The organism is Nocardia vulneris, from assembly GCF_001613425.1.
GTDB lineage: Bacteria > Actinomycetota > Actinomycetes > Mycobacteriales > Mycobacteriaceae > Nocardia > Nocardia vulneris.
In genome coordinates this window covers 1-115,343 of record NZ_BDCI01000052.1, presented here as the reverse complement: position 1 = coordinate 115,343, position 115,343 = coordinate 1, and the positions used below count along the sequence as shown (strand labels likewise).

69 protein-coding genes and 1 riboswitch (1 of these 70 running past the window's edge) are annotated in these 115,343 nt (G+C 69.2%); of the genes, 31 read left to right on the top strand and 38 right to left on the bottom strand.

From position 1 onward, the window contains the following. The 4 genes in view from NVU01S_RS40460 to NVU01S_RS40445 are tightly spaced (at most 11 nt apart) and all read left to right on the top strand, a layout consistent with a single transcriptional unit that may run on beyond the window. Positions 1–387 carry the 3' end of an MCE family protein gene (locus NVU01S_RS40460; protein WP_043672724.1) on the top strand. 714 nt of this gene lie to the left of the window's left edge, so the window shows 387 of its 1,101 coding nt (coding positions 715–1,101); the start codon falls outside the window, past its left edge; it ends in the stop codon at positions 385–387. Continuing rightward, the gene (locus NVU01S_RS40455; RefSeq protein ID WP_043672727.1) at positions 384–1,466 is read left to right on the top strand and encodes an MCE family protein; all 1,083 of its coding nucleotides are present in this window, start codon (positions 384–386) and stop codon (positions 1,464–1,466) included. The genes NVU01S_RS40460 and NVU01S_RS40455 overlap by 4 nt, the downstream gene beginning before the upstream one ends. Continuing rightward, the gene (locus NVU01S_RS40450; protein WP_043672730.1) at positions 1,463–2,641 is read left to right on the top strand and encodes an MCE family protein; all 1,179 of its coding nucleotides are present in this window, start codon (positions 1,463–1,465) and stop codon (positions 2,639–2,641) included. The genes NVU01S_RS40455 and NVU01S_RS40450 overlap by 4 nt, the downstream gene beginning before the upstream one ends. A gap of 11 nt (positions 2,642–2,652) precedes the next feature. After that, positions 2,653–3,258, top strand: a complete 606-nt coding sequence (locus tag NVU01S_RS40445) for a hypothetical protein (protein ID WP_043672733.1) — start codon at positions 2,653–2,655, stop codon at positions 3,256–3,258. Here NVU01S_RS40445 and NVU01S_RS40440 read toward each other — a convergent pair whose 3' ends face one another. From NVU01S_RS40440 to NVU01S_RS40430, 3 genes are all read right to left on the bottom strand, one after another. Further along, positions 3,259–4,503, bottom strand: a complete 1,245-nt coding sequence (locus tag NVU01S_RS40440; protein WP_043672736.1) for a TetR/AcrR family transcriptional regulator — start codon at positions 4,501–4,503, stop codon at positions 3,259–3,261. Positions 4,504–4,650: 147 nt separating this feature from the next. Next, positions 4,651–5,895, bottom strand: a complete 1,245-nt coding sequence (locus NVU01S_RS40435; protein WP_043672880.1) for a TetR/AcrR family transcriptional regulator — start codon at positions 5,893–5,895, stop codon at positions 4,651–4,653. Positions 5,896–5,945: 50 nt separating this feature from the next. After that, positions 5,946–7,286 carry a cytochrome P450 gene (locus tag NVU01S_RS40430; protein WP_043672739.1) on the bottom strand — a complete coding sequence of 447 codons (1,341 nt, stop codon included), beginning with the start codon at positions 7,284–7,286 and terminating at the stop codon, positions 5,946–5,948. Positions 7,287–7,417: 131 nt separating this feature from the next. Then, positions 7,418–7,587: riboswitch (M-box (ykoK) riboswitch) on the top strand. 233 nt (positions 7,588–7,820) lie between these two features. Between NVU01S_RS40430 and NVU01S_RS43900 the strand changes: the two genes are divergently transcribed. Then, a complete protein-coding gene (locus tag NVU01S_RS43900) occupies positions 7,821–7,997 on the top strand; it encodes a hypothetical protein (RefSeq protein ID WP_156161636.1) in 177 nt (58 codons plus the stop codon). Positions 7,998–8,032: 35 nt separating this feature from the next. Here the strand turns inward: NVU01S_RS43900 and NVU01S_RS40425 are convergent, their stop codons facing one another. From NVU01S_RS40425 to NVU01S_RS40400, 6 genes are read right to left on the bottom strand one after another with little or no spacing between them, the layout of a single operon-like run. Beyond that, a complete protein-coding gene (locus NVU01S_RS40425; protein WP_043672742.1) occupies positions 8,033–9,979 on the bottom strand; it encodes an acetoacetate--CoA ligase in 1,947 nt (648 codons plus the stop codon). 30 nt (positions 9,980–10,009) lie between these two features. Then, positions 10,010–10,822: an HpcH/HpaI aldolase/citrate lyase family protein gene (locus tag NVU01S_RS40420; RefSeq protein WP_043672745.1), complete on the bottom strand. Its 813-nt coding sequence runs from the start codon at positions 10,820–10,822 to the stop codon at positions 10,010–10,012. Continuing rightward, positions 10,819–11,319 carry a MaoC family dehydratase gene (locus tag NVU01S_RS40415; RefSeq protein ID WP_043672749.1) on the bottom strand — a complete coding sequence of 167 codons (501 nt, stop codon included), beginning with the start codon at positions 11,317–11,319 and terminating at the stop codon, positions 10,819–10,821. The genes NVU01S_RS40420 and NVU01S_RS40415 overlap by 4 nt, the downstream gene beginning before the upstream one ends. Then, the gene (locus tag NVU01S_RS40410; RefSeq protein WP_043672752.1) at positions 11,316–12,476 is read right to left on the bottom strand and encodes an acyl-CoA dehydrogenase family protein; all 1,161 of its coding nucleotides are present in this window, start codon (positions 12,474–12,476) and stop codon (positions 11,316–11,318) included. The genes NVU01S_RS40415 and NVU01S_RS40410 overlap by 4 nt, the downstream gene beginning before the upstream one ends. Next, positions 12,473–14,503, bottom strand: coding sequence for an acetyl-CoA carboxylase biotin carboxylase subunit (locus NVU01S_RS40405; RefSeq protein WP_043672882.1), 2,031 nt, complete (start codon positions 14,501–14,503; stop codon positions 12,473–12,475). The genes NVU01S_RS40410 and NVU01S_RS40405 overlap by 4 nt, the downstream gene beginning before the upstream one ends. Positions 14,504–14,508: 5 nt before the next feature. Beyond that, entirely contained in the window at positions 14,509–16,107 is a 1,599-nt protein-coding gene (locus tag NVU01S_RS40400; RefSeq protein WP_043672755.1) for a carboxyl transferase domain-containing protein, read from the bottom strand. A 179-nt stretch (positions 16,108–16,286) separates the two neighbouring features. Here NVU01S_RS40400 and NVU01S_RS40395 point away from each other — a divergent pair, with 179 nt between their 5' ends. Further along, entirely contained in the window at positions 16,287–16,895 is a 609-nt protein-coding gene (locus tag NVU01S_RS40395) for an SACE_7040 family transcriptional regulator (RefSeq protein WP_043672758.1), read from the top strand. 14 nt (positions 16,896–16,909) lie between these two features. Here NVU01S_RS40395 and NVU01S_RS40390 read toward each other — a convergent pair whose 3' ends face one another. Beyond that, complete coding sequence (locus NVU01S_RS40390; RefSeq protein ID WP_043672761.1) at positions 16,910–17,656, bottom strand: 3-hydroxybutyrate dehydrogenase; 747 nt, start codon at positions 17,654–17,656, stop codon at positions 16,910–16,912. Then, positions 17,653–19,044 carry an MFS transporter gene (locus tag NVU01S_RS40385; protein WP_043672764.1) on the bottom strand — a complete coding sequence of 464 codons (1,392 nt, stop codon included), beginning with the start codon at positions 19,042–19,044 and terminating at the stop codon, positions 17,653–17,655. The genes NVU01S_RS40390 and NVU01S_RS40385 overlap by 4 nt, the downstream gene beginning before the upstream one ends. Positions 19,045–19,258: 214 nt before the next feature. Here NVU01S_RS40385 and NVU01S_RS40380 point away from each other — a divergent pair, with 214 nt between their 5' ends. Continuing rightward, complete coding sequence (locus NVU01S_RS40380) at positions 19,259–20,173, top strand: LysR family transcriptional regulator (RefSeq protein ID WP_175068947.1); 915 nt, start codon at positions 19,259–19,261, stop codon at positions 20,171–20,173. Positions 20,174–20,202: 29 nt separating this feature from the next. On the opposite strand, the gene NVU01S_RS40375 is transcribed toward NVU01S_RS40380, so the two are convergent. Genes NVU01S_RS40375 through NVU01S_RS40365 form a run of 3 tightly spaced genes read right to left on the bottom strand, consistent with a single transcriptional unit; the run spans position 20,203 to position 22,416 of the window. Continuing rightward, positions 20,203–20,517 carry an ACT domain-containing protein gene (locus tag NVU01S_RS40375; RefSeq protein ID WP_156161637.1) on the bottom strand — a complete coding sequence of 105 codons (315 nt, stop codon included), beginning with the start codon at positions 20,515–20,517 and terminating at the stop codon, positions 20,203–20,205. 58 nt (positions 20,518–20,575) lie between these two features. Next, on the bottom strand, positions 20,576–21,337 hold the full coding sequence (locus NVU01S_RS40370) for an ABC transporter ATP-binding protein (RefSeq protein ID WP_043672771.1): 762 nt from the start codon (positions 21,335–21,337) through the stop codon (positions 20,576–20,578). A gap of 20 nt (positions 21,338–21,357) precedes the next feature. Then, a complete protein-coding gene (locus tag NVU01S_RS40365; protein ID WP_043672774.1) occupies positions 21,358–22,416 on the bottom strand; it encodes an ABC transporter permease in 1,059 nt (352 codons plus the stop codon). Between the two features lie 130 nt (positions 22,417–22,546). Between NVU01S_RS40365 and NVU01S_RS40360 the strand changes: the two genes are divergently transcribed. The 5 genes from NVU01S_RS40360 (at position 22,547) to NVU01S_RS40340 (ending at position 69,849) form a co-directional block, all read left to right on the top strand. Next, the gene (locus NVU01S_RS40360) at positions 22,547–23,710 is read left to right on the top strand and encodes a sensor histidine kinase (RefSeq protein WP_043672776.1); all 1,164 of its coding nucleotides are present in this window, start codon (positions 22,547–22,549) and stop codon (positions 23,708–23,710) included. Then, positions 23,707–24,324, top strand: coding sequence for a response regulator transcription factor (locus NVU01S_RS40355; RefSeq protein ID WP_043672779.1), 618 nt, complete (start codon positions 23,707–23,709; stop codon positions 24,322–24,324). The genes NVU01S_RS40360 and NVU01S_RS40355 overlap by 4 nt, the downstream gene beginning before the upstream one ends. 71 nt (positions 24,325–24,395) lie before the next feature. Continuing rightward, on the top strand, positions 24,396–24,821 hold the full coding sequence (locus NVU01S_RS40350; RefSeq protein WP_014988380.1) for a PPOX class F420-dependent oxidoreductase: 426 nt from the start codon (positions 24,396–24,398) through the stop codon (positions 24,819–24,821). 51 nt (positions 24,822–24,872) lie between these two features. Beyond that, positions 24,873–25,622, top strand: coding sequence for a precorrin-4 C(11)-methyltransferase (cobM, locus tag NVU01S_RS40345; protein ID WP_043672782.1), 750 nt, complete (start codon positions 24,873–24,875; stop codon positions 25,620–25,622). 376 nt (positions 25,623–25,998) lie between these two features. Continuing rightward, complete coding sequence (locus NVU01S_RS40340) at positions 25,999–69,849, top strand: non-ribosomal peptide synthase/polyketide synthase (RefSeq protein ID WP_043672785.1); 43,851 nt, start codon at positions 25,999–26,001, stop codon at positions 69,847–69,849. Between the two features lie 57 nt (positions 69,850–69,906). Here the strand turns inward: NVU01S_RS40340 and NVU01S_RS40335 are convergent, their stop codons facing one another. Continuing rightward, a complete protein-coding gene (locus tag NVU01S_RS40335) occupies positions 69,907–70,467 on the bottom strand; it encodes a peroxiredoxin-like family protein (RefSeq protein WP_043672788.1) in 561 nt (186 codons plus the stop codon). A 70-nt stretch (positions 70,468–70,537) separates the two neighbouring features. Between NVU01S_RS40335 and NVU01S_RS40330 the strand changes: the two genes are divergently transcribed. Continuing rightward, the gene (locus tag NVU01S_RS40330; protein ID WP_043672791.1) at positions 70,538–71,155 is read left to right on the top strand and encodes a TetR/AcrR family transcriptional regulator; all 618 of its coding nucleotides are present in this window, start codon (positions 70,538–70,540) and stop codon (positions 71,153–71,155) included. Here NVU01S_RS40330 and asnB read toward each other — a convergent pair. Continuing rightward, complete coding sequence (asnB, locus tag NVU01S_RS40325; RefSeq protein WP_043672794.1) at positions 71,148–72,983, bottom strand: asparagine synthase (glutamine-hydrolyzing); 1,836 nt, start codon at positions 72,981–72,983, stop codon at positions 71,148–71,150. The two genes, NVU01S_RS40330 and asnB, sit on opposite strands and share 8 nt — an antisense overlap. Before the next feature lie 70 nt (positions 72,984–73,053). Between asnB and NVU01S_RS40320 the strand changes: the two genes are divergently transcribed. Next, on the top strand, positions 73,054–73,665 hold the full coding sequence (locus tag NVU01S_RS40320; protein WP_043672799.1) for a TetR/AcrR family transcriptional regulator: 612 nt from the start codon (positions 73,054–73,056) through the stop codon (positions 73,663–73,665). Between the two features lie 14 nt (positions 73,666–73,679). Here the strand turns inward: NVU01S_RS40320 and NVU01S_RS40315 are convergent, their stop codons facing one another. Further along, on the bottom strand, positions 73,680–74,819 hold the full coding sequence (locus NVU01S_RS40315; RefSeq protein WP_244467304.1) for a GDSL-type esterase/lipase family protein: 1,140 nt from the start codon (positions 74,817–74,819) through the stop codon (positions 73,680–73,682). A 109-nt stretch (positions 74,820–74,928) separates the two neighbouring features. Between NVU01S_RS40315 and NVU01S_RS40310 the strand changes: the two genes are divergently transcribed. Next, complete coding sequence (locus tag NVU01S_RS40310) at positions 74,929–75,399, top strand: MarR family winged helix-turn-helix transcriptional regulator (protein ID WP_043672804.1); 471 nt, start codon at positions 74,929–74,931, stop codon at positions 75,397–75,399. Here NVU01S_RS40310 and NVU01S_RS40305 read toward each other — a convergent pair. Next, entirely contained in the window at positions 75,368–76,072 is a 705-nt protein-coding gene (locus NVU01S_RS40305; RefSeq protein ID WP_082032104.1) for a TetR/AcrR family transcriptional regulator C-terminal domain-containing protein, read from the bottom strand. The genes NVU01S_RS40310 and NVU01S_RS40305 overlap by 32 nt on opposite strands. Before the next feature lie 91 nt (positions 76,073–76,163). Between NVU01S_RS40305 and NVU01S_RS40300 the strand changes: the two genes are divergently transcribed. Beyond that, entirely contained in the window at positions 76,164–77,174 is a 1,011-nt protein-coding gene (locus tag NVU01S_RS40300) for an NAD(P)-dependent alcohol dehydrogenase (protein ID WP_156161638.1), read from the top strand. Between the two features lie 64 nt (positions 77,175–77,238). Here the strand turns inward: NVU01S_RS40300 and NVU01S_RS40295 are convergent, their stop codons facing one another. Next, the gene (locus NVU01S_RS40295) at positions 77,239–78,189 is read right to left on the bottom strand and encodes a helix-turn-helix transcriptional regulator (protein WP_043672807.1); all 951 of its coding nucleotides are present in this window, start codon (positions 78,187–78,189) and stop codon (positions 77,239–77,241) included. 63 nt (positions 78,190–78,252) lie between these two features. Here NVU01S_RS40295 and NVU01S_RS40290 point away from each other — a divergent pair, with 63 nt between their 5' ends. Together NVU01S_RS40290 and NVU01S_RS44435 are read left to right on the top strand one after the other, a co-directional pair. Beyond that, positions 78,253–79,407, top strand: a complete 1,155-nt coding sequence (locus NVU01S_RS40290; RefSeq protein ID WP_043672810.1) for an epoxide hydrolase family protein — start codon at positions 78,253–78,255, stop codon at positions 79,405–79,407. An 84-nt stretch (positions 79,408–79,491) separates the two neighbouring features. Continuing rightward, on the top strand, positions 79,492–79,644 hold the full coding sequence (locus NVU01S_RS44435) for a hypothetical protein (RefSeq protein WP_167829398.1): 153 nt from the start codon (positions 79,492–79,494) through the stop codon (positions 79,642–79,644). A gap of 4 nt (positions 79,645–79,648) precedes the next feature. On the opposite strand, the gene NVU01S_RS40285 is transcribed toward NVU01S_RS44435, so the two are convergent. The 4 genes from NVU01S_RS40285 to NVU01S_RS40270 all read right to left on the bottom strand — a co-directional run bounded on the left by NVU01S_RS40285 (position 79,649) and on the right by NVU01S_RS40270 (position 84,707). Continuing rightward, positions 79,649–81,724 carry a 5-oxoprolinase/urea amidolyase family protein gene (locus NVU01S_RS40285; protein ID WP_244467305.1) on the bottom strand — a complete coding sequence of 692 codons (2,076 nt, stop codon included), beginning with the start codon at positions 81,722–81,724 and terminating at the stop codon, positions 79,649–79,651. Next, the gene (locus NVU01S_RS40280; RefSeq protein ID WP_043672816.1) at positions 81,721–82,341 is read right to left on the bottom strand and encodes an urea amidolyase associated protein UAAP2; all 621 of its coding nucleotides are present in this window, start codon (positions 82,339–82,341) and stop codon (positions 81,721–81,723) included. The genes NVU01S_RS40285 and NVU01S_RS40280 overlap by 4 nt, the downstream gene beginning before the upstream one ends. Beyond that, a complete protein-coding gene (locus tag NVU01S_RS40275) occupies positions 82,338–83,090 on the bottom strand; it encodes a DUF1989 domain-containing protein (RefSeq protein ID WP_043672819.1) in 753 nt (250 codons plus the stop codon). Before NVU01S_RS40275 ends, NVU01S_RS40280 begins: the two co-directional genes overlap by 4 nt. Positions 83,091–83,168: 78 nt before the next feature. After that, the gene (locus tag NVU01S_RS40270; protein ID WP_043672822.1) at positions 83,169–84,707 is read right to left on the bottom strand and encodes an amino acid permease; all 1,539 of its coding nucleotides are present in this window, start codon (positions 84,705–84,707) and stop codon (positions 83,169–83,171) included. A 207-nt stretch (positions 84,708–84,914) separates the two neighbouring features. Here NVU01S_RS40270 and NVU01S_RS40265 point away from each other — a divergent pair, with 207 nt between their 5' ends. Beyond that, the gene (locus NVU01S_RS40265; protein WP_043672825.1) at positions 84,915–85,577 is read left to right on the top strand and encodes a TetR/AcrR family transcriptional regulator; all 663 of its coding nucleotides are present in this window, start codon (positions 84,915–84,917) and stop codon (positions 85,575–85,577) included. A 60-nt stretch (positions 85,578–85,637) separates the two neighbouring features. Here NVU01S_RS40265 and NVU01S_RS40260 read toward each other — a convergent pair whose 3' ends face one another. The 6 genes from NVU01S_RS40260 to NVU01S_RS40235 all read right to left on the bottom strand — a co-directional run bounded on the left by NVU01S_RS40260 (position 85,638) and on the right by NVU01S_RS40235 (position 90,019). Next, positions 85,638–86,168, bottom strand: a complete 531-nt coding sequence (locus NVU01S_RS40260) for a hypothetical protein (RefSeq protein ID WP_043672828.1) — start codon at positions 86,166–86,168, stop codon at positions 85,638–85,640. A 67-nt stretch (positions 86,169–86,235) separates the two neighbouring features. Continuing rightward, positions 86,236–87,036 (bottom strand): family 1 encapsulin nanocompartment shell protein, encoded by an 801-nt coding sequence (locus tag NVU01S_RS40255; RefSeq protein WP_043672830.1) that lies wholly within the window; start codon positions 87,034–87,036, stop codon positions 86,236–86,238. Then, positions 87,033–88,052 carry a Dyp-type peroxidase gene (locus NVU01S_RS40250; RefSeq protein WP_014988359.1) on the bottom strand — a complete coding sequence of 340 codons (1,020 nt, stop codon included), beginning with the start codon at positions 88,050–88,052 and terminating at the stop codon, positions 87,033–87,035. Before NVU01S_RS40250 ends, NVU01S_RS40255 begins: the two co-directional genes overlap by 4 nt. Before the next feature lie 60 nt (positions 88,053–88,112). Further along, positions 88,113–88,439: a cupin domain-containing protein gene (locus tag NVU01S_RS40245; RefSeq protein ID WP_014988358.1), complete on the bottom strand. Its 327-nt coding sequence runs from the start codon at positions 88,437–88,439 to the stop codon at positions 88,113–88,115. A gap of 198 nt (positions 88,440–88,637) precedes the next feature. Next, on the bottom strand, positions 88,638–89,174 hold the full coding sequence (locus tag NVU01S_RS40240) for a dihydrofolate reductase (protein ID WP_082032105.1): 537 nt from the start codon (positions 89,172–89,174) through the stop codon (positions 88,638–88,640). Next, positions 89,171–90,019, bottom strand: coding sequence for a thymidylate synthase (locus NVU01S_RS40235; RefSeq protein ID WP_052280746.1), 849 nt, complete (start codon positions 90,017–90,019; stop codon positions 89,171–89,173). The genes NVU01S_RS40240 and NVU01S_RS40235 overlap by 4 nt, the downstream gene beginning before the upstream one ends. Here NVU01S_RS40235 and cobF point away from each other — a divergent pair. Both cobF and NVU01S_RS40225 read left to right on the top strand, forming a co-directional pair. Continuing rightward, positions 90,018–90,755: a precorrin-6A synthase (deacetylating) gene (gene cobF, locus NVU01S_RS40230; protein WP_043672837.1), complete on the top strand. Its 738-nt coding sequence runs from the start codon at positions 90,018–90,020 to the stop codon at positions 90,753–90,755. The genes NVU01S_RS40235 and cobF overlap by 2 nt on opposite strands. A gap of 53 nt (positions 90,756–90,808) precedes the next feature. After that, positions 90,809–91,678: an Fpg/Nei family DNA glycosylase gene (locus tag NVU01S_RS40225; RefSeq protein ID WP_043672840.1), complete on the top strand. Its 870-nt coding sequence runs from the start codon at positions 90,809–90,811 to the stop codon at positions 91,676–91,678. Here NVU01S_RS40225 and NVU01S_RS40220 read toward each other — a convergent pair. Genes NVU01S_RS40220 through pdxR form a run of 4 tightly spaced genes read right to left on the bottom strand, consistent with a single transcriptional unit; the run spans position 91,671 to position 96,267 of the window. After that, the gene (locus NVU01S_RS40220) at positions 91,671–93,188 is read right to left on the bottom strand and encodes a carboxylesterase/lipase family protein (protein ID WP_043672843.1); all 1,518 of its coding nucleotides are present in this window, start codon (positions 93,186–93,188) and stop codon (positions 91,671–91,673) included. The genes NVU01S_RS40225 and NVU01S_RS40220 overlap by 8 nt on opposite strands. A gap of 13 nt (positions 93,189–93,201) precedes the next feature. Beyond that, positions 93,202–94,635: a dihydrolipoyl dehydrogenase family protein gene (locus tag NVU01S_RS40215; protein WP_043672846.1), complete on the bottom strand. Its 1,434-nt coding sequence runs from the start codon at positions 94,633–94,635 to the stop codon at positions 93,202–93,204. A gap of 8 nt (positions 94,636–94,643) precedes the next feature. Next, complete coding sequence (locus NVU01S_RS40210) at positions 94,644–94,889, bottom strand: DUF2630 family protein (RefSeq protein ID WP_014988351.1); 246 nt, start codon at positions 94,887–94,889, stop codon at positions 94,644–94,646. Positions 94,890–94,899: 10 nt separating this feature from the next. Next, complete coding sequence (gene pdxR / locus NVU01S_RS40205; RefSeq protein WP_043672849.1) at positions 94,900–96,267, bottom strand: MocR-like pyridoxine biosynthesis transcription factor PdxR; 1,368 nt, start codon at positions 96,265–96,267, stop codon at positions 94,900–94,902. A 79-nt stretch (positions 96,268–96,346) separates the two neighbouring features. Here pdxR and NVU01S_RS40200 point away from each other — a divergent pair, with 79 nt between their 5' ends. The 3 genes from NVU01S_RS40200 (at position 96,347) to NVU01S_RS40190 (ending at position 99,366) form a co-directional block, all read left to right on the top strand. Then, entirely contained in the window at positions 96,347–97,039 is a 693-nt protein-coding gene (locus NVU01S_RS40200; RefSeq protein ID WP_043672852.1) for a pyridoxamine 5'-phosphate oxidase family protein, read from the top strand. A 110-nt stretch (positions 97,040–97,149) separates the two neighbouring features. Continuing rightward, the gene (locus NVU01S_RS40195) at positions 97,150–98,028 is read left to right on the top strand and encodes a DUF4436 domain-containing protein (RefSeq protein ID WP_052280747.1); all 879 of its coding nucleotides are present in this window, start codon (positions 97,150–97,152) and stop codon (positions 98,026–98,028) included. A 141-nt stretch (positions 98,029–98,169) separates the two neighbouring features. Beyond that, on the top strand, positions 98,170–99,366 hold the full coding sequence (locus NVU01S_RS40190) for a PucR family transcriptional regulator (RefSeq protein ID WP_156161639.1): 1,197 nt from the start codon (positions 98,170–98,172) through the stop codon (positions 99,364–99,366). Between the two features lie 7 nt (positions 99,367–99,373). On the opposite strand, the gene NVU01S_RS40185 is transcribed toward NVU01S_RS40190, so the two are convergent. After that, complete coding sequence (locus NVU01S_RS40185; RefSeq protein ID WP_043672857.1) at positions 99,374–100,621, bottom strand: hypothetical protein; 1,248 nt, start codon at positions 100,619–100,621, stop codon at positions 99,374–99,376. Further along, positions 100,618–101,391, bottom strand: a complete 774-nt coding sequence (locus NVU01S_RS40180) for a crotonase/enoyl-CoA hydratase family protein (protein ID WP_041563131.1) — start codon at positions 101,389–101,391, stop codon at positions 100,618–100,620. The genes NVU01S_RS40185 and NVU01S_RS40180 overlap by 4 nt, the downstream gene beginning before the upstream one ends. A gap of 53 nt (positions 101,392–101,444) precedes the next feature. Between NVU01S_RS40180 and NVU01S_RS40175 the strand changes: the two genes are divergently transcribed. The 4 genes from NVU01S_RS40175 (at position 101,445) to NVU01S_RS40160 (ending at position 106,409) form a co-directional block, all read left to right on the top strand. Beyond that, positions 101,445–102,095 (top strand): TetR/AcrR family transcriptional regulator, encoded by a 651-nt coding sequence (locus NVU01S_RS40175; protein WP_043672860.1) that lies wholly within the window; start codon positions 101,445–101,447, stop codon positions 102,093–102,095. Continuing rightward, on the top strand, positions 102,082–103,701 hold the full coding sequence (locus NVU01S_RS40170) for an acyl-CoA dehydrogenase family protein (RefSeq protein ID WP_043672863.1): 1,620 nt from the start codon (positions 102,082–102,084) through the stop codon (positions 103,699–103,701). Before NVU01S_RS40175 ends, NVU01S_RS40170 begins: the two co-directional genes overlap by 14 nt. 263 nt (positions 103,702–103,964) lie before the next feature. Beyond that, a complete protein-coding gene (locus NVU01S_RS40165) occupies positions 103,965–105,647 on the top strand; it encodes a M4 family metallopeptidase (protein ID WP_156161640.1) in 1,683 nt (560 codons plus the stop codon). Between the two features lie 84 nt (positions 105,648–105,731). Then, entirely contained in the window at positions 105,732–106,409 is a 678-nt protein-coding gene (locus NVU01S_RS40160; RefSeq protein ID WP_043672866.1) for a nucleoside/nucleotide kinase family protein, read from the top strand. Positions 106,410–106,416: 7 nt separating this feature from the next. Here the strand turns inward: NVU01S_RS40160 and pgi are convergent, their stop codons facing one another. After that, positions 106,417–108,054, bottom strand: coding sequence for a glucose-6-phosphate isomerase (gene pgi, locus NVU01S_RS40155; protein ID WP_043672869.1), 1,638 nt, complete (start codon positions 108,052–108,054; stop codon positions 106,417–106,419). A 146-nt stretch (positions 108,055–108,200) separates the two neighbouring features. On the opposite strand from pgi, the gene NVU01S_RS40150 reads away from it, so the two are divergent. Continuing rightward, a complete protein-coding gene (locus NVU01S_RS40150) occupies positions 108,201–109,655 on the top strand; it encodes an NAD-dependent succinate-semialdehyde dehydrogenase (protein WP_043672872.1) in 1,455 nt (484 codons plus the stop codon). Between the two features lie 138 nt (positions 109,656–109,793). Here the strand turns inward: NVU01S_RS40150 and NVU01S_RS40145 are convergent, their stop codons facing one another. Further along, positions 109,794–110,087 carry a chorismate mutase gene (locus NVU01S_RS40145; RefSeq protein WP_014988338.1) on the bottom strand — a complete coding sequence of 98 codons (294 nt, stop codon included), beginning with the start codon at positions 110,085–110,087 and terminating at the stop codon, positions 109,794–109,796. A gap of 384 nt (positions 110,088–110,471) precedes the next feature. On the opposite strand from NVU01S_RS40145, the gene pcrA reads away from it, so the two are divergent. Next, positions 110,472–113,078, top strand: coding sequence for a DNA helicase PcrA (gene pcrA, locus NVU01S_RS40140; protein WP_042257640.1), 2,607 nt, complete (start codon positions 110,472–110,474; stop codon positions 113,076–113,078). A 68-nt stretch (positions 113,079–113,146) separates the two neighbouring features. After that, complete coding sequence (locus NVU01S_RS40135) at positions 113,147–113,572, top strand: hypothetical protein (protein ID WP_043672874.1); 426 nt, start codon at positions 113,147–113,149, stop codon at positions 113,570–113,572. A 94-nt stretch (positions 113,573–113,666) separates the two neighbouring features. Here NVU01S_RS40135 and NVU01S_RS40130 read toward each other — a convergent pair whose 3' ends face one another. Then, on the bottom strand, positions 113,667–115,040 hold the full coding sequence (locus NVU01S_RS40130) for a DUF1731 domain-containing protein (protein ID WP_082032108.1): 1,374 nt from the start codon (positions 115,038–115,040) through the stop codon (positions 113,667–113,669). Positions 115,041–115,343: the final 303 nt, after the last annotated feature.

Sequence of the window (115,343 nt, the reverse complement as noted above, 5' to 3'; positions counted from 1 at the left end):
GCCCCGGGTCTGCAGGCGGTGCTGACCCAGCTGAACGACTTCGTCACCAACACCTCCACGGTGGTCGGTGCGAACCGGGAACAGTTGCTCGGCGCGCTGACCCGGTTCACCGCGCTCACCGGGCAGATGCGCGCCAATGCCCGCTCGGTCACCGAGATCGCCGACGTCACACCGCTGTTCTTCCAGAATCTGGACAACGCGACCAGCAAAGAACACCAGGCGCTGCGGTTGCACGGCCTGCTGGACAAGGCCGTGCTCGACGGTGAGGCGCTGTCGGTGTTCTGCGAGCGGGTGCAGATGCGCCTGGATGGCTGTCGCACCGGCAAGATCCAGGACTTCGGCCCGGACTTCGGGCTCACCGCCGCGCTGCTGGGACTCACGAAATGAGCAGGCGGGCGCTGGCCGTGCTGGCGGCGGCGGGAGTGCTCGCGGGCAGCGCGGGCTGTGCGGTGACGGTGGACAACGTGCCGTTGCCCAAGCCCGGCATCGGCGGCCCCGGCTACACCCTGCACGCGGTCTTCCGGGACGCGCTGAATCTGCCCGCGAACGCGCACGTCAAGATCGGCGGCACCGATATCGGCATGGTCTCCGCGATCAGCACCACCAACTTCCTGGCCGATGTGGAAATGCAGATCCGCCAAGACATTCAGCTGCCCCGCGGTACGAGCGCCGAGCTGCGGCAGGCCACCCCGCTCGGCGACATGTTCGTCGCGATGACTTTGCCGTCGAAGCAGGACAGCGCCGAGCTGCTGCGCCCGGGCGACACCATCGCGCCCGAGCACACCGCGACCGGCGCCTCGGTCGAGCAGCTGATGATGTCGATCTCGTTGCTGCTCAACGGCGGTGGGCTCAACCAGGCCGCCCGGATCACCAGCGAGATGAACTCCATGTTCGGCGGCCGCGCCCCGGAACTGTCGCATCTGATCACCGAGCTGACCGACGTGCTGAGCGCTCTGAACCGGCGCACCGCCGACGTCGACAGCGTGCTGACCGGCATGTCCACGCTGACCGGCGAATTGGCCAGGCGCAAGCAGGAATTGGGCGCCGCCGCGGATACGTTCCCGCCGCTGATCGGGTTGGTGGCCGAGAACAACAAGGCCATCGCCGATCTCACCGCGAAGATCTCGGTGACCATGGCCGCGCTCGGCGACTTCACCGACACCACCGGCCCGGACTTTCTCACCCTGTTCGACAGCATCCAGCGGTTGATGTCCGGATTCGCGCAGATGGGCGACGATCTCGCGGGCACGCTGGACGGACTGCACGCGGTCTATCCCTCGGTGATGGCCAGCCTGGACGGTCCGACGCTGGCCGTCGCCGCCACCGTCTCGTACCTGAGCGTCGGCGCGCTGACCGACCCGAAGGGCAGCCGGGCGCCCGAACTCGGTGACGTGCCCGCCTTCATCGGCAGTCTGGCCCAGGTGCTGGAGAAGGTGCTCGGCCGGTTGCAAGGCGGTACGCGATGACCATTCCGTTGTGGCAGTGGCTGGTTCGTCATCGCATCGCGGTGGCCAATATCGGCCTGATCCTGGTGCTGCTGGTCGGCGTCTCCTACCTCGGGGCGGCGGTGCTGCGCATCAACTTGCTGCCGAACACCTATACGGTGCGGGTGGAGTTGCAGAACTCCGGCGGGCTCGCGGCGAACAACGATGTCAGCTTCCGCGGTGTCCGGGTCGGCCGGGTCACCGAGGTGCGCATCTCGGGCGACGGCGTCGCCGCGATCGCCGAAATCGACAAGGGCGCAAGAATTCCGGTGGGCGGGACGGTGGCCGTGGGCCGGTTGTCGGCGGCCGGGGAGCAGTATCTCGACTTCCGGCCCGATACCGACAGCGGACCCTATCTCGGCGACGGTGCGGTGGTCGACCGCGCGCGGACCACCGTCCCGGTGACGGTGCAGTCGGTGCTGTCGAGCATGAGCGGACTGATCGGCGGGCTGAACCCGGCGCGCTTGAACGTGATCATCGATGAACTGGACAAGGCACTGGCCGGCGGACCGGATCGGTTGCGCAACATGATCTCCGGGATCAGCCGGGCGATGGCCGGGCTGACGGATCTGTTGCCGCAGACCAGGCAGCTCATCGAGAACCTGCAGGTGATCGCGGAGACGACGTCGCACGCGCAACCCGATCTGAGCACGCTCACCACCGGGTCCAGCGCACTGTTCCAGCAGCTCAGCGCGGCAGACGCCGAGGTGCGCAAGTTCCTCGAACTCGGGCCTGGCCAGCTCGCCACGCTCGGCGGCATCGTGCGCGATACCGAGGATCCGGTGACCAACCTGGTCACCAATTTCGTCGCGATCACCAAGGCGGCCAAGCTGCGCGCGCCCGCCATCGCGGCGCTGTTCCCCGCGCTGCGCGCGGGATCCGCGGCGATCGGTGTGCCCGCGCACGACAACGCCTATCACACCCTGATCGACCCGTGGCCCCGGCCGAGCTGTGACTACGGCACCGTGCCGGTGGTCCCGACGACGAAAACCGCGGACACCAGGGTGCGGCTCTACAACTACTGCATCACCGACAACCCGGCGTTGCAGGTTCGCGGCTCCGCGAACGCACCACGACCGAATGTGCCGGACAACGGCTCGGGTCCGCCTCCCGGCGTCTCCGGCGACGAGCTGTCCCGTCCGGCACCTGGGAGATAGGAGTTCAACCGATGTCCGATAGCGATACGGCTGAAGAGTCGAGTGCTGTTACGCCCGAAGAGGTTTCGACCGAGACGACGGCTGCCGCGCCGAAACGACGGCGGCTCGGCCGGTCCGGACGGCTCGCCCTCGAGCTGACGGCGGCGGTACTGCTCTGTGCCGCAGTGGTTTCGAGCGTCGTCTTCTTCGTCCAGAACCGGGGCAACAAGGCCGTGCTCGAGGCCAACGCGGACGCGCGGACCGCCGCGTGTGCGTACGCCCCGGTCCTGGCGGACTACGACGCCAAACAGCTCGACCCGTATTTCGCGGCGGTGCTGGCCGGGGCGACCGGTGACTGGAAGAAGCAATTCGACAGCACCAGCAGGGAATTGCGCGAGGTGCTGACCCAGGGCGAGGTCGTGTCCAAGGTGAACGACGTGCAGTGCGCGATCAAGACCGGCGACCAGAACTCCGCCGAGGCGATCGTGGTGATCGGACAGACCATCACCAGCATGGGTACGCAGGGCAAGCCCGCGCCGGGTCAGCTGTCCATGGTCATGCGTCTGGAGAAGGTCGACGGGCACTGGCTGGTGAACAAGGTGAACTCGCCGTTGGCCCCGCCACCGGCGCAGCCGTAGTCAGCCGGATTCGTTGCCGAACAAGACTACTCGCATCAATTGCCCGACCCGCTGCTGCGAGCAGCACGGGTCGTCGGAACCGAAGCGCTGCCCCAGATCGACCACCAGCGCCAGCGCCGTGTGCACCAGCAGCCGTGCTTCGGCGGGTGACAGCTCGGGACGCATACCGACGAGCAGCTTCGCCCATTCCTCGACGTTGAGTCGCTGGATGTTGCGCAGCACCGTCCGCTCGTCCGCGGGCACATTGCTGATCTCGGCGTAGTACACGAAGGTCAGCTCGCGTTCGGCGAACGATCCCGCGACATAGAGCTCGATCAGCGTCGTCAGCGCCTGTCGTGGACTGTCCGCCGCCGCGACGGCCGGACCGATCGCGGCCGAAACCCGTTCCGCGGCACGGCGGAACGCGGCCGCGAGGATATCGCCCTTGCCGCGGTAGAAGCGGTACACCGCCGACGAGGCGGGCAACGCGGCGGCGGTGGCGATGTCCTCCACGCTGACGTTCGGGTATCCGCGTTCGTGGAACAGCTCGACGGCGCGTACGAGCAGCAACTCGTGTTTGAAGGTGAGTGGAATCTCCACTGCCGCAACGGGTTGCCGCTGATCCGTGATCTCGGGCAGCGTGCATGCCGCGATCGCCCGGCAGGCGGTGCCGAGCAGGGCGTGCAACGCCCGCGCCGGCAGCGACACGTGGTGATCGCCGATGCTGCTGAGCGCGCTCAGGACGGCGGCGGACAGCACCGCGTGATCGGGCTTGCCGAGTTCTGGCCTGGTCGCCGCGATCAAGGCCTTCAACCGCGAATTCACCATGGCCAGTTGGTCATCGAGGATCGCGGCGTCCTCGTCCTCGAGGTAGCGGCGCTGCCAGCGCAGCAGCGCGGCGCTGCGCCGGTTCGTGATCGACGAGGCGATCAGTGCGTCGATGACCTGCTCGAGCCGCGTGGTGGCGGACAGCTCCCGCGCGGTGTCCGGCAGTTGCACCGCGGACGCACTCAGTGTGCCGAGTCGCAGCGCTTCCTCGCGGAACAGCGCGTATTTGCTGGGGTAGTGGCGATACAGCGCGGCGGAACTGATGTCGAGCCGGGACGCGATGTCCTCCATGCTCACGCCGTGATAGCCGAGCGATCCGAACGCCTCGGCGGAGACTGCCGCGATCTGTGCGCGTCGATCGCGGGGTCTGCGCCGGATCGCTCGCGTCGGCGTCCCGTCGGCCGCCTTGTCCGCAGCGCGGCGTTCTTGGGCACCCATGCCGCGATGGTAGCCGAACCCGATGGCGAATCTGAACAGAAGATCACAAAGAACGCAGAGTTTCGGGACTTCACCTAGGGATACGTATCGCAGACCGTCCAGAATTTCCGTTAACTTATGCGACCGGTTGGTCCGCTGGGCAGCGGCTCATTCGAGCGCAGGCCGCCCGAACAAGACCACCTGCATCAGCAGTCGCACCCGCTCCTGGGCCGCCATGGGCTCGTTGTCGAACGCCCGTCCGAGATCGACCACCAGGGCAAACGCGGCGTGGATCAGGAATCGCGCCTCGGCGGGTGACAACTCCGGGCGCACCTCGCGCAGCAGCCGCGCCCACTCTTCGACGCTGAGCCGCTGGATGTTGCGCAGCACCGTGCGTTCCTCCGCCGGCACATGCTGGAACTCCGTGAAGTACACGTAGGTCAGCGCGCGCTCGGCGAACGAGCCGGCCACGTACTGATCGATCAGCGCGGTCAGCGCGCCCTCCGGGCTCGCGGCGGTCGCCACCGCCGGGCCGACCGCACCCGAAACCCGTTCCGCGGCACGGCGAAACGCCGCGGCGAGCAGATCGCTCTTGCCGCGATAGAACCGATACACCGCCGAGGCCGCGGACAACCCCGCCGCCGTGGCGATGTCCTCCACGCTGACATTCGGGTAGCCGCGCTCGTGGAACAACTCCACCGCTTTGCGCAGCAGCAGTTCGTGTTTGAACGAATCCGGGATCTCCACCACCGGCTGCGGCTCGGCCGGCCGCACGGCGGGCAGGGTCAGTCCGACGATCGGCCGGCAGGCCGAATTCAACAGCCGGGCAAGGGATTTCATCGGCAGCGTGGCGTGGTGATCGGCGATGCTGGTGATCGTGCTGAGCAGCGCCATGCGCAGCACCCGCGTGTCGTCCTCGGTCAGCTCCGGGCGCAGTTCGGCGAGCTGGTCGCCGAGCGCGCCCAGCACCGTGAGCTGCTGATCGCTCAGCGTGGTCAGATCCTCCGGCTCGAGATAGCGCCCTTCCCAGCGCACCAGGGTGATGGCGGTGCGGTTCTCGATCGTGACGGCGATGAGTGAGTCGAGCACCTGGCGCAGGCGCTGCTCGGGCGACCAGGTCGCGGCCTCCTCGGGCAGCTGAACCGACTCGGTCATCGCCCGGCCCACCCGCAGCAACTCCTCGCGGAACAGCGCGTACTTGCTGGGGTAGTGGCGGTACAGCGCGGCCGAGCTGATGCCGAGACCGGAGGCGATGTCCTCCATGCTCACGCCGTGATAGCCCAGCGAGCCGAACGCGGCGGCCGAGGCCGCGGCGATCTGCGCCCGGCGATTCTTCGGCCTGCGCCGGATCTCCCGGGGTGCCGAGTCGCCGGTGCTCGCCTTACGCGCCGTACGGCGATTGTCGACACTCATGTCGGACATCGTACTGATCTGCGCTGGTGGGAAAGGCCATGCCTCGGTGCTCACCCGCGCGGCACGAGGACCAGCCGCGCCTTGCCCCGCGGGACCGTGGTGATGTTGCGGGTCTTGGCGCGCTCGGGCCCGGCTCCGGCGGGCAGGGCCAGCACATAGCGCAGGAGCGTTTCGCGCAGCACCGTGCTGCCCTCCATCAGCGAAAACCCGGCGCCGATACAGCGGCGCGCGCCGCCGCCGAAGGGGAACCAGGTGTTCGGCGCGACCTCGCCGCCGAGGAAGCGATCCGGGCGGAAGGCCGCGACATCCGGGTAATTGTCGGTGTTGCGATGCGCGAGCAGGATCGACGTGCAGACCACAGTGCCCGCGGGCAGTGCCTGACCGCCGATTGTCATGTCCCTGGTCAGTTTTCGGTTGGTGCCGTTGATGATCACGCGCCGGCGCATCGCCTCTTTCAGCACGGCTTCGAGGAATTTGTCGTCGCCGGTCCGCGCGGCTTCGGCGGCCTCGTCCTGAATGGCAGGCTGGGCCGCGAGCTCGTACATCGCCCAGGCCAGGGCGGAGGCCGTCGTCTCGTGCCCGGCGAGCAACAGCGTGATCAGCTGGTCGCGCAGCTCGGCGTCGGTGAGCGGGGGATCCTGGTCGGTGTCGGTCCCCGCGTGCAGCAGCCGGGACAGCACATCGGTGCGTTGCGCCAGGTCGGGCGCTTGCCGGCGCTCCGCGATCTCCGCGTACAGCAGCGCGTCGACCTGGTGCACGTTGTGCGCGAACCGCTGCCACGGGCCGATCCGGCCGAGCAGCGCCGACTTGAAGCCGAGGAAGACCAGCGGATTGAGATCGACGATGCGTTTCAGCCGCGGCGCCAGCTCGGCGCGGGTGCTCGCGTCGGACACCCCGAACACCACCCGCATGATCACCTCGAGCGTGAGCGCGTTCATCCGGTCCAGCGTGATCAGCGTGGATCCCGGTGTCCACCGGTCGATTTCGGCCACCGCGAGCTCGGTGACGAGGTCGCGGTAGGAGCGCAGCGCCGAGCCGTTGAACGCGGGCATCAGCAGCCGCCGGGCCCGCGCATGCTCCTCCTCGTCGGTGAGCAACAGCGAATGCGGGCCCATGATGTGGCCGAGGATCTGATTGCCCTCGCCCGCGTGCAGGTCGCGCGGGTCACCCGCGAAGATCTCCCGGATGTGCTCGGGCCGGGAGAACACCACGAACCGCCGCGCGAACGGCGGGATCCGCATGGTGAAGACGTCGCCGTAACGCCGGGCCAGGGCGGGCAGAAAGCGCTGCCGGTCGGTCTGGAACAACACGCTCTGCACGAACGCGGGCAGCCGGGGCCCCGGCGGATAGCCGGCGGTCTCGGCCCGTTCGCGGACATCCTGTGCGGCCACGCTGCCACCTCCTGCGGATTCGGGGCGAACTTCTCCTCGCCACGCTAGGAGATCGGCGTGGCCGGGTCCATGACCTGATCGGTAATCAACCGTACTTGACGCGGCTGCGCCGAAGGGCCATTCTGGCTTGGTCAGCACCTCGTTAAGCGAGGCTCCTGCGCGAACACAGGCCACTGATCCGACGACGTCGAGAGACGCCCAGGATCAGGACAGATCGCTTCGGACTAAGGGGCGATCCCAGGTGGCTTCCCGGATCGGGATACGTCGCGCAGTGCCGAAGCTCTGACGAGAGGGGTGCCCCCTCCGGCGTGGTGCCTGACCCCGAGATCAGCGACGCGCGCGCGTCACGGCGGCAAGGAGGTGAGCGACACAGTGTCCGGCGACAGTCCGTATCCGAGTACCACTTCGACACCCCATTCGCTCCCGGCCCGCTGCCGCCGGGTGATCGGCTGAGCCCCAAGCATTTTCGCGCAGGGGCCGGCCGCGCCCGAAAACGGTTGCGACGGTGGGCCGCTCGTACGAAAAGAGACCATCGTGACCATCGCGCTCCGCCGTGAGTTCACCCCGTTCACCGCAGTCGCGCACGCCGCAGGGCGACTGCGCGCCAAGTACCGCCTGACCCCGGTAGAACGCCGCAATCTCGCCGAGGCGCGCGCCTTCCGCGCGGCCGTCTTCACCGCTTCGATGGGCGGACACCCGTACTACCGGTAGCACGGGTGTCCACGGGACATCGGCGGTCCGCTCCGCTACGCGGTGGCGGGGCGGACCGCCGCGTACCAGTCGAGCAGTGCCGGGTCGTCGACCGCGCTGCGCTCGACCACCCGCGCGGCGTCAGCGCCCTGGAAGAGTTTCTTGATCGGCACCTCGAGCTTTTTGCCGGTGCGCGTGTGCGGAATGCCCGGGGCGAGCAGGATCTCGTCCGGCACGTGCCGGGGCGAGACCTCGGTGCGGATGGTGCTGTTGATCCGGGTTTTCAGCTCGTCGGTGAGTTCCGCGCCGGGCGCGAGAACCACGAACAACGGCATCCAGTAACCGCCGTCGGGTTGTTCGGCACCGATCACCAGTGCCTCGGCGATCTCGGGCAGCTGCTCGACGGATTGGTAGATGTCGGCGCTGCCCATCCGGATGCCGTGCCGATTGAGGGTGGAATCGGAGCGGCCGTGCACCACGACGCTGTCCCGCTCGGTGATGGTGATCCAGTCGCCGTGGCGCCAGATCCCGGGATACATGTCGAAATAGGCGTCGTGATAGCGCTTTCCGTCCGGGTCGTGCCAGAAGCGCACCGGCATCGACGGCATCGGTTTGGTGATGACCAGCTCGCCGACCTCGTCGCGGACCGGTTGGCCGAGGCCGTCGAAGGCCTCCAGCGCGACGCCGAGGAAACGCGCGGACAGTTCGCCCGGCCACGCCGGAACGGTCCGGACGCCGCCGATGAAGGCCGACACCACGTCGGTGCCGCCGCTGATCGAATTGACCTGGACGTGCGCACCGGTGTGCTCGCCCAGCCAGGTCGCCGAGGACGTGGGCAGAGCAGCGCCGGTGATCCCGACCGACCGCAAGGCGGACAGGTCGTGCTCGGTGCGCGGCGTGGCCCCCGCCTTGATGCAGGCCAGCACGTAGCCCGGGCTGGTACCGAGCACCGTGGTCCGGGTTTCGGCGGCGATGCGCCACAGCGCGTCCGGCGCGGGGGCGGTGGGACTGCCGTCGTAGCAGACGATGGTCGCACCCGTCAGCAACCCCGCGACCTGGAAGTTCCACATCATCCAGCTCGGGCTGGTGTACCAGAAGAAGGTATCGTCAGGCCCGATATCGGATTGCAGCGCAACGGCTTTCAGATGCTCCAGCAGCACCCCGCCGTGCCCGTGCACGATGCCCTTGGGCAGCCCGGTGGTGCCGGAGGAGAACACGATCCACAGCGGGTGCTCGAAATCGACCGGCTGCGTGGTGATCACGGCGGGTACCGACTCGTCGACGGCGGTGGCCGCGTCCCACGGTGTCGCGTCCGGCACGTCGAGGCCGAGCCGGGACACCACGATCGTGGCGCTGAGCTTGTCGAAACCGGCTTGCAGCGCCGCGATGTCGGCGCGCTTGTCGTGTGCCTTACCGCCGTATCGGTAGCCGTCCGCGGTGATCAGGACGGTGGGTTCGAGCTGGCCCAGCCGATCCAGCGCCGCCTTGGGGGAGTAGTCCTGGCCGCAGGCGCTCCACACCGCGCCGATGCTGGCGGTCGCCAGGAACGCGATCACCGCCTCCGGAATGTTGGGGAGGTAACCCGCGACCCGGTCACCGGGTTGGACACCCAGCTCGCGCAGCGTGCGCGCCAGCGCAGCGGTCTCGTCGATCAGCTCGACCCAGGAGACTTCGCGGGCAGGCGCGTCTTCGGTGACCGCGATGATGGCGGGCCGATCGGTGCGGAACTGGCGGACCACCTGATCCACATAGTTCAGCCGGGTACCCGGAAACCATTGCGCACCGGGCATTTCCGCGCTACCGAGGATCTCGCCCGCCACCGGGCCGAGCTGGAAGTAGTCCCACACCGCGTGCCAGAAGCCCGCCAGATCGTCGACCGACCACTGCCACAGCGTGGCGTAGTCCGGCAGCACCCGATCGGTGCGCCCTTCGGCGAATTTCGCGAAGTCGGTGATCCTGGCCGCGGCGATGTCCTGCTCGGTCGGCACCCACTGTGGTTGCACCGCATTCCTCCTGGCTGTTCTAACGGGTGGTCAGGCGCGTCCGGCGCGCCGCACGATCTGTTCGGCGTGCCGCAGTACGGGGGCATCGACCATGCGGCCCTCGAAGGCGAACACCCCGCGATGCTTCGGCACCTCGTCGAGTACCCGCCGGGCCCAAGCCAATTCCGCCTCCGGCGGCGTGTACGCGGCACGGATCACCGCGAGCTGGCTCGGATGGATGGCGACCTTGGCCTCGAAGCCGACCGCGACCGCGTCCAGCGCTTCGGCGCGCAGTCCGTCGAGATCGCGGATATCCAGGTACACCGAGTCGAGCGCGAACTTGCCGTACGCCTTGGCCGCGAGCAGCGTGCTCGACCGGACATGGCGCGCCACTTCGCGATAGCTGCCGTCCGCGTACCTGCTGGAATTGCCGCCGAGCCCGGCGACCAGGTCCTCCGCGCCCCACATCGCGCCGATCGCGTTGGGCGCCTGGACGGCACGCTCGACCGTCAGCGCGCCTAGCGGTGATTCGATCAGCACGATCACCTCGTATTCGGCCAGCGCGGTGACCTGTTCGGCGGCTTCGCATTTCGGCAGCATGACGCGCCGGTACCCGGTGCCCGCCAGTGCCGTGAGATCGGCCGCGAGCTCGTCGGTGCCCGCGGCGTTGACCCGCACGACGGTGCGTTCGGGATCCAACGGGGTCTCGGCGAGGGCTTTGCGGGCCGCCGTCTTGTCCGCCGCGGCCACGCCGTCCTCGAGGTCGAGGATCACCACATCGGCCGCCGCGGCGGCCTTTTCGTATCGGTCCGGGCGATCGGCCGGGCAGAACAGCCATGCGGGACCGGGCAGCTGCCAGCTCATGCCGAGGTCGCCTCGGGACGCAGGCGGATCATCGCGTTGCGCACGGCCTCGGCGACGATGGTGCCGTGCTGGTTGCGCGCGATATGGCGGAAGGTGACGATGCCCTCGCCGGGCCTGCTCTTGGACAGGCGCTTGTCCAGCACGATGGTTTCGGCGTAGACGGTGTCGCCGTGGAACAGCGGCGCCGGGAACTTCACCTCGGAGAAGCCGAGATTGGCGACGGTGGTGCCCTGGGTGAGGTGCGCCACCGCGAGGCCGACCATGGTGCCGAGGGTGAACAGCGAGTTGACCAGGCGCTGATGGAACGGCTCCTGGGCATCGCTGTAGGCCGCATCGATGTGCAGCCCTTGGGGATTCATGGTCAGCGTGCTGAACAGGACGTTGTCGGTCTCGGTCATGGTGCGCCCGGGCCGGTGCTCGTAGCGCACGTCGGTCTCGAGTTCCTCGAACCACAGGCCGGTCTGGACCACCCGGCGCAAGCCGTCGACATCGCTCACAGTCCCAGCTCCCGTCCGATCAGCATCAGCTGAACCTCCGTTGTGCCCTCGCCGATTTCGAGGATCTTGCTGTCCCGGTAGTGCCTGGCCACCGGGTAGTCGTTCATGAAGCCGTAGCCGCCGAAGATCTGGGTGGCGTCACGCGAGTTGTCCATGGCCGCCTCGCTGGCCACCAGTTTGGCGATGGACGCCGCCTTCTTGAACGGCTTGCCCGCCAGCATCAGCGCCGCGGCGTCATAGTAGGCGGTGCGCGCCGTGTGCGCGCGGGCCTCCATCCGCCCGATCTTGAACGCGATGGCCTGATTACGGCCGATGGCCTGGCCGAACGCCTCGCGCTCCTTGGCGTAACGCACGCTCTCGTCCACGCAGCCCTGCGCCGCGCCGACCGCGAGCGCCGCGATCGCGATGCGGCCCTCGTCCAGGATGCGCAGGAAGTTCGCGTAGCCGCGGCCGCGCTCGCCGAGCAGGTTCTCCTGCGGCACCCGCACGTCGGTGAAGCTCAGCGGATGGGTGTCCGAGGCGTTCCAGCCGACCTTGTTGTACGCGGGTTCGGCGACGAATCCCGGGGTGTCGGTGGGCACGAGGATGGTGGAGATCTCCTTCTTGCCGCCGGTCTGTCCGGTCACCGCCGTCACGGTCACCAGCCGGGTGATATCGGTGCCGGAGTTGGTGATGAACTGCTTGCTGCCGTTGATGATCCACTCGCCGCCGTCGGCGGTCGCGGTGGTCCTGGTGCCGCCCGCGTCGCTGCCCGCGCCCGGCTCGGTGAGCCCGAACGCGGCGAGGGCGCGCCCACTGGTCAACTGCGGCAACCATTCCTGCTTCTGCTTGTCGTCACCGAAGCGGTAGATCGGCATCGCGCCCAGGGACACACCGGCTTCCAGCGTGATGGCGACACTCTGGTCGATCTTGCCGAGTTCCTCGAGGGCCAGGCACAGCGCGAAGTAGTCGCCGCCCATGCCGCCGTATTCCTCGGGGAACGGCAGCCCGAACAGGCCCATCTCGGCCATGCCCTCGACCACTTTGTAGGGGAAGGTGTGGTCGGCGTCGTGTTCGGCGGCCACCGGCGCGACCACCGACTGCGCGAAATCGCGCACCGTCAGGGCCAGGTCGCGGTAGTCGTCGGGTAGGGCGCCGGTGGACAGGAAGTCGGTCATGCTGGGGTTCCTTCTTGGTCGGCGGGAAGTTCCGCGGGAGTCGTGCGGATGCGGGCCAGCGGCTGATCGAGGCGCACCTGAGTACCGGGCGCGACGAGGATTTCGACGGTGCCCGCCACCGGCGCGGTGAGCGAGTGCTCCATCTTCATCGCCTCGACGATCACCACCGGGGCGCCCGCGGCCACGGTGGCGCCGGTGGCGACCGGCACCGCGATCACCGAACCCGGCATGGGGCTACGGATTTCGGCGTCGCCGACGTGTTCGGCGCCGCCCCGCACACTGGCCTCGGCCACCTCGCGCAGCACGGCGATGCCGGTGGGCCCGGCCAGCCACAGCTGGCCGTCCTGCTCCGCGACGCGATAGTCGTGCCGCACCCCGGCCACGGTGAGCGTCAGCACCGAATCCGTGAAAGCTGCTGTCACCGAGACGGATTCGGCCTGACCGACGCGGCCGCTCGCGGCGCCGGGACGACCGGAGAGGTACACGTGCTCGATCCGGTCGCCGGCGGCCAGCCGGATCGAGGTCGGTGCGGCGGTGCCGATCCGCCAACCGGACGGCACCCGCCACGGATCGCTGGGACCGCTCGGCCAGCGACCCAGCCAGCGGTAGGCCGCCGCGGCCAGGAACAGTTCGTCGCCGACCGCGGCGGCGTGGAAATCGGCCACTCGGCGATCGAGCAGGCCGGTATCCAGCTGTCCGGCCGCGACATCCGGATCGGCGAGCAGGAAGCGCAGGAACTCGATATTGCTGGTGACGCCGAGCAATACGGTATCGCCCAGTGCCCGATCGAGTTTCGCGATGGCGGCAGCGCGATCGGCACCGTGCGCGATGACCTTCGAGAGCATCGGGTCGTAGTCGCTGCCGACCACCGTCCCGGTGCGCAGGCCCGAATCCACCCGGACCCCGGCGCCTTCGGGCTCGGACAGGTCGAGCACCGTGCCGCCGGTGGGCAGGAAGCCGCGCGCGGGATCCTCGGCGTACACCCTGGCCTCGATGGCGTGCCCGACCATCCGGATCTCGTCCTGCTCGACCGAGAGCTTCTGCCCGGCCGCCACCCGCACCTGACATTCCACCAGGTCGACACCGGTCACCAGCTCGGTCACCGGGTGTTCCACCTGCAGCCGGGTGTTCATCTCCATGAAGAAGAACTCGTCCGGCCGGTCGGCGGAGACGATGAATTCGACGGTGCCCGCGCCCACATAGTCGACGCTGCGCGCGGTATTGCATGCCGCAGCACCGATTCTGGCCCGCGTCGCCGCGTCGAGCAGCGGGGACGGGGCCTCTTCGATCACCTTCTGATGCCTGCGCTGCAGGCTGCATTCGCGTTCGCCGAGGTGCAGCACGTTGCCGAATTGGTCGGCCAAGACCTGCACCTCGATATGGCGCGGGCGGGTGACGAAGCGCTCCAGGAACAGCGTGTCGTCGCCGAACGCGGACGCGGCTTCGCGGCGCGCGCTGACCAGCGCGTCGGGCAGCTGCGCGGGTTCCTCCACCAGTCGCATGCCCTTGCCGCCGCCGCCGGCCGACGGCTTCACCAGCACCGGATAACCGATCTCGGTGGCCGCCTCGATCAGGTCGGCGTCGGTCAGGCCCGGCCTGGCGATGCCGGGCACGACGGGGACATTGAACGCGGACACGGTGTTCTTGGCCGCGATCTTGTCGCCCATCACCTCGATCGCGTGCGCGGGCGGACCGAGGAAGACGATGCCTGCCTGCGCGAGCGCCGCCGCGAAAGCGGCGTTCTCGGAAAGGAACCCGTAGCCCGGATGCACCGCTTGCGCGCCGGTCCGGACGGCGGCGTCGACCACCTTGTCGATCGCGAGATAGCTGTCGCGCGCGGCGGCAGGGCCGAGTCGCACCGCGGTATCCGCCTCGTGCACGTGCCTGGCGTCGGCGTCGGCATCGCTGTAGACCGCGACCGAGCGAATGCCCATGGCGCGCAACGTGCGCATCACCCGCACCGCGATCTCGCCGCGGTTGGCGACGAGCACGGTGTCGAATCCGACGGGATGAGATTTGTTCAGCATGGTCGTCACATCCGGAATACGCCGTAGGAAACGGGTTCGAGCGGCGCTTGCGCGCACACCGAAAGGGCAAGTCCGAGGACGGTTCTCGTGTCCGCGGGGTCGATCACGCCGTCGTCCCAGAGGCGGGCCGTCGAGTAATAGGGGTTGCCCTGCCGTTCGTATTGGTCGCGGATCGGCGCCTTGAACGCCTCCTCGTCGGCCGCCGACCACGGCCGGCCCGAACTGTCGAGCTGGTCGCCGCGCACGGTGGACAGCACCGAGGCGGCCTGCTCGCCACCCATCACCGAGATCCTGGCGTTGGGCCACATCCACAGGAAGCGCGGCGAATACGCCCGCCCGCACATCGAATAGTTGCCCGCGCCGTACGAACCGCCGATCACCACCGTCAGCTTCGGCACCCGGGCACAGGCGACGGCGGTGACCATCTTGGCCCCGTGCTTGGCGATGCCGCCCGCCTCGTAGTCGCGGCCGACCATGAACCCGGTGATGTTCTGCAAGAACAGCAGCGGGATCTTGCGCTTGTCGCACAGTTCGATGAAATGCGCGCCCTTCATGGCGGATTCGCTGAACAGCACGCCGTTGTTGGCGACGATGCCGACCGGGTGGCCGTGAATGTGCGCGAAGCCGGTGACCAAGGTCTTGCCGTATTCGGCCTTGAACTCGTGAAAGCCGGTGTCGCCCTCGGGATTCGCATCGACGAGCCGGTGGATCACCTCGCGCACGTCGTACGGGGTGCGCAGGTCCACCGGCACCACGTCGTACAGCTCCTCCGGCGACGCGGCGGGCTCCACCGGCGGCAACACCGCCCAAGGGCTCGCGGGGCGCGGACCGAGGGTCGCGACGATGCGGCGCACGATGCGCAGCGCGTCCTGATCGTCCTCGGCCAGATGGTCGGTGACGCCCGAGGTGCGCGAATGCAGTGCGCCGCCGCCGAGTTCCTCCGCGGTGACCACCTCGCCGGTCGCGGCCTTCACCAGCGGCGGACCGCCGAGGAAGATCGTGCCCTGATTGCGCACGATCACCGCCTCGTCGCTCATCGCGGGGACGTACGCGCCGCCCGCGGTGCACGAGCCGAGCACCGCCGCGATCTGCGCAATGCCCTTGGCGCTCATGGTCGCCTGGTTGTAGAAGATGCGCCCGAAATGCTCCCGGTCCGGGAACACCTCGTCCTGCTCGGGCAGGTAGGCGCCGCCGGAATCGACCAGATACAGGCAGGGCAGCTGATTCTGCAGCGCGATCTCCTGCGCGCGCAGGTGCTTCTTCACCGTCATCGGGTAGTAGGTGCCGCCCTTGACGGTCGCGTCGTTGGCGACGATGACGCACTCGCGGCCGGACACCCGGCCGATACCGGTGATGATGCCCGCACCCGGGGACTCGTCGCCGTACATCCCGCTCGCGGCGAGCGGCGAGAGTTCCAGGAAGGGGCTGCCCGGGTCGAGCAGTTGGTCCACCCGTTGCCGCGGCAGCAGCTTGCCGCGCGCGACATGGCGGTCCCGCGCTTTGGCGGGTCCGCCGAGTGCGGCGGCCGCCAGCCGGGCGCCCAGGTCGTCGACGAGTGCCTTGTGGGCGACCCGGTTGTCGACGGCCTCTTCGGTAACGGTCATCACGTGATCCTGTCGGTCAGCGTCTGGGAGCGACTCGGTGACGGCCGGGGTCGGGTGACGGATAGGCCAGTTAGTCGCCGATAACTGGAATCCAGGTTAATCTTGGTTAACCGAGATGTCCAGGAAGCGCTTGCGAGCCGCGCACGCGTGTGTCCGCACCGAGGGCGAAAGGAGTGCGTGTGACCAGCATCGACGACGGCACGCTCACCCGCCGTGAACAGCTGAAGGCGCAGCGCAGGCAACAACTGCTGGATGCCGGGGCCCGGCTCATCGCCGATCGCGGCTTCCTCGGCATGCGCCTGGACGACCTCGGCGCCGCGGTCGGCATCAGCGGTCCGGCCGTCTACCGCCATTTCCCCAACAAAGAAGCGCTGCTGGTGGAACTTCTCGTCGGGATCAGCCAGCGGCTGCTCGACGGCGGCAAGGCGGTGGTGGCGCGCACCGAGACCGCGGCGGACGCGCTGGCCGGCCTGGTCGACTTCCACCTGGACTTCGCGCTGGGCGACGCCGACCTCATCCGGATCCAGGATCGCGATCTGGAGAACGTGCCCGCCGCCGCCCGGCGCGAGCTGCGCCGCACCCAGCGCCAGTACGTGGAAATCTGGGTCACGGTGCTGCGTGACCTGCACCCCGGCCTACCCGAAGAGACGGCGCGCGTGCAGGCGCACGCCGCGTTCGGCCTGATCAACTCCACCCCGCACAGCGCGAGCACGGCGACCGCCGCGCGGGCCCGGCCCATCCTGCGCCGGATGGCGCTGTCCGCCCTGACGCAGGACGAGCCGGCCTAGGGCGGGGCGCTCGGTCATCGAGCGCTCCACCCGCCGTCCATGGTGTAGGACGCGCCGGTCACCATGCCCGCGTGCGCCGAGGTCAACCAGCCCACCAGTGCGGCCACCTCCGCCGGCTCCACCAGGCGTTTGATCGCACTCTCGGTGAGCAGGATCTTCTCCAGCACCTGCTGTTCCGGAATGCCGTGCGCCTTGGCCTGATCGGCGATCTGCTTGTCCACCAGCGGAGTTCGCACATAGCCGGGGTTGACGCAGTTGCTCGTGACGCCGTGCTTGCCGCCTTCGAGCGCGGTGACCTTGGACAGGCCCTCCAGCCCATGTTTGGCGGTCACGTAGGCGGACTTGAACTCCGAGGCTCGAAGTCCGTGCACCGACGAGATATTGACGATCCGGCCGAAACCCTGCCGGTACATGTGCGGCAGCGCGGCACGGATGAGCAGGAACGGCGCCTCGACCATCAGGGTGAGCAGGTTCCGGAACTGCTGCGGCGCGAAATCCTCGATCGGGCTGATGCTCTGCACGCCGGCGTTGTTCACCAGGATGTCCACCTCGAGCGTCAACGAGGTCAAGGCCTCGACGTCGAGTAGGTCGACGGCCCAAGGTTTTCCGCCGAGTTCGCGGGCGAGCGACTTGGCTCCGACATCGTCGATATCGGCGATGGTGACCAGGGCGCCCCGCGCGGCCAGTTCCCGGGCGCAGGCCGCGCCGATACCGCTGGCGCCGCCCGTGATCAGCGCGGAACGTCCTGTCAGGTCGGTCATTTCGCGTTCACCGGGGCGGTGGGTTGCGTTGCCAGATACTCGGCGTCGGCGAGATCGACGGTGGCCAAGTCCAATCCTTTCGTTTCGCGGGCGAAGAACACGGCGACCGCGGTGATGGCCGCCGCGACAGCCAGATAGATCGCGATCGGCACGGCCGAGTCGTATTCGTTGAGCAGCCGGACCGCGATGATCGGCGCAAGCGAACCCGCCACGATCGAGGTCACCTGATAGCCCAGGGAGACACCGGAATACCGCATCCGGGTGGGAAACATCTCGGCCATGATCGCGGGCTGTCCCGCGTACATCAGCGCGTGGAACAGCAGGCCGATGATGATCGCGGACATGATGACCGCGTTGTGCCCGCTGTCCATCATCGGAAAGGCGAAGAAGCCCCAGGTGCCCGCCGTGACCGCGCCGGCCAGATACACCGGGCGCCTGCCGAAGTGATCCGAGAGCCGGCCCGCCAGCGGCACGGCGAAGAAGTGCACCGCGTGCGCGGCGAGCAGCCACCACAGGATGACCTTGGTGTCCACGTGCACCTGCACCTTGAGATAGGTGATGGTGAAGGTGACCACCAGGTAGTAGAGGATGTTCTCGCCGAAGCGCAGGCCCATCGCGGTGAGCACGCCACGCGGATACCGCTGCAACACCTCGACCACGCTCAGCGAGGTCGCCTTGATCTGCTCCATTTCCTGCTGTGCCGCAACGAAAATGGGCGCGTCGGTGACCTTGGTGCGGATGTAGTAACCGACCAGTACCACCACCGCGGACAGCCAGAAGGCCACGCGCCAGCCCCAACTCAGGAACGCCGACTCCGACAGCCAGGTGGTCAAGGCCAGCAGCACGACGGTCGCCAGCAGATTTCCCATCGGCACCCCGGCCTGCGGCCAGCTCGCCCAGAAACCGCGGCTGCGACTCGGACTGTGTTCAGCGACAAGCAGTACCGCGCCGCCCCATTCGCCGCCGACCGCGAAACCCTGGATGAAGCGCAGGACCACCAGCAGCGCGGGCGCCCAGTAGCCGATCTGGCCGAAGGTCGGCAGACAGCCCATCAGGAAGGTCGCGCTGCCCACCAGGATCAGGCTGAACTGCAACAGTTTCTTGCGTCCGTACTTGTCGCCGAAATGCCCGAAGACGATGCCGCCCAACGGGCGAGCGGCGAAGCCGACGGCATAGGTGACGAACGCGGCGAGGATCGCGTCCAGATCGCTGGTGCCCTTCGCGAAGAACACCTTGCTGAAGACCAGTGTCGCGGCAGTGCCGTAGAGGAAGAACTCATACCATTCGACGACCGTGCCCGCCATGGACGCGGCGACCACCCGTCTCAGGCCGGTCGGTGCCCCGCCCGGGTCGTCGCCCGTCGGCCACAATGCACTGCGCACGCTCATCGAACTCTCCTTCGTGCCCGGGGCCACACTCGGTGCCAGATGTGATGGCCCCCACAAATCTCGGCTGCAACGAAGTATTAGTGCAGATCGGTTTGTCCGCAATGACTAGATGTGCAGTACGTATCTGCGAGAATGCACACATGGGCGCGTGCATCTTCTTCCAGCCCGCTGCATGCGCGGCGCAGTGGCTTGTCGGCGAGGCGCGGCTGTGAATATGGCCGGCTCCGCGCGGCGTCCCAGCGCCGACGACCTGCTGGTGCTGTTGGCGGTCGGGCGCTCCGGGCGATTCGTGTCCGCCGCCGAGGAGCTCGGCATCAACCACACCACCATCTCCCGGCGGATCGCCGCGCTCGAGCACACGCTGGGCGGGCGGGTGCTGACCCGGGCCGCGGGCGGTTGGGAGCTCACCGATCTCGGGCGGGAGGCGCTGGCGGCGGCCGAGGTCGTCGAGTCGGCGGTCAAGTCACTCGGTGCGGACGCGGGCGGTGTCCGGGTGTTGGAAGGGGTGGTGCGGATTTCGGCGACCGACGGTTTCAGCGCCTATCTCGCCGCGCCGGCCGCCGCCGAGGTGCAGCGGCAGCATCCCAAGATCACCGTCGAGATCGTGGCGACCACCCGGCGGGCGTCGACGCAGCGGTCCGGGCTCGATCTCGAGGTGGTGGTCGGCGAGCCGCAGGTGCATCGCGCCACCGCGATTCGGCTCTCCGACTACTGTCTCGGCCTCTACGGTTCCCGGGACTATCTGCGCGAGCACGGCACTCCGGCCACCATCGACGACCTCGCCGCGCACCCCCTCGTCTACTTCATCGATTCCATGCTGCAGGTGGACGACCTGGACCTGGCGTCCAGCTTCGCCCCCGCCATGCGTGAATCCGTCACTTCCACAAACGTTTTCGTCCATGTCGAGGCCACCCGGGCCGCCGCGGGCCTCGGCCTGCTCCCGTGTTTCATGGCCGACCGCCACCCCGACCTGATCCGCGTCCTCCCCGACACCGTCTCCGTCAGCCTCGCCTACTGGCTGGTCGCCCGCCCCGAAACCCTCCGCCGCCCCGAAGTAGCCGCCTTCGTAGACACCCTCCGCACCAAGGTCCACCGCGAACACAACGCCCTACTCGGTCTGCGCGCCTGATCGCGAGGCATTGCGGCCCCCGGGGGGGCTTACTCGCCGAATACCTCGTCGAGCGAGGCGGCGTCTAGGGCGCGATCGAGCCAGACATCGAGTTGGGCGATGTCGGTCTGCTGCTCGACTCGAGTTGCGAGAGCGTCGCTGATTTCGAAGCCGCGATGGCGCAGAACCCGCAGCAGCGCACTGGCCTCGCCGTTGGCTTTGCCCTCGGCTTTGCCCTCTGCCTTGCCTTCGAAAAAGTAGGTCCTGATGAGTTCGTTTTGGTATTCGTAGCCAGCGGTCATGACGCTCTCCAGGAAGTGTCGGGCGGCTGCGGGCAGAAGGCCCGTTACCAGGTCAATGTACATCGTCCCGCGCTCCGCAGGGAGAACACAGTTGGCCAGGACGGTCAAGATGGATTCACGATCAGGCTGTTTTTGGAACCAATTGCTTTGGAACGTTCCAGTTTTCGCTGTTTCGGGTGTGGGTCAGGTGGCCGTCGGTCAGGTGGTGGACGGTGGTCATTTGGGGGAGGTGGGTGTGGTCGTGGGTGACGAGAAGGGTTGCGGTGTTGTGGGTTTTCGTGATGGTGAGGATGAGATCGATTATGGCGGAGCCTCTTTCGGTGTCGAGGGCGCTGGTGGGTTCGTCGATGACGAGGAGGGCGGGGGTGTTCATGAGGGCGCGGGCTATGTTGACGCGTTGGCGTTGGCCGCCGGAGAGTTGGGCGGGGCGTTTGGCGTGCTGGTCGGCGAGGCCGACGGAATCCAGGAGTTCCATTGCCCTGGAGCGTGTTTCGCGGCGACGGCGAGCGGAAGGGCGGAGCTGCTGGCCCAGGTGCGTCATCACCTCGAGTTGTTCGAGGGCGGTCAGCGCGGGAATCAGGTTCGGCTGCTGGAAGACGATGCCGAGGGACGAACGGCGCAGCGCGGCGGCCTCGCGGCGACCGGCGGTGGCGAGATCGACACTGCCGCTGGGGGTTCGGAGTTCGATCCGGCCGGAGTCGGGACGGATCAGGGTGGCGACGACGGCGAGCAGGCTGGATTTTCCGGAGCCGGAGGGGCCGGTGATCGCGGCGATGTCGCCGCCTTCGACGCGCAGGCTCACTCGGTCCAGCGCGGTGAGGCGACCGGCGCCGTCGGGGTAGGTGAGGGTCACGTCGTCGACGGTGAGTGCGGTGGTGCTCATGTCGGGAAATCTCCAGTGGCTCAACGTGCCGCGCCGAGCGCGGTCAACGGATCGGTGGTGAACAGGAAGCGCAAGGCGAACGTGGCACCGAGCAGACCGAGCACGATCAACGCGGCCGCGGGCAGCAGTGTGGTGGCCGGGCTGAGGACGAACGGAAGCGCGTCCCCGAGGAAAGCCGCTGCGGTGACCGTGATGCCGAGACCGACCGCCACTCCGGCGCTCAGTACGATCGCGGCTTGCGCGAGAGCATCGCGGACGAGGGAACCGGAGGTCGCGCCGAGTGCTTTCAGGGTCGCGATATCGGGCATCCGCTGCACCGTCCACACGGTGAAGAACGCGCCGATCACCAGCGCCGAGATGACGAAGAGCAGCACCGTCATCAATGTCAGCGAACCGTTTTCGGCCTGGTAGGCGCTGAGCGCCGAGAGCGCGCCGGACGAACTCGTCGTCTGGGTACGCGCGGCCGCGTTCACCGCCGCGATATCGGGCACACCGGAAACCGCGAGCACGGTCGCCGCGCCCGCCCGCGGGTCGAGCGTCTGCCAATCGGTGAGGGTCAGCCACACCACCGGCGTGTGGCTGTACCAGTCGTCCCCGGCGACGGCCTGCACGGTGAACGCGCGCCCATCGATGGTGACCGAATCGCCCGCCGCCGCACCGAGTTCCGTGGCCGCGCCGGCGCTCAGCACCACGCTGCCGGTCGCGGTTGCGGAACGGTTGCCGAAAGCCGTGCCCTGCGTGCCGAACAGCGCGACCTGCGTCGCTGCCCGCCCGCCGGGATCGACCTTGCCGTGACTGATGCCGATGGGGTCGACCGTGCCGTCGGGTCCCGCCGCGGACTGCCAGGCCGCGACCTGTTCCCGGCTCAGCGTCGAGGCCTCGAACGAGGGCTGCCCGCCGGTGTCGGCGAACACCACCGTGTCCCCGGGGAACGACTGCACGGCCGAGATGTTCTGGTGCGCCAGCCCCGCGGTGAGCCCGCTCAGGAAACTCACCAGCAACGCCACCAGCGTGACGACCAGGGTGATGAGCAGGAAGCGACCGCGGGCGGCGCGCAGATCTCGGAGTGCGACGAACATGATTTCACTGTTCCCCGCGCGGCGCCCGCCGCCATCGCACCGGCGGAGGAACCGTGCCCGATCGAACGGTGGGTGCCGTTTTACACCTTTCGATGGATGCCGCCGAGGTAGCCGCACATAAGCTGGGAGGGTGCACTCGTCACCGCTCACGCCCGTCTTCACCGCGCTGCGGTACGGCCTGCATGTGCTGGTGACGGCGCTGGCGGTGGTGGTCGCCGTCCGCGCGCTGCTGCCCGGCGCGGCGCACCCGCTGCCCGTGGTGGCGTCGACCGCGCTGTTCCTGCTGACCTACTTCGCTGGGTCGGTGTTGAACGGACGCCCGGGCGGTATCCAGTGGTGGCTGGGGGCGCTCACGGTGTGGTGGCTCGGCCTGGTCGTGCTCGCCCCCGACGCGGGCTACCTGGCTTTCGGCTTGTTCTTCCTCTATCTGCACCTGCTGCCCCGGCCGTGGAGTCTGGTGGCTGTCGCGGCATCGACCGCGATCGCGGTGCTCGGCTTCGGTATGCACCGTGGCTGGTCGGTGGCCGGGGTGATCGGCCCGATCTTCGGCGCGGCGGTGGCGGTCGGCATCGGCCTGGGTTATCAGGCACTGTTTCGCGAGTCGGCGCAGCGGCAGCGCCTGATCGACGAATTGCTCAGCACCCGAGCCACTCTCGCGGAGCAGGAACGCACCGCGGGCAAGCTGGCCGAACGGGAACGGCTGGCCCAGGAAATCCACGACACGGTCGCGCAGGGGCTGAGCAGTATCCAGTTGCTCCTGCACGCCGCCGAGCAGTCGGCACCGGAACACCCTGCGCTGCAACAGATCGTCTTGGCGCGCGAGACCGCGGCCGAGAACCTCGCCGAAACCCGAAGGCTGATCGCCGAATTGACCCCGGCCGCGTTGGAGGGGCAGTCGCTGGCCCAGGCGCTGGAGCGAATCTGCTTGCGCGCCAACACCCCCGAGTGCACCGCCCGGCTGGTGGTGGAGGGCGCTCCCGAGCGCTTGCCGATGCCGATCGAGGCGGCCCTGGTGCGGATCGCGCAGGGTGCCGTCGCGAACGTGGTGCGCCACGCCGACGCGGCCCGGCTGCGTCTGACGCTGACCTACGCCGACGCGCAGGTCCTGCTCGACGTCGTGGACGACGGGGTCGGCATCGGCGCCGACGTGCTCGACCAGCCGCCGTCGGGTTCCTTCGGCCTGGCCGCCATGCGCTCGCGCGTAGAGCAGCAGGGCGGCACCATGGCGGTGGAGTCGGAGCCGGGGCATACCGCGGTGACCGTCGCGTTTCCGCTCTGGGCGGACCGGCCATGATCCGCCTGCTGCTCGCCGACGATCACGCGATCGTGCGCGCGGGGCTGCGCGCGCTGCTGGGCGGCGGCGACGATCTCATCGTCGTCGGCGACGTGCCGACCGCCGAGGCGGCTGTCGCGTTCTGCGCGACCACCGCGGTGGATCTGGTGCTGATGGACCTGAGCTTCGGCCCGGGCCGTTCCGGCGCGGACGCCACCGCGGAACTGCGCGCACTTCCACAGCCGCCGAATGTCTTGGTGGTCACCAACTATGACACCGACGCCGATATCCTCGGCGCCATCGAGGCGGGCGCCTGCGGCTACATCCTGAAGGACACGCCGCCGGCCGAACTGCTCGCCGCCGTGCGCGCGGCCGCCGCGGGGGAGAGCGTGCTGTCGCCCGCGGTGGCGTCGAAGCTCATGACCAGGGTGCGCCGCGCCGACACCACACTGAGCCCGCGCGAGATCGAGGTGCTGCGGCTGGTCGCCGACGGCCGGTCCAACCGCGAGATCGCCAAGGAGCTGTTCCTGAGCGAGACCACCGTCAAATCCCATCTGGTGCACATCTACGCGAAGCTCGGCGTGCGGTCGCGGACCTCGGCGGTGGCGCGGGCCCGGGAACAAGGCGCGATCTGATCCGGCGGCGGTCGGCAACATGCGCGCCGCGGTGCGCGGTGCCCGGTGCCGTCTGCCCATAGGCTGAACTCATGGCATCACTTTCCGATCCTGAGGTGCGCGAGTTCCTGCAGCACGGCACGCGGACGGGCAAGGTGGCCTTCGTCGCCGCCGACGGCAGCCCGATGGTGACACCGGTCTGGTTCGTGCTCGAGGGCGACGAGCTGGTCTTCAATACCGGCAAGACGACGAGCAAGGGCAAGGCATTCCTGCGGGACGGCCGGGTCGCCGTGGTCGTCGACGGCGAGGCGCCGCCGTACCCGTCGGTGCAGTTGCGTGGATTCGTCACGCTCTCCGAAGACCCGGACGAACTGCTGCGCACCGCCACCGAGATCGGCGGCCGGTACATGGGTGCGGACCGGGCCGAAGAGTTCGGCAAGCGCAACGGCGTGCCGGGCGAACTCGTCGTCCGGTTGCGACCCAGCAAGGTGATCGCCCACTTCAACGCGACGGCCTGACCCGCCGACGTCTCCGCTCGACCGCACGGTCACCTGCCTAAACTCACCGGCATGACCGTGCACTTCATCGGGGCCGGGCCGGGCGCGGCCGATCTGCTCACCGTGCGCGCGGTCGGCCTGCTGCGCGCCGCGCCGGTGTGCCTGTATGCGGGCACCTACCTGGACCCGGAAGTGCTGGCCCACTGCGCACCCGGCACGGAACTGATCGACACCCAGCAGCTGGACCTCGACCAGATCACCGCGCACCTGGTGCGGGCGCACGATTCCGGCAAGGACGTGGCCCGGCTGTGCTCGGGCGACCCGTCGCTCTACTCGGCGCTGACCGAGCAGACCCGGCGCCTCGACGAGCTCGGTATCGCCTGGGACGTCACGCCCGGCGTGCCTGCCTACGCCGCCGCGGCGGCCCTGCTCGGCACCGAACTCACCGTCCCCGAGGTGGTCCAGTCGGTGGTGCTCACCCGCACCCGGGCCCGGTCGACCGCGATGCCCGCCACCGAGGCGCTGTCCGGGTTCGCCGCCACGGGCGCCACCCTCGTGCTGCACCTGGCCATCACCCGGATTCGCGAGCTGGCCGCGGAGCTGGTCGGCGAGTACGGCGCGGACTGTCCGGTCGCGGTGGTCTACCGGGCCAGCCAGCCGGACCAGCTGGTCCTGCGCGGCACCCTCGCCGATATCGCCGATCAGGTGGCGGCGGCGGGGCTGCGGCAGGCCGCGGTGATCCTGGTCGGGCGCGCGCTGTCGGCGACGCCGTCGTGTGCGCAATCCCACCTCTACGACCCGGCGCGGATCCGCCAGAGCTGACCCGCCGCACCCCGGTCGCGACCCGTCGCGCAGGATGTGAGGACCACAACACGAGGTACTCGGATCGGCCGCAACGGCGCTGCCTGTGATCATGTTCGTCGGCTATGGCGGTTGGTTGGTTCGGTGCGCGTGACGACGGTAGATTGGATCGGTGATCTGCAGCGAGATTGCCGGCGGTGCCGGTGGGTGGGTAAAGGACGCGGTCGCGCCTATGTAACAAGGTCACCCTGGCCGACAGATAGTGCCAATGAGCTTTTTTGCCTGATTGATATGAGAACTGAACCCCGAGACACGGGCGCCACGCTGGGATAGGTGTGCGTCCTGTCCGGGTGTCGTCGGGGAGCGCTTGCGTGGTGTTCCGGAAGCGAGGTTACGGTTGGACCGGCAGGATTTCGGCGGAAACGGCGAAGCTGGTGGCGAACGGGTCCAGGCTGGTTCGGCCGAGTACTTCCCGCTGTCCCCGGCGCAGCTGGGTATCTGGTATGCCCAGCACGTCGACCCGCAGGTGCCGATCAACATCGCCCAGTACGTCGATCTGCGCGGCGTGCTCGATCTGGAGGTGTTGCGCGAAGCGCTGATCATCGCCTCGACCGAGCTGGAGTCCGGCTTCCTGCGCATCGTCGAGCGTGACGGTCAGCCGTATCAGTGGGTCGACCACAGCATCCCGGACCATGACAAGGTCTATTACGTAGATCTGCGGGACGAGCAAGATCCGGCCGCCGCCGCGATGGCGTGGATGCGGGCCGAGTACAGCAGCCCGGTGAACCTCACCGAGGACCGGTTGATGCGCATCGCCGGCCTGCAGCTGGCCGACGATCACTGGTACTGGTACCTGCGCGCGCACCACATTTCGCTCGACGGCTTCGCCGCCATGACCAACGTGAACCGCATCGCCGAGGTCTACACGGCGATGGTGAACGGCGAGGAGATCAAGCCGGCCAAGGCCACCGATCTGCGCACGCTCTACGACCAGGAAATGGCCTACCGGGACAGCACCCGGTTCGTCTCGGACAAGGAGTACTGGGCCGAGAAGGTCAAGGGCCTGGAGGAGGGCACCAGCCTGGTCGGGCGTTCGGCCGAGCCCGCGGCGATCAACGGCATCGCCAGCGCGCTGCTCTCGGACGAGCAGACCGCGCTGTTCGAAGCCGCTGCGGCACGCCATGACTCGATGCCCGCGGGCCTGTTGCTGGCCGGTTTCGCCGCCTATCTCGCGCAGTGGACCGGCTCCGAGGACGTCATCCTGAGCCTGCCGGTGACCGCGCGCACCACCGCCGCAATGCGGCGTTCCGGTGGTGTGTCGTCCAACATCGTGCCGCTGCGCCTGCGGGTCGGCTATGACACCACCGTCGCCGACCTGCTGCAGCAGGTGGCCGTGACGGTGGCGGGCACGCTGCGCCATCAGCGGTACCGGCACGAGGACATTCGCCGTGATTCGGCGGGCGACGGCGTGGTGACCACGGAGTTCTTCGGTCCTTGGGTCAATATCATGCTGTTCCAGGACCAGATCCGGATGGGCTCGATGGTCGGCACCATGAGTGTGCTGTCCACCGGCAGCATCGAGGATCTCGGCGTCAACTTCTACCAGTCCGAGGCGGGCGCCCGCGCGCGGATCGACTTCGAGACCAACCCGAACCTGTACACCGAAGCCGAAGCGCGCCGCCATCATTCGCGGTTCCTCGAGTTCTTCGAGCGGTTCCTCGCCGCTGCGGCCGACACCCCGGTCTGGTCGCTGACCTCGACCACCGACGACGAGCGGCAGCTGACCCTCGTCGAGTGGAACGACGCCGAGCAGCAGGTGCCCGACACCACGCTGGCCGCGCTGCTCGACGCACAGATGCCGGTGGCGCCGGACGACATCGCACTCGATTTCGAGGGCGCCACCCTCACCTATGCCGAGTTCGACGCGCGGGTCAACCGTTTGGCGCGCTTCCTGATCGCCGACGGCGTCGGCCCGGAATCCCTTGTCGCACTGGGTATGCGCCGCTCGCTGGAGCTGGTTGTCGGCATGCACGCGGTGCTGAAGGCCGGTGGCGCGTACGTGCCGATCGATCCGGACCATCCGGCCGATCGCACCGCCTACATCCTCGACAGCGCGGCACCGGTCTGCGTGCTGACGCTGACCGCCGACGAACTCGAGTTACCGGAGTCGGTGCGGCAGGTGCCGATCGACACCCTCGATGTGTCGGCGTATTCGGCCGCGCCGATCACCGACGCGGAGCGGCTCGCCCCGCTGCGGCCCGGCAACACGGCCTACGTCATCTACACCTCGGGCTCGACCGGTCGCCCCAAGGGCGTCGCGGTGACCCATCACGCGATCGTCAATCAGCAGCTGTGGATGCTCGACGAGTACCGGCTGACCGCGGACGACGTGTACCTGCAGAAGACCGCCACCACCTTCGACGTGTCGCTGTGGGGCTACTTCCTGCCGCTGCTGGTCGGCGCGAAGCTGGTGATCGCGAGCCCGGACGGGCATCGTGACCCGCTCTACGTCGCGGACATGATCGAGCGGCACGGCGTTACCGTGACCGACTTCGTGCCGTCCATGCTCACCGTGTTCGTCGCGCACGCGACCGCGGCGCAATGTGCCACGCTGCGTGCGGTTTTCGTGATCGGCGAGGCGCTGCCGCCGGAGACCGCCGCGGGCTTCCGCGCGATCACCCCCGCCGGTCTGCACAACCTGTACGGTCCGACCGAGGCCGCGGTTTCGGTGACCTACTGGGAGGCGACCGCCGCCGACACGGTGACCGTGCCGATCGGCATCCCGGAGTGGAATGTCGCTGTCTACGTGCTGGATTCGCGGCTGCGCCCGGCCGCCATCGGGGCGCCGGGTGAGCTGTACCTGGGCGGGCGTCAGCTCGCGCGCGGGTATCGCGGCCGCCCGGACCTGACCTCGGACCGCTTCGTCGCCAACCCGTTCTCGGCCACCGGCGAGCGCATGTATCGCACCGGTGACCTGGTGCGCTGGAACGACGCGGGCACGCTGGAATACATCGGCCGCACCGACTTCCAGGTGAAGTTCCGCGGCCAGCGCATCGAGCTCGGCGAGATCGAGACGGATCTGCTCGCGCATCCCGCGGTGAGCCAGGCCGTCGTGCTGGTGCTGGACACCGTCACCGGTCAGCAGCTGGTCGCGTATGTCGTTCCCGCGCCGGGACATTCGATCGAACCGGTCGAGCTGACCCGATTCGCGGGCGAGAAGCTGCCGAGTTACATGGTGCCCGCCTCGATCATGGTGCTGGACGCCTTCCCGCTCAACACCAGCGGCAAGCTGGACCGTAAAGCGTTGCCGGAGCCGGTGTTCAGCGCCGACGCGGCCGACTTCCGGGCCCCGCGCACCCAGGCCGAGCAGATCGTCGCGGGCATCTTCGCCGACGTGCTCAGCCAGGAGCGCATCGGCATCGACGACAACTTCTTCGACCTGGGCGGCAACTCGCTGGTCGCGACCCAGGTGGTGTCGCGGATCGGCGCGGCGTTCGGCACCCAGCTCGGGGTGCGCGCCCTGTTCGAGACCCCGACCGTCGCCGGTATCGCGCTGCGCATGGAGAACGCATCCCCCGCAGAGGGGGCACGCCCGCCGCTGGTCGCGCAGCAGCTGCCCGACCGGGTGCCGCTGTCGCTGGCGCAGCAGCGGATGTGGTTCATCAACCAGTTCGACTCGACCGTGCCGGCCTACAACCTGCCGTTCGTGGTCCGGTTGCGCGGCCAGGTCGATCTGGACGCGCTGCACGCCGCGCTGACCGACGTGCTGGACCGCCAGCAGTCGCTGCGCACGATCTTCCCCGAGTCCGGCGACGGCGGCTACCAGCAGGTGCTGCCGGTCGACCAGGTCGATCTCGGCATCGCGATCGAGCCGATCGACGAAGCCGAATTGCACGGTGCGCTCACCGGATTCGCCGCCACCGGCTTCGATGTCTCGCGCGAGCTGCCGATCCGGGTGCGGGTGTACGCGGTGACCGGCGGCCGCGAGAACGGCGCCGCGGATTACGCGGTCGCGTTCGTGGTGCACCACATCGCCGCCGACGGTTTCTCCTTCGGTCCGCTCGCGCGCGATATCGCCGCCGCCTACCTGGCGCGCTCGGCCGGGCAGGCGCCGAGTTGGGCGCCGCTGCCGGTGCAGTACCAGGACTTCAGCGTCTGGCAGCGTGAGCTGCTCGGCGCCGAATCCGATCCCGGTTCCATGGCTTCGCGCGAAATCGCTTACTGGCGCCGGGCTTTGGCCGGTCTGCCGGATCAGCTCGACCTGCCGACCGACCGGCCCCGTCCGCCGGTGCAGAGCTTCAGCGGCGGCCGGGTCGGCTTCCAGATCGATGCCGAACTGCACCAGCGCCTTTCGGCGTTGGCGCGGGCGCAGGGCGTCAGCCTGTTCATGGTCATGCACGCCTCGCTGGCGGTGCTGCTGGCCCGGTTGTCGGGCACCACCGACATCGCGATCGGCACCCCGGTCGCCGGTCGCGGTGAGCAGGCGCTCGACGACCTGATCGGCATGTTCGTCAACACCCTCGTGCTGCGTTCGGAGGTCGACGGCGCCGAGCCGTTCACCGCGTTCCTCGGCCGCACGCGCGAAACCGACCTGGCCGCTTTCGCTTTCGCAGATGTCCCGTTCGAGCGCCTGGTCGAGGTGCTCAACCCGACCCGCTCGCAGGCGCGCCACCCGCTGTTCCAGGTGATGCTCTCGTTCCAGGAAATGTCGCACGCGACGCTGGAATTGCCCGGACTCTCGGTCACCGCCGACGAGCTCGAGGTCGATATCGCCAAGTTCGACCTGCAGTGGACCGTCACCGAAGAGCGTGGCGCGAACGGCGAGCCCGCGGGCATGGCGGCCGTGGTGTCCTTCGCCACCGACCTGTTCGACGCCGCGACGGTGACCGAGTTCGGCCGCCGCTACCTGCGGGTGCTCGAGGCCGCGGTTGCCGCGCCGGAGACCGCGGTGCGCGATATCGAGATCCTCGACGACGCCGAGCGCGCCACCGTGCTCACCGCGTGGAACCGGACCGCGCACGAACTGCCCGCGGCCACCGTGCTGGACCTGTTCGCGGAGCAGGTGCGGCAGCGGCCGCGCGACATCGCCGTCGTGTTCGACGGCGGCACCCGCAGCGCGGGTGAGTTCGGCCCGCAGGTCGAGCTGTCCTACGCCGAGTTCTCGGCACGCGTGAATCGGTTGGCGCGCAAGCTGATCGCCGAGGGCGTCGGCCCGGAGTCGTTGGTCGCGGTCGGCATCCGCCGTTCGGTGGACATGCTGATCGCCATCTACGCCACCATGACCGCGGGCGGCGGCTACGTGCCGATCGACCCCGATCATCCGGCCGAGCGCACCGAGTACGTGCTGGCCAACTCGGCGCCGGTGTGCGTGCTGACCACTCTGTCCGACGACGTGCGCGCCGCGGACTGCCCGGTGCTCGCGCTGGACACCTTGGATCTGAGCGAATTCAGCGACGCGCCGATCACCGACGCGGAACGCCGTGCGCCGCTGCGCCCGACGAATGCCGCGTACGTGCTCTACACCTCCGGTTCCACCGGCCGGCCCAAGGGTGTGGCGGTCAGCCACGCCAGCGTGCTCAACCAGATCGCCTGGATCACCGGCGAATACCGCATCGGCCCCGGCGATGTGATCCTGCAGAAGACCCCGGTCACCTTCGACGTGTCGGTGTGGGAGTTGTTCGGCACGCTCGCCGTCGGCGCCCGGATGCTCATCGCCGCGCCGGACGGCCACCGCGATCCGATGTACCTCTCCGAGATCATCGGCCGCCACCAGGTGAGCATGACCTCGTTCGTGCCGTCGATGCTCTCGGTGTTCGCCGGGGCCGCCTCGACCGCCGAATGTGCTTCGCTGCGTGCGGTTCTCGTCGCCGGTGAAGCCCTGCCCCCGGCCACGGTCACCGCGTTCCGGCAGTTCTCCACCGCCGTGATGCACAACCTGTACGGTCCCACCGAGTTCACCGTGCACGCCACCGCCTGGCATCTCAACGAGGTCGCCCCGGCCGCGGTGCCGATCGGCCGCCCGGTGTGGAACGCCCAGACCTACGTGCTCGACGACGGCCTGGCGCCGGTGCCCGTCGGCGTGCCCGGCGAGCTGTACCTCGGCGGTGCGCAGGTGGCGCGCGGCTACCACGGCCGCCCCGACCTGAGCGCGGAACGCTTCGTCGCGGACCCCTTCGGTCCGCCCGGTGCGCGCCTCTACCGCACCGGTGACCTGGTTCGCTGGGTCGAGCCGCGGGATCCGGAGGTCGGCGGCGCCGGTGTGCTGGAGTACATCGGCCGCACCGACTTCCAGGTGAAGTTCCGCGGGCAGCGCATCGAACTCGGCGAGATCGAGGCCGCGCTGCTCGACCATCCGGCCGTCGGTCAGGCGGTCGTGCTCGTGCTGGACACCGTCGCGGGCGATCAGCTGGTCGCCTATGTGGTGACGCCCGCGGGCCCGGTCGATATCGACAACATCAAGAACGCGCTGCATCGCACGCTGCCCGCCTACATGGTGCCGTCGGCGATCGTGGTGCTGGATGCGTTGCCGCTCAACCCTTCCGGCAAGCTGGATCGCAAGGCGCTGCCCGCCCCGGTCTTCGAGGTGCGCGAATTCCGTGCGCCGACCACGCCGATCGAAGAGATCGTCGCGCAGATCTTCGGCGAGGTGCTCGGCATCAACCGGGTCGGCGTCGACGACGACTTCTTCGAGCTGGGCGGCAACTCGCTGATCGCGACCCAGGTCGCGTCCCGGCTCGGTATCGCGCTCGACACCAGGGTGCCGGTGCGCATGCTGTTCGAGGCGTCCACCGTCGCCGCGCTCGCGGCCCGGGTGGAGTCGCACGCCGGTGACGGCGCGCGCAAGGCGCTGGTGGCCCGGGTGCGGCCGGAGGAGGTGCCGCTGTCGCTGGCACAGCAGCGGATGTGGTTCCTCAACCGGTTCGACACCGAGTCGGCGGTCAACAACATCCCGGTCGCCATCCGGCTCTCCGGTGATCTCGATGTGGCCGCGCTGCAGGTCGCGGTCATCGACGTGATCGATCGGCACGAGTCGCTGCGCACCGTGTTCCCGGAGACGAAGACCGGGCCGGTGCAGGTGGTGCTGGACGCGGCGCAGATCGTGCCCGACCTGACCCCGGTGCCGGTCACCGAGCACAACCTGATCGACCACCTGGTCGAGCTGGCCTCTATGGCCTTCGACGTGACCAACGAAGTGCCGTTGCACGCAAGGCTTTTCGAGATCAGCGAGTCCGAGTACGTGCTCGGCATGGTGGTGCATCACATCTCCGCCGACGGCTGGTCGATGGGGCCGCTGGCCCGCGATGTCATGGTGGCCTACGCGGCGCGCACCTCGTGGGAGGCCCCGGCCTGGTCGGCGTTGCCCGTGCAGTACGCGGACTACGCGCTGTGGCAGCGCGAGGTGCTCGGTTCCGAGGACGACCCGAGTTCGTTGATCGCCAACCAGATTCGGTACTGGACGCGTGAACTCGCGGATCTGCCGGACGAATTGGTGTTGCCCTCGGATCGGCCGCGCCCGGCGGCCGCCTCCTATCGCGGTGGCACCTACCCGTTCGTGATCTCCGGCGAGACCCAGCGTGCGCTGGTCGATCTGGGGCGCAGGCACAACGCCTCGCTGTTCATGGTCATGCACAGCGCGCTGGCCGTGCTGCTGGCCCGGGCCAGTGGTACCGGCGACATCGCCATCGGCACCCCGGTGGCGGGCCGCGGCGAGGCCGCGCTGGACGACCTGATCGGCATGTTCGTCAACACGCTCGTGCTGCGCACCCAGGTGAACGGCGCGGCAAGCTTCGCGGATCTGCTCGCGCACGCCCGCGAGACCGATCTGCATGCCTTCGCGCATGCCGACGTGCCGTTCGAGCGGCTGGTCGAGGTGCTCAACCCGGCGCGTTCGCAGGCCCGGCACCCGCTGTTCCAGGTGATGCTGACCTTCCAGAACACCCGGCAGGCCAGCCTGGAGCTGCCCGGTCTCTCGGTCAACGGCATCGACTACGACGCCCGCCTCGCCAAGTTCGACCTGCAGCTCACCCTGCAGGAGACCACGAACGAGCTCGGTGAAGCGGCCGGTATGTCGGCCGAGTTCTCCTATGCCCTCGACCTTTTCGACGAGGCGACGGTCGCCGCGTTCGCCCGGCGCCTGGACCGCGTGCTCGCCGCCGTCACCGCGGACCCGCACGTCGCGATCGGCGATATCGACCTGCTCGCGCCCGAGGAACACGCGCAGGTGCTGGTCGACTGGAACGACACCGCCCAGCCGGTGCCCGCCGAGACGCTGGTCTCGCTGTTCGACGCGCAGGCGGCGGCGACGCCGGACGCGGTGGCCCTGGTCTTCGATGAACAACGGCTCACCTATCGCGAATTGCAGGTGCGGGCCAACCGGATCGCGCGCCAGCTGATCAAGGCCGGTGTCGGACCGGAATCGCTTGTCGCACTGTCTATCCGGCGTTCCAACGAACTGGTCGTCGCGATGTACGCGGTGCTGCAGACGGGTGCGGCGTACGTGCCGCTGGACCCGGATCAGCCTGCCGACCGGATCAATCACATCGTGGACACCGCGCGGCCGCGGATGATCCTGTACCGCTCGGCCGACGGCTTCGGCATCGACCTGCAGCGCGAGGTCCCGGTCATCGCGATCGAGGGCATCGAGGGTGTGCCCGGTATGGCCGCGTCGAGCGGCGCGCCGATCACCGACGCGGAACGCACCAGGGCGCTGCGGCCGCAGAACACCGCCTATGTGATCTTCACCTCGGGGTCGACCGGTCGTCCGAAGGGTGTGGCGGTCAGTCATGCCGCGATCGTCAACCGGCTGCTGTGGATGCAGCACGAGTACCCGATCGGCCCCGACGACGCGGTGCTGCAGAAGACGCCCGCCACCTTCGACGTCTCGGTCTGGGAGTTCTTCTGGCCGTTGCAGACCGGCGCGCGCCTGGTCGTCGCGAAGCCGGACGGCCACCGCGACCCGGTGTATCTCGCGCAGATCATCGCCGAGCAGGGCATCAGCACGGCGCACTTCGTGCCGTCGATGCTGTCGGTGTTCGTGTCCACCCTCGGCAACGAGAGCGGCGACGCGGACGGCTACCCCTCGTCACGGCTGCGGCAGGTGTTCGCCTCCGGTGAGGCGCTGCCCGCGCCGACCGCGGCGCGGCTGCGCGAGCTGACCGGCGCGCGTCTGCACAACCTCTACGGCCCCACCGAGGCCGCTGTCGACGTCACGTATCACGAAGTGACGCAGGCGGATACGGTCTCGGTCCCGATCGGGCGCCCGGTGTGGAACACCCGGGTGTTCGTGCTCGACGCCCGGTTGCATCCGGTCGCACCGGGTGTCGCGGGTGAGCTCTATCTCGCGGGCGATCAGCTCGCGGTGGGCTACCTCGGGCGTCCGGACCTGACCTCGGATCGGTTCGTGGCCAATCCGTACGGCACCGCGGGCGCGCGCATGTACCGCACCGGCGACCTGGTCACCTGGACCGCCGACGGCGAGCTGGAATACCTGGGCCGCACCGACTTCCAGGTGAAACTGCGCGGTCTGCGCATCGAGCTCGGCGATATCGAGGCCGCGCTGCTGGCCCAGCCCGGCGTGGCGCAGTCGGTCGTGGTGGTGCGCGCCGACGCGCACGCGGGCGATCAGCTGGTGGGTTACGTTGTCGCCGCAGCGGATACGGTGCTCGACACCGATGCGATCAAGGTGGCGCTGGGCGGGCTGCTGCCCGGCTACATGGTGCCTGCCGCGATCGTGGTGCTCGATACGTTCCCCGTGAACGCCAGCGGCAAGCTCGATCGCAAGCTGCTGCCCGCTCCGGTGTTCGAGGCCAAGCAGTTCCGCGCACCCGCCACCCCGATCGAGGAGATCGTGGCGGAGGTCTTCGCCGAGCTGCTCGGCGTGCCGCGGGTCGGCGTGGACGACGATTTCTTCGAACTCGGCGGCAACTCGCTGGTCGCCACCCAGGTGGTCGCACGGCTGAGCGCGGCGCTGGACACCGAGGTCGGGGTGCGCGCGCTGTTCGAGGCGCCGACCGTGGCCGCGCTGGCCGCGCGGGTCGAATCGCGTGCGGGCAGCGGTGCCCGGCAGGCGCTGACGGCGCAGGTCCGGCCCGAGTTCCCGCCGCTGTCGCTGGCCCAGCAGCGGATGTGGTTCCTCAACCGCTTCGACGCGGACTCGGCGGCCAACAACATCCCGGCCGCGGTGCGCCTGGAGGGCGCGCTGGATCTGGACGCGTTGCGCGGTGCGATCGCCGATGTGGTCGCGCGGCACGAATCGCTGCGCACCATCTACCCGTCCCAGGACGGCGTCGCCTGCCAGCGGGTGCTGCCCGCGACCCGGGCGATCCCGGACCTCGAGGTGTTCCCGGTCGCCGAGGGCCAATTGCTCGGCGCCATGTACGAATTCGTCGAGCGCGGCTTCGACGTGACCGCCGAGCCGCCGGTGCGGCTGCGGGCCTACCAGCTCGCCTCCGGTACCCAGGACCGCGGCGAGCAGGGCGCCAACACGGCGGACTACGTGCTCGTCGTCGTGGTGCATCACATTGCCGCGGACGGTTTCTCGATGCGGCCACTGGTCCGCGACCTGATGACCGCCTACGTGGCGCGCACCTCGGCCTCGGAGCCGGGCTGGCCGCCGCTCGCGGTCCAGTACGTGGATTTCGCGCTGTGGCAACGGGAAACACTCGGTTCCGAGGACGACCCGACCTCGCTGATCTCCGAACAGCTCGACTACTGGCGCGGCGCGCTGGCCGGACTGCCCGACGAACTGCGGCTGGCCGGACGACCGCGTCCCGCGGTCGCGTCGTATCAGGCCGGGACACACCGCTTCCGGGTGCCCGGCGCCCTGATCGACGAGCTGAACCGGGTCGCGCACGAGCACGGCACCACGCTGTTCATGGTGGTGCACAGCGCATTCGCGGCGCTGCTGGCCCGTCTGTCCGGTTCCGACGACATCGCCATCGGCATCCCGGTGGCCGGTCGTGGCGAGCAGGCGCTCGACGACCTGGTCGGCATGTTCGTCAACACCCTGGTGCTGCGTGCCCAGGTGGACACCGACGCGCCCTTCGCCGACCTGCTCGCGCAGGTGCGCGAACGCGACCTGCAGGCGTTCGCGCATGCCGACGTGCCGTTCGAGCGCCTGGTCGAGGTGCTCAACCCGGCCCGTTCGCAGGCCCGGCATCCGCTGTTCCAGGTGATGCTCTCGTTCCAGAATCTGGGGCGCGCGTCGCTGGAGCTGCCCGGCCTGACCGTGTCCGAACTGGGCATCGACCAGCCGACCGCGAAGTTCGACCTGCAGCTGACGCTGAGCGAGGTCCAGGGCGGCGAGGCGGCGATGGACGCCGAACTCCTCTACGCCACCGACCTTTTCGACGGCGCGTTCGCGAACACCTTCGCCGAGCGCTTCCTGCGGGTGCTCGGCGGTGTCGCGGCCGAACCGACCGCGGCGGTGGGCGATGTCGAGCTGCTCGACGGCGCCGAGCGCGCGCTGGTGGTCGAGCAGTGGAACGACACCGAATTCCCGGTGGACGCGGCGCTGACCTCGCCGGTCGGCGACGCCGCCGCGACGCTGGTCTCGCTGTTCGAAGCCCAGGTCGCGCGGGCGCCGGAAGCAGACGCGGTCACCTTCGAGGGGACAGGTCTGTCCTACGCCGAGTTCGCTGCCCGGGTGCACCGCCTGGCGCGCTGGCTCAAGCAGAATGGCGTCGGCCCGGAATCGTATGTGGCCCTTGGCATGCGCCGGTCCATCGATCTCGTCGTCGGTATGTACGCGGTGAACGCGGCGGGCGGTGCGTACGTGCCGCTCGATCCGGATCACCCGGCCGAGCGCACCGACTACATCCTGGAGACGGCGCGCCCGGTGTGCGTGCTGACCTCCGGCACCGACCTGGCGACCTCGGCGTCCCGGCAGGTGCGCATCGATCAGCTGGACCTGTCCGAGTTCTCGGATGCGCCGCTGACCGACGCGGACCGGCACAAGCCACTGCGCCCGGCCAACACCGCCTATGTGATCTTCACGTCGGGTTCGACCGGCCGGCCCAAGGGCGTCGCGGTCTCGCACGCGGCCATCGTCAACCGCCTGGTCTGGATGCACGCCGAATACGGCCTCGCCGCCTACGACGTGGTGTTGCAGAAGACGCCCGCCACCTTCGACGTGTCGGTGTGGGAGTTCTTCTGGCCCTTGCAAGTTGGTGCGCGGCTGGTGGTCGCCAAGCCGGACGGCCATCGCGATCCCGCCTACCTGGCCCGCCTGATCATCGAGGAGCGGGTCACCACGGTGCACTTCGTGCCGTCGATGCTCGCGGTGTTCGTCGCCGAGGAGCGGGCGGCCGAATGTGTCAGCCTGCGTAACGTTTTCGCCTCCGGTGAGGCGTTGCCCGCGGTGACCGCACAGCGGCTGCGCGCGCTCACCGGCGCCCGGCTGCACAACCTGTACGGTCCGACCGAGGCCGCGGTCGACGTCACCTTCCACGAGGTGACCGAGGCCGACACCAGCTCGGTGCCGATCGGTGCGCCGGTGTTCAACACCCAGGTGTACGTGCTGGATTCGCGCCTGCGGCCGGTGCCGGTCGGGGTGCCCGGCGAGCTGTACCTGGCCGGCGCGCAGCTGGCGCACGGCTATGTGGCCCGCCCGGACCTGACCACCGAGCGGTTCATCGCGAATCCGTTCGGCACCGCCGAGCGCATGTACCGCACCGGTGACCTGGTCTCCTGGACCGCGGACGGTGAGCTGGAGTACTTGGGCCGCACCGACTTCCAGGTGAAGCTGCGTGGTCTGCGGATCGAGCTCGGCGAGATCGAGAACGCGCTCACCGCGCTGGAATCGGTCGCGCAGGCGGTGGTGCTGGTGCGCGCCGACGAGCGCACCGGTGACCAGCTGGTCGCCTACTTGGTCGCCGACCCGGACCGCGCGGTCGACGTGGACGAGATCAAGGGCGCGCTCGGTCAGCAGTTGCCCGCGTACATGGTGCCGACGGCCTACGTGGAACTCGACGAGTTCCCGCTGAACCCGTCGGGCAAGCTGGATCGCAAGGCGCTGCCCGAACCGACGTTCGCGGCCATGGTGTTCCGCGCCCCGGCGACGCCGGTGCAGGAGATCGTGGCCACGACCTTCGCCGAGGTGCTCGGCGTGGAGCGGGTCGGCCTGGACGACGACTTCTTCGCCCTCGGCGGCAACTCGCTGGTCGCCACCCAGGTGGCGGCGCGCCTGGGCGAAGCGCTGGACACCCAGATCCCGGTGCGCGTGCTGTTCGAGGCGTCCACCGTGGTCGCGCTGGCCGCGCGCGTGGAATCGGCTGCCGGACAGGGCGGCCGGGCGCCGCTGGTGCCGCAGGAGCGCTCCGGGCTGGTGCCGCTGTCGCTGGCCCAGCAGCGGATGTGGTTCCTCAACCGGTTCGACAACCGCACCGCGGTCAACAACATCCCGGTGGCCATCCGGCTCACCGGCGAGCTCGACCTGGACGCGCTCAACGCCGCCATCGGCGACGTGCTGGCCAGGCACGAGGCGCTGCGCACCGTGTATCCGGAGCTGGAAGGCACCGGCTACCAGCAGATCCTGCCGGTCTCCGAGGTGTCGTTCACGGTGACGCCGGAACCGGTGACCGCGGACGAATTGCCCGCGCGCATCGTCGAATTGGCGAGCGTGCACTTCGACGTGACCCGCGAGATCTCGTTCCGCGCGAGCCTGCTCGGCGTGGACGAGCGCAATCACGTCGTGGTGCTGGTCATGCACCACATCAGCGCCGACGGTTTCTCGCTGCGGCCGCTGCTGCGCGACGTGGTGCTCGCCTACAGCGAGCGCACCCGCGGTGAAACGCCCGCCTGGGCGCCGCTGGAGGTGCAGTACGCCGACTACGCGCTGTGGCAGCGCGGCGTGCTCGGCGCGGAGAGCGATCCGGAATCGGTCGCGGCCGAGCAGATCGCCTACTGGGTCGAGCAGCTGCGTGATCTGCCCGATCAGCTGGAGCTGCCCGCCGACCGCCCGCGTCCGGAGATCGCCTCCAACGCCGGTGGCACACATAGCTTCTCGGTCGATGCCGAGCTGCACACCGCCCTGGCCGAGCTGGCCCGCAAGCGCGGCGTCACGCTGTTCATGGTGGTGCACGCCGCGCTCGCCGCGTGGGCGGGCCGGCTGTCCAACAGCTCCGATATCGCGATCGGCACGCCGATCGCCGGCCGCGGCGAGCGCGCGCTCGACGACCTGGTCGGCATGTTCGTCAACACCCTGGTGCTGCGCAGTGCGGTCGATCCGGCCGCGCCGTTCAGCGAGCTGCTCGAGCAGGTGCGCCGCACCGACCTGGCCGCGTTCGCCAACGCCGACGTGCCGTTCGAGCGGTTGGTCGACGTGATCAGCCCCGCTCGTTCGCAGGCGCATCATCCGCTGTTCCAGGTGGCGCTGACCTTCGAGGCCGCCTCGGCGGCCGAGATGGGCACCGTGGCACTGCCGGGCCTCGATCTCGACGTGGTCGAATTCGACCCGGGCACCGCGAAGTTCGATGTGCAGCTGACCGTCGGCGAGGCCGCCGACGGCGCGTTGGCGATGTCCTGGAACTACGCCACAGAACTGTTCGATCCCGAGACGGTGGCCGCGTTCGCCGACCGGCTGGTGCGGGTGCTGCACGCGGTGGCCGACGATCCCGAGATCGCCGTCGGCGATATCGACCTGCTCGGCGAGGCCGAGCGCCTCGACGTGTCGCAGCGCTGGGTGTCCTCCGGCACCGACGGCGGTCTGTTCACCGCGCCGGGGACCACCCTGGTCACGGTGTTCGACGCGGCGGTCGCCGCGCACCCGAACCGCACCGCGGCCCGCTTCGGGGTCGAGACGCTGACCTACGCCGAGCTGGACCGGCGCGCGAATGTGCTGGCGCGCAGGCTGATCGCGGACGGCGCCGGGCCCGAGTCGCTGGTCGCGGTGATCCTGCCGCGTTCGCTCGATCTGGTCGTCGCGCTGGTCGCGGTGGTCAAGACCGGTGCCGGTTACGTGCCGGTCGACCCGACCTACCCGGCCGAGCGCATCGCCTACGTGCTCGAGGATTCGCAGCCGACGAGCGTGATCCTGGATTCCACGGTGCCGGTGACGGTGCCCGCGCACCTGCCGAGCGTGGTGCTCGACGGCTTCGCGGTGGAGACCGGCAACGTCGAGGACGCCGACGACGCGCCGATCACCGACGCCGATCGCAACGCCGCGCTCTCGCCCGACCACGTCGCCTACGTCATCTACACCTCGGGTTCGACCGGACGGCCGAAGGGTGTCGCGGTCGCGCATCGAAATGTGGTGCGGCTGTTCGCCAATACCGATCGTGACTTCGGCTTCGGCCCCGACGACGTGTGGACGCTGTTCCACTCCTACGCCTTCGACTTCTCGGTGTGGGAACTGTGGGGTCCGCTGCTGTTCGGCGGCACCCTCGTGGTGGTCGACTACTACACCTCGCGTTCGCCCGAGCAGTTCCTGGAACTGCTGCGCGCGGAACGGGTCACGGTGCTCAACCAGACGCCGTCGGCGTTCTACCAACTGGCCGAGGCGGATCGCAACGCCGCACCCGACGCCGCGCCGCTCGCCCTGCGCTACGTGGTGTTCGGTGGCGAAGCGCTGGAACTGCGCAGGCTCGCCGACTGGGTGGCGCGCCACGGCGCGGGACCCGACGGGCGCTCGGTCAGTTCACCCGCCGACGGGCCGCTGCTGGTCAACATGTACGGCATCACCGAGACCACGGTGCACGTGTCCTACCGCGCGCTGGACGCCGCGACCATCGCGGCCGCCTCCGGCAGCGTGGTCGGCCGCGCCATCGCGGGACTGCGGGTCTACGTGCTCGACAACCGGCTGCGGCCGGTCCCGGTCGGTGTCGCGGGTGAAATGTATGTGGCGGGACCGCAATTGGCCCGTGGCTACCTCGGCCGTCCCGATCTGACCGCGACCCGGTTCGTGGCGAACCCGCTGGCCGGCGCCGACGCGGCGGGCTCGCGCCTGTACCGCTCCGGTGACCTCGCGCGCTGGAACCGCTTCGGCGAGCTCGAGTACCTGGGCCGCGCCGACGATCAGGTGAAGGTCCGCGGCTTCCGCATCGAACTCGGCGAGATCGAGTCCGCCATCCTGGCCCAGCCGGGCATCGCGCAGGCGGCGGTCATCGTGCGCGAGGACCAGCCGGGCGATCAGCGGATCGTGGCCTACGTGGTCGCCGAGCCCGACGCGGTGCCGCAGCTGGACCGGGTGCGCGACGGCGCCGCCGAGCGGCTGCCGTCCTACATGGTGCCCTCGGCGATGGTCCGGCTCGAGTGGATTCCGTTGACGGTCAACGGAAAGCTCGACCGCCGGGCGTTGCCCGCACCCGCGGTGCAGGCGCGCGCCTTCCGCGCGCCCGTCACCCCGGTGCAGGAGGCCGTGGCCGCGGTCTTCGCCGAGGTGCTCGACCTGCCCCGGGTCGGTGTCGACGACGACTTCTTCGACCTCGGCGGCAACTCGCTCATCGCCACCAGGGTGGTCTCCCGGATCGGCGCCGCGCTCGGTACCACCGTGGCGGTGCGCGCGCTGTTCGAGGCGCCCACCGTGGAAGCCCTTGCGGCGCGGGTGGAATCGCACGCCGACGGCGCCGCGCGCGCCCGTCTGGTGGCCCGGCCCCGCTCCGCCGACGAGCTGGTGCCGCTGTCCTACGCACAGCAGCGCATGTGGTTCCTGAACAAGTACGACACCGCCTCGGCGGCCTACAACCTGCCGGTCGCCATCCGGTTGACCGGCGCGCTGGACGTGGCCGCGCTGCGGCTCGCGGTGGCCGACGTGGTGCGCAGGCACGAATCGCTGCGCACCCGCTATCCCGAGCACGGCGGCACCCCCGTCCAGGTGATCGTGCCCGCCGAGGAGATCGCGCTCGACCTGCACCCGGTGCCGGTGGATCCGGCCGAGCTGGCCGCCGTGGTGACCGACTTCGTCACCACCGGATTCGATGTGGCCGAACAGGTTCCGCTGCGCACCCGGCTGTACCGGGCCGGTGCGGACGAGCATGTGCTTGTCGTCGTGGTGCATCACATCGCGGCGGACGGCTTTTCGATCGGCCCGCTGACCCGCGACGTGATGGTCGCCTACTCCGCGCGCACCCAGGACAGCGCGCCGGGCTGGGCGCCGCTGGCGGTGCAGTACGCCGACTTCGCGGTCTGGCAGCGCGAGGTGCTCGGCGGCGAGGACGATCCGGAATCGCTGATGTCGCGTCAGGTGGCGCACTGGCAGCGCGCGCTCGACGGCGTACCGGACGAGCTGACCCTGCCCGCCGATCGTCCGCGTCCGGCGATCGCCTCGCTGCGCGGCGCGACGCTGCACCGCGAGCTGCCCGCCGAGCTGGTCGGTGCGCTGGAAGACATTGCGCGCCAACGGGGTGCGTCGCTGTTCATGGTGATGCACAGCGCGCTGGCGGTGCTGCTGTCGCGCCTGTCCGGCACCGACGACATCGCCGTCGGCACCCCGATCGCCGGTCGTGGCGAGCAGGCCCTCGACGACCTGGTCGGCATGTTCGTCAACACCCTGGTGTTGCGCACCGGTGTGGACGCCACCGCCTCGTTCAGCGAGCTGGTGGACCAGGTGCGGCGCACCGACCTGGACGCGTACGGCAACGCCGACGTGCCGTTCGAGCGCTTGGTCGAGTTGCTCGCGCCGCAACGTTCGCAGGCCCGTAATCCGCTGTTCCAGGTGATGCTCGCGTTCCAGAACCTGGACCGCACTTCGCTGGAGCTGCCGGGCCTTTCGGTCTCCGCGCTCGATCTCGAGGAGAGCGTGGCGCGGTTCGACCTGCAGTTCACCCTCTCCGAGATCGGTGAATCCGGTTCGGCGGGTATGGCTTTGGCGCTCACCTACGCCACCGACCTGTTCGACGAGTCGACCGCGGCCGATATCGCCCAGCGCTGGCAGCGGGTGCTCGAGGTCATCGCCGCCGATCCGGCGGTCACGGTCGGCGCGATCGACGTGCTCGATCCGGCCGAACGGTCCGGTCTGACCGCCCGTTTCGGCGCGGCCGCCACCCCGGCGCGCACGCTGCCCGACCTGATCGCCGAAGCGGCCGCTATTGATCCGGCCGCACCCGCGGTCGTGTTCCAGGGGCGCAGTGTGTCCTACGGCGAGCTGGACGAACGCTCGAACCGCCTGGCGCGCTTGCTGATCGAGCGCGGACTCGGCACCGAGGACCTGGTCGCCGTCGCGGTGCCGCGCTCGGACGACTCCTACTTCGCCGAATGGGCCGTGGCCAAGTCCGGCGCCGCGTTCGTGCCGATCGACCCGACCTACCCGGCGGATCGCATCGCGCACATGGTCACCGATTCGGGTTCCCCGGTGGGCCTGACCGTCACGTCGGTGCGCGCGGACCTGCCGGATTCGGTCGAATGGCTGGTGCTCGACGAACTGGACCTGTCCGGTGTCGACGCGGCCGCGATCACCGACGCCGACCGGGTGCGCCCGATCAGCCCGGCGCATCCGGCCTATGTCATCTACACCTCCGGCTCCACCGGCGTGCCGAAGGGCGTCGTGGTCACCCACGCCGGCCTGGCCAACTTCCGGGACGAGCAGAACGCCCGCTACGCGGTCGATTCCGATACCCGCGCACTGCATTTCGCGTCGCCGAGCTTCGACGCCTCGATCCTCGAGTTCCTGCTCGCGATCGGCCGCGGCGGTGCGCTGGTGGTCTGCCCGCCGGGTGTGTACGGCGGCGAGGAGCTGTCCGAGCTGATCCGCGCCGAGCGGGTCACGCACGCGTTCATCACCCCGTCGGTGCTCGCCTCGCTCGACCCGGCGGCGCTGGCCGGCATGCGGGTGATCGTGGCGGGTGGCGAAGCGGTCCCGGCCGACCTGGTCACCAAGTGGGGCGGCGCGGCCGACGGTTCCGGACGTCGGTTCCACAACGGTTACGGTCCGACCGAGACCACGATCATGACCAACATCAGCGACGCGCTGACCCCGGGCGACCGGGTCACCATCGGTGGCCCGACCCGCGGCATGCAGTCGCTGATCCTGGACGCCCAGCTCCGGCCCGTTCCGGTGGGTGTCGCAGGTGAGCTCTATCTGTCGGGCATCCAGCTCGCCCGCGGCTACCACGCGCGGGCCGGGCTGTCGGCGGAGCGTTTCGTGGCCAACCCGTACGTCGACGGCGCGCGGATGTACCGCACCGGTGACGTGGTGCGCTGGACGCGCACCGGCGAGGTCGAATATGTCGGCCGGTCCGACTTCCAGGTCAAGGTGCGCGGCTTCCGCATCGAGCTCGGCGAGATCGACGCGGCGCTGGCCGCGCACGAGTCGGTCGACTTCGCGGTCACCCTCGGGCACAAGAGCGCCGCCGGAGCGACCTCGCTGGTGTCGTATGTCGTTGCGGCACCGGGGCGTTCGATCGATGTCGCGGCGTTGACCGCCCATGTCGAGGATCGCCTGCCCGCCTACATGGTGCCGTCGTCGATCATGGTGATCGATCGGGTGCCGCTCACCCCGGTCGGCAAGCTCGACCGAAAGGCCTTGCCGGAACCGGTGTTCGCGACCGAGGTCGTGTTCCGTGCGCCGCGCACGCCGGTCGAGCAGACCATCGCCGAGGTGTTCGCCGAGGTGCTCGGCGTGGAGCGGGTCGGCGTCGACGATTCGTTCTTCGCGCTCGGCGGCGACAGCATCGTCTCCATCCAGCTGGTCTCGCGGGCCAAGGCCCGCGGCGTGGTGTTCAGCCCGCGCCACGTGTTCGAGCAGCGCACCGTGGCCGGACTGGCCGGGGTCGCCGAGACGGCCGACGCCGCGGCCGCGGCGGCCGTCGTGCTCGCCGAGCTGCCCGGCGGCGGGGTCGGCACCATGCCGCTGACCCCGGTCGTGCGCTTCATGGCGGAGCGGCGCGGCTCGTTCGGCCGGTTCAACCAGACGCTCGCGCTGGAGCTGCCGGTCGGCATCGATCGCGCGGGCATCGCGGCCACCGTCGGCGCGGTCATCGACCGCCACGACATGCTGCGCGCGAGCCTGCGCCGCGACGGCGCGGACTGGATCGTCGAAACCGCCGCGCCCGGCACGGTCGACGTGGACGCGCTGATCGACCACACCACCTTCGACGCGGACATCGATGACGCCGCGCTGCTCGATATCGCCTCGGCGGCCCTGGATGCCTCGCTGGACCGGCTGGATCCGGCCGCGGGCGTGGTCATCCGGTTCGTGTGGCTGGAGCCGACGAGTGGCGAACGAGCCGGACGACTGATCGTCGTCGGCCATCACCTCGTCGTCGACGGTGTCTCCTGGCGCATCCTGGTGCCGGACTTCGTCGCGGCCTGGGGCCAGCGCACCGCGGGGCAGACGCCCGAACTGGTCGCGCCCGCCACCTCCATGCGGGCCTGGGCGCACGCGCTCGAACGCGAAGCCCGCAACCCGCAGCGGGTCGCCGAACTCGAGCACTGGCGCTCGGTGGTCGACGCCGCCGATCCGCTGCTCACCGAACGGCCGATGGACCCGGCGATCGACACCTCCGGTGTCATCGAAAAGGTTCAGGTCGAGGTGTCCGCGGAGGTCACCAAGGCCCTGCTGACCAAGGTGCCCGCCCTGTTCCACGGCGGCGTGAACGACGGTCTGCTCACCGCGCTGGCGCTGGCGACCGCCAAATGGCGGGCCCGCCGGGCGGGTACCCGCGGCGACGACTCGCTGCTGATCCGCCTGGAAGGCCATGGCCGCGAAGAGGACATCGTGCCCGGGGCCGACCTGTCCCGCACGGTCGGCTGGTTCACCGCGATCTTCCCGGTCCGTTTCGACCTGTCCGGCATCGACATCGATGCCGCGCTGGCCGGTGGGCCCGCGCTCGGCCAGGCCGTCAAGGCGGTCAAGGAGCAGCTGCTCGCGGTGCCGGACAAGGGCGTCGGCTACGGCCTGCTGCGCTACCTGAACCCGGAGACCGCGAGCTCGTTGCCTGCGCAACTGCCGGGCCAGGTGAGCTTCAACTACCTGGGTCGCGTCGTCGAGGGCGACGTGCCCGAGTCGCTGCGCGGCTTCGGCTGGGTGCCTGCCGCCGAACTGGGCGCGCTGGGCGGCGCCTATGACGCGGACATGCCCGCGATGGCGCCGCTGGACGTCAACGCGATCGTGGTCGGCGACAAGCTGACCGCGAACATCGGCTACCCGTCGACCCTGCTGAGCGCCGCGGCCGTGCGCGAGTTCGGCGAGCTGTGGACCACCGCGCTGGAAGCGGTTGCCCGGCACGCCAATTCGACCGGCGCGGGCGGGCACACACCGTCGGACTTCGCGCTGGTGCGCAGCACCCAGGGCGATATCGACGGCTGGGAGCGCCGCTTCCCGAACCTGGCCGATATCTGGCCGCTCTCGGCGCTGCAGGCCGGTCTGCTGTTCCATGCCAGGCTGGCCGTCGGCTCGGTGGACGTCTACACCGCGCAGGCGGTGCTGACCCTCACCGGCCGGGTGGACGCGGCCCGATTGCGTTCGGCCGCACAGACACTGGTGGATCGCTACGAGAACCTGCGCACCGCCTTCGTCACCGATCGCGACGGCAGTCCGGTGCAGGTGGTGCTGGACAGCGTGCGGGTCGCCTGGGCCGAGCACGATCGGATCGAAGCAGGCACCGGCGCCGACATCATCGCGGCAGACCGGACCAAGCGCTTCGATCTGACCGAGCCGCCGCTGATCCGCTTCACGCTGATCCAGGTGGCGCGCGACCGCTGGCAGTTCGTGGTGTCGAACCACCACATCCTGCTCGACGGCTGGTCCATGCCGCTGCTCATGCAGGACCTGCTGGTGCTCTACGCCGCACACGCGGACAGCAGCGTGCTGCCCGCGGTGCGCTCCTACCGCAACTTCCTGGAATGGACGGCGCAGCAGGATCATTCGGCTTCGGTCGGGGTGTGGAAGAACGCCCTGCGCGGGGTGAGCGAGCCGACCCTGCTGGCCCGCCCGGACGCCGGCCGCGAGATCACCTCGCTCTCCGGCGAGTACTTCTTCGAGCTCGACGAGCCGGCCACCGCGCGGCTCACCACGCTGGCCGCGTCGCTGGGCGTCACGCCGAACACGGTGCTGCAGACCGCGTGGGGCATCCTGGTCGGCCGGATGACCGGCCGCGACGACGTGCTGTTCGGCACCACGGTGTCCGGCCGACCGGCCGGGCTGACCGGGGTGGAATCGATGGTCGGCCTGTTCATCAACACCGTGCCGGTGCGGGTGCGCTTCGACCCGGCCGAGTCCGCGCAGCAGCTGCTGACCAGGACCCAGGGCGAGCAGGCGGACCTGCTCGATCACCACTACGTCGGTCTCGCGGACATCCAGTCCGCCGCGGGCATCGGCGGATTGTTCGACACCCTGGTGGTTTTCGAGTCCTACCCGGTCGACGCCGACGGCATCCGGGAACAGGCCGCCGATATCGACGGTATGGCCGTGATCGGGCTCGACGCGGCCGACGCGACGCACTACCCGCTCACGCTCATCGCGCAGCTGGACTCGAAACTGCGGGTGCGCGCCGGGTATCTGCGCGATCTGTTCGACGAGCAGACCGTGCGCCGCATCGCCGATCGCCTGCTCCGGGTGCTGACCGCGATCGCCACCGAACCCGCTGTGCCCGTGGGCGATATCGAGCTGCTCGACAACGTCGAACGCCAGCTCGTGGTGGCCGGCTGGAACGACACCGCGCACCCGGTGGACCCGGACGCGACGCTGGTCTCGATGTTCTACGCGCAGGCCGAACGGACGCCCGAGGCGACCGCGCTCACGTTCGAGGGGACAAGTCTGTCCTACGAGGAGTTCGCCGGGCGCGTGAACCAACTCGCCCGCTGGCTGATCGCTCGCGGCGTCGGCGCGGAATCGTATGTGGCGCTGGGCATGCGGCGCTCGGTCGATCTGGTCGTCGGCATGTACGCCGTCGCGGTGGCCGGTGGCGCGTACGTGCCGCTGGACCCGGATCACCCGGCCGAGCGCACGGAATACATTCTGGCGACGGCCGATCCGGTCTGCGTGCTGACCTCCGGTAGCGATCTGGAGATCGATACCGCGCAGGTGCGCATCGACCTGCTCGATCTGAGCGGGCTGTCCGAGGATCCGGTCACCGACGCGGATCGCTGGTCGCCGCTGCGGCCGTCGAACACCGCGTACGTGATCTTCACCTCCGGTTCCACCGGCCGCCCGAAGGGCGTCGGCGTCGCGCACGCCGCGATCGTGAACCGCCTGGTGTGGATGCAGACCGCCTATCAGCTGAACACCGCCGACGCGGTGCTGCAGAAGACGCCCGCCACCTTCGACGTGTCGGTGTGGGAGTTCTTCTGGCCCTTGCAGATCGGCGCCCGCCTGGTGGTCGCCAAGCCGGACGGGCATCGGGATCCGGCGTACCTGGCCGAGGTGATCAGCGCCGAGCGGATCACCGTCACCCACTTCGTGCCGTCGATGCTCGCGGTGTTCGTCGCGGACGGGGCCGCGGCACGGTGCGATTCGCTGCGCCTGGTGTTCGCCTCCGGTGAGGCGTTGCCGCCCAAGCCCGCCCACCGTCTGCGCGAGCTGACCGGTGCGGCGCTGCACAACCTGTACGGCCCGACCGAGGCCGCGGTCGACGTCACCTTCCACGAGGTGATCGACACCGATACCGACACCGTCCCGATCGGTGCGCCGGTGTTCAACACCCAGGTGTACGTGCTGGATTCGCGGCTGCGGCCGGTTCCGGTGGGTGTCGCGGGTGAGCTCTATCTCGCGGGCACCCAGCTGGCGCGCGGGTACGTCGCGCGCCCGGATCTGACCAGTGACCGGTTCGTGGCCAACCCCTACGGTGCGGTGGGCGAGCGGATGTACCGCACCGGTGACTTGGTTGCCTGGACCGCCAGTGGTGAGCTGGAGTACTTGGGCCGCACCGACTTCCAGGTGAAGCTGCGTGGTCTGCGGATCGAGCTCGGCGAGATCGAGGCCGCGCTGACCGCGCTGGACGAGGTCGCGCAGGCGGTCGTCGTGGTCCGCGGCGATCAGCACATCGGCGATCAGCTCGTCGCGTATGTCATTCCCGCGCCGAATGTCCGGGTGGACATCGAGCTGCTGCGCGAGGACCTGGCCGAGCGCCTGCCCGCCTACATGGTGCCGTCCGTGGTGATCGTGCTCGACGAGTTCCCGCTCAACGCCTCGGGCAAGCTGGATCGCAAGGCGTTGCCCGCCCCGGTGTTCGAAGCCGCGGTGTTCCGCGCGCCGACCACACCGGTGGAGGAGATCGTCGCCGCCACCTACGCCGAGGTGCTCGGCCTGGAGCGGGTCGGCCTGGACGACGACTTCTTCTCCCTCGGCGGCAACTCGCTGACCGCCACCCAGGTCGCGGCGCGGCTGTCCGCCGCGCTGGACACCGATCTCGGGGTGCGCGAACTGTTCGAGGCGTCCACCGTGGTCGCGCTCGCGGCCCGCGCGGAGACGCACGCCGGTGCCGGTGCGCGGGCGGCGCTCGAGCCGCAGCAGCGGCCCGAGCTGGTGCCGCTCTCGCTGGCCCAGCAGCGCATGTGGTTCCTCAACCGGTTCGATCCGGAATCGGCGGTGGACAACATCCCGGCCGCGGTGCGGCTGTCCGGTCTGCTCGACCGGCAGGCGCTGCAGATCGCCGTCGCCGACGTGCTGGCCCGCCACGAGTCGCTGCGCACCTACTACCCGGAGGTGGACGGCGCCGCGTACCAGCGGACCGTGCCCACCGCCAAGGTGATTCCCGACCTCGCGCCGTTCGAGGTCACCGAGGCCGAACTGCCGCTGCGGCTTTCGGAACTGGTGCTGACCGCGTTCGACGTCACTAGCCAGGTGCCGTTCCGCGCCAGGCTGTTCGAGATCAGCCCGACCGAGCACGTGCTGGCCATCGTGGTGCACCACATCTCGGCCGACGGTTTCTCGATGGGCCCGCTGACCCGGGACGTGATGACCGCCTACGGCGCTCGCGTCGAGGGCGGCGAACCCGCGTGGCGGCCGCTGGAAGTCCAGTACGCCGACTTCGCGCTGTGGCAGCGCACGGTGCTCGGCGCCGAGGACGACCCGGAATCGGTGATCGCCCAGCAGATCTCGTACTGGTCCGACGCGCTGCGCGGGCTGCCCGAGCAGCTGGACCTGCCCGCCGACCGGGCGCGGCCCGCGGTGGCCTCCGGTCGCGGTGCGACCCACGCCTTCGCGATCGACCCCGAAACCCACGGGCGGCTCACCGAACTCGCCCGCACCAGGGGCGCGACGCTGTTCATGGTCACCCACACCGCGCTGGCCGTGCTGCTCTCGCGGCTGTCGGGCGAGGACGATATCGCCATCGGCACCCCGATCGCGGGCCGCGGCGAGCGCGCGCTCGACGATCTCATCGGTATGTTCGTCAACACCCTGGTGCTGCGGACCCCGATCGACCACGGCGCGACCTTCACCGATCTGCTGCGCGCGGTGCGCGCGGCGGACATCGCCGCCTTCGGGCACGCAGACCTGCCGTTCGAGCGGCTGGTCGAGATCCTGAACCCGGTGCGTTCGCAGGCACGGCACCCGCTGTTCCAGGTGATGCTGTCGTTCCAGAACCTCGGCCAGAACAGCCTGGAACTGCCCGGCCTGACCGTCAGCGGGGTCGAACTGCCGATCGATGTGGCCAAGTTCGATCTGCAACTGACGCTGTCGGAGAACAACGCCGCCCAGCCGGCGCACGGCGCGAGCGCCGCACCGGCCGGGATCAGCGCCGAATTGATCTACGCCACCGATCTTTTCGATCCGGCCACGATCGCGGAGTTCGGTCAGCGGTTCAACCGGTTGCTGAAAGCGCTCGCCACCGAACCGGATCGGCCCATCGGCGATATCGCGCTGCTGGACGAGCGGGAGACCGAGCAGGCGCTGCGCGGCTGGAACGACACCGCGCGTGACCTCGGCGCGCCCAGCACGTTGGTCGCCGAGTTCGCGGCCCAGGCCGCGGCCACCCCGGATGTGACCGCGGTGGTGGACCCGGCCACCGGCACCTCGCTCACCTACGCCGAATTCGGTGCGCGCGTGCACCGGTTGGCGCGCAAGCTGATCGAGGACGGGGTCGGGCCGGAGAGCCTGGTCGCCCTCGGCCTGCGCCGCTCGGTGGACCTCGTGGTCGCCGCGTACGCGGTGCAGGCGGCCGGTGGTGGCTACGTACCGCTCGACCTCGACCAGCCTGCCGAACGGGTGAACTATGTGCTCGATTCGGCCGATCCGGTCTGTGTCCTCACCACCTCGCGCGACGAGTTCGACGCCGCAGGCCGCCCGACCCTGACGGTCGACACCCTCGATCTGTCGGGGTACGCGGACGAGCCGATCACCGACGCCGAGCGGATCGCCCCGCTGCGCCCGCAGCACCCGGCGTACGTGATCTTCACCTCCGGCTCCACCGGCCGGCCGAAGGGCGTCGCGGTGCCGCATGCCGCCGTCGTCAACCAGATCCGCTGGATCACCGGCGAATACGGCATCGGCGCGGACGACATCGTGCTGTTCAAGACGCCCGCCACCTTCGACGTGTCGGTGTGGGAGCTGTTCGGGCCGATGACCACCGGCGGCCGCATCGTGGTCGCCGCGCCGGACGGCCATCGCGACCCGCAGTACCTCGCGGACGTGATCGCGGCCGAGCAGGTCACCATGACCTCGTTCGTGCCGTCGATGCTCACCGTGTTCGCCGGCAACGTCGACGCGACCGGTGGCAGTGCGGCGCTGGCGTCGCTGCGGACGCTGTTCGTCGCCGGTGAGGCGTTCACCGCCGACGCGGTCGAGGCCATGCGCCGGGTCAGCTCGGCGGCGCTCTACAACCTCTACGGGCCGACCGAGTTCACCGTGCACGCCACGCACGGCCCGGTGGCCGACGACGTCGAAGGCGCTGTCCCCATCGGCCTTCCGGTCTGGAACGCCCAGGCGTACGTGCTCGACGCCCGGTTGCACCCGGTCCCCGCCGGTGTCGCGGGCGAGCTGTATCTCGCGGGCGCTCAGCTGGCGCGCGGCTACTACGGCCGGGCCGATCTGACCTCGGATCGGTTCGTGGCCAACCCGTTCGGCGCGCCGGGTGCCCGCATGTACCGCACGGGTGACCTGGTCACCCGGGACGACACCGGGGCCATCGAATACATCGGCCGCACCGACTTCCAGGTGAAGCTGCGCGGCCTGCGGATCGAACTCGGTGAGATCGAAACCGCGCTCACCGCACACGATTCGGTGGCGCAGTCGGTCGCACTGGTGCGCTCGGACGCGCGCACCGGTGATCAGCTGGTCGGCTATGTGGTGCCGGTGGCCGGCGGCACGGTCGATATCGCCGATCTGCGCGCGCACCTGTCCGCGCAGTTGCCGTCGTACATGGTGCCCGCCGCCATCGTCGTGCTCGACGCGATGCCGCTGAGCCCGAACGGCAAGCTCGATCGGCGCGCGCTGCCCGAACCCGCCTTCGAGGCCAGGGAATTCCGCGCACCGTCCACCCCGATCGAAGAGATCGTGGCCAACACCTTCGCCGACGTGCTCGGCCTGGTGCCCGCCGAGGGCGAACGCGCCGTCGGCCTGGACGACGACTTCTTCGACCTGGGCGGCAACTCGCTCATCGCCACCCAGGTGGTCGCCCGCCTCGGTGCCGCGCTGGACACCCGGGTCCCGGTGCGGATGCTGTTCGAGGCGCCCACCGTGGCCGCACTGGCCGCGCGGATGGAAGCGCACCAGGGCAGCGGCCGCCGCCGGGAACTCGTTGCGGGCCCGCGTCCGTCGCGCATCCCGCTCTCGCTGGCCCAGCAGCGGATGTGGTTCCTCAACCGGTTCGACACCGACTCGGCGGTCAACAACATCCCGCTGGCGGTCCGGCTCACCGGCACGCTGGACACCGACGCGCTGCGCCAAGCCGTCGCCGACGTGGTCGACCGGCACGAGGTGCTGCGCACTGTCTACCCGGAAACCGCGGACGGCCAAGGCGTACAGGTGGTGCTGCCCGCCGGTCAGGACGCCGTCGACCTCACCCCGATCGAGGTGTCCGAGACCGAAATCCAGGACCGCGTCGCCGAATTGGTCCTGACCGGCTTCGACGTCACCACCGAGGTGCCGGTGCGGGCCGCACTGTTCCGGGTGGCCGGCTCGATGGACGGCTCACAGCCCGACACCCACGTCCTGGTGTTCGTCGTGCACCACATCTCCGGTGACGGCTGGTCGGTGCGGCCGCTGGCCCGCGACGTGATGGTGGCCTACGTGGCGCGTTCGCGCGGCGAGGCGCCGTCCTGGGCGCCGCTGCCGGTCCAGTACGCCGATTACGCACTCTGGCAACGGGAAACCCTCGGTTCGGAGGACGACCCGACCTCGCTGATCGCCCAGCAGGTCGCCTACTGGTCCGCCGGGCTGGCCGGGCTGCCCGATCAGCTCGATCTGCCCGCCGACCGGTCCCGGCCCGCGGTGGCCTCGAACCGCGGTGGCGTGTACGAGTTCTCGCTCGACGCGCGCCTGCAGCACGAACTGAACGCGCTCGCCCGGGCGCACGGCGCCAGCCTCTTCATGGTGGTGCACGCCGCGTTCGCCGCGCTGCTGGCGCGACTGTCCGGCAGCGACGACATCGCCATCGGCACCGTGGTCGCCGGTCGCGGTGAGGCCGTGCTGGACGACGCCATCGGCATGTTCGTCAACACGCTCGTGCTGCGCAGCGCCGTCGATCCGGCGGAGCCGTTCGCGAACCTGGTGGCGCGCACCAAGGAAGGCGATCTCGCGGCCTTCGGGCACGCAGATCTGCCGTTCGAGCGGCTGGTCGAGATCCTGAATCCGGCGCGCTCGCAGGCGCGGCACCCGCTGTTCCAGGTGATGTTGTCCTTCCAGAACACCGGTGAGGCCTCGTTCGAACTGCCCGGCCTCGAGGTCGCGGGCGTGCCGCTCGACGTGGTGACCGCCAAGTTCGATCTGCACCTCAGCCTCACCGACCGGATCGACGCCGAGGGCGCCGCGGACGGCATGATCGGTGAATTCGCCTATGCGACCGACATGTTCGACGCTGGCACGATCGCGAGCGTCGCGGACCGGCTGGTCCGGCTGCTGACGGCCGTGGTCGCGGATCCGGCCGTCGCCATCGGCGATATCGAGCTGCTGGATTCGGCCGAGCACGCACAGGTCGTGGCGCGCTGGAACGACACCACGCATCCGGTGGACCAGACGGCGACCCTGGTGTCGATGTTCGAGGCGCAGGTCGCCCGCACGCCCGACGCCGCCGCGCTCACCTTCGAGGGGACGACTCTGTCCTACGGCGAGTTCGCCGCGCGGGTGAATCGCCTTGCCCGTCATCTGATTTCGCTCGGTGTGGGCCCGGATGCGCTGGTGGCGCTCGGCATGCGCCGGTCGATCGATCTGGTCGTCGGCATGTACGCGGTGAGCGTCGCGGGCGGTGCGTACGTGCCGCTGGATCCGGATCATCCGGCCGATCGCACCCGCTACGTGCTCGACACCGCACAGCCCGTGTGCGTAGTGACCACCGCTCGGGACGGTTTCGACGCGGGGACCACCCGCACCATCGAACTCGATCAGGTCACGCTGACCGACTACTCGGACGCCCCGGTCACCGACGCGGATCGCGTCGCGCCGCTGCGGCCGTCGAATACCGCGTACGTGATCTTCACCTCCGGTTCCACCGGCCGCCCCAAGGGTGTCGCGGTGAACCATGCCGCGATCGTCAACCGCCTGGTCTGGATGCAGGCCGAATACGGTCTGCGCAGCACCGACGTGGTGCTGCAGAAGACGCCCGCCACCTTCGACGTGTCGGTGTGGGAGTTCTTCTGGCCCTTGCAGATCGGCGCGCGCCTGGTGGTCGCCAAGCCCGACGGGCACCGCGACCCCGGCTACCTGGTCGAGGTGATCACCGCCGAGGCTGTCACCACGGCGCACTTCGTGCCGTCCATGCTCGCGGTGTTCGTCGCCGAACAGCGGGCCGACGAATGCACCAGCCTGGTCCATGTTTTCGCCTCCGGCGAGGCCCTGCCCGCGGCCACCGCGCAGCGGATGCAGGAACTGACCGGCGCTCGGCTGCACAACCTGTACGGCCCGACCGAGGCCGCGGTCGACGTCACCTTCCACGAGGTGACCGAGGCCGACACCGTGTCCGTGCCGATCGGTGCGCCGGTGTTCAACACCCAGGTGTACGTGCTGGATTCGCGACTGCACCCGGTGCCGGTCGGCGTCGCGGGCGAGTTGTACCTGGCCGGTGCGCAATTGGCGCGCGGCTACGTCGCCCGGCCGGAACTGACCGCGGACCGCTTCGTGGCCAACCCGTTCGGTACCGACGGCGAGCGCATGTACCGCACCGGCGACCTGGTCACCTGGACGCCGCGGGGTGAGCTGGAGTACTTGGGCCGCACCGACTTCCAGGTGAAGCTGCGTGGTCTGCGGATCGAGCTCGGCGAAATCGAATCGGCGCTCACCGCACTGGAATCCGTCGCGCAGGCGGTGGTGCTGGTGCGGTCCGACGATCGCCTCGGCGACCAGCTGGTCGGCTATGTGGTGCCGACCGCGGGTCAGGTCATCGATATCGAGGGCGTGCGCAGCGAACTCGCGAGTGAGCTGCCCGCGTACATGGTGCCCTCGGCCTTCGTGGTGCTCGACGCGTTCCCGCTCAACGCCTCCGGCAAGCTCGACCGCAAGGCGCTGCCCGCGCCGGTGTTCGAGGCCAAGGTGTTCCGCGCCCCGTCGACGCCGATCGAGGAGATCGTCGCGGGCACCTTCGGCGACGTGCTCGGTGTCGCCCGGGTCGGCCTGGACGACGACTTCTTCGCCCTCGGCGGCAACTCGCTGCTGGCCACCCAGGTGACCGCGCGGCTGGGTGCCGCGCTGGACACCCAACTGGCCGTGCGGGATCTGTTCGAGGCCTCGACCGTGGTCGCGCTGGCGGCCCGGGTGGAACGCAACGCGGGCTCGGGCAGGCAACGGCCGAAACTGGAGACCGGGGAGCGCCCCGCGCGCATCCCGCTCTCGCCGGCCCAGCAGCGCTACTGGTTCCTCAACCAGTTCGACACGGCCACTTCGGCGGTGGACAACATTCCGCTGGCCGTGCGGCTCTCGGGCACGCTCGACGTGGCCGCGCTGGAGCAGGCGATCGGCGACGTGTTCGCGCGGCACGAAGTGCTGCGCACCACCTACCCGCGCTCGGCCGACGGTCCGCACCAGGTGATCGGGCCGGTGGCGTCGTCCCCGGCCGCGCTCACCCCGGTCGAGGTCACCGAGTCCGAACTGCTCGGCGCCGTTATCGGTTTCGCGTTGACCACCTTCGACGTCACCGTCGAGGTGCCGCTCGCGGTGGCGCTGTTCCGGATCAGCCCGGACGAGCACGTGCTCGCCTTCACCGTGCACCACGTGGCCGCCGACGGCTCGTCGATGGGCCCGCTGGCGCGCGACGTGATGGCCGCCTATGTGGCCCGGGTACAGGGCGAGGTGCCGCAGTGGCTGCCGCTGCCGGTGCAGTACGCCGACTACGCGCTGTGGCAGCGCGCGGTGCTCGGGTCCGAGGAGGACCCGGAATCGCTGGCCGCACAGCAGGTCGCCTACTGGAAGACCGCGCTGGCCGCACTGCCCGATCAGCTGGAACTGCCCGCCGACCGGCCGCGCCCGCCCGCGCAGTCGTTCCAGGGCAAGGCGATTCGCTTCGAGATCTCCCCGCAGCGGCACGCCCGTCTGCACGAGCTGGCGCGGGCCAACAACGCATCGCTGTTCATGGTGGTGCACGCGGCGCTGGCGGTGCTGCTGTCGCGCCTGTCCGGCACCGACGACATCGCGGTCGGCACCCCGATCGCGGGTCGTGGCGAACGCGAACTCGACGACCTGATCGGCATGTTCGTCAACACCCTGGTGTTCCGTACCAAGGTGGCGCCGGGCGATCGCTTCGCCGACCTGCTCGCCGATGTCAAGGAACGCGACCTCGAGGCGTTCGCGAACGCGGACGTGCCGTTCGAGCGACTGGTCGAGGTGCTCAACCCGGTGCGCTCCACCGCGCGCAACCCGCTGTTCCAGGTGGGTCTTTCGTTCCAGAACCTGGCCGAGACCACGTTCGAACTGCCGGGACTGTCGGTGAGTGCGGTCAACTTCGACTCGCAGCTGGCCAAGACCGACCTGCACGTCACGCTGTACGACCGGTACGCCGAGGACGGCACGCCGGCCGAGATCGTGACCGAATTCGGTTACGCCATCGACCTGTTCGACGAGGCGACGGTGCAGGGCTTCGCCGACCGGTTCGTCCGGGTGCTCGACGCGGTCGTCGCCGACGCCACCGTGCCGGTCGGCGAGATCGACCTGCTGGCGGCCGAGGAGAGCACCCGCATCCTCACCGACTGGAACGACACCGCGCACGCGGTCGATCCGGACGCGACGCTGGTCTCGCTGCTCGACGCCACGGTCGCGGCCACCCCGAAGGCGGTCGCGATCGTCGCCGACGATCCGACCGGTCAGCAGGAGCTCACCTACGCCGCCCTCGACGCACGGGTGAACCGCCTGGCGCGCTACCTGATCCAGCGTGGCGTCGGCCCGGAGGACCGGGTCGCGCTGGCCATCCGCCGCTCCACCGATCTCGTGGTCGCGATGTACGCGGTCGCGAAAGCCGGTGCGGCGTATGTGCCGATCGATCCGGACCAGCCCGCCGAGCGGACCGACTACATCCTCGGTACCGCGGCACCGGTCTGCGTGCTGACCACCGGCCGGGACGGGTTCCGTACTGCCGCGGCCGATATCGTGCAGCTCGACGTGCTCGACCTGACGGCGTTCGCGGCCGATCCGGTGACCGCCGCCGAACGGCGCGGCGTGCTGGCTCCTGCCAACACCGCGTACGTGATCTTCACCTCCGGCTCGACCGGTCAGCCCAAGGGTGTCGCCGTGCCGCACGCGGCGATCGTCAACCAGTTGCAGTGGGAGACCGCGACCTTCGGCCTCGGCGCGGACGACGCGATCCTGCTGAAGACCGCGGCCACCTTCGACCTCTCGGTCTGGGAGTTCTGGACCGCCGCGGTGTGCGGTGGCCGCCTGGTGATCTCGGCGGCCGACGGCCACCGTGATCCGGCCTACCTGAACGAGCTGATGCGGTCCACGATGGTCACCACCCTGCACGTGGTGCCGTCGATGCTGGACGCGCTGCTCACCGAATCCGGTGGCCGCCTGACGCATTCGCTGCGCCGGGTGCTCGCCATCGGTGAGGCGCTGCCCGCGACCACGGCGCAGCGGTTCCGCCGCGACAACCCGGCACAGCTTGCTCAGCAGTCGCCTGGCGATCGCCCCGAGACCGGGCACTCCGTGCCGCTGGCCCACCCGTCGCCCGACCGCCACCCCCCAACGGGGCACTCCGTGCCGCTGTATAACTTGTACGGCCCGACCGAGGCCGCGGTGTCCATCACCAGCCACCTGGTCACCGACGCCGATCAGCTCGCGGTGTCCATCGGTGCGCCGGAATGGAACAGCCGGATCTACGTGCTGGACGCCAGGCTGCGGCCGGTGCCGGCGGGGGTCTCCGGCGAGTTGTACCTGGCCGGTGCGCAATTGGCGCGCGGTTACTTCGGCAAGCCGGACCTGACCGCTGACCGGTTCGTCGCCGACCCGTTCGGTGCGCCGGGTGCGCGCATGTACCGCACCGGTGACCTGGTCGCCTGGAACAGTTCCGGTGAGCTGGACTATCGGGGCCGCACCGACTTCCAGGTGAAGATCCGCGGCTTCCGCATCGAGCTCGGCGAGATCGAGGCCGCGCTGCTGCGCCAGCCCACCATCACGGCCGCCGCCGTGCTCGCGCACACCGATCCGAGCATCGGTGACCGCCTGGTCGCCTATGTGGTGCCGCGGGCGGGTCAGCTCGACAAGCGGCAACTGCAGTCGGCGCTGGCCGCGGAACTGCCGTCGTACATGGTGCCGTCGGTGCTCATCGAGCTCGCCGCGCTGCCGTTGAACGCGAACGGCAAGCTCGACCGGAAGGCGTTGCCGGAGCCCACCTTCGAGAAGGCGGTCTTCCGCGCACCGGTCACGCCGATCGAGCAGATCGTCGCGAACACCTTCGCGGACGTGCTGCGGATCTCGGATCGGGAAGAGGCAGAATCCAAGCGCCTCGGCCTCGACGACGACTTCTTCGCCTGGGGCGGTAACTCGCTGCTGGCCACGCAGGTCGCCGCGCGTCTCGGTGAGGCGTTGAACACCCGGGTGCCGGTGCGGCTGCTGTTCGAGGCCTCGACCGTTGCGGCGCTCGCGGTGCGGGTCGAGCAGCACGCGGACGCCGGTGGGCGTAAGGCGCTTACCGCCGGTGCACGGCCGGAACATATTCCGCTCTCGCTCGCGCAGCAGCGCATGTGGTTCCTGAACCGGTTCGACACCGAGTCGGCGGCCTACAACGTGCCGATCGCGGTGCGGCTCACCGGTGCGCTGGATGTGGCCGCGCTGCGTGCGGCTATCGCGGATCTGGTGAGCAGGCACGAGATCCTGCGCACTATCTACCCGCAGACCGACGGCGGTCCGGTGCAGGTGATCCTGCCGCCGGCCCAGGCCGTGCCGCGGCTCGAGGTTCGGGTGGTGTCGCCCGCGGAGATCGAATCCGCCGTGGTGGCACTGACTTCGACGATCTTCGACGTCACCACCGAGGTGCCGATGAAGGTCGCGCTGTTCCAGATCGCCGGGGAGAACGCGGGATCGGCGGTGGATGCCGCCGAGGTCGAGTACGTCTTGGCGATGGTGATCCACCACATCTCCGGTGACGGTTCGTCGGTCGGGCCGCTGACCCGCGACCTGATGATCGCCTATGCCGCGCGCTCCGCGGGGGAGGCGCCGAACTGGGCGCCGCTCGAGGTCCAGTACGCGGACTACAGCATCTGGCAGCGTGAGTTGCTCGGCAGCGAGGACGACGCGGAATCGCTGGCGGCCAAGCAGGTCTCGTACTGGCGCGACGCGCTGGCAGAGCTGCCGGACCAGCTGGATCTGCCGTCGGATCGGCCGCGCCCCGCGGTGCAGTCCTTCGCCGGTGGCAAGGTCGAGTTGCGGGTCGACGCCGAGACTCATCAGGCGTTGATCGAGCTGGCCCGTACCGAGGGTGCGACGCTGTTCATGGTCGTGCACACCGCGCTGGCGGTGCTGCTGGCCAGGCTCTCGGGCACCGACGACATCGCCATCGGCACCCCGATGGCGGGTCGTGGCGAAGCCGCCCTCGACGACCTGATCGGCATGTTCGTCAACACGCTGGTGTTCCGCAGCCGGATCGATGCGGGCGAGCCGTTCACCGAACTGCTGGCGCGGCAGCGGGAGACCGATATCCAGGCCTTCGCCAACGCCGACGTGCCGTTCGAGCGGCTGGTCGAGGTGCTCAACCCGGTCCGCTCCACCGCGCGGCATCCGCTGTTCCAGGTGGGCCTGTCGTTCCAGAATCTGGCGCAGTCGGCGCTGGAACTGCCGGGTCTCACCGTGGCCGGTCTCGACATCGATACCGCGCTGTCGCAGTTCGATCTGCACCTGATCGCCACCGACCGCTACGGCGACGCGGGTGAACCCGAGGGCATCACCGGGTTCTTCACCTATGCCACCGACATGTTCGACCGGAACACGGTGCAGGGCTTCGTCGATCGCTTCGCGCGACTGCTCGGTGAGATCATCGCCGCGCCGCGTACCGCCGTCGGCGATATCGCGTTGCTCGACGACGCGGAGCGGACGCAGATCCTCGAGCGCCGCAACGCGACCGACTACGAGGTCGATACGGCGGCGACGCTGGTGTCGCTGCTCGATGCCTCCGTGGCGGCGGGGCCGAAGGAAGTCGCGCTGGTCACCGAGGACGGTGCATCGATCACCTACGGTGAGCTGGATGCGCGGGTAAATCGTCTTGCGCGGTATTTGATTTCGGTCGGTGTGGGTCCGGAGTCGCGGGTTGCGCTGGCGTTGCGTCGTTCGGTGGATCTGATCGTGGCGATGTATGCGGTGGCGAAGTCCGGTGGTGCGTATGTGCCGGTGGATCCGGATCATGCCGCCGACCGGACGAACTACATCCTCGAGACGGCGGCGCCGGTGTGCGTGCTGACCAACGCCGACGCCGAGTTCGACACGGACATCGCGCCTTTGGTGCGGATCGACGAGCTCGACCTCGCCGAGCTGGACAAGGCCCCGGTCGCCGATACCGAGCGGATCGCGCCGTTGCGTCCGGAGAACACCGCGTATGTGATCTTTACGTCGGGTTCGACGGGTCGTCCGAAGGGTGTGGCGGTTTCGCATGCGGCGATCGCGAATCAGTTGCAGTGGAAGGTGACCGAGTTCGGTCTCGATGCCGCGGATGCGATTCTGCTGAAGACGGCTGCCACCTTCGACCTTTCGGTGTGGGAGTTCTGGTCGGCCGCGGTGTGTGGTGGCCGCCTGGTCATCGCCTCGCCGGACGGTCATCAGGACCCGGCGTATCTGAACGAGTTGATGGCCCGGGAGTGGGTCACGACGTTGCACGTGGTGCCGTCGATGCTCGACGCGCTCACCGCGGGTGATTTCCCGAACTCGCTGTGGCGGGTCCTCGCCATCGGCGAGGCGCTGCCGGGTGCACTGGCCCAGCGGTTCGTGCGCGAGCACTCGCGCACCGAGCTGTTCAATCTCTACGGTCCGACCGAGGCGGCGGTGTCGATCACCAGCCACCGGGTCACTCGCAACGATCAGACCTCGGTGTCGATCGGTGCGCCGGAGTGGAACAGCAAGGTGTACGTGCTGGACGCCCGGTTGCAGCCGGTGCCCGACGGTGTTTCCGGGGAGTTGTATCTGGCCGGTGCGCAGTTGGCGCGGGGCTACTTCGGTCGCCCGGATCTGACCGCGGATCGGTTCGTGGCCAACCCGTTCGAGCACGGTGTGCGGATGTATCGCACCGGTGACCTGGTGGCGTGGAACAGCTCCGGTGAGCTGGAATACCGGGGCCGCACCGACTTCCAGGTGAAGATCCGTGGTTTCCGCATCGAACTCGGGGAAATCGAAGCGGCGCTGCTCGCGCTGCCCGAGATCGCCCAGACGGCGGTGATCGCGAAGTCCGATCCGAAGACCGGTGATCGCCTGGTGGCCTACCTGGTGCCCGCGGACGGTGAAGTCGATGTGGCGCAGGTGAAGTCGGCGCTGAGCGAAGGTTTGCCGTCGTACATGGTGCCGTCGGCGTTCGTGGTGCTCGATCGGTTGCCGCTGAATGTGAACGGCAAGCTGGATCGCAAGGCGTTGCCGGAGCCGGAGTTCGAGGCGCAAGCCTTCCGTGCGCCGTCGACCCCGATCGAGGAGATCGTGGCCGCGGTGTTCGCCGAGGTGCTCGGTGCCGAACGCGTCGGCGCGGACGACGATTTCTTCGGTCTCGGCGGTAATTCGCTGCTGGCGACTCAGGTTGCGGCCCGCATCGGTGCGGCGCTGGACACCAGGGTGCCGGTGCGGATGTTGTTCGAGGCGTCCACGGTGGCCGGTCTGGCGGTCAAGGTCGAACAGCACGCCGGTGCCGGGGGCCGCAAGGCCCTGGTCGCCGGTCCGCGGCCGGAGCAGGTCCCGTTGTCGCTGGCGCAGCAGCGCATGTGGTTCCTCAACCAGTTCGACACCGCCTCGGCGGTCAACAACATCCCGGTCGCGGTGCGGCTCACCGGTGAGCTCGACGTCGAGGCGTTGCAGCTGGCGGTCGCCGACGTCATCGGCAGGCACGAGACGTTGCGCACGGTCTACCCCGAACAGGGTGGGGCCGCGCATCAGGTGATCCTGCCCGCCGAGCAGGCGGTGCCGGACCTGACGCCGGAAACGGTGGCCGCCGAAGACATCCGGCAGCGGATCATCGACGTGATCACCGCCGGGTTCGACGTCACCACCGAGGTGCCGTTGCGGGCCAAGATCTTCCGGGTCACCGACGCGGAGTACGTGCTCGTGTTCGTCGCGCATCACATCAGCGCGGACGGCTGGTCGATGGGCCCGCTCACCCGCGATGTGATGCTCGCGTACGCGGCGCGTTCGGCCGGGGTGGCCCCGGGCTGGGCGCCGCTGCCGGTGCAGTACGCGGACTTCAGCCTCTGGCAGCGCGATGTGCTCGGCGCGGAAACCGATGCGACGAGCCTGATCTCGCAGCAGGCCGAGTACTGGCGGGCGGCGCTGGCCGGCCTGCCGGACGAGCTCAACCTGCCTGCCGATCGGACGCGTCCGACGACCCAGTCGTTCGCGGGTGGCCGGGTGGTGTTCCCGATCGACGGCGAGCTGCACGGTCAGCTCACCGAGATCGCGCGCGAACACAACGCGACCATGTTCATGGTCGTGCACGCCGCGCTGGCGCTGTTCCTGGCGCGGATGTCGGGCACCGACGACATCGCGATCGGCACCCCGATCGCGGGTCGCGGCGAGGCCGAACTCGACGACGTGATCGGCATGTTCGTCAACACGCTGGTGCTGCGCTCGCACGTCGAAGGCGATCTGACCTTCGGCGACCTGCTCGCCCGCACCAAGGACGCGGACCTGCAGGCATTCGCGCACGCGGACCTGCCGTTCGAGCGGCTGGTCGAGTTGCTCAACCCTGAGCGTTCGACCGCGCGGCATCCGCTGTTCCAGGTGGCGCTGTCGTTCGAGAACCTGCCGGAGACCAGCTTCGAGCTGCCCGGATTGCAGGTCGCGGCAGTCGATTTCGACGTGGACACGGCGAAATTCGATCTGTCGCTGACGATCCGGGAGGCCGCCGCCACCGACGCCGCGGGCATGTACGCGGAGTTCTCCTTCGCCCGCGACCTGTTCGACGACGCGACCGTGGAGGTGTTCGCGCAGCGGTTCACCCGGCTGCTCACCGCGATCGCGACCGATCGGGAGACCCCGATCGGTGACCTGCCGCTGCTGGACGAGGCCGAGTACGAGCTGCTCACCCACGTGCACGGCGAAGACGTGATGGCCACCGGGCTGCTGCCCGACCTGCTGCAGCGTGGCGCGCAACTGAACCCGGAGCAGATCGCCATCCGCTACCAGGGTCGCTCGATCACCTACCGTGAGCTCGACGAGTACTCGTCGCGGCTGGCGCGGGTGCTGATCGATCGCGGTGTCGGTCCGGAACGGATTGTGGCGCTGTCGTTCCCGCGTTCCTACGAGATGGTGGCGGCGTTCTGGGCGGTGGCCAAGGCCGGTGGCGCGCACGTGCCGATCGACCCGACCTACCCCGAAGATCGCATGCGGCACATGGTGAACGACTCGGGTGCGGTCATCGGTATCACCGCGGACGAGTACGTGGACCGGCTGCCCCGCGATGTCGAATGGCTGCGGTTGGACGACCCCGCCCTGGGCGCGGCGATCGAGGCACAGTCCCCGGCGTCGGTGACCGATGCCGATCGGATCGCCTCGCTGGCGATGCGGCACCCGGTGTATGTCATCTACACCTCGGGTTCGACGGGTATGCCCAAGGGCGTCACCGTGACCCATGCCGGTATGGGCGGTCTGGTCGGTGTCGCGACCGACCTGTACCAGCTCGAGGCGCACCACCGGTTCCTGCACATCTGCTCGCCGAGCTTCGACCCGTCGGTGCTCGAATGGCTGTGTGCCGCATACACCGGCGCCACCCTGGTGATCGTGCCGTCGACCATCATCGGCGGACCGGACCTGGCGGAGTTGCTGCGCACCGAGCGGGTGACGCACACGATCATCACCCCGGCGGTGCTGGGCACGATGGATCCGGCGGGGATGGAAGCGCTCGAAGTCGCCTCTGTCGGTGGCGATGTCACCACCCCCGAGCTGCTGGCCAAGTGGTACCCGGGCCGGAAGTACTTCAACGCCTACGGTCCGACCGAGACGACGATCATCTCCTCGTACGCGTCGCTGACGCCGGGGCGGCACGTCACCATCGGTCTGCCGGTGCGCGGTATGTCGGCGCTGGTCCTCGACAACCGTCTCAACCCGGTGCCGCCGGGTGTCGCGGGCGAGCTGTACCTCGCCGGTGGCGCGGTGGCGCGTGGCTACCACAACCGGCCCGACCTCACCGCGGAGCGCTTCGTCGCGAACCCGTGGAGCGACGAGGGCGCCCGCATGTACCGCACCGGTGACGTCGTGCGCTGGTTCGCCGAACCCGGCGAGCGGGCGGGCAACGCCGCGGTACCCGAGGTGCGCTGGGAACTGGATTACGTGGGCCGCTCGGACTTCCAGGTGAAGATCCGTGGTTTCCGGATCGAGCTCGGCGAGATCGATACCGTGCTCGCCGGTCATCCGGACGTCGAGTTCGCGATCACGCTGGGCCGCGAAACCGCGGCGGGCGCCACGATTCTGGTGTCCTACGTGCTCGCGGTGCCGGGCCGGGAGATCGACACGGCCGCGCTCGGTGAGTACGCCGGGCGCAGCCTGCCCCCGCACATGGTGCCCTCGGCGATCATGGTGCTGGACGAGATTCCGCTGACCCCGGTCGGCAAGCTCGACCGCAAGGCCCTGCCGGAGCCGGTGCTGGCGCCGCGCGAATTCCGGGCGCCCGCCAGCGAGATCGAGGCGGTCATCGCCGAGGTCTTCGCCGAGGTGCTCGGCGTCGAGCAGATCGGCTTGGACGACTCGTTCTTCGCGCTCGGCGGCGACAGCATCCTGTCCATCCAGCTGGTGTCGCGGGCCAAGGCCCGGGGTGTGGTGTTCTCACCGCGCGACGTGTTCGAACGGCGCAGTGTCGCCTCGCTGGCCGAAATCGCCACCTTCGGTGCGGGTTCGGAGCAGGTGAAGCTGGAGGAGCTGCCCGGCGGCGGTGTCGGTGAGATTCCGTTGACGCCGATCATGAGCCAGATCCTCGGCGGCGGTTCGGCTTACGACCGCTTCTCGCAGACCATGGCGCTGCGCCTGCCCGACGGCATCGATCGGGAGACGCTGGTCGGTACCATCGCGGCGGTCTTCGATCACCACGACGTGCTACGGACGCGGTTGCGCCGCAACACCGCTGACGAGCCGGGCCAGGCCGATCCTTGGACGTTCGAGGCGTTGCCGCAGGGTGCGATCGACATTTCCGCCCTGGTGCATCGGGTCGACCTCGCGGCCGACGTCGACGACGCGGAGCTGAAGCGGGTCGGCAGTGCGGCGTTCGATGCCGCGCTCGGGCGGCTCGATCCGGCGAACGCGGTGATGGCGCAGTTCATCTGGTTTGCTTTCGACGCGGCGGGAGCGGCAGGCCCGCAGGAGGCAGCTCGCGTCACCACGGAGGGACCCGTGGACGCCGCCATCGGGCACCGCGAGCGGCGCGACGTGCTGCTCATCGTCGCGCACCACTTCGTGGTCGACGGCGTGTCCTGGCGCATCCTGATCCCGGACTTCGCGGTCGCGTGGTCGCAGCTGGCCGCCGGTCAGCAGGTGGCGCTGCCCGCCAACGGCACCTCGATGCGGCGCTGGGCACACAGCCTGGTCGAAGCGGCCGCGGCGCCTGCCCGGGTCGCGGAACTGCCGTTCTGGCAGCAGGTCACGAACACGCCGGATCCGCTGCTGGGCACGCGCGCCTTCGATCCGCGGGTGGACACCTTCGCCACCGTGGAACGGGTCGAGGTCACGCTGCCCGCGGCGGTCACCGACGCGGTGCTCACCGCGATCCCCGGCCTCTACCGCGGCGGTGTGAACGACGGACTGCTCTCCGCGCTGGCCATGGCGGTCGCCCGCTGGCAGCACGCGGACTCGGCGCTGATCAAGCTCGAGGGTCACGGCCGTGAAGAGGAAGTCGTTCCGGGCGCGGATCTTTCGCGCACGGTCGGCTGGTTCACCACGGCCTACCCGGTCCGCCTCGACGTGAACGGCGCCGACCTCGCCGACGCCTTCGACGGCGGCGCCGCGCTGGGCGAGATCGTGAAATCGGTCAAGGAGCAGCTGCTTTCGGTGCCCGACAAGGGCCTCGGCTACGGCTTGCTGCGGTACCTGAACGCGGCCACCGGACAGCGACTGGGCGGCGCGGGCCAGATCAGCTTCAACTACCTGGGCCGGATGTCGGCCGGGGAGATCCCCGAGCAGCTCGCGGAAATCGGCTGGGTCCCGGTGGCCGACCTCGGTCAGCTCGACGGCGAGATGGATCTGGACATGCCCGCCAACGCGACGATCGATATCAACGCGATCGTCACCGACGGCGCGGACGGCCCGGAACTCGGTGCCTCCTTCGCCTTCCCGAACGGGCTGCTGACCCGTGCACAGGTGCAGGAGTTCGCCGACCTCTGGGTCGCCGCGCTCACCGCGCTGGCCACGCACGCGCAGCGGCCGGACGCGGGCGGTTTCACGCCGTCGGACATGTCGCTGGTGCGGGTCGGCCAGGCCGATATCGAGCAGTGGGAACGCAAGTACCCGGCGCTCGCCGAGGTGTGGCCGCTCTCGCCGCTGCAGTCCGGGCTGCTGTTCCACGCGATGATGACCCAGGCGACGGTCGACGTCTACACCATGCAGGCCGTGGTCGACCTCGGCGGCGCACTGGATGTCGAGCGGTTGCACGCGGCCGCGCAGAGCATCGTCGACCGGTACCCCAACCTGCGCACCGCGTTCGTCACCGACTCCGACGGACAAGCCGTGCAGGTGGTGCTCGATCGGATCGAAGCGCCGTGGCGCGAAGTGGATCTCACCGAGCTGCCCGCCGACCAGCGGACCGCTGAACTGCGCAGGCAGGTGGCGGCCGACCAGGCGACGCACTTCGACATGGCGGTGCCGCCGCTGCTGCGGTTCACCCTGTTCCGTTCCGGCGAAGCGCAGTGGCACCTGGCCATCACCACCCATCACATCCTGCTCGACGGCTGGTCGATGCCGCTGCTCATGCGGGATCTGCTGGTGCTGTACGCGGTTCGCGGCGAGCAGAGCGCGCTGCCGCGGGTGGCGTCCTACCGCAACTTCCTCGGCTGGCTGGCCGGGCGCGACCGCGAGGCGTCGCTGCGGGCGTGGGCGAACGCGCTCGACGGCGTCACCGAGCCGACGCAGCTTGCGCCGCAACCGCGCTCGACCGAGCAGTACGAGATCGGCAAGCAGGTCACCGAGATCGACGCCGACCGCACCCGCCAACTCACCAAGCACGCCGCGGAATTGGGCGTCACGGTGAACACGCTGGTGCAGGCGGCATGGGGCATCCTGCTCGGGCGGCTCACCGGCCGTGGCGATGTGGTGTTCGGCGCCACCGTCTCCGGCCGACCGGCCGAGCTGCCCGGCGTGGAATCGATGGTCGGCCTGTTCATCAACACGCTGCCGGTGCGGCTGCGCATCGATGATCGCCAGAGCATCGGCAAGCTGCTCGAGCGGTTGCAGCACGATCAGGCCGACCTGCTCGAGCACCACTACGTGGGCCTCACCGACATCCAGCGGGTGGCGGGGACCGGAGCGCTGTTCGACACGCTGCTGGTGTTCGAGTCGTATCCGATGGACAAGGAAGCCATTTCGGCCGCCAGTTCCATCGACGGCATGTCGGTCACCGGCGTCGGCGTCAACGACGCCACGCACTACCCGCTGACCCTGCTGGTGACCGCCGAGGCGACGATCGAGCTCACGCTCAAGTACCTGGGCAGCCGGTTCACCGCGGACGAGGTGGAAACCTTGTCCGCCAGGCTGATCCGGGTGCTGGAGGCGCTGCTCGGCGATCCGGACGCGCTGGTCGGCGACATCGATATCCTCGATGCCGGCGAACGGGCCCGCCTGCTCACCGAATCCGGCATCACGGCAACGGTTTCCACCCCGGACGCCGCGGCCAGGGTCGGCGCGCAGACGGTCGCCAAGGTGCTCGCCGAGGTCGTCGAAGAGGATCCGGAGGCGCCCGCGGTGCTCGCCGACGGTGACGAAATCGCCTACCACGTCCTGGATCGACGCTCCTCGCAACTGGCGCGGGTGCTCATCGATCGCGGCGCGGGACCGGGCGATATCGTCGCGGTGGCGTTGCCGCGTTCGCTGGACGCGGTGGTCGCGGCGTGGGCGGTGCAGAAGGCCGGTGCGGCACTGTTGTTCGCGGGCGATCTCGCCGTGGCCGACTTGGTCGCGGCGGGCGCCACCTTCGGTATCGGCTCGGACCCGGTGCCGGACAGCCCGATTCGCTGGCTGGTGCCGGCCGACGTCCAGGCCGAACTGGCCGCGGCGGCGTCGCATCCGGTGTCCTACGCGGACCGGGTCCGCCCGCTCGGCGAAGACCATCCGGCCTTCGTCGTCCCGGCCGGCGACGGTGTCCTCGCGATCACCCAGACCGAGGCATTGGTGCAGGCCGAACATGTCCGCGAGGAGTACGCGCTCGACTACGAGTCGACCACGTACACCACGGCCGGGTCCGGCCGCGCCGCCATGCTCGAGTTCCTGGCCGCCGCGACCGCGGGCGCCCTGTCGGTGCTCCCGTCGGACGATCTCGCCGGCGATCTCGCCGACAACGAGGTCTCGCACTGGTTCGTCACCCCGGCCGAGGCCACCGACGCGGCCGATCCCGAGGTGAAGATCGTCATCGCCGAGTAGGACCGGAAGCCTCCGCCGGTGCAGTGTTTCTGATGCACTGCACCGGCGGTTTTCGTTTCAGGACAGCGGTTTTCGCGCCGGGACCAAGGCGAGCAGTTCGTCCACGGACCATTGGTCGTCGACGTGCGTGCCGTGTTTCGCGGCGAGGACTCCGCCGTCGGGGGCGATGAGGAAGTCGGCGGGCAGGCCCAGGCTGCCGCCCTCGGGTTTGGTCGGGGGAGTGGGTTGCCGGTGACGCAGGGTGGCTACGGCGGCGCTGGTCAGGCCGCGGACGATGCCGGGCCAGCCGCGCGGGTCGAGCAGTGCGCGCGGCGAGGATTCGACGCCGAAGTCCCGGTAGAGCTGTTTGCCGGGATCGGCGACGAAGTCCAGCGGGAGTCCCTCGGTGTACTTGCGGAGTTCTGTTGCGCTGGAATGGAACACGACGACCTCGCGGATGTTCGCGGCCGTGATCTCGTCGTGCCTGGTGACGATCGAGCGTAGATGCAGATGGCAGACCGGGCACCCGGCGAAGCGGCGAAACTGCAAGTGGATCAAGCGGTTCGGATCGGGTAGGTAGACCTGCCGGTCGGTGACGGTGGTCAGCACTCGATCGGCGACGGTGGTCGGCAGAGGCATGGGTTCCCTTTCGTAGGTGTACTTCGTACGCCTACGTCCAGTATGCGCGTACCTTGTACGCTGTCAACCCATGCCCCGTCCGCGCTCACTGTCCACCGCAGCCCTCGCGAACGCCGCCCTCGCGGTGCTCGACCGCGACGGCTTGTCCGCGCTGACGATGCGCGCGGTCGCCAAGGAACTCGGCGTGGCCACGATGGCGCTCTATCGCTACGTCGCCGACCGCGAGGCACTCGAAGTGCTGGTCGTCGACCACATCTACACCGCGATCGACACCACGTTGCCACCCGACGCCCCCTGGTCGGAGGCGCTCACCACGCTGCTGGATCGGGTCCGCGCGGCCGTCGCGCACCACCCCGAGACCGTGCCGCTGGTACTGCGACACCGGCAATCATCGACCGCTTCCCTGCGCGTGATCGAAGCGATGCTGGCCGTCCTCACCCGTGCCGGTTTCACCGGCCCCGATCGCGTAATAGCCCAACGCACCCTCGTCGCCTTCCTCTTGGGCGCCTTGCAAAACGAGCACTACGCCGCCCTGTCCGGCCGAGGCACCGCCACCATGGCCGCCCTGGACCCCGAAACCTTCCCCCTCCTCGCCGCCACCGCCACCCTGGCCCAAACCGTAACCCCCGACGACGAGTACCGCGCCGGCCTCCAAATAGTCCTCCGCGGCCTGACCCCCGCTAGGTGAAGTGGGGGTTGTAGTGGTCCAGCCAGATTGCGAAGTCGAGGAGTTGTTCGAGGTCGAAGCGGTCGGGTTCGGTGAGGTGGGGGGCGGGGCGGTCGACGGCTTTGGTGACGGCGTCGTGGTCGTAGAGGCGGAAGACGGGGTGGGTGGGGGTGGCGAGCAGGTCGGTGGATTGGTGGAGGAGGGCCGTGACGTAGTCGAGGTTCTTGGTGATCGGGTAGTGGCTCTTCACGCGTTCGACCACCGAGCGGGGGAGCGTGTCGGCGGTGGCGGCGCGGAGCAGGCTCTTCTCCCGGCCGTCGAAGGTTTTCAGGGACCACGGGGCGTTGTAGACGTATTCGACGAGCCGGTGATCGCAATACGGCACCCGGACTTCGAGGCCGACCGCCATGCTCATCCGGTCCTTGCGGTCGAGCAAGGTGCGCAGTAGCCGAGTGATGTGCAGGTGGGAGACCTGACGCATCCGGAATTCCAGGTCGCTCTCGCCGTCCAGCCGCGCGACCTCGGCGACCGCGTCCGCGAAACTGTCCGCGAGATAGGTGTCGAGATCCAGGGCCGCGGTCAGGTCGGGATCGAGCAGTCTGGTGCGCTGCACGAACTCGGGGGGCAGCACGGCGAGCCAGGGGAAGGTGGTCAGGCCGTGCTCGGCGGCCGTCCGGAACCAGCGGTAGCCCGCGAAGACCTCATCCGCGGATTCTCCGGACAGGGCTACGGTCGAATGCTCCCGAATTGCTTTGAACAGCAGATAAAGTGACGCGTCGGTATCACCGTGCCCGGTCGGCACGTCACGGGCGGTGACCACTGCGGCGCGGACGGCCGGGTCGGCGAGGGCCGCACTGTCGAGCAGGATGTCCCTGTGCTGGGTGCCTGCATGCTCGGCTACGGCCCGGGCGAAGGGCGCGTCGAGTGTCGCCCGCCACTCGTCCGGCACGAAATCCTCGTCCTGCTGCTGGAATTCGACGCTGAAACTGCGCACCTGCTCGCCGGTACTGCGCAGATGGGCGGCGGCCAGGGTGGTCAGTGCGGACGAGTCGAGCCCGCCGGAGAGCAGCATGCAGCGCGGCACATCCGAAATCAGTTGCCGCGCAACGACGTCCTCGAGTAGTTCGCGGACCGTCTGCACGGTCGAGGCGGGGTCGTCCTCGTGCTCGAGTGTGCGCAGTGTCCAATAGTTGGTGGTGCGCACTCCGTCGCGATCGACGGTCACCACCGAACCCGGTGGTACCTGCCGCATCCCGGTCCACGCCGATCCTTCCGGGCGCACGCTGACGACGAACAATTCGCGTAGCCCGTCGAGGCCGATCGATCTGTCCGCCAACGGATGGGCGAGGATCGCCTTCGGCTCGGAGCCGAACAGCAGACCGTCCTCGGTCGGGTAGTAGTAGAAGGGCTTGATGCCGAGGCGATCTCGCACCAGCACCAGCCGCTCGATCCGTGCATCCCAGAGGGCGAAGGCGTACATCCCGTTGAGTCGCTCGGCGAAGGCCGTGCCCCACTCCAGGTAGGCGCGCAACACGACCTCGGTGTCGGAGGCGGTGGTGCAGCGCTGCCCGCGGGCATGCAGTTCCTCGCGTAGTTCACGAAAGTTGTAGGCCTCTCCGGAATAGACCATGGCGACAACGCCATCCGGCGTTTCGATCGTCATCGGCTGCGCGCCGCCGGCCAAGTCGATGATGGCCAGCCGCCGGTGTCCGAGCGCGACGTGCGGCGCGACCCAGGTGCCGGAGCCGTCGGGTCCGCGGCACGCCATGGTGTCCGTCATTGCGTCGATGGAGTTGTTCGCTGTCGAGAGGTCTCGCTGAAAGGAGACCCATCCGGTGATTCCGCACATGCCATAAGACTAGAGTCACTCTAAAGTTCTAGCAACTATAACTTTATTGTCTATATAGTAAGCTTCCGGCATGGGTGAACCGGGGCTGCGTGAACGCAAGAAGCAGCGGACCAGGAGCGCGATCGCCGAGGCGGCGTACCGGCTGTTCGAGACGCGCGGCTACGACGCCACGACGGTTACCGAAATCGCTGCGGCAGCCGATGTTTCGCCTGCCACCTTCTTCAACCACTTCCCGACGAAGGAGGCGGTGCTCTTCGCCGAGGGCGGTGGCCTGCTCGATGTCGGACTCGCATCGATCGCGGCGCGACCGGCGGACGCGCAGGTCGGTGCGGTGCTCGCCGAGGCGATGCGGGCGATGCTGCGCGAAATGGCGGGTGGTCCCCGCGATCCGTCGGGCGCACTCGAGGCGACCCGGATCCGGTTGTTGATGTCGGTCCCGTCGTTGCGCGCCGCGACCCTGCAGCGCCTGTTCGAAGTGGAAGATCGCCTGGCGCGGGCGTTGGCCGAGGCGTTCCCGGCCGAACTGGACGAGGTGCGGGCCGCGATCCTGGTCGGTGGACTGTGCGGCGCCCTGTTCGCGGGAGGGCGGGCGGCCATGCGGGCGGACAAGACCTTCCAGGATGCGGTCGACGGCGCGCTGGATCTGGCGATCAAGGCGGCCGGCGACCTGCCCCGGGGGTGATTCTCGTGCTCGGCTCAGCGAAACAGAGCGCTGGTGTCGATGGTTTCGGCCATGGCCCGCGCCCCGGCATCGTTGAGGTGCATACCGTCGCCGCAGTCGTAGTCCGAACGGATGAAGTCCGGCCGAGCCGGATCCTCCACGGCCCGGGCGACATCGAAGACGGTGTCGAAAAGGTCTGTGGTGCGCAACCATTCGTTGACCGCATGGCGAGTTTGCACGGTCTCGGCGACGGGCATGCCCGGGTAGATGACGCCTGCGTACGGGCCGATGGTGGCGGCGTGCACGGTCAGCCCCGCTTCGCGGGCGCGGCGAGCCAGCGCGGTGAAGCCCGCGATCAGCTCGTCGGCCGTGGCGGGCGGCTCGCCGGACATGCCGCCGAGGATCAGGTCGTTGATGCCGAAGTTGAACAGCACGGCCGTCGCACCGGGAACGCTCAGCACGTCGCGGTCGAAGCGCATCCAGCCGGGCGCGCCGATCTCATTGGTGAGCAAGCGATTTCCGGCGATGCCCTGGTTTACTGCCCAGCCCCGGTCGAGCCTGCTGTTCAGTACGTCCACCGAGCGCCGATTCGCGCTCACGGTCGTGCCGACGCCTTCGAACCAGGAGTCGCCGAACGCCACGGCGACCGGGATGTCCGCGCCCACGGCCACATCCACGCCGGAGACATAGAACCGGGCGGGAAACTCTTCGGACGCGGCGAGTTCCGGCGCTGCGGCGACGTTTCCGGCCGCGATGTAGGCGATCTCGGCGGGCTGGTGCGAGAAGGTCGCGAGTCCGGTCTGCTCGGGTAGATAGACGCTGAGCATCAGGTCGTCACCCGGAGCGACGGCCAGCGCGACCGGATCGCTGACGAGTTCGCCGCCCGCCGGAATCGCCGACCGCGGTGCGCCGGAGAAGTGCAGTGCGACATCGGTTTCCGTGACGATCGCGCTGCCCGCTTTGCGCAGCGCGACCCGGGCGGCGCCGATGACCAGCGCGTCGCGTCCGAACAGATTGGTCAGCCGGATCCGGAGCTGGTCACCGCCGCCGGCCAGGTGCAGTACCTGGCGGACGGTCTCGTCGGCGAATGCCCGCGATTCGGCGAGCTTGACCTGCTCGTAGGGGCTGATGACCGCGGAACGGAAGCCGGCGACCCAGTGGGTGGTGTCAGACATCGAGAGCTCCATTAGTTGCTGCGAGGAATAATGCGTCGGCATATTTCTACAACCACATATTCCCCGTGTCAATTATCCCTGTGTCAACTACTTCCGGTAGGTTGGCGATATGGACACGGACCTGTTCGACGATCCCCGGCTGACCACGATGGGGCTGCTGTTCGAGGCGCACGCGGGCGTAGTGGCCAGGTTGGAGCCGACCTGGCGGGCGCACGGGCTGTCCGGCATGGACCTGAATGCGCTCATGCGCCTGAGTCGTTCGCCGGACCGGCGACTGCGCATGTCCGACCTCGCGACCCAGGCCGCGCTGTCCACCAGCGGCGTGACCCGGCTCGTCGACCGGCTCGCGCGCGCGGGACTGGTCGAACGCGAACTCGATCCCGGCGATCGGCGCAGCGCCTACGCGGTGCTCACCGCGGCGGGCGCGCAGCGGCTCGCCGAGGTGCTGCCCGACTATCTGGACGCGGTGGACCGCTGGTTGACCGGGTTGCTGACCCCCGAGCAGCTGGCGGGGCTCGTCACCGCTCTGCGCGTCGTGCGCGACACGGTCAATCCCGAGGCGACCGCGGGCGTCGACTGACCTGCGCCGACGCACCGTCGGACCCGGCGAGCAGACGCTCCAGCCCGTCCAGGATCAGGTTCAGGCCGAACTCGAAATCCGCTATCCCGGTGTGCTTTCCGTCGATCACCAGCTGGGACAACGCGTTCATGTACGGGAACTGATCCGCCGGTATCCGGGGCAGGAAATGCGCTGCGGCGGAGACGTATTCGTCGGGTTGCAGTGGAAAGTTCGACTCCTGCATGGTGAAGCCGTAGATGTGGCTGTCCATCGCGTTCCAGGCGCGGTCGGCGAGTTGATACGAGAAGCCCGCGGCGTGCAGGCAGCCGACGGTGGCGTCGATGTAGCGCAGCATGGCCGGGCCCACGTTGAGGCGGGAGCCGATGAGTCCGGTGGCCCACGGGTGTCGCAGTAGTACCTCGTGCGCGGAGGTCGCGCGGGCGTGCATGGCCGCTTTCCAATCGCCGCCGATGCTGGGCACGGCCATCTCGGCGATCACCAGATCGGCGAGGCCGTCGAGCAGGTCGTCCTTGTTGGCGACGTGGTTGTACAGCGACATCGCCTCGACGCCGAGCAGTTGGGCCAGCTTGCGCATGGACAGCGCGGCGAGTCCCTGCTCGTCGGCGACGCTGAGCGCGGCACGCAGCACCTTTTCGCGGTTCAGTGGGGCGCGGGCGGCGGTTGGCTTGGGCATGGGCCCTCTCGGTTGACGTACTTACGGTGTAAGCGTACCGTCCGAGACGAGCGACTTACGCTGTAAGTCTCCGTTCCAGCGAGGAAAACCAATGTCCGAGATCAAGGACCCCATCGTGGAAGTCGCCGAGATGGCGGCGGTCGTCGCACCGCGTTACGGCACCGGTGAGGTGCTCCGGATCGAACGGGTCGCCCGGCCGAACCCGCGCGCGGGTGAGGTGCTGGTCCGGGTCCGGGCCGCCGCGGTGTGTCAGGGCGATGCCCACCTGCTCACCGGTACGCCCTACCTGCTGCGCCTCGGATTCGGCCTGCGCCGGCCCAAGGATCCGGTGATCGGGCACGATCTGGCCGGCGAGGTGGTCGCGGTCGGCGCGGGTGTCGCCGGATTCCGGCCCGGAGACCGGGTTTTCGGTCAGGTCGGGTCGGGCGCCTTCGCCGAGTACGCCTGTGTATCCGCACAGCGCCTCGCCCCGGCGCCGGCCGGTGCGAGTTTCGAAGAGCTTGCCGCCGTGCCGGATTCGGGCATGACGGCGTTGCAGGGGCTGCGCGACGCCGGGCGGCTGCGCGCCGGGCAGCGGGTGCTGGTCAACGGCGCCTCCGGCGGCGTCGGCACGTTCGCGGTCCAACTCGCCAAGGCGCTCGGCGCGGAGGTGACCGCGGTGTGCAGCACCCGCCATCTGGCCGCGGTCCGGACGCTCGGTGCGGATCACGTGATCGACTACACCGCAGCCGATTTCACCGTCGGCGCGGCGCGGTATGACGTGTTGCTCGACCTTGTCGGCAACCGGACGCTTCGGGACTGTCGTCGGGTGCTCACCCCGAAGGGGGTGTTCGTCTCGTCCGCGGGCGCGCCCGGCGGTAACTGGGCGGGGCCCGTCGTCTGGATGGGAAAGATGCTGCTGGCCAACCTGTTCGTGCGCCAGCGGATCGCGGTGCACCTCATGCGCCCGCAACGAAGCGACCTCGACTATCTCGCCGACCTCATCGCCGCGGGCAAGGTGCGCCCCTTGATCGAGCAGCACCATCCGCTGGCACAGGCCGCGGCCGCGGTCCAGCACGTCATCGACGGGCACGCCCAGGGCAAAACGGTGATCGTGGTGTGAACGTCGCTGCGGTTCGCCGCGTGATTCATCGCGCAGCAGCGCCGCCGGGGCTGAACAGCGCGGGTCAGTCCACGGATTCCAGCAAGCGCTGGGCGAGCGTGCGGACATGAGCGACGAGTTCCGGTGGTTCGTGCACATGGAACGGGAAGCCGAAAGTCGCCAGATAGATGGCCATTTCGTCGAGTGAATCGGCGCCGACGCGCAGCGTGCACGATTCGGCGTCGATCGCCTCGAGGACGCCGACCGTCGGCGAGATGCGGTCTGCCGCAACCTCGGCGGGGACACCGAGGGTGACGCGTGCGGAATACCGATACGGCGAATTCGTCACGCCCTGCGTCAGATAGCCGGACAGGTCCGCGTCGGGCGCCTCGCGCGGGGTGAAGCGCGGGCCGGTCGGGATCCGGGGATGCAGCCGGTCGACCCGGTAGGTGCGCCAGTCGGCGCGGTCGACGTCCCAGCCGATCAGGTACCAGCGGCGGCCGGTGTGTGCCAGGCGATGTGGCTCGGTGGTCCGCAAAGACGCGGTGCCGTCGTGGCTCCGGTAGTCGAACCGGAGCCGGTGGCTGTCCCGGATCGCGCCCGCGATCGCGGTGAGCGTGTCCGGGTCGACGGTCGGCCCGCCCGCGGCCACCGTGACGGTGACCGATTGCAGCAGGCTCACCCGGTGCCGCAGGCGCGAGGGCAGCACCTGCTCGAGTTTGGTCAGCGCCCGCAGCGAGCTGTCCTCGATACCGGTGATGGTGCCGCCCGCCGCGGTGCGCAACCCGATCGCGACGGCCACCGCCTCGTCGTCGTCGAGCAGCAGCGGCGGCAGTTTCGCGCCCGCCCCGAGCCGGTATCCCGCGATACCGGCGGTGGCGTCCACGGGATAGCCGAGGTTGCGCAGCTTGTCGATGTCCCGCCGGACAGTGCGCACGTCCACCTCGAGGCGTTCGGCCAGTTCGGTGCCGGTCCAGTCGCGCGGCGTCTGCAACAGCGAGAGCAGGCGGAGCAGTCGGGCGGAGGTTTCCAACATGAATTCGAGTATGCGCGATAGCTAGGGCAAAAGCTGTCCTAGGTGCGTTCTAACGTTTATCTCATGAGCAACGAGATCCGCGAATTCCGCATCGACATCCCCCAGCAGCAGCTCGACGACCTGCGCACCCGGCTCGACAGCGCACGGCTGCCCGCCCCGCTGCCCGGCGACGGCTGGGATACCGGCGTGCCGACGAGCTGGCTGCGCGGAATGGTGGACTACTGGCGGACCGGATACGACTGGCGGGCCGCGGAGGCCACGCTCAACTCCTACCCGCAGTACCTGACCGAGATCGACGGGCAGACCATCCACTTCCTGCACGTGCGCTCGCCCGAGGCGGACGCGCTGCCGCTGCTGATGACGCACGGCTGGCCGGGCTCGGTGGTCGAGTTCCTCGATGTGATCGGGCCGCTGTCGGATCCGCGGGCGCACGGCGGGGATCCGAAAGACGCATTCCACCTGGTGATTCCGTCGCTGCCGGGCTTCGGCTTCTCGGGTCCGGTGACCGAGGCGGGTTGGACGGTCGAGCGGATCGCCGGAGCCTGGGCCGAACTCATGCGCAGGCTCGGCTATCCGCACTACGGCGTGCAGGGTGGCGATATCGGCGCCGCAGTGAGCCCCGAGGTGGGCCGGGTCGCACCGGAAAACGTTGCGGGCGTGCACGTCAACGGCGGGCCCGGCCCGATGCCGCCGCTGCCGCTCGCCGAAGCGGAGCTGGCGAGCCTGAGCGAGATCGAACGGGATCGGATCGCCCGGATCGAGGCGTTCATGCAGGAGGAGTTCGGCTACATCGCGATCCAGTCCACCCGGCCGCAGACGCTGGCCTACGGGCTGGTCGATTCGCCGGTGGGGCAGCTGGCCTGGATCATGGACAAGTTCCGCGAGTGGACGCATCCGCGAAACATCGACCCGGACAAGATCATCGATCGCGACCGGCTGCTCACCAACGTGATGTTGTACTGGCTCAACGGCACCGCGGGCTCGTCCGCCTACGTCGGCTATGCACAGGAAGGCGGCTGGGGCGAGACGAAGACCAGCTCCGGCGTGCCGACCGCGGCGCTGGTCTTCGCCCATGACATCGGCATCCGCAGGTACTCCGAGACCGAGCACAACATCACCCGCTGGCACGACGTCGACCGCGGCGGCCACTTCGCGGCCCTGGAGGAACCGGTATTGCTCACCACCGATATTCGCGAGTTCTTCCGCGACCTGCGCTGAAAACCGAAGTCTGTGGGCCTGTTCCGGCATGTCGTCGCGGGAGCAGGCCCACAATCGGGGGCAGGACCGTCGGTGAGGTACAGCATGGAGAAACCGAGACCGCTCAGCCAGGAACATCGCGAAGACTTCTGGCGCCGCTGTGGGTGGGCACCCGAACTGCCGGAGGGCGAGCGCGAGGCGATCGAGCGTGCGTGGGACGACGAATCGATCGAGATGGCGGAGCTTTTCGGCTGGTAGCCCGCTATCCGGCGGCGAGTTCGCCGGCCCGCCGCCACGAGTCGCGTTCGGCGGCGAAGGCGGCTGCCTGCGTCGCGCGGAAAGCGGTGATCGAATCCTCCTGCGCGGCGAGGAAGCCGCGGTGCTCGGCGAGGCGGAACTCGCCGTCCTCGGCTCGCACCCCGACCTTGCCCGCCGCGAAATCCGCTCGCAGGTCCAGTAATTCGTCTGCACTCACCGGATACCACCGGATCCGGTCGAAATAGCGCAGTAGCCAAGGGGTTTGCGCCCCCGAAGGGTCGCGGTCCGCCCCGGGGCGACCGGTGTGTTCGACCGCGTGGTGGTTCCACACCTGTGTAGTGCGGCCGACGAACTGGTAGCCGCCCGGCCCCTCCATGCCGTAGATGCAGAGGTAGGCGCCGCCGATGCCGACGGCGTTCTCCGGCGTCCAGGTGCGGGCCGGGTTGTACTTGGTGGTGACCAGGCGGTGCCGGGGATCGGTGGGGGTGGCGACCGGCGCGCCGAGGTAGACGTCACCGAGGCCGAGCACGAGATACTCGGCATCGAAGACGGTGTCGTAAACGTCTGCGACCGAGGCCAATCCGTTCACGCGGCGAATGAACTCGATGTTCCACGGACACCACGGCGCGTCGGCGCGTACCCCGTGCATGTACCGGGTGATGGCCTCGCGGGTGGCCGGATCGTCCCAGGACAGCGGCAGATGCACGGTCCGGCTGGGCACGACCAGCTCGTCGGCGGCGGGCAGGTGCCGTTCGGCCTCGGCGAGCAGTGCGAGCAAGCGCGGTACGGGCAGGGCCTGCGGGTCCACCCGGATCTGGAGCGAGCGAATCCCCGGCGTCAGCTCGGTCACGCCGGGCACCGCGGCGGCGAGCAGATGCAGGTGCAGGGCATGCACGCGGGCGCGGAGGGCGAGATCCAAGGTCATCGTGCCGTATTCGACGAGTACGGCGTCGTCACCGGCGCGGCGATAGGTGACACCGGTCTCGTCGTCCACGTCGGTGCGGCGGAGCACACCGTCGTCGCCGTCGCCGCCCGCCGAGAACACCGTCTGCCAGTTCGCCCGGCGGGCTGGACCCAGCTCGCGCACGGAGGCGGCACGATCGCTGCGGATGGGCACGAACCGGACGGTGTCGCCCGGCGCGAGCTGCCCGAGTTTCCAGCGGTCGGCCGCGACCACGGTGACCGGGCAGACGAAACCGCCGAGACTGGGGCCGTCGGGACCGAGCAGAATCGGGGTGTCTCCGGTGAAGTCCAGTGCGCCAACCGAATACGGCGTGTCATGGATGTTGGACGGATGCAGGCCGGCCTCGCCGCCGTCGGAGCGAGCCCAGTCCGGTTTGGGCCCGACCAATCGGACGCCGGTGCGGTCGGAATTGAAGTGCACCGTGTAGTCGGTGCCGATGATGGTGTCGAAGTCCGTGCGGGTGAAGAATTCCGGTGCGCCGTGCGGCCCTTCGGTCACGGCGAGTTCCCAGCGGTGCGTGAGCACCGGCTGCGCCTCCATCGGCACGGCGGCGGCGATCCGACCGCGCGGCGCGCCGAGCGATAACACCGTCGCGGCGCGCAGGGCGGTTCCGCCGCTGCCGCCGAACCGGCCGAGGGTGAAAGTGGCCGCGCTGCCCAGGTATTCGGGCACCTCTATACCGCCGGCCAGCAGGATGTAGGTGCGCATGCCCGGTCCTCGAACCGCACCGACGTCGAGGACGCCACCGGCGGGGACCCGCACGGTCCGCCACTGCTCGATCGGCACCCCGTCCACCGTCACGTCGGCCGGCGCGCCGGTGACGCACACCCACGTCGGGGTCGTGCACCGTAGGGCGGGGCCGCTGAGCGTGCATTCCAGCCCGGGCGCGCCCTCGGCGTTGCCGAGGACCCGATTGCCGAGCCGGAACGACAGGTCGTCCATCGGGCCGGACGGCGGTACCCCGATATGCCAGTATCCGACTCTGCCTGGCCAATCCTGCACTGTCGTAAGCGCCCCCGGGCGCACCACCTCGATCGTCGGTGGGGTCGGCGCGACGGACGCGGTGACCGTCTCGTCGCCGCCGTACGAGAGCGCGGGTGCGGCCGCAGTACTCATCGTGTCACCACCATGCGCACCGGCGTCGGGTCGAAACCGTTGCAGGGGTTGTTGATCTGGGGACAGTTGGAGACCAGGACCAGGGTGTCGATCTCCGCACGCAGCGTGACTTTCTTTCCCGGCGCGGACAATCCGTCGACGATGCCGAGCGTGCCGTCGGCCTCCACCGGAACGTTCATGAACCAGTTGATGTTCGACACCAGGTCGCGCTTGCCCAGGCCCCAGGGCAGCGCCGCGGTGAGAAAGTTCTCCACGCAGGCGTGCTGGTGCCGGGTGTGCTGTCCGTAGCGGAGCGTGTTCGACTCTTGCGAGCAGGCGCCGGCGAGGGTGTCATGGTTGCCGACCTCGTCGGCGACGATCGTCATCAGCGCGGTGCCCGCGTCGGTGCGCAGCACGCTGCCGGTGGTGAGGAAGATGTTGCGTTGCGCGGCGACGGTGGCCTGGGCGCTGTAGCGGTCGGTGTGATCGGCCGCCGAGTACAGCAGGCAGTCGACGGCCTGATTGCCGTGCAGGTCGATGATCTCCAGCTGGTCGCCGGCGGCCACCACCGCGGACCAGGGCGCACGCGCGGGCACGAGGTCGTCGAGCACCGTGCGACGGGACGGGGTGGTGTTCATTCCGCTACCTCCGGGGTGCGCGCTGCGGTCCAGACCTGTTCGGTGTTCTGCACGGCTCGTTGGTATTCCGGGTCGGTGCTGTGCGAGACGGCGAGATCCCCGGGTGCCGTCCAGGCCACGACATCGAGGTCCGTGGCCGCGCGGTCGTCGAGCGGGTGGGCGGAGTTGGCGACGAGCAGCGTCACCGGCAGGTGCAGCAGCAGTTCGACCGAGGAGCCGGGGGCGGCGCTGCCGGTGGCGGTCAGCGTGCCATCGGCGGCCACCCGGACGCCGCGGAAGAACGACACCGTCGGACCGATATCGCGCGGCGCCAGACCGTGTTTGGCCCCGGCCAGGCGCAACAGCTGCCGCGCCGCGGCGGTCGGGCCGCACAGGGCGTCGTGCCTGCCCGACGTATCGGCGAGCACCGTGGCGAGGATGCGTCCCTGGTCGGACAGGAGCGGATGCCCGTCACCGAGATAGGCCTGCCACGGCACCTTGACGGTGTCGGCGACGTTCAGCCGCTCCCACGGCGCGTCGGCGCGCAGGAGCAGCAGATGCGCGCACGCGGCGCCGGCCGGGTCGGCCAGCCGGACCCGGGTGCCGCGGCCGAGCACGAGGCCGGTGTAGCCCTGTGGCGGAACACGCTGGGCGAAGGTGATTCGCGCCGGATCGATGCCGGTGGGCAGATCCGGTTCGGCGACCGTCGCCGCGGCGGCTTGTGCGCGCGCGTGCGCTCTGGCGCCGGAGGTCGATGCGGTGTTCGTCATGATTGCTCCCTTTCGAGGGTGCGGTCGTACGGATATCCGCCTGCGCGGTGGTGGCGAGCACCGCCACCGCGCCGGGGCTCATGCGGAAGGTGTTGTGGGTTCCCGGTTCTCGGCGGACCGGAGCGTGCCGGTGACCAGTCGGTGCACGACGACACCGACGGCGATCACCAGCAGCACGAACAGCGGTGCGGCCCAGCGCATCCACCAGCTGCCGCCGTTCGGCGTATAGACCTCGGCGCGCGGCCAGGCCAGATTCACCGCCATCGCGACGCCCCACAGCACGGCGAGCACGTTCACCGGAATCCCGAAGCGGCCCAGGCTGAACAGCCGCTGCTCGGTGGGCTCGTCGGCGGGCATGCCCCGGAACCGGCGCACCAGCAGCGGCACCGTGACCAACAGGTAGGCCAGATAGAGCGTGACGATGCAGACGCTGGCCAGGGTCGCGAAGATCGCGGCATTGCCGAGATTCAGCACCAGCAGCGCGATCCCGAGCACGCCGATGATCACGGCGGGCAGCACCGGAGTGCCGAACCGGGGATGGACCGCGGCGACCCGCGCCGCGAACGGCAGCTTGCCGTCACGGGCCATCGAGAACATCAGCCGCGATCCGGCGGTCTGAATGGCCAACGTGCACACGGTGATCGCCACCGCGACACAGCCGAGCAGCACCTTGCCCGCCGGGCTGTCCAACTTCGAGGTCAGCACGTAGGCCAGTCCCTCGGTGGCCAGCGCGCCGTCGGACAGACTCGGCGCGGCCATCAACGCCCCGATCAGTAGCAGCCCGCCGCCGAGTGCGGAGACCGTGAGCGCGGTCAGGATGGTGCGCGGCGCCACCCGGCGCGGATTCTTCGTCTCCTCGGAAAGCTCACCGGCGGAATCGAAGCCGACCATCACGTACGCAGCCATCAGACCGGAGACCAGGAAGGCGGCCAGGTACGAACCGGGCACGGCCTGAGCGGTGTCCAGCACCACGCCGGGCCCGCGCTCGGTATGGGTGAAGAAGAGCGCGATGATCGCGAGTACGCCGACGATCTCGACGGTGACACCGATCGAGTTGATCCGCGACATGAGGTCGATGCCGAGCACGTTGATCGTGGTCGTGCCCACCAGCAGGATGCTGCCGAGCAGCACGGCGTTGGTCGCGCCGGAGGACGAGGTGAGCGCGGTGTCGGTGCCGATGATCTGGAATCCGGGCCAGATGGCCGGCAGCACCACCTGCAACGCGATGGCGGCCGCGGCGGCGGTCACGATCTGTGCGATGACCATCATCCAGCCGGCGAACCAGCCGACGAGCTCGCCGCCGAGACGGCGCGACCACTGGTAGATACAGCCCGAAATGGGGTAGCGCGCAGCGAGTTCGGCGAAATTCAACGCGACGAGGAACTGTCCGGCGAAGACCAGCGGCCAGGTCCAGAAGAAGGCGGCGCCGCCGAACGAATAGCCGAAGCCGAAGAACTGGAAGATCGTGGTGAGGATGGAGACGAACGAGAAGCCTGCCGCGAACGAGGCGTAGCGGCCCAGCTTGCGATGCAGGACGGGTTGGTAGCCGAACCGGGCGAGGTCGGCACCGTCGCGGCTGGTGTCGGGCGGCGGCGGGGGAGCGAACGTTGTGGCCATGAGGGTCCTTCGGCGAGCGGCCAATACCTATCAGATGACAGTTTTGCGGTGGCGATCGCTTTTCCGGTGACCCGCATGTATCTCTTGCGGCAACCCCCGTAACAACTGCGTTGCCGAGGTTTCTGTCGAATGACAGAAACCTCTCCGCTGCCTGTCCCGCGGTGTACCGCGGCGGATCGACCTGTGACGACCTGCCAGAATGGACGTGTGGCAAACCTCGGCCCCGGCCGTCCTCGGGTGGAGCAGCGACGCCGTCGCGGCCAGACGCCGCGCGCCGAGATCCTGGATGCCGCCGGGGAACTCTTCACTACCAAGGGCTACGCGAACACCTCCACCCGTGTGGTCGCCGACGCGGTCGGGATCCGTCAGGCATCGCTGTACCACCACTTCGCCGCCAAGGATGACATCCTCGATGCGCTGCTTGCCGAAACCATAGCTGCCCCATTGGAACTCGCCGAGCGACTGGGGAACGTGTCGGCCCCGCCTGCGGCTCGCCTGTACGCCCTCGCCTGGTTCGACGTCCGGCAACTCTGCGCGTCCCGCTGGAATCTCGGTGCGCTGTACCTGCTTCCGGAGCTGCGCACCGCACGGTTCGCCGCGTTCCGATTGCGGCGCGACGAACTACGCGGCCACTACGAGAATTTGGCCGCCGCGGTGCTGGCCGCGGGTGCGGGCGGCGGCGTCGTCGATGCGGCGGCGCTGCCGTTCCGGCTGGTGGAGACGGTGATCAATATGCGTTCGGACGAGGGCAAGGCGCCGGTCGAGGCCGAACGGACGATTCCGGAGGCCGCGCTGCGGGTGCTCGGCTGGCCGGGCGACCTGGTCGCGCTGCGCGCCGCCGCCGCGCAGGTGCTCGAACAGACGCAGTGAGGACCGGCGCAGTGCGGACTGGTGCCGTGCGGACTGGTGTCGTGCGGACTGGGGAGCAGTTCAGTGTGCCGGAGGCGCTATCCGCCAGTGCTGCTGCAGCGCGCCGGCGATCTCCGGCAGGATGGTGATCGGCACCCGCTTGCTGCGCAGCAGGGCGCGAATCTCGTTGACCTGCTCGCGCTTACGCAGGTCGTAGGCGCCGGACACCGGACCGAGCACCGGCGGGATGGCCAGCAGCACCAATTCGCCGTGGCGTTCCGCGCCGTCGGTCAGATCGAGCGCGAGCGACCACCGGGATCGGTCGTCGAGGGTGAAGCGCCCGGCGACCACCCGGTCCCAGTCGATGCTCGACCGCGTCCACGGCGTACGCCGGTAGATCGCGCGCTCGGTGAGCACGACGGCGTCCCGGGTGAACAGCGCGGCGGCCACCGCGATCCCGGCGACCGCACCGGCGAGCAGCCCGGTGAATACCCGGTTGATGCCGAACAGCGCGACCACCGCCGCGCACAGTCCGGCGGTCACCAGGAGGCCGAGCACGCTGTAGAGCGCCGCCCGCTGGGCCGGCACCACGCCCGCGCGCACCGTCGTCATCGCTCACCTCACCTGTGTCCGGCTGTGCTGCGGCACAGGCTACCGCCCCGCGGTGCCCGCGCGCGGCTCAGGATTCGAGCGCGACCGCGGCCTCGGCCGTGTACACCAGGAAGGTGAGGCTCTGCTGGAAGTACAGCTGCACCGACTCGGCGTCGTGGGACAGATAGCCGATCGAGAGGTCCTGTCCGAGCCGCAGGTCGTAGTCGCCGCCGCGGGTGGTGAGCACGAACGCGCCGTCGATGGCGGGCGCCCAGATGATCTCGCCGTCCGGGATGAGGCGTTCGATGTGGGTGCGGATCGGGTGCCCGTGATCGGAGGTCTCGCTGACCGCCGTGAACAGGTCCGCGCTCAACAGCACCGAGTACGGTCCGTCGACGCCCGCCAGGCGCAGCGCGCTCAACGCGAGCGCCACCGACTCCGGCACCTGGCGCGGATCGCTGGGCAGCGCGATCGCCTGGTTGGTCGAACTCGCCCGGATGCCGGTGATATTCGCGGCCGGGTAGCCCTCGAAGATGGCCCGGTCCTCGGCGAAGGCGATCTTCTGCGCGGCGTCCTTCACCGGATCCAGATCGGTGTCCTTGGCGCCGCGTTCCACGTTGTCGAGTTCCTCGCGGGACAACCGGAACGGCACCCGCAACTCGACCAGCGGCGCGACCACGCGCTGCCGGGCGAGCACGCCGTCGGCGGGCGCCGCGATCGAGCTGGTGTGCCCGGTGCCGACGGCCGCGTAGTCCAGACCGTGCGGGCCGGACACATCCACGACGCGGCGGCCCGCGATATGCCGTTTGAAGGTGCGCGTCGCCTCTTCCTCGATCGCCGACCATGCCTCGTCGGTGATCGGCGCGAGTTCGCGATGGAGGTTGTTCATGACTGCCTGCTCCTTTTCAACGTGCCGATACCGAGTGAGCCAGCGCCGATGTCGTTGGGCTGCACGTCTTCTGCTGCTGCGGTGTCGTCCGGCGGTGGGGGAAGTTCTTCGAGGAAATCGACGGTCGGCGCGAAGAACGAGGTGCCGGTGACCGCGATGGAGAAGTCGAGGATGCGGTCGTAGGCCGCCTCTTCGGTGCCGACGAACATGCGCGTCAGCATCAGCTCGGTGACGCTGGGCGTGGCCGCGTACGCGATGTAGTAGGTGCCGAATTCGCCGTCCTTGACGCTGCCGAACGGCATGTTGGCGCGCAGGATCTCGCGTTCGGTGCCGTCGGCGTCGACGATGGTGTTCACCGCGACGTGCGAGTCCGCCGGCTTGTCCGCGTCGGAGAGCTCGAAATCGTCCAGCTTGGTACGGCCGATGATCTTTTCCTGCTGCTCGACCGTCAGCGCCCGCCAGTCCGCCAGCGGGTGCAGGTACTTCTGCACGATGACGTAACTGCCGCCGCGGAATTCGGGATCCTCGTCGCCGACCAGCGCGGCCGCGTAGGCCGACTGGCCCTCGGGATTCTCCGTGCCGTCCACGAACCCGAGCAGGTCGCGCTGTTCGAAGTAGCGGAAGCCGATGGTCTCGTCCACGATGGTGGCCGCGCCGGCCAGCCGGTCGCCGATGGTCATGGCGAGCTCGAAACAGGCGTCCTGATTCTGGGCCCGGATGTGGAACAGCAGATCGCCCGGCGTGGCGGGGGCGCGGTGCTGTGCGCCGACGAAGCCGGGGAACTCGTGCAGTTCGGCGGGCTTGGGTCCGGCGAAGAGCCGATCCCAGGCGGCGGCGCCGATCGCGGTGACGCAGCTGAGCCCGGCGCCGGGAATGCGGAATCCGACCGAGCGGCGCAGTCCGGCGATATCCGCGAGCGTGTCCCGCACGACCGCCTCGCCGCCCTCGTCGATGGTGGCCACGAGGAAGATCGCGGCCGGTGTGAGCGGTTCAAGAATCGACTGCGGCTCGCTCATAGCCAAGAGCCTAATGCCCGTACCAAGATCACCGAGCAGGCGGCACGGGCTCCCCGGCTACTACTTGGCGACCGTCAGCAGGAAGGCCACGTCGTCGACGGCTTTGACGCTGTGCCTGGCCTTGGGCACCACCAGCAGGTCGCCGGTCGAGCCCTTCCACTCGTTGGCGCCGCTGATCAGGGTGAGCGTGCCGCTGAGCACGAGCAGGGTGGCCTCGCCCGCGTTGTCGTGCTCGGCCAGGCTCTGGCCCGCGCTGAGGCCGACCACGGTCTGGCGCAGGGTGTTCGCGTGACCGCCGTAGATCGTCTGCGAACTGCGTCCGCTCGTGGCGGTGCTGGCCAACTTGAGTTGTTGCCGAGCAACCGCAGTCAGCGATTTCTTGTCCATGGACCGCCTTTCGCAATGACAGCAGCCGGTGCGAGGACTGGTCGCATCGGCTCGGGGACTCGGGCGGACTGGGCCCGGGCGCCACTTACCCTGGAGTATGCCCGACCGCGCAGCCTCTCGTGTCCGGTTTGCAGGGTGGCGGCGTTCTGTGATCGAACGGTGTCGTGCGCGGCGCGACGATCGGTGACTCGACCGCGATCAGTCGGCAGACCTGCGGATATAACGGCGGATTCGATAGTTCACGCCGGAGGTCGAGGCCTGCCACGGCGACGTGTCGGCGTCCTTCCACTCGGGGCCGATGGCGGGCGCGTAGGCATCGCCGGCGACCTCGGTGTCCACCTCGGTGACGAGCAGATCGGTGGCGAAAGCCATGGCGGCGCGGTAGATCTCACCGCCACCGGCGATCCACACGGTGTCCTGGCCGCTCAGCGCCAGCGCTTCGGGCACCGAGCCCGCGCGTTCGGCGCCCGCGGCGGCCCAGTCGGGCTGTCGGGTCACCACGATGTTGCGGCGACCCACCAGCGGCCGGAATCGAGGCGGCAGCGAATCCCAGGTCCGCCTGCCCATGATCACCGGGTGACCCATGGTGACGGCCTTGAAGTTCGCCATGTCCTCGGGCACCCGCCAGGGGATGGCGTTGTCGGCGCCGATGACGCCGTCGGGCGTCTGCGCCCAGATCAAGCCGATCGTGCGGGCGCCGCTGCCGTGCTGCCGGATACGGGCGTGGTCGTTCACACCGCGACCGGTGCCTTGATCGCCGGATGATGCTGGTAGCCGACCACTTCCACGTCCTCGTAGACGTAGTCGAACAGCGTCGGCGCGGGACGCAGGCGCAGCGTCGGGAACGGGTACGGATCCCGGGACAGCTGCTCGCCGACCTGATCGAGGTGGTTGTCGTAGATATGGCAGTCGCCACCGGTCCAGATGAAATCGCCGGGCTCGAGCTCGGTCTGCTGCGCCACCATGTGGGTGAGCAGCGCGTAGCTGGCGATATTGAACGGCACGCCGAGGAAGAGGTCGGCGCTGCGCTGATACAGCTGGCAGGACAGCCGCCCGTCGGCCACGTAGAACTGGAAGAAGGCGTGGCAGGGGGCCAGCGCCATCTTGTCCAATTCCGCGACGTTCCAAGCCGATACCAGCATGCGCCGCGAGTCCGGGTTGGTGCGCAGCGTCTGCAGGACCTCGGCGATCTGATCGATGTGGGTGCCGTCCGGCGTCGGCCAGGATCGCCATTGGACGCCGTAGACCGGGCCCAGTTCGCCGTCGGCATCGGCCCATTCGTCCCAGATGGAGACGCCGTGCTCCTGCAACCAGGTCGCGTTGGAATCGCCGCGCAGAAACCACAGCAATTCGTAGACGATCGATTTCAGATGCACCTTTTTGGTGGTGATCAGCGGGAAGCCCTTGGACAGGTCATAGCGCAGCTGGTGACCGAAGACGCTGCGCGTGCCGGTGCCGGTGCGGTCCGCCTTGTTCGTGCCGGATGCGAGTACCAGTCGGAGCAGGTCCTCGTACTGGGTATCGGTCGTCGCCACGCCTGCCAACTCTAGCCTTCGCGGCGTTTGGCAAGCTCGGCGCATGCACAAGCTCTCGGTCATCGGCATCGGCGCGGGCGATCCCGACCAGGTGACGATGCAGGCCGTCAAGGCGCTGCGGCAGGTCGACGTTTTCTTCGTGATCGGCAAGGGCGCGGAGAAACAGGAGCTGGTCGACGTGCGGACCGCGATCCTGGCCGAGCACGTCGAGCGGCCGTATCGGATCGTGGAGATCGCCGATCCGCCGCGGGACCGCGCGCCCGCCGACTACCAGGGCGTCGTCGAGGACTGGCACGAGCGCCGGGCCGCGCTGCTGGCGGCGGCGTTCGCCGCGGCCGAGGGCGTCGGCGGCATCCTGGTGTGGGGCGATCCGTCGCTGTACGACAGCACCCTGCGGATGATCGAGCGGGTGCTCGCGCGCGGCACCGTGCGGTTCGACTACGAGGTGATCCCGGGCGTGACGAGCGTGCAGGCGCTGGCCGCGCGGCATCGGCTGGTGCTGCACCGGATCGGCGAGCCGGTGCACATCACGACGGGCCGGCGGCTGCGCGAGGAAGGGCTCGCCGATTCGGCAGTGGTGATGCTGGACGGCGAGTGCACGTTCACCGAGGTGCCGGGCAACGACGTGCACATTTGGTGGGGCGCCTATCTCGGCATGCCGGACGAGACCTTGATCGCGGGCCCGCTGCGCGAGGTCGAACAGCAGATCGTCGAGCGCCGGACCCGCTTGCGTGCCGAAAAAGGCTGGATCATGGACGTCTACCTGCTGCGTCGCGGCTGACCCGCGGGCCCGACCGGCCTGCTGATGTCGGTGGTCACCGGTAGCCTGGGCAGGTGCCCGAACTACCTGAAGTGGAGGCGTTGGCGCAGTTCCTGCGGGAACATGCGGTCGGCGCCGTGGTGGGGCGTGTGGATGTCGCGGCGTTGAGCGCCGTGAAGACCTTCGATCCGGCGGTGACCGCGCTGTCCGGCCGGGATGTGACGGGTGCGGGCCGCTGGGGCAAATTCCTCGGCATGGACTGCGGCGGGCTGTGGCTGATCACGCATCTGTCCCGGGGCGGCTGGTTACGCTGGATCGACGAGCCGAGCCAGACGCCGCCGAAGCCGGGCGGCAAGAGTCCGCTGGCGTTGCGCGTGCACTTCTTCACCCCCGAGGGCGCGACGCCCGCGATCGATCTGACCGAGGCCGGCACCAAGAAGCGGCTCGCGGTGTACATCGTCGAGGACCCGAAACTGGTCCCCGGCATCGCCCGGCTCGGGCCCGACGCCCTCGCGGTGACCGAGGAGGAGTTCGCCGAGATCCTGCGCGGTACCTCCCAGCGGATCAAGACCGCGATCGTTGATCAGACCCTGCTGGCGGGCATCGGCAACGCCTACTCCGACGAGATACTGCACACCGCACGGATATCGCCGTTCGCCAATACCAAAACCCTTGCGGCGGACAAGGTCTCCGAATTGTACGCGGCGATGCGGGCGGTGCTGTCCGACGCTGTGCAGCGATCGGTCGGTCAGGACGCCGCTCGGCTCAAGGGCGAGAAACGCTCCGGCATGCGGGTGCACGCGCGGACCGGTCTGCCGTGCCCGGTCTGCGGCGACACCGTCCGCGAGGTCTCCTACGCGGAACGTTCCTTCCAGTACTGCCCGACCTGTCAGACCGGCGGCAAGATCTTGGCCGACCGCCGGATGTCGCGCCTGCTCAAGTAGCCCGCGCACGCAGGGTGGGAATTCGGATGTCTTGCCAGGCAAGGCGTTTGGCCTGGTCCGGGTCGTGCTCGACGCGCGTGGGGTAGTCGATGATCAGCGTCGTGCGGCGGGACTCGGTGTAGGGCGGCCAGGACGGCAGCGGCGCGCCGGTGCGCGCGAGTGCGAGCCAGTTGTCCTGGAACTGGCGGGTCACGGCTTGTAGCCCGCGCCGGCCACCCGCCGCGGTGAAGGCGAGGCCGAACGAGGCCTCGCCGCCGCCGAAGACGGGAACGAGGTCGGTGGCGTGCGAGGCGCCCAGGCCCAGGAGCTGCAACGCGCGCGGCGCGAAGTCGTAGCGGTAGGCGTAGGTGGGTGCGTACTTGCTGTGCCCCGCCATCACGCGGACCGAGGGCCGCCAGAAGACGAAATCGCCGCCCGCGCGCACGGCCGCCCGCGCCGCTGGATACCCGGGATAGGCTGCGGCGATACGGGATTCGGCCGCGGCGGAACCGACCGCGGCCCGCAGGCGCTCCGCCGTGGTGGGCAGCGAGTCGGCGAACTTCGCGAACAGCGTCCCTTCGTCGCGGTTGGTGCCGATGATCAGTGGCACCCGGTGCGCGTTGCCGTCGACGATCGCATCGATGGGCGCCTGCGGCAGGAAATCGCCGTCGACCACCGGCGCGACCGGGAACAAGCCGCGATGTTCGCGCAGCACCCGGCCGCTGCTCCGATCGACCGCGCGCCGAATATCGTTGGCGCTCGCGGTGCGCAGCGTCTGCGCCGCGGTCTCCGGGGTGGCGCCGAGTTCGGTGACGCACCGGCGCGCGAAGGCCCGGGCGTCCTCGGCGGTCATCGCCCAGTCCGCCGGTGGACTCTGTGCAATGGCTTGATGGAAAAGGCCTTTCGCGGCAGGCGTGGCGAGCAGGCTCAATACCGCGTGCGCGCCCGCCGATTCGCCGAAGATCGTCACGTTGTCCGGATCGCCGCCGAACGCCGCGATGTTGGCCCGTACCCACCGCAACGCGGCGACCTGGTCGCGCAGCCCCAGGTTCGACTCGAAAGTGTGCTCCGGAGTGCTGAATTCACTGAAGTCGACGTAACCGAACGCGCCGAGCCGGTAGTTCAGCGACACCATGACCACGTCCCCGCGCAGGGCCAGCCGGGCACCGGAGTAGAGGCTCAGCGCCGACGTGCCGATGAGGTACCCGCCCCCGTGGATGAACACGAGTACCGGACGCGGCGTGGCGGACGGGGTGACGGGCACGGTGACATTCAGTGTCAGCGCGTCCTCGTTGGTGGGCTGGTAGCGCCGCGGCCCGATCCGCGCGCCGGTGCGGTGCTGCATCGCGGCGAACCCGAATTCGGTGCATTCGCGCACCCCGGCCCAGGGGACCACCGGCTGTGGGGCGCGAAAGCGCAAGTCGCCCACCGGTGCGGCCGCGTAGGGGAGGGACCGCCAGCGCAGCACGCGGCGGCCACGACGACCCCGGACGACTCCGTCGGCGGTCTGGATATCTGTCGATGCCACCATCCACCGATGGTAGCTACGCGCGGCGGGCCTCCAACAGACGTAACCAGAACTCGCTCACGGCGGGAAACGCGGGCACTGCGTGCCACAGGGTTGTCAGCGGTACCTTGCCCACCACCGCGATGGTGGCCGCGTGCAGCTGCTCACCCACCTCGGGACCGACGAAGGTGGCGCCGAGCAGCGTGTCGGTGACCGGATCGATGACCAGCTTCGCGTGGCCCGCGAAGTCGTTGCGCGCCAACGAGGATCCGGCCACGGCGATATCGAGTTCCACCGTCTCGACGGCGTGGCCCGCGGCGCGCGCGGCCGCCTCGGTGAGCCCGACAGCGGCGACCTCAGGCGCGGTGAACACCACCTGGGGGACCTGCGCGTGATCGGCGCTCGCGGCGAACCGGGCGTCGGTGAGCGGGCGTCCTTCGGCGCGGGCCGCGATCACGTCACCGCACACCCTGGCCTGGTACTTGCCCATATGCGTGAGGGCGGCGCGATGGTTCAGGTCGCCGACGCAGTACAGCCAGTCGCCGTCCACGCCACGCACGGTCAGTTGGTCGTCGACCTCGACATAACCGTCCGGCAGGCCGACTTCGGCCAAGCCGAGGCCCGCGGTGGCCGGGGTGCGTCCTGCGGCCACGATGATCTCGTCGACCTCGATCTCGTCCTCGCCCTGCGCGCGGTGCAGCCGCACGGTGACCGGGCCGCCGTGCACGCGTCCCTCGCCGGTGTCCTTCGCGCCGGGGCGGCGCACGCTCACCGGAGTGGTGTTCAGCAGGACACGCACGCCGCGCTCGGTGAGCGCCGCGACGACGCGTTCGCCCGCGAACGGTTCCGCGGAGGTCAGCACCCTGTCGCCGCGCACGACCAGGCTGACCTGCGCGCCGAGCGCGGCCAACCAGGTCGCTGCCTCGCAGGCGACGACTCCGCCGCCGATGACGAGCACCCGCCCGGGCACCTCGTGCAGATTCGTGGCGTCGCGGGAGACCCACGGCAGCGCGTCGCGCAGGCCGGGGATGTCGGGAATGTTCGCGGTGGTGCCGGTTGCCAGGACGACCGCGTGGCGCGCGGTCAGCGTCCGGCCGTCGACCTCGACGCGGCGCGGACCGGCGAGTCGCCCGGTGCCGCGCACCACGTCGATGCGATTGTCGTTCGCCCATTTCACCTGGGAGGAGTCGTCGTGCCCGGCGAACGAATCACGGCGCCGCAGCACGGCGGCGACGTCGAGGCCGGTCGCGGTGATCCCGTCCATCGCCTGCGCGGCGGCGAGCACATGACCCGGCCGCAACAGTGCCTTGCTCGGAATGCAGGCCCAGTAGGAACATTCGCCGCCGACGAGTTCGCGTTCCACGAGCACAGCGGTGCGCTCGCTCCCGGCGATCGCGTAGGCGGCGGCGTTCTCGCCCGCCGGTCCGCCACCGATCACGATGACGTCGTATTCGGTCGTCTCGCTCGGCATCGTCGCGGCTACTGCAGGTAGCCCTCGACCTGTGCCGGTGAGCTGGGTTCGGCGCCGTCCGGGGACTCGCCCTGGTCGATGCGTGCCCTGCGATGCCGCAGCAGGTCCCACGCCTGGTCCAGCATCACCTCGAGCTCGGCGAGCTGCCGGCGTTCGGTCTTGGGATCGAGCTCACCCTTGGTGGCCTGTGCGCGGAGCTCGTGCTCCTGCTCGACCAGTGCCTTGATGCGTGCCAGAACGTCCTGTTCGGTCATGTCGACCATGCTACGACCGCGCCAGGCACGCGGCGGCGATCGGGACGGCCGCGGCCAGGTCGGGCAAGGACAGTGCGGTGTAGCCGAGCGCGACACCGAAGTGCCGTTGCGGGCCCAGGTGGTAGCGGGCCAATCCGTCCAGCGCGACGCCCTGCGCGCGGGCCAGCGTCACCGCGCGCTCCTCCGCCTCGGCCGAGGTGAGCGGTACCACGACGTGGGTGCCCGCGTCGTCGCCGAGCACGTCGAGCCCACGGCGACGCAGCTCGGCCACCACCAAGGCCCGGCGCGGCGGCAGTTCGCGGCGCAGCCTGCGCAGATGCCGGGCCAGATCGCCGTGCGCGGCCAGCGACACGAACACCTGCTGGCCCGCCGGACTCGGGCAGGTGCCGGTCCGGTTCCGGTGCGCGACCACCGCGTCGGCGATCGCGGGCCGGGCGAGCAGCCAGCCGACGCCGAGAGTCGGCGAGAGGATCTTGCTCGTCGTGCCGAGGTGTACCACGACATCCGGTGCCATCGCCGCGAGGAGTGGTAAAGGCGCGGTGTCGTAACGCAATTCGCCGTCGTAGTCGTCTTCGATGATCAGCAGGCCGTGCCGCCTCGCGTGTTCGACGAGGGCAACACGGCGCGCGGCGGGCAACCGCGGGCCGAGCGGAAACTGGTGCGCCGGCGTGCAATACACGGCCTTGATCTGCGGCGGCAGCAGATCGACGCGCAGGCCGTGCGCGTCGACCGGCACCGGCAGCACGCGCACCCCGGCCGCCGTGAAAGCGCCTGCGGCGCGGTGGTATCCGGGATCCTCCAACGCCACCGCGTCACCCGGCCGCAGCAGTGCGGCGGCGAGTTCGCCTACCGCGGAACTGGTTCCGGCGGTCGCGAGCAGCGTGGTGTCGCTGCCCGCGCCCAGGCCGCGGTGGCGCAGCAGATGTTCGACGATCGCGGTGCGGTACTCCGGCTCACCGGCGCGGTCGCGCCGCACCATCGGCGACAGGTCGGCGGCGGAGCGCCACGCACGCCGCCAGGCGGCGCGGTCGATCGCGTCGGAGCACGGTGCGCCGGGTTCCAGGTCGCGCAGGTGCGGTTCGCTGTCCGCGGCGCCGGACCGGAACGCGCGGGTGGGCGTGGCGGGTGGTGCGGTGGTCAGGTAGGTGCCGGAACCGCGTTTGCCGTCGATCCAGCCCTCGGCGTGCAGTTGGTCGTAGGCCGCGGCCACCACGGTCCGGCTGACGCCGAGCCGGACCGCGAGCGAACGCGAAGACGGCAGCCGGTCGCCGCCGCGCAGCAGGCCGTTGGTCGCCGCGGCCCGCAACCCGTCGGCGACCTGGACCGACAACGGTGCGGGCAGCGCGCGGTCGAGATCGAGCGGGAGTTCGTCGAGCACGGTGACCTCAAAAGTGGACTGTGTAGATTTCGCTGAATTGGCACTTTGATAATGCCACTACGCGCCCGATCCTGGTCATATGACCCGCTCAGTCGATCCCCGGACCCCGCTCTCGCCGACCCCGCGCAGCACCGTGACGCGCTCGAAGGAGCGGGCGCGCGGCGATCGCGCCGAACTCGACGCGGTGCTCGACGCGGGCCTGATCTGCCACCTCGGCGTGCTGCTCGGTGGCGCGCCGGTGGTGCTGCCGACCATCTACGGGCGCGAGGGTGACACCCTCTACCTGCACGGCTCGACCGGCGCGGGCAACCTGCGGGCGGCCATGACCGGGCCCGTCTCGGTCGCCGTCACCCTGGTCGACGGCATCGTCTACGCCCGTTCGGCGATGCACTTCTCGATGAACTACCGCTCCGCGGTGGTGCACGGTCGTGCGGTGGAGGTCACCGATCCGGCGCAGCGGGTGCGCGCGCTCGAGGTGATCACCGAGCATGCCGCGCCGGGGGCCTGGTCGCGAGTGCGGCCGCCGAGCAAGAAGGAACTCGCCGCCACCGTGGTGCTCGCGCTGGATCTCACCGAAGCCTCGGTCAAAGTCAGGTCGGGCGGACCCAACGACGACGCAGCCGATATCGAGACCGGCGGCGTATGGGCCGGTGTGCTGCCGGTGCGGCAGGTCTGGGGCGCGCCGATCGGCTCGGCCGACCTGGATCCGGGCGTCGAGGTGCCGTCCGATGTGCTCGACAGAGCCGGCCGCGCGCTGCTCCCGGTGCGCTGAAACCGGACACCGTACTCGGTTGCCGAGTCGTAGCTGTGCACTGAATGCCGCGGACCCTATGGTGGGGTGGCTGCTTGTTCCGCACCACCCCCTCAGGCCCGGAGGCGAGCGTGACGAGGTATCGGAAGACCTTCGCGGCGATCGCGGCGATCGTGGTCGTCGTCGCCGCGTTGGCGATCAGTCTGCAGTTGTACGCCGTGCAGCGGGATCACGGCCAGACCATGCACATGATCGGCGATATCGACACCCCGGACCGCATCGATCTCGACGTGACGATCATCCAGATCGATGCTGTCATGCAGGAAATGAGCGTTCAGGTGCTGCCGACTCCGCGCGGCGTGCTCGCCGACGAGTCCGGGCGGTTCCGGGCGGACACGGTGATCGAGCTGTATGGCCTGAAGTCGCAGCCGATTCAGGCGAAGGCCGGTGAGTTGCTGTCCGCGTCGGAGCTGCGGATTGCCATGGGCGGCAACGGGATGATCACCGACTATCCGTTCGACAGATACACCGCCGACATCGATGTCCTCGCGACCAGCGGTGTGGCCGTCGTGCCGATCTCGATCAATCTGTACAGCCTCGACACCTTCTTCAAGGTGGCGCCGAAGGTGAACGCCGAACAGCGCGGTGACGTCGTCGGAAGCGTTGTGACAGTGACGCGTTCGACCGCGTCGCGCACCTTCGCGCTCTTCGTCATGGTGCTGATGCTCGGGCTGGCGCTGGCCGCCGCGACCGCGGCGTTCTACGTGCTTTCCGGCCGGCGCGGGCTGATCTGGCCGGCCAATACCTTGATGGCCGCGGTGCTGTTCGCGATGATCCCGCTGCGCAACGCGGTTCCGGGTGGGCCGCCCATCGGGTCGGTCATCGACTTCGGTTCGTTCTTCATCGCTGAGACCGTGGTGGCGCTGTCGTTGATCTGCACCGTGCTGATCGGCTATCGGCACGAGATCGGGAACGAGCGCGCCGCGGCGCAATCCGACACCGCGCTGTGATGCCGGTCACCGTTCGGGCGACGGGATTCCGCGCCGGTATTTGTGCATCCGACGGGATGTCACCTTGTTTGGGTGCACTAATGACGTTTGTTCACTCGTCGCTATTGTGCGGAACGGTTTGTCTGTGCAAACAATGTGCGGGTGACTGCTCGCACTGATGCCGCTGCGCTGGACGACCTGTCGAAATATGTCCGCACGGTGTTGCCCGAAGTGACCCGGGACCTGCTGACCGAAGTCCTCGGCGCCGTGCCCGATTATCGAGAGCTGTCCGCCGACGCCAGGGAGGACCTGCCGCAGGCCGCGGAGGCCAATCTGCGCCTGTTCCTGCGGTCGCTGTCGGACCGGCGACCGCCGGACAAGGACGCGCTGACCGAGTTGATCGAGATCGCGGTGCGCCGCGCCAGAGCCGGAATCCCTTTGGACACAGTGCTTTCGGTGTATCACCACGGCGCGATCGCGGCCTGGAACTCGGTCGCCGCCGCCGCGACCGCACCGGCCCAGCGGGAGCAGTTGCTGGCCGCGGTGCCGTATGTGCTCGGCTATCTCGGCGCCGTCACGCCCGGCGTCGCGAGCGCCTATCTGCGCGAGCGCCAGGATCTGCACTGGGAGCAGCGGGAAGCCAAGCGGGCGGTGGCGCAGGCGCTGGTGCACGGCACACCCGCCGACCTGCTGGCCGAGCGGTTCGGCATCTCGCTCGACGGTGGGTTCCGCGTCTTGGTGTTCCGGTTGGCCGAGGCGGATCCGGCCGGTGCGAATCGGCCGGTGTTACGCGTCGTGCAGGCCGAGGTGGACGCGGTATCCGGCCGGGCCTTGAGCACCGTCGAGCGGGGTGGCGGTGTCTTGCTCGTGCCCGGCATGGACGGTGACGCCGACGCGGCGTTGGACACTTTCGTCGCCAGGGTCGCGCAGGGGGCAGGCGTGCGCACGGTGGCGGGCTTCGCGACCGCCGCCGACGTCGCCGACATTCCGGCGGCGGCCGAGGAGGCCGGTGAAATCGCCAGGCTCGCTTATCAACTCCGGCGCCCCAGCGCGGTGTATCGGATGGCGGACCTGGCGCTGCAATACCAGCTCGCCCGGCCCGGTCCCGCGCGTACCTGGCTGCTCACGCTGCTGGCACCGCTGCACGATCAGGCGCATCTGCTCGACGCGCTGCGGGCGCTGATCGACAACGACTACAACCGTCAGCAAGCGGCGGCCGCCCTTGTGGTGCACCGCAATACGCTCAACTATCGGCTCAACCGGATCGCCACCGTCACCGGCTACGACCCCAACCGGCCGGATCACGCGCAGCTGTTCGCCGCCGCGCTCACCGCGCACGATATCGACGCGATGGAGTGAGTGCGGATCACCATGCTCGCACCGGCAGATCGATGGTCGCCGCGGTCTTCGACGCCAGATCGGTCAGCGCACTGTCGGATTCGATATGCGCCGGGTCGAGGCCGACCAGGGCGACCACATAGTCGTCGGCGATGCGGCACAGGTAGCCGGACAGCCGGGTCCGCGGTAACCACCCGGCGGTCAGGCCGGGATGGATGGCCCGTGCGGCGACACCGGTGCAGCGGTGCGCGCCCAACGCGGTGAGGGTGGCGGGCAGCGTTCCGATGTTGGAGCACAGGATGTCGCGCTCTCCCGCACCTTTGGACAACGCGTACGCCCAGCGGTCCGGGACGACCTGGAGCAGTTCCTCGGGCAGGCCGCCGGGGCTCGACATGCGGTGCTCGTAGGCGGCGCGGGCCCGCGCGCGGATCGAGGCGGGGGTGTCGGTGCGGTGTACGTCGATGGCGGTCATGGCGAGGTCGTTGTCCACCCGTGGTTCGTCGCGGGTGTCGACCGGCAGGCTGGCCTCGATCGCCGCGGCCGGAAAACCACAGGCCCACAGCGTATTCGCGATCAACCAGATGAACACGCTGTTGGCGGTGCCGCCGTGCGCCGCGGCGGCTCGGTCCCAATCGGCCACGGAGCACTGGAGGACCGCGCTGCGGACGACGGTGCCGCCCGACGGCGCGTCGACGCGGTCGGGGGCGACGAGAGGACGCGCGGGGATGCCGCGCCGCAGCGCCCGCACGGTGCCGCGCACGACGGTGGACCACTGCCTGCGAGCGTCGACCCAGTCCGATCCGGGCACCGGTGCTCCGGCGTGCAACTGCGTGCCGCCCAGCGCGGCATCCACCGCGAGCGCCAGCGCACGGCCGTCGGCGAGGGCGTGCGAGCAGGTCAGGGCGACAACCGAACCTCCGTCGGCGAGTGCGGTAGCGGACAGCCGCCAGCCGGGGCCGGTCTCTGGGTCGAGGTCGTCGCCCTGTGCGTCGGCCCACGTGAACAGCGCGGAACGCGGGATCGGCGGTTCGTGCCACGCGAGCGGGTGCGCGCGGATAGTGGACTGCCAGGCCCGGCGCGCTCCGGGCACGCGGGAACGAACAACCCTGCGCCCCAACGGGCCGGTGCGCAGCGACGCGTGGATCCGCCGGAGCAACGCGGGCTCGATCCGATCGGCCGTACGCCACAAGCCTTGCAGCGCAATGGGCGTGCCCAGCCCGCGGTGGGTCCGGAGGAAGATCTCGTCGACGACGCTCAGCCTGCCCGGGGCGCTCACGCTTTCGTGCCGTGCCTGCCCGCGCCGGAGGCGAAGCGCTGAGCTCCGTCGAGGGCGCCGTTGGCGAGCGCGGTCATGCCGTGCCGTAGTTCGTTGCGCAGCGCCGCGGCTTCGTCCATGCCGTCCTGCTCGAGCAGCGACAGCCGGTCCGAGCGCAGGCACGCCTGCGGCAGGGCGGCGAGTTCGGCGGCGAGTTGTTCTGCCGCACTGCGGGCTTCGCCCGTCGGGACGACCCGGTTGACCAGCCCGATCTGCAGCGCCTCGGCGGCGTCGACGGGACGGCCGGTGAGCACCAGGTCCATCGCGCGTCCGGTGCCGATGATCCGGGGCAGGCGCAGGGTGCCGCCGTCGATCAGCGGCACGCCCCAGCGACGGCAGAACACGCCGAAGGTGCTGTCCTGCTCGGCGACCCGCAGATCGCACCACAGCGCGAGTTCCAGCCCGCCCGCGACCGCGTAGCCGGAGACCGCGGCGATCACCGGCTTGGACAGGCGCATCCGGGTCGGCCCCATCGGACCGTCGCCGTCCTCGGTGACCTGATTGGACCGTTCCGTGCCGAGACCCTTGAGGTCCGCGCCCGCGCAGAAGGTGCCGCCGTCACCCCACAGCACGGCCACCGCGGCGTCGGGATCGGCATCGAATTCGCGGAAGGCGTCGGCCAGGGCCGCGGCGGTCGGGCCGTCGACCGCGTTGCGTGCCTCGGGCCGGTGCAGGATCACCGTGGTCACCGCGCCGTTGCGCTCGATTCGTACGTTCACGACCCCGACCATACGCCGTAAAACCGCCCTTGTGGCAAGAAATGAATTTATGGTTCACTTCTTGCGTGGCCTACCGCAGAACCCCCGCTGTGCAGGCCCGCCTGGACGCGCAGGCGGGCCTGATCGTGCAGGCCGCGACCACGGTCCTGTCGCGGGCCGGCTATGCCGGGTTGTCGATGGCGGCGGTCGCGGCCGAAGCCGGCGTGGCCACCGGCACCGTCTACAAGCACTTCGCGGGCAAGGCGGAACTGGTCAGCGCCGTCTTCCGGCGTGTGGTTGCCTGGGAGGTCGCTGCGGTCGCCGCGGCGAGCGCGGGCGGCACCGCCGTAGAGCGGGTGAGCGCGGCGGTGGAGACCTTCGCCGGACGTGCGCTGAAGAACCCGAAACTCGCCTATGTGCTGCTCGTCGAGCCGGTGGACACCGTGGTCGACACCGAGCGGCTGCACTTTCGCCGCGCGTTCGCCGAGGCCTTCGAATCGGCGGTGGCGGAGGGCGTTTCGAGCGGTGAGCTGCCCGCCCAGGACGCGCGGACCAGTGCGGCCGCGCTGGTCGGTGCGATCGGCGAGGTGCTGGTCGGTCCGTTGGCTGCCGCGCCGCACGCGGAATCCGTTGTCCCCGAACTCATTGTCTTCGCCCTGCGCGCACTCGGTGTGCCCGCGGCAACGAGCGCACCGGTCGCTCGGCTGGAATCAGGAGTATCCGATGCAGACGCATGACGTGTTCAACCAGGTGCCCGATATCGCGCCGTTCGATGTCTCGCGGAACCCGGCCTTGCTCGAGGGTCTGCATCGGGAAGGCGCGGGTTGGGCCGAGGCCGAGGTGCGTGAACTCGGCGCACTCGCAGGCGGTTCCGCGGCGCAGGAGTGGGGGCGGCTGGCCAACGAGTACCCGCCGGTGCTGCACACCCATGATCGGTACGGCCATCGCGTCGACGAGGTGGAGTTCCATCCGCACTGGCACGACCTGATGAATGTCGCTGTGTCGCACGGCTTGCACGGCGCGCCCTGGTTGGACGAGCGCCCCGGCGCGCACGTCGCCCGTGCCGCGAAGTTCTACACCTGGGGTGCTGCCGAGGCCGGGCACATGTGCCCGATCTCGATGACCTACGCGGTGGTGCCCGCGCTGCGGCACAACGCGGAGCTGTCCGCGAAATACGAACCGCTGCTCGGCTCCCGGGTCTACGACTTCGGTCTACGGGAGCCGTCGGGCAAGGCCGGGCTCATCGCAGGCATGTCGATGACCGAGAAGCAGGGCGGCTCGGATGTGCGCGCCAACACCACCACGGCGACGCCACAGTCGGACGGCTCGTACCGGATCGTCGGGCACAAATGGTTCACCTCCGCCCCGATGTCGGACATGTTCCTCACGCTGGCCCAGGCACCCGGCGGGTTGTCCTGTTTCCTGCTGACCAGGGTGTTGCCGGACGGCACCCGTAATCCCATCCGCATCCAGCGGCTCAAGGACAAGCTCGGCAACAAGTCGAACGCGTCCTCGGAGATCGAATACGAGAACGCCACCGGCTGGCTGGTCGGCGCGGAGGGCGCGGGGGTCAAGACCATCATCGAGATGGTGAACATGACCCGCCTGGACTGCGTGATCGGATCGGCCACCGGTATGCGCACCGGCGCGGTCTTCGCCGCGCATCACGCCCGGTATCGGGAAGCGTTCGGCGCCAAGCTGATCGACCAACCCGCCATGCGAAACGTGCTGGCCGACTTGGTGATCGAGTCCGATGCGGCGACCACCGTGATGATGCGCCTGGCCGGGGCCACCGACCGGGCGACGACCGATCCGGCCGAAGCCGCGCTGCGCCGCATCGCGCTGGCGGTCACCAAGTACTGGGTGTGCAAGCGGGCGCCGGCGCACGCGGCGGAGGCGCTGGAATGCTTCGGCGGCAACGGTTATGCCGAGGAGTCGGGTATGCCCCGGCTGTATCGCGAGGCTCCGCTCATGTCGATCTGGGAAGGGTCGGGCAATGTCGCCGCGCTGGATGCGTTGCGCGCCATGGGCCGTCAGCCGGAGACCGTCGAAGCGTTCTTCAACGAGGTGTCGCTGGCGCGGGGCGAGAACCCGCGGCTGGACGACGCGATCAGCCGGGTGGGCAAGGAGCTCGCCGACCTCGGCGATATCGAGTACCGCGCCCGGCGCATCGTCGAGCTGATGGCGCTCGTGCTGCAGGGCGCGCAGCTGGTCCGGCACGGTCACCCCGCGGTTGCGGACGCCTTCTGCGCCACCCGGCTCGGCGACGACTGGGGTATCGCCTTCGGCACCCTGCCGACCGGCGTGGACACCGGCGCCATCATCGAGCGGGCGTTGCTCTGACCCATAGGATGGAAAACAATTCGGCCGCTGCATAATTCGGCTGTCGGTGTTGTAAACATGTTTCGGCCTAATGAATTCGGCGATCTTGTCTATAGCTCGGTTGGTCGCTGGTAACTCGATCAACGATGTCGTCGAAAGATCTTGACACAGCGTATTTGCCGGGCTGAGCTGGACGGTTGCCGGACCGTATTTCGGCTCCGCTGTCCGTTTCCCCAGTTTGCTCTCCAGTCGAGTTGACCGCTCGAATGTGGTTCTACTTGGTCATGAAACCCACACAAAAACGAGCGGGGCGATATGCCGCCTTCGCTTTAATCGCTACTGGGGCAATGGTGTTCGCGTCCGGTCCGGCCGTGTACGCGCAACCGCCTTCGAGTCCGTCGGCGCCGTCGAGCTCCGACCTGTCCGCGGTGCCGAAAGAGGTGACCGTCGACCAGCAGGGCGCGGTTCAGCTCGTGGTGCCCAAGGAGCCGCTCGCGGCGCCGCAGGGAACGCCCGCCGAGGCTCCGGCCGCGGCCCAGGCGCACGCCCAGGGTGTCGAGAAGGCGCTGGCCGGAAACGGCGACAGCGCAGGCGATCTCGTCGTGGAGTCGGTGTTCCCGGTTGGTGAGGGGTCCACCGTCAGGCTGCGGCAGGAGATCGACAAGGTACCGGTGTTCGGCGCGTCCGCGGCGCAGTCGCTGACCGCGAACGGTTCGCTGATCTCGGTGACCGGTGCGCTGTCGAAGAAGTCCGAGGGCAAATTCAGCACGACCGCACCCTCGTCGCAGGTCCAGCAGACCGCGCTGAAGAAGGTCGCCGCGGAGAGCAAGGCGGCGCCGGACCAGCTGTCGGTCACCGAGACCAAGGCGTACTGGTACGACGCGAAGCTGGCCGCCAAAGAGGACGCGCAGAGCGTGGCCGTCCCGGCGTTCAAGGTCGACATCACCGGTGTCAGCGCGGACAAGAAGGGCGAGCCCGCGACGTGGGTCGTGTTCGTCGACGCGAACAACACCGGCAAGGTGCTCGACAGCTGGAGCGAGACCAAGCACCTCAACCGCGTCGTGTGTGACAACGCGAACCGGCGTATCGATCCCAACCGGGCCGGCTGCGGCACCGGTAGCCTGCGTTCGACCCGCTCGGAGGGCCAGGGCCCCACGGGTATTCAGGATGTCGACAAGATCTACGACTACCTGGGTAACACCGAGAAGTTCTACGCCCAGTACACCAAGGTGCCGAACCTGACCAACCTGATCGGCTCCGACACCGGTGACGGCAAGGGCAAGGCGCTGCGCGCCACCGTGCGGCTGTGCACCACCACCGAATGCCCCTACCAGAACGCCTTCTGGTCCGGCAGCTACATGGCCTACGGTTCGGGTCTGACCACCGAGGACATCACCGCGCACGAGCTCACGCACGGCGTGACCCAGCACACCAACGGTCTCGTCTACCGCAATGAGCCGGGCGCGATCAACGAGTCCATGTCCGACGTCTTCGGTGAGCTCACCTTCCTGGTGAACACCAGCAACCCGTGCAACACCGCGGCCAACCGCTGGAAGCTCGGCGCCTGCAGCTCGATCGGCGTGATCCGGGACATGAAGAACCCCAACGCCTACCAGGATCCCGACACCTACCGTGGCCGGTACTGGTACACCGGCAGCGGTGACAGCGGCGGCGTGCACATCAACAGCGGTGTCGGCAACAAGACCGCGCAGATCATGGTCGACGGCGGCAGCCTCAACGGCGTGACCGTCACCGCGATCGGCATCGAGAAGACCGCGGCCCTGTACTGGACGACGCAGACGCTCCTGTCGTCGAACTCCAACTACGCGGCGCTGTCCACCGCGTTGAAGACCGCGTGCAACACCAACGTGCGCAACCAGACGGCCGGCACCACGGCCGCCGACTGCGTGCAGGTGGCCAACGCCACCAAGGCGACCAAGCTGCCGCAGCAGCAGGCTCGCACCTAGCAACCATTACCGGTTGAACGGACGTCTCACCGAGCTCGCCACAGGCTCGGTGAGACGTCCTTTTGCGCTCGGTAGGGTGCGACGGTGGACAATCCAGCGCTGTCGGCGCTCGCCGGACGGGTGCGCGCGCACGCCGCCGGTCGCGACGGCAGGTATCTGCTCGGCATCGCAGGCCCACCGGGTGCGGGAAAGTCCACCCTGTCGGTGGCCCTGCGCGACGTGCTGAATCGCGAGGCCGGGGCACCGGTCGCCGAGGTCGCGCCGATGGACGGCTACCACCTGACCAATGCGGTGCTGCGGGCCAGGGAAAGCCTTGCGCGCAAAGGCGAACCGGACACCTTCGATGCGGCGGGCTTCCTCGCGAACCTGCGCCTGCTGCGCGATTCCCCCGTCGGCGTGGCGGTGCCGTGGCCGGTTTTCGATCGCGCCCTGGACGACCCGACCCCGGCGGGCGTCGTGTTCGACCGGCAGACCATCGCGATCGTCGAGGGCAATTATCTACTGCTCGACGATGCCGCGGGCCGGCCGTGGTCGGCGGTCCGCCGGCTGCTCGACGAATGCTGGTACCTCGATGCCCCGCGCGACGTGCTGGCGAAACGGTTGTTGCACCGGCACCTGAACGGTGGCCGCACCCCGGCGGCGGCCCAGGTCAAGGTGCGCGAGAGCGACCTGCGCAACGCCGATCTCGTCGCCGCCACGAAATCGCGCGCCGATCTCGTGCTGCGTCAGCGCGGCGGGCGGTACGAGCCCGTCGACCTCTGACCCGCGGTCACTTCTGGTCGCGGTACCACCGGATGAGCTCGTCGGTCGACGAATCTCCTTGCGATGCAGGCTCTTCCGGTGAGCTGAGCAGCGGTGCCAAGGCGAGCGCCTGCTGCTTGCCGAGTTCGACGCCCCACTGGTCGAAGCTGTCGATGCCCCAGATGGCGCCCGCCACGAAGACCTGGTGCTCGTACAGCGCGATCAACTGGCCGACCACCGACGGCGTCAGCTGCGCGGCGAGGATGGTGGTGCTCGGCCGGTTGCCCGGCATCACCTTGTGCGGCACCACCTTCGGGTCGGTGCCCTCGGCTGCGATCTCGTCGGCGGTTTTGCCGAACGCGAGCACCTTGGTCTGCGCGAACAGGTTGCTCATCAAGATGTCGTGCATGCTGCCGGTGCCGTCCCGGGTGGGCAGATCGTCGGTGGGACGGGCGAATCCGATGAAATCCGCCGGTACCAGGCGCGTGCCCTGGTGCAGCAGTTGATAGAACGCGTGCTGTCCGTTGGTTCCCGGCTCGCCCCAAAAGATTTCGCCGGTGGCGGTGCTGACCGGCGTACCGTCGGCACGCACCGACTTGCCGTTCGACTCCATCGTGAGCTGCTGCAGATACGCCGGGAAGCGCGCGAGATCGTTCGAATAGGGCAGCACCGCATGCGATTGCGCGCCGAAGAAGTTCGAGTACCAGACGCCGAGCAGGCCGAGCAGCACCGGTGCGTTCGCGTCGAGCGGCGCCTGTGCGAAGTGCTCGTCCACGGCGTGCATGCCCGCCAGGAACTCGGCGAAACGCTCCTTGCCGATGGCCGCCATCACGGCGAGCCCGATCGCGGAATCCACCGAGTAGCGTCCGCCGACCCAGTCCCAGAAGCCGAACATGTTGGCGGTGTCGATGCCGAATTCGGCCACCCGTTCGGCATTGGTCGAGACCGCGACGAAGTGTTTGGCGACCGCGTCCTCGCCCAGGGCGGCCACCAGCCAGCGGCGAGCCGCGGTGGCGTTGGTCAGGGTCTCCAGCGTGGCGAAGGTTTTGGACGCGACGATGAACAGCGTTGTGGCAGGGTCGAGTCCGTCCAGCTTCGCCACCAGGTCGGCCGGGTCGACATTGGAGACGAACCGGGCGGCGACCCCGGCGTCGGCGTAATGCCGCAGCGCCTGATACACCATCACCGGCCCGAGATCCGACCCGCCGATGCCGATATTGACCACGGTCTCGATGCGCGCACCGGTAGCGCCGCGCCACTGGCCCGCCCGCACCGCGTCGGTGAATTCGCCCATCCGCCGCAGCACCTCGTGCACCTCGGCGCCGGCGTCCGCGCCGTCGACGACGACGGACTCGCCCGCGGGCACCCGCAAGGCGATGTGGGCGACCGCGCGATCCTCGGAGGTGTTGATGTGCGCGCCCGCGAACATCGCGTCCCGATGCTCGGCCACCTTCGCCTCGCGCGCCAATTCGACCAGCAGGTGCAAGGTTTCCCGCGTGACGCGGTGCTTGCTGTAGTCGATGTGCAGGTCTGCGACCTCGACCGTCAGCTCGCTGCCACGGGCCGGGTCGTCGGCGAAGATCTCCCGCAGGTGCTGCCCCGCGATCGCGTCGAAATGCTCTTGCAGTTTCCGCCAGGCCGCCGTCGCGGTGATGTCGCTGCTCACGATCGCCGAGGTTACTCATCGCCCACCGTCCGCGCACGGCAATCTCTGCCGGAGAGTTGACCGTGGCGCGCCATCCATCCGACATACCGGCCATATCCGGCCTGATCGCAAGGGCTGTCGCGGTGCTCGGTGATTACTCTGGGCCCATGGTGTCCGAACGCGAAGTTCTCGAATCCGTCCCGACGCAACTGTGGATCGGTGGGCCCGTCGCGGCCACCGGTGGCGGCACCTTCCCGGTGCACAATCCGGCGACCGGGGAGGTGCTGGCCCAGGTCGCCGACGCGACACCCCAAGACGCGGTGCGCGCGCTGGACGCGGCCGTCGCCGTGCAGGCCGAATGGGCGGGGCGGCCCTCGCGCGAGCGCGGCGAGATCCTGCGTACCGTGTTCGAGCAGATCACCGCGCGGGCCGAGGAATTCGCGCTGCTGATGACCCTGGAAATGGGTAAGGCGCTGCCGGAGAGCCGCAACGAGGTCAAATACGGCGCGGAGTTCTTCCGCTGGTTCAGCGAGGAAGCCGTGCGGGTGCACGGCCGCTACCTGCACGCGCCCTCGGGCACCGGCCGGATCATGGTGCACAAGCAGCCGGTCGGGCCGTGCCTGGCGATCACGCCGTGGAACTTCCCGCTGGCCATGGGCACCCGCAAGATCGGCCCGGCGCTGGCCGCGGGCTGCACCATGATCGTCAAACCCGCCTCGGCGACCCCGCTGACGATGCTGGCGCTGGCCCGGCTGTGCAGCGAGGCCGGGCTGCCCGACGGGGTGCTCTCGGTGATCACGTCGAGCCGTTCCGGTGCGGTCACCCAGCCGCTGATCGATGATCCGCGGCTGCGCAAGCTCACCTTCACCGGCTCCACCGAGGTGGGCAAGAAACTGGTGCAGAGCTCGGCCAACGGTCTGCTGCGCACCTCGATGGAACTCGGCGGCAACGCGCCGTTCGTGGTGTTCGACGACGCCGACGTCGACGCGGCCGTCCAGGGCGCGATGCTGGCGAAACTGCGCAACGGCGGCGAGGCGTGCACCGCGGCCAACCGCTTCCACGTCCAACAGGGGGTGCTCGAGGAGTTCACCACCAAACTGGTCGAGGCGATGAGCAACAGCGTTGTCCTCGGCCCCGGCACCGACCCGGAGACCACCCTCGGCCCGCTGATCAACGAAGAACAGCTCGACACCGTCAGCGCGCTCGTCGAGGACGCCGTGGCCAAGGGCGCCCAGCTCCGGCTCGGCGGCAAGGCCCCGGGCGGCCCCGGCTGGTTCTACCCCGCGACCATCCTCACCGACGTGCCGGCCCAGGCCAGGATCCTCACCGAAGAGGTCTTCGGACCGGTCGCGCCGATCGTCGGCTTCAGCACCGAGGAGCAGGGCCTCGCCGCCGCCAACGACACCGAGTTCGGCCTCGTCAGCTACGTCTACACCCGCGACCTCGACCGCGCCCTGCGCGTCGCCGAGGGCCTCGAATCCGGCATGGTCGGCATCAACCGCGGCGTAATCTCCGACCCCGCAGCGCCTTTCGGCGGCGTCAAAGCCTCCGGCTTCGGCCGCGAGGGCGGCACCGAAGGCATCGAGGAATACCTCTCCACCAAGTACATCGCCCTCACCTGAGCAGAAAACGACCGCCCCGGGGTGAGATACACCCGGGGCGGCCTTGGGAATGCGGTTGTCGAATCGATAGCCGCATGAGTCTGGGGCCGCCTGTGGCGGCCGAGGAGGACTGTTCGAAAGGGGGTTGGGGGCTGCCGGTCAGTGACCGAGACGGCCGCGCCCGAGACGCAGCAGGAGCATGGCGAGGGTGTGGCCTTCCTGGCCGAGTTCGCTGAACCGCTCCAGCACCTTCATTTCCCGGTTGTGCACGAGCCGAGGGCCGCCGGACGCCATCCGCGTCCGGCCGATGATCCGGGAGATCTCCGTGCGGCGCTTGATGGCGGCAAGGATCTCCGCGTCGAGGCGATCGATCTCCTTACGGAGCTTGTCGATCTCCGCGTCGCTCTGCGGCAGTGCCGAATCGGACCCAGTCGTCGTTGCGGGGGTGCTCATCATTCATCTCCTCGTGTCAGAACATGGATCGGCGGGTGAGCCCGGCTCGTTACCGATCGGTTCTTTCACCGTGAAACAGACCTGGTAGGGCCTTCGAATTGTCCCCCCAGGATGTGCGCTCAGATACAAGTGCCGCGATGACGATATCCGGTTGTTAACCGAAACGGGGGTATCGCAGGACCACTGATCATCTGGCCAGTCTGCCACGACCCCGGGGCTGTGCAAAACGTTTGGTTTTGTGAATCTGCTGAGAAGCAGGACACGGTTTCATCGCACGGGCGGCCGGGCGAGTTCACCGTCCGTTCGCCGGCGCGGCACCGAACCGTCAGCGAGACAACCCGGGGCTTCAACTCTGTCGGTGCGCGCCGGTAGCGTGGATGGACGATGGACATCACGGTGGCTCCCCAGACGCAGGCCGGTCGCGCCCCACGGCCGGATTCGATCCATAACCCGCAGGTCACCGGTGGTAACGCCGAGGAAGCGCGGTCGGCTGTCGAGGAGGTGCGTGCGGTGCGAGCGCCGGTTCCGGAACCGCCGCCGTCGGTCGACGAGCAGGAGCAACGGCGTGTCGAACGGGAGCGTCGGCGTGCCGAGGAAGCCGAGCGCCTGCTCGACGGGCTCAATCCGCAGCAGCGCGCCGCGGTTGTGCACAGTGGCGCCCCGCTGCTGATCGTGGCCGGTGCCGGGTCGGGCAAGACCGCCGTGCTCACCCGTCGCATCGCCTATCTGCTCGCCGCGCGCGGCGTGACGCCCGGGCAGGTGCTCGCGATCACGTTCACCAACAAGGCTGCTGCCGAGATGCGGGAGCGGGTGACCGGACTGGTCGGTCCGCGGGCCAACAACATGTGGGTATCGACGTTCCACTCCAGTTGTGTCCGAATATTGCGCATGCAAGCCGCCCTGTTGCCGGGCATGAATTCGAATTTCTCCATCTACGATGCCGATGATTCGCGGCGACTGCTCACCATGATCAGTCGTGACTTCGATATCGACACGAAGAAATACACGGCACGACTGCTGGCGACCGCGATCTCGAATCTCAAGAACGAGCTCATCGGGCCGCAGCAGGCCACCGCGGATGCCGAGTCGGACGAAACCGAACTGCCCGCCCTGGTCGCGCGGGTCTACGTCGAGTACCAGCGGCGGCTGCGCGCGGCCAACGCGCTCGATTTCGACGACCTGATCGGCGAGACGGTGGCGCTGCTGCAGAACCATCCGCAGGTCGCCGAGTACTACCGGCGCCGCTTCCGGCATGTGCTGGTCGACGAATACCAGGACACCAACCACGCGCAATACGTGCTGGTGCGCGAACTCGTCGGGCATCACCGGGCCGAGCGCACCGAGGATCAGGCGCCGCCGAGCGAACTGTGCGTGGTGGGCGACGCGGACCAGTCGATCTACGCGTTCCGTGGCGCCACCATCCGCAACATCGAAGAGTTCGAGCGCGACTTCCCCGACGCGGAAACCATTCTGCTGGAACAGAACTACCGGTCCACCCAGCACATTCTCTCCGCCGCCAACGCGGTGATCTCGCGCAACGAGAACCGGCGCGACAAGAAACTGTGGACCGACTCCGGCGAAGGCGACCTGATCACCGGCTATGTCGCCGACAACGAACACGACGAGGCGTCGTTCGTGGCGCGGGAGATCGACCGGCTGGTCGATCAGGGCGAAGCCAACTATTCCGACGTCGCGGTGTTCTACCGGACCAACAACAACTCCCGCGCGCTGGAAGAAATCTTCATCCGGATGGGCCTGCCGTACAAGGTGGTCGGCGGCGTCCGGTTCTATGAGCGCAAGGAGGTCCGCGACATCGTCGCGTACCTGCGGGTGCTGGAGAACCCCGACGACGCGGTGAGCCTGCGCCGGATCCTCAACACGCCACGTCGCGGTATCGGCGACCGGGCCGAAGCCTGCGTCGCCGTACACGCCGAGCAGCGTGGCATCGGGTTCGCGGCGGCACTGCGGGACGCGGCGGACGGCAAAGTGGCGCTGCTGAACACCAGGGCCCAGCGCGCGATCGCCGGCTTCCTCGACCTGCTCGAGGAGATCCGGGCCGCGGGCGTGCAGGAGGACCTGGACTTCCCCGATGTCGGGAACGTGGTCGACGCGGTGCTGGAGCGCACGGGTTACCGCGGCGAACTGGAGGCCTCCGACGATCCGCAGGACGGCGCCCGGCTGGACAACCTCAACGAACTCGTCAGCGTCGCACGGGAATTCAGCTCCGAAGCGCACAACAACGCGGAGGCGGCCCGGGAAGAGGGACTGCTGCCCGAGGTCGCCGAAGGCGAACCCGACCCCGGATCGCTCGCCGCGTTCCTCGAACGGGTCTCGCTGGTCGCCGACACCGACCAGATCCCGGACGAAGGCACCGGCGTGGTCACCATGATGACGCTGCACACGGCCAAGGGCCTGGAGTTCCCCGTGGTGTTCGTGACCGGCTGGGAGGACGGCCAGTTCCCGCACATGCGGGCACTCGGCGACCCGACCGAACTGGCCGAGGAACGCCGCCTCGCCTACGTCGGCATCACCCGGGCCAGGAAACGGCTGTACCTGAGTCGCGCGGTCGTGCGCTCCGGTTGGGGACAACCGGTGTCCAACCCGGAATCCCGCTTCCTCCAAGAGATTCCGGGCCACCTGATCGATTGGCGGCGACTGGAGCCCGCCGGATCCCCGGCGAGCCGGGGCATCCGCAGGCGCGGCGACAGCGACGGCATGGAACGCGACTGGACCCGCGGCGACGGCTGGTCCGAACGCCCCGGCGTGCGTCCCGATCGGGGCCCGCGCCGCCCGGCGCCCGGTGCCGTCGGCAAGAACAACGCGAATCTGGTACTCGCCGTGGGCGATCGGGTCAGCGACGACAAGTACGGTCTCGGCAAGGTGGTCGCCGCCGAGGGCTTCGGCCCGTTGGCGACCGTCACCATCGACTTCGGCACCGCCGGCAAGATCCGGCTCATCCCGCAATACAGCAGGACGCTCGTCAAACTCTGAACCGCGGTCGTGCGGCAGGGCTGTTCGGCCCTGTCGTACGGCCCGGGCACGGCGGTAGGGTCCGGACCATGGACACGGTCGCGCAGCACATCCTGTGGTTGTTCCCGATGCTGTGGCTGGGCATGGTGCTGGCCATCTCGTTCCTCGAGGCGCCACTGAAGTTCCGTGCGCCCGGGATCACGGTGCCGCTCGGCCTGGGCATCGGGCGCTTGGTGTTCCGCGCGCTGAACGCCGTCGAAGCGGTACTCGCGGTGCTGCTGGTGATCGCAGCGGTGATCGTCGGGGCAACCACCGGCACCTGGATATGGTTGCTCCTCGCCGTCGTCGTACTGGCAGGGCAGATCGTGCTGGTGCGCCCACCACTCAGCAAACGAGCCGACCGAGTACTCGCCGGCGAAGACCTGCCCCGCTCTCATGCGCACTTCTGGTACATCGGGTTGGAAGTGGTGAAGGTTGTCGGGTTGATCGGGTTGGGAATCAGCGCTGTTCCGTAGGGAATTCGTTGCGTCGGCACCGTGCGGCGTGGCCGTGCTCGGGGCGCGCGGTCGTTCGGTGTAGGAGGTGATTGGGGAGGATGCGGGGTTTGTTTCAGCGGGGGAGGAGGTCTGTCAGTGCCTCGTCGAGGGTGGGGTAGCGGAAGACGAATCCGTTGTTGCGGAGCACCTCTGAGGTGGCGTGGCGGCCGGTGAGTCCGAGAGCGGGGTCGGTGCGGAGGAAGACCGCGCCGATCTTCAGGATCGCGGTGGGCGGTGCGGGCGGACGGTGCAGGTGCCTGCGCAGTGCCGCCATCAAATCGCGGTTGCGCACCGGAAAATCGGTGGCGGCCACCAGGATTCCATCCGGCAACGACACCGCCGGAGCCAAGCCGAGGGCGGCGCGAACGATAGCGAGCCAGTCCTCCACATGGATCCAGCTGAACCACTGGTCGCCCGGGCCTACCCGGCCGCCGAGCCCGGCTTTCGTCAACTGGCTCAGTCGTTTCAGTGCGGGCGCCTGCGGATCGAGCACGATCGAGGTGCGCAGCACCGTCGAGTGTGCGGCGTTCGCCCCCTCGAACGCCTGCTCCCACGGCTGCGCCACCCCCGTCATCTGCGGCAATCCGACCGGCAGCGGAGTTGTTTCCGTGCAACGGGTTTCGCCCGCGTCCGACCAGATGGCGGTGGTGCTGGCCTGTACCCAGTAGTCGATCGGCCGCTCCAGCGTGGCGGCCGCGTCGACCAGTGCGCGGGTGGAATCCACCCGGCTGCGCCGCAATTGGTCGACATTGCGCTGCGTCGGCCGGCAATCGACCAGCTTGCCCGCCAGATTGATGATCGCGGTCTGGCCTGGATTGCGCAGGGCCGCAACCCAATTGCCGACTGTCCTGCCGTCCCATTCCACCTGCGTAAAAGGTAACCCGGGATCACGCTGCCGGGTGAGGATCGTCACCCGATGACCGCGGCAGGTCAGATCGGCGGCAATGTGCTGGCCCAATGCGCCGGTGCCCCCGGCGATTACGACCGACAAGGCCTGCGCCGCAGGTTCCACACCGGCCAAGCGGGCCAGTCGCGCGAAGCAGACGCGGGCATCGGTCTCCAGTAGCGAGCCGATCACCGCCCGCGTGATCCCCGCCGAAGGCCCGGTGAACGTGAGCTCCTGCCGGACCTCCGTCCCGCCGTCACGCGGCGTCAACGTCCAGGCCAGCCGCATCCGGCCCGCCGGTTCCGGCTGCTCGATCGCCAGCGCCCGCCCCGGCACCAACGTGCTGATCACGAACGGCGGCGCCGTCCGGCCGTGCAACGCCTCGAAAACCCGCCCCTTCGGCAGATAGTCCCCCGTCGTCCCCACCGCGACCGCCCCATGCAGTCGCACCGAGGTCACCGCAGGATTCCACTCCGGCCACCGCCGCGGATCCCCCACCACCCCCCAAACGACATCCGTTGGTACCGCAAGAAACTGGGTGTACACCGTTGTACTAGCCATACCCCCGACGCTAGCCCCACCCCCCGCCGAACAGTACGTGCGCATCATCACCCCACCCGTCACCACTCCGGCTTCTCGTCTGCATCAACCGTGGCCCCCGACAACCCCCGATTTGCGTCACCTCCGTCCCCGCCCCCGTGCCTGCATCCGCACCCTCGTTGCGCCACGCTTGGCCCCGCTGGCGCTTGGCCCTTGGTCGCGTCTGCATCCACGGTCGGCCCGCGCCGCTGCTGCCCGCGCTTGCACCTGTCCCGGCTCGCGTCCACGTCCGTCTTCACGCCTGCGTCCGCGTTTGGCCGTGTC

What these genes read in the sequence shown, in the direction of transcription:
- NVU01S_RS40145 (WP_014988338.1), bottom strand. Translation starts at nt 110,087, where the DNA reads ATGAGCACCCCCGCAACGACGACTGGGTCCGATTCGGCACTGCCGCAG.
- asnB (WP_043672794.1), bottom strand. Translation starts at nt 72,983, where the DNA reads ATGTGCGGAATCACCGGATGGGTCTCCTTTCAGCGAGACCTCTCGACA.
- NVU01S_RS40370 (WP_043672771.1), bottom strand. Translation starts at nt 21,337, where the DNA reads ATGAGCACCACCGCACTCACCGTCGACGACGTGACCCTCACCTACCCC.
- NVU01S_RS40135 (WP_043672874.1), top strand. Translation starts at nt 113,147, where the DNA reads ATGGACACGGTCGCGCAGCACATCCTGTGGTTGTTCCCGATGCTGTGG.
- NVU01S_RS40420 (WP_043672745.1), bottom strand. Translation starts at nt 10,822, where the DNA reads ATGAGCTGGCAGCTGCCCGGTCCCGCATGGCTGTTCTGCCCGGCCGAT.
- NVU01S_RS40405 (WP_043672882.1), bottom strand. Translation starts at nt 14,503, where the DNA reads ATGCTGAACAAATCTCATCCCGTCGGATTCGACACCGTGCTCGTCGCC.
- NVU01S_RS40320 (WP_043672799.1), top strand. Translation starts at nt 73,054, where the DNA reads ATGGGTGAACCGGGGCTGCGTGAACGCAAGAAGCAGCGGACCAGGAGC.
- NVU01S_RS40220 (WP_043672843.1), bottom strand. Translation starts at nt 93,188, where the DNA reads ATGGTGGCATCGACAGATATCCAGACCGCCGACGGAGTCGTCCGGGGT.
- NVU01S_RS40245 (WP_014988358.1), bottom strand. Translation starts at nt 88,439, where the DNA reads ATGGACAAGAAATCGCTGACTGCGGTTGCTCGGCAACAACTCAAGTTG.
- NVU01S_RS40215 (WP_043672846.1), bottom strand. Translation starts at nt 94,635, where the DNA reads ATGCCGAGCGAGACGACCGAATACGACGTCATCGTGATCGGTGGCGGA.
- NVU01S_RS40375 (WP_156161637.1), bottom strand. Translation starts at nt 20,517, where the DNA reads ATGTACATTGACCTGGTAACGGGCCTTCTGCCCGCAGCCGCCCGACAC.
- NVU01S_RS40235 (WP_052280746.1), bottom strand. Translation starts at nt 90,019, where the DNA reads ATGCGCCGAGCTTGCCAAACGCCGCGAAGGCTAGAGTTGGCAGGCGTG.
- NVU01S_RS40390 (WP_043672761.1), bottom strand. Translation starts at nt 17,656, where the DNA reads ATGACCGACCTGACAGGACGTTCCGCGCTGATCACGGGCGGCGCCAGC.
- NVU01S_RS40305 (WP_082032104.1), bottom strand. Translation starts at nt 76,072, where the DNA reads ATGCCCAAGCCAACCGCCGCCCGCGCCCCACTGAACCGCGAAAAGGTG.
- NVU01S_RS40435 (WP_043672880.1), bottom strand. Translation starts at nt 5,895, where the DNA reads ATGAGTGTCGACAATCGCCGTACGGCGCGTAAGGCGAGCACCGGCGAC.
- NVU01S_RS40290 (WP_043672810.1), top strand. Translation starts at nt 78,253, where the DNA reads ATGAGCAACGAGATCCGCGAATTCCGCATCGACATCCCCCAGCAGCAG.
- NVU01S_RS40295 (WP_043672807.1), bottom strand. Translation starts at nt 78,189, where the DNA reads ATGTTGGAAACCTCCGCCCGACTGCTCCGCCTGCTCTCGCTGTTGCAG.
- NVU01S_RS40210 (WP_014988351.1), bottom strand. Translation starts at nt 94,889, where the DNA reads ATGACCGAACAGGACGTTCTGGCACGCATCAAGGCACTGGTCGAGCAG.
- cobF (WP_043672837.1), top strand. Translation starts at nt 90,018, where the DNA reads ATGCACAAGCTCTCGGTCATCGGCATCGGCGCGGGCGATCCCGACCAG.
- NVU01S_RS44435 (WP_167829398.1), top strand. Translation starts at nt 79,492, where the DNA reads ATGGAGAAACCGAGACCGCTCAGCCAGGAACATCGCGAAGACTTCTGG.
- NVU01S_RS40285 (WP_244467305.1), bottom strand. Translation starts at nt 81,724, where the DNA reads ATGAGTACTGCGGCCGCACCCGCGCTCTCGTACGGCGGCGACGAGACG.
- NVU01S_RS40350 (WP_014988380.1), top strand. Translation starts at nt 24,396, where the DNA reads ATGGCATCACTTTCCGATCCTGAGGTGCGCGAGTTCCTGCAGCACGGC.
- NVU01S_RS40130 (WP_082032108.1), bottom strand. Translation starts at nt 115,040, where the DNA reads ATGGCTAGTACAACGGTGTACACCCAGTTTCTTGCGGTACCAACGGAT.
- NVU01S_RS40410 (WP_043672752.1), bottom strand. Translation starts at nt 12,476, where the DNA reads ATGACCGACTTCCTGTCCACCGGCGCCCTACCCGACGACTACCGCGAC.
- NVU01S_RS40315 (WP_244467304.1), bottom strand. Translation starts at nt 74,819, where the DNA reads ATGTCTGACACCACCCACTGGGTCGCCGGCTTCCGTTCCGCGGTCATC.
- NVU01S_RS40180 (WP_041563131.1), bottom strand. Translation starts at nt 101,391, where the DNA reads ATGGTCGGGGTCGTGAACGTACGAATCGAGCGCAACGGCGCGGTGACC.
- NVU01S_RS40200 (WP_043672852.1), top strand. Translation starts at nt 96,347, where the DNA reads ATGACCCGCTCAGTCGATCCCCGGACCCCGCTCTCGCCGACCCCGCGC.
- NVU01S_RS40250 (WP_014988359.1), bottom strand. Translation starts at nt 88,052, where the DNA reads ATGAGCGAGCCGCAGTCGATTCTTGAACCGCTCACACCGGCCGCGATC.
- NVU01S_RS40400 (WP_043672755.1), bottom strand. Translation starts at nt 16,107, where the DNA reads ATGACCGTTACCGAAGAGGCCGTCGACAACCGGGTCGCCCACAAGGCA.
- NVU01S_RS40165 (WP_156161640.1), top strand. Translation starts at nt 103,965, where the DNA reads ATGAAACCCACACAAAAACGAGCGGGGCGATATGCCGCCTTCGCTTTA.
- NVU01S_RS40280 (WP_043672816.1), bottom strand. Translation starts at nt 82,341, where the DNA reads ATGAACACCACCCCGTCCCGTCGCACGGTGCTCGACGACCTCGTGCCC.
- NVU01S_RS40170 (WP_043672863.1), top strand. Translation starts at nt 102,082, where the DNA reads ATGCAGACGCATGACGTGTTCAACCAGGTGCCCGATATCGCGCCGTTC.
- NVU01S_RS40365 (WP_043672774.1), bottom strand. Translation starts at nt 22,416, where the DNA reads ATGTTCGTCGCACTCCGAGATCTGCGCGCCGCCCGCGGTCGCTTCCTG.
- NVU01S_RS40310 (WP_043672804.1), top strand. Translation starts at nt 74,929, where the DNA reads ATGGACACGGACCTGTTCGACGATCCCCGGCTGACCACGATGGGGCTG.
- NVU01S_RS40450 (WP_043672730.1), top strand. Translation starts at nt 1,463, where the DNA reads ATGACCATTCCGTTGTGGCAGTGGCTGGTTCGTCATCGCATCGCGGTG.
- NVU01S_RS40355 (WP_043672779.1), top strand. Translation starts at nt 23,707, where the DNA reads ATGATCCGCCTGCTGCTCGCCGACGATCACGCGATCGTGCGCGCGGGG.
- NVU01S_RS40385 (WP_043672764.1), bottom strand. Translation starts at nt 19,044, where the DNA reads ATGAGCGTGCGCAGTGCATTGTGGCCGACGGGCGACGACCCGGGCGGG.
- cobM (WP_043672782.1), top strand. Translation starts at nt 24,873, where the DNA reads ATGACCGTGCACTTCATCGGGGCCGGGCCGGGCGCGGCCGATCTGCTC.
- NVU01S_RS40260 (WP_043672828.1), bottom strand. Translation starts at nt 86,168, where the DNA reads ATGACGACGGTGCGCGCGGGCGTGGTGCCGGCCCAGCGGGCGGCGCTC.
- NVU01S_RS40330 (WP_043672791.1), top strand. Translation starts at nt 70,538, where the DNA reads ATGCCCCGTCCGCGCTCACTGTCCACCGCAGCCCTCGCGAACGCCGCC.
- NVU01S_RS40380 (WP_175068947.1), top strand. Translation starts at nt 19,259, where the DNA reads ATGGCCGGCTCCGCGCGGCGTCCCAGCGCCGACGACCTGCTGGTGCTG.
- NVU01S_RS40300 (WP_156161638.1), top strand. Translation starts at nt 76,164, where the DNA reads ATGTCCGAGATCAAGGACCCCATCGTGGAAGTCGCCGAGATGGCGGCG.
- NVU01S_RS40445 (WP_043672733.1), top strand. Translation starts at nt 2,653, where the DNA reads ATGTCCGATAGCGATACGGCTGAAGAGTCGAGTGCTGTTACGCCCGAA.
- NVU01S_RS40255 (WP_043672830.1), bottom strand. Translation starts at nt 87,036, where the DNA reads ATGAACAACCTCCATCGCGAACTCGCGCCGATCACCGACGAGGCATGG.
- NVU01S_RS40275 (WP_043672819.1), bottom strand. Translation starts at nt 83,090, where the DNA reads ATGACGAACACCGCATCGACCTCCGGCGCCAGAGCGCACGCGCGCGCA.
- NVU01S_RS40150 (WP_043672872.1), top strand. Translation starts at nt 108,201, where the DNA reads ATGGTGTCCGAACGCGAAGTTCTCGAATCCGTCCCGACGCAACTGTGG.
- NVU01S_RS40335 (WP_043672788.1), bottom strand. Translation starts at nt 70,467, where the DNA reads ATGCCTCTGCCGACCACCGTCGCCGATCGAGTGCTGACCACCGTCACC.
- NVU01S_RS40270 (WP_043672822.1), bottom strand. Translation starts at nt 84,707, where the DNA reads ATGGCCACAACGTTCGCTCCCCCGCCGCCGCCCGACACCAGCCGCGAC.
- NVU01S_RS40455 (WP_043672727.1), top strand. Translation starts at nt 384, where the DNA reads ATGAGCAGGCGGGCGCTGGCCGTGCTGGCGGCGGCGGGAGTGCTCGCG.
- pcrA (WP_042257640.1), top strand. Translation starts at nt 110,472, where the DNA reads ATGGACATCACGGTGGCTCCCCAGACGCAGGCCGGTCGCGCCCCACGG.
- NVU01S_RS40440 (WP_043672736.1), bottom strand. Translation starts at nt 4,503, where the DNA reads ATGGGTGCCCAAGAACGCCGCGCTGCGGACAAGGCGGCCGACGGGACG.